The 107,194-nt window shown below is 67.7% G+C and carries 95 protein-coding genes, 3 tRNA genes, 1 other RNA gene and 1 pseudogene; 72 read left to right on the forward strand and 28 right to left on the reverse strand.

Annotated elements, in window-relative coordinates; all coding sequences use genetic code 11:
- The first annotated feature begins 26 nt into the window (after positions 1 to 26).
- The 8 genes and pseudogenes from hisA to tatC all read left to right on the forward strand — a co-directional run bounded on the left by hisA (position 27) and on the right by tatC (position 4,321).
- A complete protein-coding gene (hisA, locus tag V6M37_RS12335) occupies positions 27 to 776 on the forward strand; it encodes a 1-(5-phosphoribosyl)-5-[(5-phosphoribosylamino)methylideneamino]imidazole-4-carboxamide isomerase (protein ID WP_332673848.1) in 750 nt (249 codons plus the stop codon).
- The gene (gene hisF / locus V6M37_RS12340) at positions 776 to 1,534 is read left to right on the forward strand and encodes an imidazole glycerol phosphate synthase subunit HisF (RefSeq protein ID WP_332673690.1); all 759 of its coding nucleotides are present in this window, start codon (positions 776 to 778) and stop codon (positions 1,532 to 1,534) included. The genes hisA and hisF overlap by 1 nt, the downstream gene beginning before the upstream one ends.
- Positions 1,535 to 1,542: 8 nt before the next feature.
- A complete protein-coding gene (hisI, locus tag V6M37_RS12345) occupies positions 1,543 to 1,947 on the forward strand; it encodes a phosphoribosyl-AMP cyclohydrolase (protein WP_332673849.1) in 405 nt (134 codons plus the stop codon).
- Complete coding sequence (locus tag V6M37_RS12350) at positions 1,944 to 2,270, forward strand: phosphoribosyl-ATP diphosphatase (protein ID WP_332673692.1); 327 nt, start codon at positions 1,944 to 1,946, stop codon at positions 2,268 to 2,270. Before hisI ends, V6M37_RS12350 begins: the two co-directional genes overlap by 4 nt.
- Before the next feature lie 7 nt (positions 2,271 to 2,277).
- Positions 2,278 to 2,625 (forward strand): histidine triad nucleotide-binding protein, encoded by a 348-nt coding sequence (locus V6M37_RS12355; protein WP_332673694.1) that lies wholly within the window; start codon positions 2,278 to 2,280, stop codon positions 2,623 to 2,625.
- A gap of 11 nt (positions 2,626 to 2,636) precedes the next feature.
- A complete protein-coding gene (tatA, locus tag V6M37_RS12360; protein WP_332673696.1) occupies positions 2,637 to 2,861 on the forward strand; it encodes a Sec-independent protein translocase subunit TatA in 225 nt (74 codons plus the stop codon).
- A 102-nt stretch (positions 2,862 to 2,963) separates the two neighbouring features.
- Positions 2,964 to 3,392: pseudogene (tatB, locus tag V6M37_RS12365) on the forward strand (Sec-independent protein translocase protein TatB); the annotation flags it as partial.
- Between the two features lie 125 nt (positions 3,393 to 3,517).
- Positions 3,518 to 4,321, forward strand: a complete 804-nt coding sequence (gene tatC, locus V6M37_RS12370) for a twin-arginine translocase subunit TatC (RefSeq protein WP_332673701.1) — start codon at positions 3,518 to 3,520, stop codon at positions 4,319 to 4,321.
- Between the two features lie 106 nt (positions 4,322 to 4,427).
- On the opposite strand, the gene V6M37_RS12375 is transcribed toward tatC, so the two are convergent.
- The gene (locus tag V6M37_RS12375; RefSeq protein WP_332673703.1) at positions 4,428 to 5,600 is read right to left on the reverse strand and encodes a Do family serine endopeptidase; all 1,173 of its coding nucleotides are present in this window, start codon (positions 5,598 to 5,600) and stop codon (positions 4,428 to 4,430) included.
- A gap of 72 nt (positions 5,601 to 5,672) precedes the next feature.
- On the opposite strand from V6M37_RS12375, the gene V6M37_RS12380 reads away from it, so the two are divergent.
- Positions 5,673 to 6,419 (forward strand): Nif3-like dinuclear metal center hexameric protein, encoded by a 747-nt coding sequence (locus V6M37_RS12380; protein WP_332673705.1) that lies wholly within the window; start codon positions 5,673 to 5,675, stop codon positions 6,417 to 6,419.
- A gap of 18 nt (positions 6,420 to 6,437) precedes the next feature.
- Here V6M37_RS12380 and V6M37_RS12385 read toward each other — a convergent pair whose 3' ends face one another.
- Entirely contained in the window at positions 6,438 to 8,186 is a 1,749-nt protein-coding gene (locus tag V6M37_RS12385; RefSeq protein WP_332673706.1) for a type IV pilus assembly protein FimV, read from the reverse strand.
- Positions 8,187 to 8,379: 193 nt separating this feature from the next.
- Here V6M37_RS12385 and V6M37_RS12390 point away from each other — a divergent pair, with 193 nt between their 5' ends.
- From V6M37_RS12390 to V6M37_RS12480, 19 genes are all read left to right on the forward strand, one after another.
- On the forward strand, positions 8,380 to 8,931 hold the full coding sequence (locus V6M37_RS12390) for a DUF2889 domain-containing protein (RefSeq protein WP_332673707.1): 552 nt from the start codon (positions 8,380 to 8,382) through the stop codon (positions 8,929 to 8,931).
- Positions 8,932 to 9,175: 244 nt separating this feature from the next.
- Complete coding sequence (gene sucC, locus V6M37_RS12395; protein WP_332673709.1) at positions 9,176 to 10,336, forward strand: ADP-forming succinate--CoA ligase subunit beta; 1,161 nt, start codon at positions 9,176 to 9,178, stop codon at positions 10,334 to 10,336.
- 11 nt (positions 10,337 to 10,347) lie between these two features.
- The gene (gene sucD, locus V6M37_RS12400; protein WP_332673711.1) at positions 10,348 to 11,241 is read left to right on the forward strand and encodes a succinate--CoA ligase subunit alpha; all 894 of its coding nucleotides are present in this window, start codon (positions 10,348 to 10,350) and stop codon (positions 11,239 to 11,241) included.
- A 133-nt stretch (positions 11,242 to 11,374) separates the two neighbouring features.
- Positions 11,375 to 11,800, forward strand: coding sequence for a nucleoside-diphosphate kinase (gene ndk / locus V6M37_RS12405; protein ID WP_332673714.1), 426 nt, complete (start codon positions 11,375 to 11,377; stop codon positions 11,798 to 11,800).
- An 84-nt stretch (positions 11,801 to 11,884) separates the two neighbouring features.
- Positions 11,885 to 13,120, forward strand: coding sequence for a 23S rRNA (adenine(2503)-C(2))-methyltransferase RlmN (gene rlmN / locus V6M37_RS12410; RefSeq protein WP_332673715.1), 1,236 nt, complete (start codon positions 11,885 to 11,887; stop codon positions 13,118 to 13,120).
- Positions 13,117 to 13,914 carry a type IV pilus biogenesis/stability protein PilW gene (gene pilW, locus V6M37_RS12415; RefSeq protein ID WP_332673717.1) on the forward strand — a complete coding sequence of 266 codons (798 nt, stop codon included), beginning with the start codon at positions 13,117 to 13,119 and terminating at the stop codon, positions 13,912 to 13,914. The genes rlmN and pilW overlap by 4 nt, the downstream gene beginning before the upstream one ends.
- Positions 13,911 to 14,837 carry a helix-turn-helix domain-containing protein gene (locus V6M37_RS12420; RefSeq protein ID WP_332673719.1) on the forward strand — a complete coding sequence of 309 codons (927 nt, stop codon included), beginning with the start codon at positions 13,911 to 13,913 and terminating at the stop codon, positions 14,835 to 14,837. Before pilW ends, V6M37_RS12420 begins: the two co-directional genes overlap by 4 nt.
- 7 nt (positions 14,838 to 14,844) lie before the next feature.
- Complete coding sequence (gene ispG / locus V6M37_RS12425; protein ID WP_332673721.1) at positions 14,845 to 16,101, forward strand: flavodoxin-dependent (E)-4-hydroxy-3-methylbut-2-enyl-diphosphate synthase; 1,257 nt, start codon at positions 14,845 to 14,847, stop codon at positions 16,099 to 16,101.
- Positions 16,102 to 16,130: 29 nt separating this feature from the next.
- The gene (hisS, locus tag V6M37_RS12430) at positions 16,131 to 17,429 is read left to right on the forward strand and encodes a histidine--tRNA ligase (protein WP_332673723.1); all 1,299 of its coding nucleotides are present in this window, start codon (positions 16,131 to 16,133) and stop codon (positions 17,427 to 17,429) included.
- The gene (locus tag V6M37_RS12435) at positions 17,416 to 18,063 is read left to right on the forward strand and encodes a tetratricopeptide repeat protein (RefSeq protein WP_332673725.1); all 648 of its coding nucleotides are present in this window, start codon (positions 17,416 to 17,418) and stop codon (positions 18,061 to 18,063) included. Before hisS ends, V6M37_RS12435 begins: the two co-directional genes overlap by 14 nt.
- Positions 18,064 to 18,066: 3 nt before the next feature.
- Positions 18,067 to 19,206 carry an outer membrane protein assembly factor BamB gene (gene bamB / locus V6M37_RS12440; RefSeq protein ID WP_332673727.1) on the forward strand — a complete coding sequence of 380 codons (1,140 nt, stop codon included), beginning with the start codon at positions 18,067 to 18,069 and terminating at the stop codon, positions 19,204 to 19,206.
- A 14-nt stretch (positions 19,207 to 19,220) separates the two neighbouring features.
- Entirely contained in the window at positions 19,221 to 20,549 is a 1,329-nt protein-coding gene (der, locus tag V6M37_RS12445) for a ribosome biogenesis GTPase Der (RefSeq protein WP_332673729.1), read from the forward strand.
- Between the two features lie 88 nt (positions 20,550 to 20,637).
- Positions 20,638 to 20,883: an RNA chaperone Hfq gene (gene hfq, locus V6M37_RS12450; protein WP_312659353.1), complete on the forward strand. Its 246-nt coding sequence runs from the start codon at positions 20,638 to 20,640 to the stop codon at positions 20,881 to 20,883.
- 44 nt (positions 20,884 to 20,927) lie between these two features.
- Complete coding sequence (gene hflX / locus V6M37_RS12455) at positions 20,928 to 22,082, forward strand: ribosome rescue GTPase HflX (protein WP_332673732.1); 1,155 nt, start codon at positions 20,928 to 20,930, stop codon at positions 22,080 to 22,082.
- 14 nt (positions 22,083 to 22,096) lie between these two features.
- On the forward strand, positions 22,097 to 23,353 hold the full coding sequence (gene hflK / locus V6M37_RS12460; protein WP_332673734.1) for an FtsH protease activity modulator HflK: 1,257 nt from the start codon (positions 22,097 to 22,099) through the stop codon (positions 23,351 to 23,353).
- On the forward strand, positions 23,353 to 24,234 hold the full coding sequence (gene hflC / locus V6M37_RS12465) for a protease modulator HflC (protein WP_332673736.1): 882 nt from the start codon (positions 23,353 to 23,355) through the stop codon (positions 24,232 to 24,234). Before hflK ends, hflC begins: the two co-directional genes overlap by 1 nt.
- Before the next feature lie 4 nt (positions 24,235 to 24,238).
- Positions 24,239 to 24,424, forward strand: a complete 186-nt coding sequence (locus tag V6M37_RS12470; protein ID WP_332673738.1) for a DUF2065 domain-containing protein — start codon at positions 24,239 to 24,241, stop codon at positions 24,422 to 24,424.
- A gap of 5 nt (positions 24,425 to 24,429) precedes the next feature.
- Positions 24,430 to 25,587 (forward strand): ATP phosphoribosyltransferase regulatory subunit, encoded by a 1,158-nt coding sequence (locus V6M37_RS12475; protein ID WP_332673740.1) that lies wholly within the window; start codon positions 24,430 to 24,432, stop codon positions 25,585 to 25,587.
- Positions 25,588 to 25,592: 5 nt separating this feature from the next.
- Positions 25,593 to 26,903 carry an adenylosuccinate synthase gene (locus tag V6M37_RS12480; protein WP_332673743.1) on the forward strand — a complete coding sequence of 437 codons (1,311 nt, stop codon included), beginning with the start codon at positions 25,593 to 25,595 and terminating at the stop codon, positions 26,901 to 26,903.
- 67 nt (positions 26,904 to 26,970) lie between these two features.
- On the opposite strand, the gene V6M37_RS12485 is transcribed toward V6M37_RS12480, so the two are convergent.
- Positions 26,971 to 27,055 (reverse strand) — tRNA-Leu (locus tag V6M37_RS12485).
- A 178-nt stretch (positions 27,056 to 27,233) separates the two neighbouring features.
- Positions 27,234 to 27,318: transfer RNA gene (locus tag V6M37_RS12490), tRNA-Leu, on the reverse strand.
- Between the two features lie 37 nt (positions 27,319 to 27,355).
- Between V6M37_RS12490 and rnr the strand changes: the two genes are divergently transcribed.
- The 14 genes from rnr to V6M37_RS12555 all read left to right on the forward strand — a co-directional run bounded on the left by rnr (position 27,356) and on the right by V6M37_RS12555 (position 45,316).
- The gene (rnr, locus tag V6M37_RS12495) at positions 27,356 to 30,064 is read left to right on the forward strand and encodes a ribonuclease R (protein WP_442881013.1); all 2,709 of its coding nucleotides are present in this window, start codon (positions 27,356 to 27,358) and stop codon (positions 30,062 to 30,064) included.
- A gap of 208 nt (positions 30,065 to 30,272) precedes the next feature.
- Entirely contained in the window at positions 30,273 to 30,995 is a 723-nt protein-coding gene (rlmB, locus tag V6M37_RS12500) for a 23S rRNA (guanosine(2251)-2'-O)-methyltransferase RlmB (RefSeq protein WP_332673851.1), read from the forward strand.
- 442 nt (positions 30,996 to 31,437) lie between these two features.
- Positions 31,438 to 31,512: a pyrroloquinoline quinone precursor peptide PqqA gene (gene pqqA / locus V6M37_RS18730; RefSeq protein WP_409449956.1), complete on the forward strand. Its 75-nt coding sequence runs from the start codon at positions 31,438 to 31,440 to the stop codon at positions 31,510 to 31,512.
- Between the two features lie 49 nt (positions 31,513 to 31,561).
- On the forward strand, positions 31,562 to 31,852 hold the full coding sequence (gene pqqD / locus V6M37_RS12505; protein WP_332673748.1) for a pyrroloquinoline quinone biosynthesis peptide chaperone PqqD: 291 nt from the start codon (positions 31,562 to 31,564) through the stop codon (positions 31,850 to 31,852).
- On the forward strand, positions 31,821 to 32,978 hold the full coding sequence (pqqE, locus tag V6M37_RS12510; protein WP_332673750.1) for a pyrroloquinoline quinone biosynthesis protein PqqE: 1,158 nt from the start codon (positions 31,821 to 31,823) through the stop codon (positions 32,976 to 32,978). Before pqqD ends, pqqE begins: the two co-directional genes overlap by 32 nt.
- A gap of 96 nt (positions 32,979 to 33,074) precedes the next feature.
- Positions 33,075 to 33,581 (forward strand): urate hydroxylase PuuD, encoded by a 507-nt coding sequence (locus V6M37_RS12515; RefSeq protein WP_332673752.1) that lies wholly within the window; start codon positions 33,075 to 33,077, stop codon positions 33,579 to 33,581.
- Entirely contained in the window at positions 33,559 to 34,677 is a 1,119-nt protein-coding gene (serC, locus tag V6M37_RS12520) for a 3-phosphoserine/phosphohydroxythreonine transaminase (RefSeq protein ID WP_332673754.1), read from the forward strand. Before V6M37_RS12515 ends, serC begins: the two co-directional genes overlap by 23 nt.
- Complete coding sequence (locus tag V6M37_RS12525; RefSeq protein WP_332673756.1) at positions 34,677 to 35,519, forward strand: dihydroorotate dehydrogenase; 843 nt, start codon at positions 34,677 to 34,679, stop codon at positions 35,517 to 35,519. The genes serC and V6M37_RS12525 overlap by 1 nt, the downstream gene beginning before the upstream one ends.
- A 72-nt stretch (positions 35,520 to 35,591) precedes the next feature.
- Complete coding sequence (locus tag V6M37_RS12530; protein ID WP_332673757.1) at positions 35,592 to 36,188, forward strand: HD domain-containing protein; 597 nt, start codon at positions 35,592 to 35,594, stop codon at positions 36,186 to 36,188.
- Between the two features lie 370 nt (positions 36,189 to 36,558).
- Positions 36,559 to 39,048, forward strand: coding sequence for a nitrite reductase large subunit NirB (gene nirB / locus V6M37_RS12535; RefSeq protein WP_332673759.1), 2,490 nt, complete (start codon positions 36,559 to 36,561; stop codon positions 39,046 to 39,048).
- Positions 39,049 to 39,059: 11 nt separating this feature from the next.
- Positions 39,060 to 39,407, forward strand: a complete 348-nt coding sequence (gene nirD, locus V6M37_RS12540; RefSeq protein WP_332673761.1) for a nitrite reductase small subunit NirD — start codon at positions 39,060 to 39,062, stop codon at positions 39,405 to 39,407.
- Positions 39,408 to 39,534: 127 nt separating this feature from the next.
- Positions 39,535 to 40,746, forward strand: coding sequence for a nitrate/nitrite transporter (locus V6M37_RS12545; protein WP_332673762.1), 1,212 nt, complete (start codon positions 39,535 to 39,537; stop codon positions 40,744 to 40,746).
- 21 nt (positions 40,747 to 40,767) lie between these two features.
- Positions 40,768 to 42,546 carry a bifunctional protein-serine/threonine kinase/phosphatase gene (locus V6M37_RS12550; RefSeq protein ID WP_332673763.1) on the forward strand — a complete coding sequence of 593 codons (1,779 nt, stop codon included), beginning with the start codon at positions 40,768 to 40,770 and terminating at the stop codon, positions 42,544 to 42,546.
- Positions 42,547 to 42,574: 28 nt separating this feature from the next.
- Positions 42,575 to 45,316, forward strand: coding sequence for a nitrate reductase (locus tag V6M37_RS12555; protein WP_332673765.1), 2,742 nt, complete (start codon positions 42,575 to 42,577; stop codon positions 45,314 to 45,316).
- Here V6M37_RS12555 and V6M37_RS12560 read toward each other — a convergent pair.
- Positions 45,291 to 46,310 (reverse strand): SGNH/GDSL hydrolase family protein, encoded by a 1,020-nt coding sequence (locus V6M37_RS12560; protein ID WP_332673767.1) that lies wholly within the window; start codon positions 46,308 to 46,310, stop codon positions 45,291 to 45,293. The two genes, V6M37_RS12555 and V6M37_RS12560, sit on opposite strands and share 26 nt — an antisense overlap.
- A gap of 354 nt (positions 46,311 to 46,664) precedes the next feature.
- On the opposite strand from V6M37_RS12560, the gene V6M37_RS12565 reads away from it, so the two are divergent.
- The 3 genes from V6M37_RS12565 to ffs all read left to right on the forward strand — a co-directional run bounded on the left by V6M37_RS12565 (position 46,665) and on the right by ffs (position 49,347).
- The gene (locus V6M37_RS12565; protein ID WP_332673769.1) at positions 46,665 to 48,356 is read left to right on the forward strand and encodes an AMP-binding protein; all 1,692 of its coding nucleotides are present in this window, start codon (positions 46,665 to 46,667) and stop codon (positions 48,354 to 48,356) included.
- Positions 48,357 to 48,494: 138 nt separating this feature from the next.
- Positions 48,495 to 49,055, forward strand: a complete 561-nt coding sequence (locus tag V6M37_RS12570; RefSeq protein ID WP_332673771.1) for a DUF2889 domain-containing protein — start codon at positions 48,495 to 48,497, stop codon at positions 49,053 to 49,055.
- Between the two features lie 193 nt (positions 49,056 to 49,248).
- Positions 49,249 to 49,347, forward strand: an RNA gene (ffs, locus tag V6M37_RS12575) — signal recognition particle sRNA small type.
- 206 nt (positions 49,348 to 49,553) lie between these two features.
- On the opposite strand, the gene V6M37_RS12580 is transcribed toward ffs, so the two are convergent.
- From V6M37_RS12580 to cfa, 3 genes are all read right to left on the reverse strand, one after another.
- Positions 49,554 to 49,679: a hypothetical protein gene (locus V6M37_RS12580; RefSeq protein ID WP_332673772.1), complete on the reverse strand. Its 126-nt coding sequence runs from the start codon at positions 49,677 to 49,679 to the stop codon at positions 49,554 to 49,556.
- A gap of 30 nt (positions 49,680 to 49,709) precedes the next feature.
- A complete protein-coding gene (locus V6M37_RS12585) occupies positions 49,710 to 50,072 on the reverse strand; it encodes a hypothetical protein (protein WP_332673774.1) in 363 nt (120 codons plus the stop codon).
- Positions 50,073 to 50,401: 329 nt separating this feature from the next.
- Positions 50,402 to 51,586 (reverse strand): cyclopropane fatty acyl phospholipid synthase, encoded by a 1,185-nt coding sequence (gene cfa, locus V6M37_RS12590; protein ID WP_332673775.1) that lies wholly within the window; start codon positions 51,584 to 51,586, stop codon positions 50,402 to 50,404.
- Positions 51,587 to 51,913: 327 nt separating this feature from the next.
- Here cfa and dnaX point away from each other — a divergent pair, with 327 nt between their 5' ends.
- From dnaX to V6M37_RS12630, 8 genes are all read left to right on the forward strand, one after another.
- The gene (gene dnaX / locus V6M37_RS12595; RefSeq protein WP_332673777.1) at positions 51,914 to 53,962 is read left to right on the forward strand and encodes a DNA polymerase III subunit gamma/tau; all 2,049 of its coding nucleotides are present in this window, start codon (positions 51,914 to 51,916) and stop codon (positions 53,960 to 53,962) included.
- Between the two features lie 24 nt (positions 53,963 to 53,986).
- A complete protein-coding gene (locus V6M37_RS12600; protein ID WP_312656714.1) occupies positions 53,987 to 54,310 on the forward strand; it encodes a YbaB/EbfC family nucleoid-associated protein in 324 nt (107 codons plus the stop codon).
- On the forward strand, positions 54,311 to 54,904 hold the full coding sequence (gene recR / locus V6M37_RS12605) for a recombination mediator RecR (protein WP_332673781.1): 594 nt from the start codon (positions 54,311 to 54,313) through the stop codon (positions 54,902 to 54,904).
- A gap of 206 nt (positions 54,905 to 55,110) precedes the next feature.
- Positions 55,111 to 55,704 carry a ubiquinol-cytochrome c reductase iron-sulfur subunit gene (petA, locus tag V6M37_RS12610; protein WP_332673782.1) on the forward strand — a complete coding sequence of 198 codons (594 nt, stop codon included), beginning with the start codon at positions 55,111 to 55,113 and terminating at the stop codon, positions 55,702 to 55,704.
- Between the two features lie 3 nt (positions 55,705 to 55,707).
- Positions 55,708 to 56,976 carry a cytochrome b gene (locus V6M37_RS12615; protein ID WP_332673783.1) on the forward strand — a complete coding sequence of 423 codons (1,269 nt, stop codon included), beginning with the start codon at positions 55,708 to 55,710 and terminating at the stop codon, positions 56,974 to 56,976.
- Positions 56,973 to 57,728: a cytochrome c1 gene (locus tag V6M37_RS12620; RefSeq protein WP_332673784.1), complete on the forward strand. Its 756-nt coding sequence runs from the start codon at positions 56,973 to 56,975 to the stop codon at positions 57,726 to 57,728. Before V6M37_RS12615 ends, V6M37_RS12620 begins: the two co-directional genes overlap by 4 nt.
- Positions 57,729 to 57,824: 96 nt before the next feature.
- Positions 57,825 to 58,421 (forward strand): glutathione S-transferase N-terminal domain-containing protein, encoded by a 597-nt coding sequence (locus tag V6M37_RS12625; protein ID WP_312656704.1) that lies wholly within the window; start codon positions 57,825 to 57,827, stop codon positions 58,419 to 58,421.
- Between the two features lie 44 nt (positions 58,422 to 58,465).
- Positions 58,466 to 58,915: a ClpXP protease specificity-enhancing factor gene (locus V6M37_RS12630; protein WP_332673786.1), complete on the forward strand. Its 450-nt coding sequence runs from the start codon at positions 58,466 to 58,468 to the stop codon at positions 58,913 to 58,915.
- Between the two features lie 70 nt (positions 58,916 to 58,985).
- Here the strand turns inward: V6M37_RS12630 and V6M37_RS12635 are convergent, their stop codons facing one another.
- Positions 58,986 to 60,251, reverse strand: coding sequence for a D-amino acid dehydrogenase (locus V6M37_RS12635; RefSeq protein ID WP_332673787.1), 1,266 nt, complete (start codon positions 60,249 to 60,251; stop codon positions 58,986 to 58,988).
- A 194-nt stretch (positions 60,252 to 60,445) separates the two neighbouring features.
- Between V6M37_RS12635 and V6M37_RS12640 the strand changes: the two genes are divergently transcribed.
- From V6M37_RS12640 to V6M37_RS12650, 3 genes are all read left to right on the forward strand, one after another.
- Positions 60,446 to 61,447, forward strand: coding sequence for a class 1 fructose-bisphosphatase (locus V6M37_RS12640; protein ID WP_332673788.1), 1,002 nt, complete (start codon positions 60,446 to 60,448; stop codon positions 61,445 to 61,447).
- A gap of 185 nt (positions 61,448 to 61,632) precedes the next feature.
- Positions 61,633 to 65,325, forward strand: coding sequence for a trifunctional transcriptional regulator/proline dehydrogenase/L-glutamate gamma-semialdehyde dehydrogenase (gene putA / locus V6M37_RS12645; protein ID WP_332673789.1), 3,693 nt, complete (start codon positions 61,633 to 61,635; stop codon positions 65,323 to 65,325).
- Between the two features lie 101 nt (positions 65,326 to 65,426).
- Entirely contained in the window at positions 65,427 to 67,172 is a 1,746-nt protein-coding gene (locus tag V6M37_RS12650; RefSeq protein ID WP_442881014.1) for an autotransporter assembly complex protein TamA, read from the forward strand.
- A gap of 99 nt (positions 67,173 to 67,271) precedes the next feature.
- On the opposite strand, the gene V6M37_RS12655 is transcribed toward V6M37_RS12650, so the two are convergent.
- The 7 genes from V6M37_RS12655 to V6M37_RS12685 form a co-directional block, all read right to left on the reverse strand.
- Complete coding sequence (locus V6M37_RS12655) at positions 67,272 to 68,381, reverse strand: methyl-accepting chemotaxis protein (protein WP_332673790.1); 1,110 nt, start codon at positions 68,379 to 68,381, stop codon at positions 67,272 to 67,274.
- Positions 68,382 to 68,506: 125 nt separating this feature from the next.
- Entirely contained in the window at positions 68,507 to 70,243 is a 1,737-nt protein-coding gene (locus V6M37_RS12660; RefSeq protein WP_332673793.1) for a putative bifunctional diguanylate cyclase/phosphodiesterase, read from the reverse strand.
- A gap of 10 nt (positions 70,244 to 70,253) precedes the next feature.
- The gene (locus tag V6M37_RS12665) at positions 70,254 to 71,597 is read right to left on the reverse strand and encodes an HD-GYP domain-containing protein (RefSeq protein ID WP_332673795.1); all 1,344 of its coding nucleotides are present in this window, start codon (positions 71,595 to 71,597) and stop codon (positions 70,254 to 70,256) included.
- Positions 71,598 to 71,915: 318 nt separating this feature from the next.
- Positions 71,916 to 74,495 carry an EAL domain-containing protein gene (locus tag V6M37_RS12670; protein ID WP_332673797.1) on the reverse strand — a complete coding sequence of 860 codons (2,580 nt, stop codon included), beginning with the start codon at positions 74,493 to 74,495 and terminating at the stop codon, positions 71,916 to 71,918.
- Entirely contained in the window at positions 74,492 to 75,940 is a 1,449-nt protein-coding gene (locus V6M37_RS12675) for an ABC transporter substrate-binding protein (protein ID WP_332673799.1), read from the reverse strand. Before V6M37_RS12675 ends, V6M37_RS12670 begins: the two co-directional genes overlap by 4 nt.
- A gap of 157 nt (positions 75,941 to 76,097) precedes the next feature.
- Positions 76,098 to 76,370, reverse strand: coding sequence for a sensory rhodopsin transducer (locus V6M37_RS12680; protein WP_332673800.1), 273 nt, complete (start codon positions 76,368 to 76,370; stop codon positions 76,098 to 76,100).
- A gap of 361 nt (positions 76,371 to 76,731) precedes the next feature.
- Positions 76,732 to 77,088, reverse strand: coding sequence for a hypothetical protein (locus tag V6M37_RS12685; RefSeq protein ID WP_332673802.1), 357 nt, complete (start codon positions 77,086 to 77,088; stop codon positions 76,732 to 76,734).
- Positions 77,089 to 77,219: 131 nt separating this feature from the next.
- On the opposite strand from V6M37_RS12685, the gene V6M37_RS12690 reads away from it, so the two are divergent.
- The 6 genes from V6M37_RS12690 to V6M37_RS12715 all read left to right on the forward strand — a co-directional run bounded on the left by V6M37_RS12690 (position 77,220) and on the right by V6M37_RS12715 (position 82,985).
- Positions 77,220 to 78,050 carry a lectin-like domain-containing protein gene (locus V6M37_RS12690; RefSeq protein WP_332673804.1) on the forward strand — a complete coding sequence of 277 codons (831 nt, stop codon included), beginning with the start codon at positions 77,220 to 77,222 and terminating at the stop codon, positions 78,048 to 78,050.
- A gap of 323 nt (positions 78,051 to 78,373) precedes the next feature.
- Entirely contained in the window at positions 78,374 to 78,664 is a 291-nt protein-coding gene (gene groES / locus V6M37_RS12695) for a co-chaperone GroES (RefSeq protein ID WP_004311482.1), read from the forward strand.
- A gap of 44 nt (positions 78,665 to 78,708) precedes the next feature.
- On the forward strand, positions 78,709 to 80,361 hold the full coding sequence (gene groL, locus V6M37_RS12700) for a chaperonin GroEL (RefSeq protein ID WP_332673806.1): 1,653 nt from the start codon (positions 78,709 to 78,711) through the stop codon (positions 80,359 to 80,361).
- 296 nt (positions 80,362 to 80,657) lie between these two features.
- On the forward strand, positions 80,658 to 81,344 hold the full coding sequence (locus V6M37_RS12705; RefSeq protein ID WP_332673808.1) for a response regulator transcription factor: 687 nt from the start codon (positions 80,658 to 80,660) through the stop codon (positions 81,342 to 81,344).
- Positions 81,319 to 82,806 (forward strand): sensor histidine kinase, encoded by a 1,488-nt coding sequence (locus V6M37_RS12710; RefSeq protein ID WP_332673810.1) that lies wholly within the window; start codon positions 81,319 to 81,321, stop codon positions 82,804 to 82,806. The genes V6M37_RS12705 and V6M37_RS12710 overlap by 26 nt, the downstream gene beginning before the upstream one ends.
- Positions 82,807 to 82,909: 103 nt before the next feature.
- A tRNA-Phe gene (locus V6M37_RS12715) sits at positions 82,910 to 82,985 on the forward strand.
- A 120-nt stretch (positions 82,986 to 83,105) separates the two neighbouring features.
- Here the strand turns inward: V6M37_RS12715 and V6M37_RS12720 are convergent.
- Entirely contained in the window at positions 83,106 to 84,131 is a 1,026-nt protein-coding gene (locus tag V6M37_RS12720) for an alpha/beta fold hydrolase (protein WP_332673812.1), read from the reverse strand.
- A gap of 219 nt (positions 84,132 to 84,350) precedes the next feature.
- Here V6M37_RS12720 and hemA point away from each other — a divergent pair, with 219 nt between their 5' ends.
- The 4 genes from hemA (at position 84,351) to grxD (ending at position 88,024) form a co-directional block, all read left to right on the forward strand.
- Positions 84,351 to 85,601 (forward strand): glutamyl-tRNA reductase, encoded by a 1,251-nt coding sequence (gene hemA / locus V6M37_RS12725; protein ID WP_332673814.1) that lies wholly within the window; start codon positions 84,351 to 84,353, stop codon positions 85,599 to 85,601.
- A 62-nt stretch (positions 85,602 to 85,663) separates the two neighbouring features.
- The gene (gene prfA / locus V6M37_RS12730) at positions 85,664 to 86,743 is read left to right on the forward strand and encodes a peptide chain release factor 1 (RefSeq protein WP_332673816.1); all 1,080 of its coding nucleotides are present in this window, start codon (positions 85,664 to 85,666) and stop codon (positions 86,741 to 86,743) included.
- Position 86,744: 1 nt separating this feature from the next.
- The gene (gene prmC / locus V6M37_RS12735) at positions 86,745 to 87,632 is read left to right on the forward strand and encodes a peptide chain release factor N(5)-glutamine methyltransferase (protein ID WP_332673818.1); all 888 of its coding nucleotides are present in this window, start codon (positions 86,745 to 86,747) and stop codon (positions 87,630 to 87,632) included.
- A gap of 62 nt (positions 87,633 to 87,694) precedes the next feature.
- Positions 87,695 to 88,024 carry a Grx4 family monothiol glutaredoxin gene (gene grxD, locus V6M37_RS12740; RefSeq protein WP_332673820.1) on the forward strand — a complete coding sequence of 110 codons (330 nt, stop codon included), beginning with the start codon at positions 87,695 to 87,697 and terminating at the stop codon, positions 88,022 to 88,024.
- A 36-nt stretch (positions 88,025 to 88,060) separates the two neighbouring features.
- Here the strand turns inward: grxD and V6M37_RS12745 are convergent, their stop codons facing one another.
- From V6M37_RS12745 to argH, 5 genes are all read right to left on the reverse strand, one after another.
- On the reverse strand, positions 88,061 to 89,164 hold the full coding sequence (locus V6M37_RS12745; RefSeq protein WP_332673822.1) for a nucleotidyltransferase domain-containing protein: 1,104 nt from the start codon (positions 89,162 to 89,164) through the stop codon (positions 88,061 to 88,063).
- Positions 89,161 to 90,045: an HprK-related kinase A gene (locus tag V6M37_RS12750; RefSeq protein ID WP_332673824.1), complete on the reverse strand. Its 885-nt coding sequence runs from the start codon at positions 90,043 to 90,045 to the stop codon at positions 89,161 to 89,163. The genes V6M37_RS12745 and V6M37_RS12750 overlap by 4 nt, the downstream gene beginning before the upstream one ends.
- The gene (locus V6M37_RS12755; RefSeq protein WP_332673825.1) at positions 90,038 to 90,415 is read right to left on the reverse strand and encodes a hypothetical protein; all 378 of its coding nucleotides are present in this window, start codon (positions 90,413 to 90,415) and stop codon (positions 90,038 to 90,040) included. The genes V6M37_RS12750 and V6M37_RS12755 overlap by 8 nt, the downstream gene beginning before the upstream one ends.
- The gene (locus V6M37_RS12760) at positions 90,412 to 91,182 is read right to left on the reverse strand and encodes a hypothetical protein (protein WP_332673827.1); all 771 of its coding nucleotides are present in this window, start codon (positions 91,180 to 91,182) and stop codon (positions 90,412 to 90,414) included. Before V6M37_RS12760 ends, V6M37_RS12755 begins: the two co-directional genes overlap by 4 nt.
- 182 nt (positions 91,183 to 91,364) lie before the next feature.
- Complete coding sequence (gene argH, locus V6M37_RS12765; RefSeq protein ID WP_332673828.1) at positions 91,365 to 92,762, reverse strand: argininosuccinate lyase; 1,398 nt, start codon at positions 92,760 to 92,762, stop codon at positions 91,365 to 91,367.
- An 81-nt stretch (positions 92,763 to 92,843) separates the two neighbouring features.
- Between argH and V6M37_RS12770 the strand changes: the two genes are divergently transcribed.
- Positions 92,844 to 93,860 (forward strand): sensor histidine kinase, encoded by a 1,017-nt coding sequence (locus V6M37_RS12770; protein WP_332673829.1) that lies wholly within the window; start codon positions 92,844 to 92,846, stop codon positions 93,858 to 93,860.
- The gene (locus tag V6M37_RS12775) at positions 93,857 to 94,618 is read left to right on the forward strand and encodes a LytR/AlgR family response regulator transcription factor (RefSeq protein WP_332673830.1); all 762 of its coding nucleotides are present in this window, start codon (positions 93,857 to 93,859) and stop codon (positions 94,616 to 94,618) included. The genes V6M37_RS12770 and V6M37_RS12775 overlap by 4 nt, the downstream gene beginning before the upstream one ends.
- A 12-nt stretch (positions 94,619 to 94,630) precedes the next feature.
- Here the strand turns inward: V6M37_RS12775 and ppc are convergent, their stop codons facing one another.
- Positions 94,631 to 97,378 carry a phosphoenolpyruvate carboxylase gene (gene ppc / locus V6M37_RS12780; protein ID WP_332673831.1) on the reverse strand — a complete coding sequence of 916 codons (2,748 nt, stop codon included), beginning with the start codon at positions 97,376 to 97,378 and terminating at the stop codon, positions 94,631 to 94,633.
- A gap of 206 nt (positions 97,379 to 97,584) precedes the next feature.
- On the opposite strand from ppc, the gene hemC reads away from it, so the two are divergent.
- From hemC to V6M37_RS12800, 4 genes are read left to right on the forward strand one after another with little or no spacing between them, the layout of a single operon-like run.
- Positions 97,585 to 98,529, forward strand: a complete 945-nt coding sequence (gene hemC / locus V6M37_RS12785; RefSeq protein WP_332673832.1) for a hydroxymethylbilane synthase — start codon at positions 97,585 to 97,587, stop codon at positions 98,527 to 98,529.
- A gap of 36 nt (positions 98,530 to 98,565) precedes the next feature.
- Complete coding sequence (locus V6M37_RS12790) at positions 98,566 to 99,333, forward strand: uroporphyrinogen-III synthase (protein WP_332673834.1); 768 nt, start codon at positions 98,566 to 98,568, stop codon at positions 99,331 to 99,333.
- Between the two features lie 22 nt (positions 99,334 to 99,355).
- Positions 99,356 to 100,714, forward strand: coding sequence for a uroporphyrinogen-III C-methyltransferase (locus tag V6M37_RS12795; RefSeq protein ID WP_332673836.1), 1,359 nt, complete (start codon positions 99,356 to 99,358; stop codon positions 100,712 to 100,714).
- A gap of 11 nt (positions 100,715 to 100,725) precedes the next feature.
- Positions 100,726 to 101,901, forward strand: a complete 1,176-nt coding sequence (locus V6M37_RS12800; RefSeq protein WP_332673837.1) for a heme biosynthesis HemY N-terminal domain-containing protein — start codon at positions 100,726 to 100,728, stop codon at positions 101,899 to 101,901.
- Between the two features lie 205 nt (positions 101,902 to 102,106).
- Here the strand turns inward: V6M37_RS12800 and hemF are convergent, their stop codons facing one another.
- The 5 genes from hemF to dusB all read right to left on the reverse strand — a co-directional run.
- Positions 102,107 to 103,054 carry an oxygen-dependent coproporphyrinogen oxidase gene (gene hemF, locus V6M37_RS12805; protein ID WP_332673839.1) on the reverse strand — a complete coding sequence of 316 codons (948 nt, stop codon included), beginning with the start codon at positions 103,052 to 103,054 and terminating at the stop codon, positions 102,107 to 102,109.
- A 3-nt stretch (positions 103,055 to 103,057) separates the two neighbouring features.
- Complete coding sequence (gene purD / locus V6M37_RS12810; RefSeq protein ID WP_332673842.1) at positions 103,058 to 104,335, reverse strand: phosphoribosylamine--glycine ligase; 1,278 nt, start codon at positions 104,333 to 104,335, stop codon at positions 103,058 to 103,060.
- A gap of 16 nt (positions 104,336 to 104,351) precedes the next feature.
- Positions 104,352 to 105,944, reverse strand: coding sequence for a bifunctional phosphoribosylaminoimidazolecarboxamide formyltransferase/IMP cyclohydrolase (gene purH / locus V6M37_RS12815; protein WP_332673843.1), 1,593 nt, complete (start codon positions 105,942 to 105,944; stop codon positions 104,352 to 104,354).
- 60 nt (positions 105,945 to 106,004) lie between these two features.
- Complete coding sequence (locus V6M37_RS12820; RefSeq protein ID WP_312656642.1) at positions 106,005 to 106,241, reverse strand: helix-turn-helix domain-containing protein; 237 nt, start codon at positions 106,239 to 106,241, stop codon at positions 106,005 to 106,007.
- Positions 106,238 to 107,194, reverse strand: a 957-nt coding sequence (dusB, locus tag V6M37_RS12825) for a tRNA dihydrouridine synthase DusB (protein WP_332673845.1), incomplete at its 5' end; no start/stop codon positions are given. The genes dusB and V6M37_RS12820, both read right to left, overlap by 4 nt.

Consider the following 107,194-nt stretch of genomic DNA (forward strand, 5'->3'; position numbering starts at 1 on the left):
TCTTCCGATACTCGAGCGATCCTCGTATGTTGCTGATTCCCGCTATCGATCTCAAGGACGGTCATTGCGTCCGCCTGAAGCAGGGCGAAATGGACGACGCCACGGTGTTCTCCGAGGAGCCGGCGGCGATGGCGCGGCACTGGATAGAGCAGGGCGCCCGCCGCTTGCATCTCGTCGACCTGAATGGCGCGTTCGCGGGCAAGCCGAAGAACGGCGCCGCGATCCGTGCGATCGTCGATGAAGTTGGCGACGACATCCCGGTGCAGCTCGGCGGCGGCATCCGGGATCTCGACACGATCGAGCATTACCTCGACAACGGCATCACGTACATCATCATCGGCACCGCTGCGGTGAAGAACCCCGGCTTCCTGCATGACGCGTGCGGCGCGTTCCCCGGTCACATCATCGTCGGCCTCGACGCGAAGGACGGGAAGGTCGCGGTCGACGGTTGGTCGAAGATGACCGGCCACGATGTCGTGGACCTCGCGAAAAAATACGAGGACTACGGGGTCGAGGGCGTGATCTACACCGATATCGGCCGCGACGGCATGCTGTCCGGCGTGAATATCGAAGCGACCGTCCGCCTCGCGCAGGCCCTGCGCATTCCGGTCATCGCGAGCGGGGGCATCGCCTCCATCGCGGACATCGATGCGCTGTGCGCGGTCGAAGCTGAAGGCATCGCGGGAGCGATCACCGGTCGTGCCATTTACGAGGGAACCCTGGACTTCGCCGCCGCGCAAGCGCGGGCCGACGAACTCAGCGGTGCGGAAGCCTGATGCTCGCCAAGCGCATCATTCCGTGCCTGGACGTCAATGCCGGGCGCGTCGTGAAAGGGGTGAACTTCGTCGAGCTGCGCGATGCCGGGGATCCTGTCGAGATCGCGCGCCGCTACGATGAGCAGGGCGCCGACGAGCTTACGTTCCTCGACATCACCGCGAGTTCGGACGCCCGGGACATCATCCTGCATGTCGTCGAACAGGTCGCGGAGCAGGTTTTCATTCCATTGACCGTCGGCGGCGGGGTGCGCACCGTGGAAGACGTGCGCCGGCTCCTCAACGCCGGTGCCGACAAAGTGAGCATCAACACGGCCGCGGTGAACAATCCGCAGGTGGTCGCGGACGCCGCGGCGAAGGTCGGCAGCCAGTGCATCGTCGTCGCGATCGATGCGAAGCAGACCGCGCCCGGCAAATGGCAGGTTTTCACGCACGGCGGGCGCAACAACACCGGGCTCGATGCGGTCGAGTGGGCCCGGAAGGTCGCGGCGCTCGGCGCCGGTGAAATCCTGCTGACGAGCATGGACCGCGACGGCACGAAGTCCGGATTCGACCTCGGTTTGACGCGGGCGATCGCCGACGCGGTGCCGATCCCCGTGATCGCTAGCGGTGGCGTCGGAACCCTCGAACATCTCGCCGAGGGCGTTTCGCAAGGCCGCGCCGACGCGGTGCTCGCGGCGAGCATTTTCCACTTCGGCGAGCACACCGTGCGCGAAGCGAAGGAGCTGATGCGTGAGCGGGGTATCGAGGTAAGACTGTGAGCAATCCGATGGTGGCCAGCCCGCATCCCGTCAGGTGGCTCAACGACGTGAAGTGGGACGCCCAGGGGCTCGTCCCGGTGATCGCACAGGAGGCGAAGAGCGGTGACGTGCTGATGTTCGCGTGGATGAACCGCGAAGCGCTGCAGCGCACCGCTGAAAGCGGCGAGGCGATCTACTGGTCGCGGTCGCGCCGCAAGCTCTGGCACAAGGGCGAGGAATCCGGGCACGTACAGAAAGTGCTCGAGATCCGCATCGATTGCGACAACGACGTGGTCCTTCTCAAGGTCGAGCAGATCGGTGGCATCGCCTGCCATACGGGGCGCCACAGCTGCTTCTTCCGTAAGCATCTCGCGGACGGCTCGTGGCAGGCCATCGACCCCGTCGTCAAGGATCCCAAGGAAATCTATAAATGATCGACATCGAAGTGCTGCATCGGGTCGCCGCGACGCTTGCCGAGCGCAAGAAGGCCGACCCCGACTCCTCGTACGTTTCGAGCCTGTACGCGAAAGGCACCGACGCGATCTGCAAGAAGATCGCGGAGGAAGCGGCCGAGACGATCATGGCTGCGAAGGACAAGGATCTGCTCCACGTGGTATGGGAGGTGACCGACGTCTGGTTCCATTCGATGGTGCTGCTTGCGCACCTCGGCCTCTCGGTGGACGACGTGCTCGCCGAGTTTCGGCGTCGCGAAGGCGTTTCCGGTATCGACGAGAAGAAATCCCGCACGGCTGGGTGAGGCGACGATGAGCGACTGCATTTTCTGCAAGATCGTCGCCGGCGACATCCCGGCGAAAAAGATCTACGAGGACGAGCAGGTTCTCGCGTTTCACGACATCAATCCGGTCTCGCCGGTCCACTTTCTGGTCATTCCGAAACTGCACATCCCGTCGATGGCGGAACTGCAGCCGGAGCACGAAGCCGTGATGGGCAAGGTCATGACCGCGGCCTCGCGCATCGCACGGGAACTTCGTTGCACCGATGGCTTTCGAACGATCGTTAACACGGGCAGGGTGGGACGTCAGGAGGTGTATCATCTCCACGTCCACGTCGTGGGCGGGCCGGACGTTCTGCCGGCGATGTTGAAGCGTTAAGGAGAGCGGTAATGGGTTCATTCAGCATCTGGCACTGGCTGATCGTGCTGGTCATTGTCGTGCTGGTGTTCGGCACCAAGAAGTTGCGCAACATCGGCCAGGATCTGGGCGGGGCCGTGAAGGGGTTCAAGGACGGGATGAAGGAGTCCGAGAAGCCCGATGCGCCGCATCAGAAGATCGAAGGCGACACGATCGACGCGCAGGCCACGGAAAGGGCTCGCAAGGTCAATTCCTGAGTTGCTTCCGGTTCATCCATGTCAGAGGGGCGCGGCTTGTGTGCGCCCCTTCGTTTTGTCGCCGCCGGCGCGGATAAGACGCTCCGGACAGGCTGGTAAATCATGTTCGATTTCGGTTTTTCCGAGCTGGTCGTCATCGCCGTCGTGATGCTCGTCGTCGTCGGGCCCGAGCGCCTGCCGAAGGTCGCCCGTACGGCCGGCCACATCCTCGGCCGGCTCCAGCGCTACGTGTCGGATGTGAAGTCCGATATCCAGCGGGAAATGCAGCTTGAGGACCTGAAGAAGCTGCAGCAGCAGGTGGAGCAGCAGTCGCGCGAACTCGAGTCGTCGGTTCGCGGACAGCTGGCGAAGGTCGAGGCGGAGGTCGACACCACCGCCGCCGAGGTCAAGGCGGATTTGTCCGGACTTCCGCGCCCTGCACCCGTCACCGAAGCTTCACCCTCGACACCCGTTGCCACCGCCGCTGCCGGCGTCTCTTCAGGCTCGGATGCTGCCGTTCGCCCGGATGCGGTGACCTCGCATCCATCAGCGGCCGATGGGCAACAGCAGACCATTGGCCACGTCGCGAGTGACGCGCAGCTGGGCGACGAGCGCGGCGCCCAGCTGCAACTGCATCTGGATGCCGCGGGGACATCCCGCCCGGCGGAAGAAAAGGCATGAGCGAAGTCCAGGAAACCTTCGTTTCACACCTCGTCGAGCTGCGCGACCGCCTCCTTCGGGCAATCGTCGCCGTTACCGTTGTGTTCGTCTGTCTGATGCCGTGGGCGGCGGACATTTACGATCTTCTCGCGCGGCCAATGATGAGCACGCTGCCGGAAGGCACGCACATGATCGCGACCGGCGTCGTTACGCCGTTCTTCGTCCCGGTCAAGGTCACGATGATGGTCGCCTTCATCGTCGCGCTGCCGATCGTGCTTTATCAGGCTTGGGCTTTCATCGCGCCCGGACTGTATGCTCACGAGCGCCGGCTCGGCGTGCCGCTCGTACTCGGCAGTACGGTCCTGTTTCTCATCGGCATGGCTTTTTGCTATTTCTTCGTCTTCGGAACGGTGTTCAAGTTCATCGCGGAGTTCGCGCCGAAGAGCATCGTGCCAGCGCCGGACATCGAGCAGTACCTGTCCTTCGTGATGACGTTGTTCATCGCGTTCGGCCTGACGTTCGAAGTCCCGGTCGCGGTGATCCTCCTCGTGAAGACGGGCGTCGTCGGCGTGGAAAAGCTGCGCGAAGCGCGGCCGTACGTGATCGTCGGCGCTTTCGTCATCGCCGCGATCATCACCCCGCCGGACGTGGTGTCGCAGTTCATGCTCGCTGTGCCGATGTGCCTGCTGTACGAGGTCGGCATTCTCCTCGCGAAATTCGTCGCGAAACCGCGGAGTTCGGCCGACGACAGCATGGATGAAAGCGCCGGCGGCGCGCGCGAGCTCGACCGCCTCGACGCGCCGGAGCCGGACGGAAAGTGACCGGCTGGCGCCCGCTCAGGTCGGGACTTCTCCGACGGTCATTTTCGGCTCGCGCGACGTCGAAGCCCGTGTGTCCGTCTCGGACCCGGGCGCGCGGGTGCTGCGTTTAGCGACCCGGGAGCGCCGGACCGGCCGGCGTGGGACGGCGGCCGATCTGCACTTGCAGGTCCAGCTCACTCTCGGCGCGGCGGACGCGGAAGTGGGCGCTCCGCCCCGGCGGGAGTCCGGCGACGATCTCGAGCATTCCTTTCGGGTCGTGTATCGGCGCGCCGTCCACGCCGATCAGGATGTCTCCCGGACGAATGCCGGCACGTTCGGCCGGGCTGTCCCGAAGGACTCCGGCGATCAACGCGCCTTCGACGTCGGGAATCCCGAACGATTCGGCCAGCTCGGCCGTGATTTCCTGGATCTCGACGCCGATCCAGCCGCGGGTCACTTCGCCGGTCGCGACGATTTGCTCGAGTACGTTGCGCGCGATCGACACCGGAATCGCGAAACCGATCCCCAGCGACCCCCCGGAGCGCGAGTAGATCGCGGTATTGATTCCGACGAGGTTGCCATGGCTGTCAACGAGCGCGCCTCCCGAGTTGCCCGGGTTGATCGCGGCGTCGGTCTGGATGTAATTCTCGAAAGTATTGATGCCGAGCTGGCTGCGCCCGAGCGCCGAGACGATGCCCATCGTCACAGTCTGGCCGACGCCGAACGGATTGCCGATCGCGAGCACGACATCGCCCACTTCCACTTCGTCCTTCGCCGCGAACGTGATCGCCGGCAATTGGCCATTGTCCTGGAGCTTGAGGACCGCGAGGTCCGTCTCGGGATCGCGGCCGACGAGCTTCGCCGGAAATTTCCGCCCGTCGTTCAGGGCCACCTCGATCTCGTCCGCCGCCTCGATGACGTGATTGTTCGTGAGAATTAATCCGTCGGGGCTTGCGAGGACTCCCGATCCGAGTCCGGACGCGCGCTGCGGTGGCGCGTTGTCGCGCTGTTCGCCGAAGAAGTGGCGAAAAATCGGGTCGTCGAGCAGCGGGTGACGCGGACGGGCGACGTCCTTCGAGGTGTAGATATGGACGACCGCGGGCATCGAACGCTTCGCGGCGTCCGCATAGGAACTTGCGCCGGATGACGGCACCGCGCGGGTTTCCGGCGCTTCGAGAATCGCAACCACCGAAGCGGGCGCGGCGCCTTTCAACCACTCCGGTTTGAGGGTGTTCAGGACGAACAGCACCGCGACGCTGACCGTCACGGCCTGCGCGAAGATCAGCCACAGGCGGCGCATAATGTTGCTCTGTACGGCGGGTACCCGGGAGGCCCCCGCAAGGGGATGGAATGATTATGGAGCGGGGATCATATGCAACTCATCGAGCTGCAAACACATCTGGATGAATTGCTGGATGTCGCACGTTTTCGTGATTATTCTCCAAACGGTCTGCAAGTGGAAGGACGGACGGAAGTCCGCCGTCTGCTGTGCGGCGTGACCGCGAGCCAGGCGCTGGTCGATCACGCGGTCGAGGGGGGATTCGACGCGATCCTCGTCCATCACGGTTACTTTTGGCGCGGCGAGGACGGACGCATCACGGGCATCCGCAAGCGACGACTCGCGGGCCTGCTGCGCAACGACATCAGTCTACTCGCCTATCACCTGCCGCTCGACGCGCATCCCGAGTTGGGCAACAACGCGCAACTCGGCCGGCTCCTGGGGTGGACCGGCGACGGCCGTTTCGGCGAGCAGGACCTCGGCTGGATCGGGCGGCCGGAACATGTATGTGCGGCGGCTCACGTGGCGCGTTCGCTCGCCGCACGCCTGGGTCGCGAGCCGATGCTGGTCGGAGACCCCGAGCGGTCGGTCCGGCGCGTCGCCTGGTGCACCGGCGGAGCGCAGGGGTACTTCGAACAGGCGATTTCGGCCGGCGCCGACCTGTACGTGTCCGGCGAGATTTCGGAGCAGACCGTGCATCTGGCGCGCGAGTCGGGCATCCCGTACATCGCGGCGGGCCATCACGCAACGGAGCGCTATGGCATCCACGCGCTCGCAGAACATCTTCGCCAACGTTTCGCGCTCGATGCGCAGTTCGTCGACCTCGATAATCCGGTCTGAGGGCGTCGCGCGTAGCCGTCAGGTCGTGACGTCCCGATTCTGCGGACCGGGGGCGCGATAGGGACCGAGTTCTTCTTCGAGGATCGCCGCGAGAACGAGAATTTCATCAATGGCGCTCAGCGGGAAGCCTTCCCGCGTGCCGTCGCGGTTGTCGCGCAGCAGCTTTTCGAGGTAGGCCTGACATTCCGGCGTTCCCCAGAGCTCGGTCAGCGTTTTCACGACGTGAGGCATTTGTTCGATCGATTTGCTCGCGGCGCGCGCCTCGTCGAACGTATCCCACGTGACCGATTTTACGTTGAAGGTCTTGTTCAATTGCCGCGCGAGGGCATCGAAGTCGCTGCGCAGGCCGGCCGCGCGGTATACATCGAGAAGTTTGAGCCATGGCGTGACGGACTTCTTCGGGTTCGACTGAATGAACTCCGCAAGGGTCTCGGCGGCCCCCTGGACGCGGCCGAAGCCGATCATGATTTCGGCCAGTTCGATCGCCGACTCATGTTCTTCGGCCGCTTCCTCGGCGGGTGGCGCTGGTAGAGGCTCCGCATCCGCGCCGGCCTCGCCTGCCGCTTCCCGCAGTCTAGCGGTTGCTTCCGGGGCCTCGAGCACACTTTCTGGCGGCGCCGGCGTGGTGGGGGCGACCGTTTTCCAATGCTCCGCGGGCTCGATCTTGGCGGGCGGCGAGGTCGTTATCTCGGAGTCGGTAAGCCCGACGACCTCCACCGTCCGGTATGTCCGGCGCCGCAGCGCGAGCAGCGTAATGGCAAGGAGCAGGGACAGGCCGGTAACGATCGCCACGAGATAGAGCCACCCGCGTTCATCGTAGTCGCGTTGCGCGGCTGTGGTGTCGACGGTTTCCGTCGCCGCCCGGGCCTGCTCGATGATCCGGCGCTGAGTGTCCTCCAGCTGGCGGATGCGCTCGTTCAATTCCAGTTGCGCGACGATCGTGCGATCGACGGCCATCAAGACGTTTTGCTCCCGACGCAGCTGCTCCCGCTCGGCGTCGCTGGTGCTGCCGATGCGCGCGAAGCTCGCGAGTTCGGTGCTGAGTCGAAGGCGCTCGCCGGGGCGACTTTCGCCGCCGCCGAGCACGAGACGATCGTTTTCAGGCGCAGCCGGGGCCGCTGGCGGACCGGCTCGCGTCGCGGTCGCCCGCGGCGGCGCCGGAGCCGGTTGTGCGTCCGCTTTCCGCGGCGCCTTGCGCGGCGCCGCTGCGGCCGGACGGCGCGGGCGCTCCGCCTCGCGCGTCCGGCTCGTCTCGGCCGTCGGCGCGGCCTTCGGCTCCGCCGACGCAACGGGCCGGGAGGCGCGAGGCGTGTCCGGAAACGACAGCAGCAAGGTGTATTCGCGCCGCAATCGCGTGTCGCACACGTCTTCGATGGCGAGCTTCAGCGCGGGCTCGGCCACCGGCGCGGCGCTTTCGACCGTGATCCGCGCCGAGGGGCCGTGACCGGATGGGACGATCTTCGCTTCGCGAACCCAGGGGAGGCCGTCTTCGCTCGTTCCGGGTAAGATCCGGAGGCATTCGGCGGCGCGGGAAACTTCCCCGTCGAGAACCGTGATCTGGACGCTCAGGGGCTCGCCTACCGCCGACGTGCGGACGGGCTCGCCGAGCACGACAGCTCCTGCCGCAAGCGGCGACGCGAACAGCATCGCAGCAGACAGCCGGCGCGGCGAGAAGTGGATCTTCAGGCGCGGGAATATGCTCATGGTCCGTTCGCCAGAACGCACGTCCAGGCAGGATTTACGTTTTGTATCAAATCGACCGCGCATTCTAAACAATTTGCATGAGCTCGGGTGCGGACGCCCGTTTTGTCTTGCTGCCTGGCGAGGTGCGAGGACCGAGGGCCGATCTCGACGGCGGCGCCGAGCAGCAGAGTCAGGGCGCGATCGCCGGATTCTACGTCGATGCGCCTCGATAATCCGCGGTAGTATCGAGCACTCTTCCATACGTGTCCGTACGTCGATGCCGCTGACTCCGCCACGTCGTCCGCGCCTGAAGGTGCATACCCGTCAGATCACCGTGGCGGGCTATCGTCGCGACGACGGGATGCTCGAACTCGATGCTTGTCTGCGCGATACGAAGGAAGTCGATTACGTTCTCGCGTCCGGCGTGAGACGGGCCGGCGATCCGGTGCATGAGATGCACATCCGTGTAACGCTCGATGCTTCTTTCGTCATCGTCGACGTCGAAGCCTGTTCCGAACGGGTGCCCTACGAGGGCAGTTGCGACACGATCGCGCCGGCATACAGGCAACTGATTGGCCTGAGCCTCGTTCGCGGTTTTCGCCGCACCGTCGCGGAAATGTTCGCCGACGTCCGTGGGTGCTCGCATCTCACCGAACTGCTTCTCAGCTTGCCGACGGCGGCGGTGCAGACCGCGGCGACCTTTCGCCGGGACAACGAGGACTCCGGCGAGAAGCCATTCCAGCTCGATCGCTGCCACGCGCTCGAAACGTCCGGCGATGCGGTGCGGAAGTACTACCCGAAGTGGTACCGGCAGCCCGCCAAGCCATGACTCGCCGTGCGCCCGGCGCGGGCAGCCCCGGTCTTGCGGCGTGCAGTTATAATCCCGCGATCTTGCGGCGAGCGCGCCCGTTTCGGGGGCGAGTCATGAGACGGGGCCGGACTGAAGCTGTCCGGCCGGCAGCGGCGGGTGTCGGGCGAGGGAGACGGTGCCCGTCGTGGAGCGAAGCTCCGAAGCGTCCCATCAACCTGTTCGCGACGACGAGTGCGTCGCGACTTCGATCGAAGGGCAACAGATGAAAATTCACGAGTACCAGGCAAAAGAACTGTTGAGAAAATACGGCGTCGTCACGCCGCGCGGCATCCCCTGCTTTTCCGTGGATGAGGCGGTCAAGGCGGCGGAGCAACTGGGCGGGTCGATTTGGGTCGTCAAGGCGCAGATTCACGCCGGCGGCCGCGGAAAGGGCGGCGGCGTCAAGCTCGCGCGCTCGATGGACGAAGTCCGCACGATCGCGGGGGAGATCCTCGGCATGCAACTCGTCACCCATCAGACCGGCCCGGAAGGCCAGAAGGTGCGCCGCCTGTTGATCGAAGAAGGCGCGGACATCAAGAAGGAATACTACGTCGCCGCGCTGACCGACCGTGCGACGCAGTCCGTCGCGTTCATGGCGTCCTCCGAGGGCGGCATGGACATCGAGGAAGTCGCGCACAACACGCCCGAGAAGATCATCAAGGTGTTCGTGGACCCGCTGGTCGGCTTGACCGACGAGCAGGCGCGCACGCTGGCGACCGGCATCGGGGTGCCCGAAGCGTCGATCCCGCAGGCGGTCGATACGTTCAAGAAGCTCTACACCTGCTACATGGAAACCGATGCCTCGCTCGCGGAAATCAATCCGCTGATCCTCGAAGGCAACGGCAACATCAAGGCGCTCGACGCGAAGTTCAATTTCGACTCGAATGCGCTGTTCCGCCATCCGGACATCGTCGGGTACCGTGACCTCGACGAGGAAGACGCGGCGGAGATCGAAGCCTCGAAGTTCGACCTCGCCTACATCTCGCTCGACGGCAACATCGGCTGCCTCGTCAATGGCGCCGGCCTCGCGATGGCAACGATGGACACGATCAAGCTCTACGGCGCCGAACCGGCGAACTTTCTCGACGTCGGCGGCGGCGCGACGACCGAGAAGGTCACCGAAGCGTTCAAGATCATGCTCAAGAACCCGAAGGTCAAGGGCATCCTGGTCAATATCTTCGGCGGCATCATGCGCTGCGACACGATCGCCGCCGGCGTCGTCGCCGCTGCGCGCGAAGTCCATCTGTCCGTGCCGCTCGTCGTGCGCATGAAGGGCACGAACGAAGACCTGGGCAAGCAGATCCTGAAGGATTCGGGTCTGCCGATCATTGCCGCCGATACGATGGCCGAAGCGGCCGAGAAGATCGTCGCTGCCGTTAAGTAAGGAGCCACCGAATGTCGATTCTGATCAACAAAGACACCAAGGTCATCACCCAGGGCATCACCGGCAAGACCGGCATGTTCCACACCTCGAAGTGCCGCGAGTACGCGAACGGCGCGAACTGCTTCGTCGCCGGCGTGAACCCGAAGAAGGCGGGCGAGGACTTCGAGAGTGTGCCGATCTATGCGACCGTGAAGGAAGCGAAAGAGGCGCAGGACGCGACGGTTTCCGTGATCTACGTGCCGCCGGCGGGTGCCGCCGCGGCGATCTGGGAAGCGGTTGACGCCGACCTCGATCTCGTGATCTGCATCACCGAAGGCATCCCGGTCCGTGACATGCTGACCGTGCGCAATAAAATGAAGGCGAAGGTCGCGGCCGGCGGCAAGGATACCCTGCTGCTCGGACCGAACTGCCCGGGCCTGATCACGCCGGACGAAATCAAGATCGGCATCATGCCGGGTCACATCCACAAGAAGGGCCGCATCGGCGTCGTGTCGCGTTCGGGCACGCTGACGTACGAAGCGGTCGCGCAGCTCAGCGAGATCGGCCTCGGTCAGTCGTCCGCGGTCGGCATCGGCGGCGATCCGATCAACGGTCTGAAGCACATCGACGTGATGCGCATGTTCAACGACGATCCGGATACCGACGCCGTCATCATGATCGGCGAGATCGGCGGCCCGGACGAAGCCGAAGCCGCACAGTGGTGCAAGGCCAACATGAAGAAGCCGATCGTCGGCTTCATCGCCGGCGTCACCGCGCCGGCCGGCAAGCGCATGGGCCACGCCGGTGCGCTGATCTCGGGTGGTGCGGACACTGCGGAAGCCAAGCTCGCGATCATGGAAGAATGCGGCTTCAAGGTCACGCGCAATCCGTCGGAGATGGGCAAGCTGCTGAAGGCGATGCTGTAAGCCTTTTGCTGCCGCCGTCGAAAAAGCGCCGGCTGGTCCGGCGCTTTTTCGTTGCTGGGAGCCCGTCCGGAAAAGCTGCTAGAATCTTCCGCTGCGCTTTTTCCGCTTATCGTCCAATCCGGAGTTTTCCTACATGGCTATCGAACGCACGCTCTCCATCATCAAGCCCGACGCCGTCGCGAAGAACGTGATCGGCAAGATCTATCAGCGCTTTGAAGACGCAGGCCTGAAGATCGTGGCATCGAAGATGGTGCATCTGTCCGAGCGCGAAGCCGGCCAGTTCTATGCGGTGCACAAGGAGCGCCCGTTCTTCAAGGATCTCGTGTCGTTCATGGTTTCGGGTCCGGTGATGATCCAGGTGCTCGAAGGCGAGAACGCGATTGCGAAGAACCGTGACTTGATGGGGGCGACCGATCCGAAGAAGGCCGACGCTGGCACCATTCGTGCGGACTTTGCGGAATCCATCGACGCGAACGCGGTCCATGGTTCCGACGCGTCGGAAACCGCGGCGGTCGAGATCGCGTTCTTCTTCCCGGGAATGAACGTCTACGCCCGCTGAGACTTTCGGGCAGAGCCCGTGCATCGGCCCGCGCTTCTCCAGGGATAGCGGGCCGATTGCATTTGGGCGGCACACAGGAAATACATGTTTACACCGGTCAATCTGCTCGATTTCGACGTTGACGGTCTCGTCCAGTGGTTCGCCGAGCGGGACGAGAAGCCCTTTCGCGCGCGCCAGGTGATGCGCTGGATGCACCGCTTCGGGGAGACCGACTTCGACCGGATGACCGATGTCGCGAAAAGCCTGCGCGCGAAACTTTCCGCCGAAGCGTGCATCCGCGCGCCGGAGGCGATCCGCGATTCGGTGTCCGCCGACGGCACGCGCAAATGGCTGCTCGACGTTGGGGGCGCGAATGCGGTCGAGGCCGTGTTCATTCCCGAGACGAATCGGGGCACCCTGTGCATTTCGTCGCAGGCGGGCTGTGCGCTCGACTGCGCGTTCTGCTCCACCGGCAAGCAGGGGTTCAACCGCAATCTGTCCGCTGCCGAAATCATTGGTCAGCTGTGGCTCGCGAACAAGCTGCTCGGCGGCACGGCCGCGCCGGGCGGCGCGAAGGATGCGGACGGTGATCCTAACAACGCGTCCCGAGCGAACCGGCGGGACCATGGTCGCAGTTCGGACGTCGCAGGCGTCCATCCCGAATCATCGCGATCCTCCGACTCCGAGGAGGAGGATCACAACGGCCGCGTGATCAGCAACGTCGTGATGATGGGCATGGGCGAACCGCTCGCCAACTTCGACAACGTCGTCACCGCGCTGCGGCTGATGCTCGACGATCACGCGTACGGATTGTCGCGGCGCCGCGTGACGGTTTCGACTTCCGGCATCGTTCCGGCGATCGACCGGTTGCGCGACGAATGCCCGGTCGCGCTCGCCGTATCGCTGCATGCGCCCGACGATGCGCTGCGCGACCGCCTGGTCCCGATCAACCGGAAGTATCCGTTGCGGGAACTAATGGCCGCGTGCCGCCGCTACCTCGAACGGGCGCCGCGCGATTTCGTGACGTTCGAATACGTGATGCTCGACGGCGTCAATGATTCGGAAGCGCACGCCCGCGCGCTCGTGGAACTGGTTCGCGACGTGCCATGCAAGGTCAACCTAATACCGTTCAATCCGTTTCCCAACTCGGAATTCGGCCGCTCACCGGCGCCGGTCATCCGGCGTTTCGCCGAAACCCTGATGAATGCAGGCATCGTCACGACGACGCGCAAGACGCGCGGTGACGACGTCGACGCTGCGTGCGGGCAACTGGCCGGGCAGGTGCAGGACCGGACGCGCCGTACGGTGCGTCTGACGAACGCGTCGGAGGCCCGCCGGTGAAGCAACGGGCGGTCGTCGCTGCGTTCGTTTGCGCCTCTTCGCTTCTCGGCGCATGCGCGACGGGGGCGGGCGCCGGGGGCGCGGTCGCCGAGCGGCCCGTTTCCCAGATCCCGCCGGCGAACGCCGCCGTCGCGAGCGCCAAGGTTCACGTCGACCTCGGGCTCGCCTATCTGCAGATCGGGCGCTACGCGGTCGCGCTCGATGAGGCCAAGGCCGCGCTCGCGAGCGATGCCGCGTACTCGCCGGCGTATCATCTGATGGGTCTCGTCTATATGTACATCGATGACCACGCCGCGGCGCGCGAAAGTTTCCAGCGCGCGCTCGCGATGGCGCCGAACGATCCCGAATTCAACAACAGTTACGGCTGGTTCCAGTGCATGACCGGCCAGGAAAAGGAAGGACTGCAGCGTCTCGCGCTGGCGGCGCGCAACCCGTATTACCAGACGCCCGCCCGGCCCTACACGAACGCCGGCCTGTGCCATTTGCGTCGCGGCGACGACGTCGCGGCGGAAGCCGAGTTCCGGCGCGCCGCGCAGCTCGAACCCGCCAATGCGCAAGCGATCTACCACCTCGCGGCGATCGCGTATCGCCGCGGCGGTTATGTGGTCGCGCGCGACTATCTCATCCAGCTCCATCAGCGGACTGAGCCGACCGCCGAGTCGGTGTGGCTCGGCGCGCGTACGGAACGCAAGCTCGGCAATCACGAGGCCGAATCGAGCTACGTCGCGCAGCTGCGCGGGCGTTTTGCCGATAGCGCCGAGTTCCGGGCGATGAATCAGGGAAATTACGAGTGAGCGAAGTCCGGCTTGACCAGGGCGTGCCCGCGACGGAATCCGCCGACGCGGCGAGCGTCGGCGAAGTGCTTCGACGCGGGCGGGAGCGGCGCGGTGAAACGGTCGCGGACGTCGCGTATGCGTTGAAGTTGACGGCGCGGCAGGTCGAGGCGATGGAGGGCGACCGGTTCGACCTGCTGCCGGGCCCCGCTTTTGTTCGCGGTTTCGTGCGCAATTACGCGCGCTATCTCGGGATGGACGCGGACGCGCTGCTCGCCGGTTTCGACAAGACGCTGGCGGCGCCGCCTATCGAGCTCGCGCCGCTGTCGAACGCGGACGGGGTGATGCCGAGCGGCGGACAGTCGCGGCGCGCCCACGTGCCGGCGGCGCTGGTGGCCGCTGTCCTGCTGCTGGTCGTCCTCGTCGGCTGGTTCTTCGACTGGTTCGAGACGCCGGCGACCGACACCGCAGGCGTCGACGCGACGGTCGCGGCGCCGGAAATCCTCCCGGTGCCGGATGCGTCCGACGTCCTCGCGCCCGGTGAAGTGCCGCCGCAACCGGCGGCGCCCGATTCGGCGCCCCAAGCTGCGCCGCCGGACGAAATCCGCAGCGTCGTACCTCCGCCGGAGGCCACGACCGGTGCAGCAACCGGAGCCCCGGCCGCTGCGCCAACCTCCGAAGCCGGCGCACCCACAGCCCGGTCCGGTGCCTCCCATCTCACTTTCCGCTTCTCCGGCGAGTCCTGGGTCGAGGTGCGGGACGCGAGCGGCTCGGTTCTCTATTCGGGCGTCAATGCCGCCGGTACTTCGCGCACCGTGCAAGGCAAGCCTCCGTTCGGCCTCGTCATCGGCAATGCCCGCGAGGTCGGTCTCGAATATCAGGGGAAAGCGGTCGATCTGCCCCCCCATATCCGCGTCAGTGTTGCAAGACTGACCGTGCAGTGAGCTGAAATTGGCAACGAACCTTTCTTCGGGGCCCACCTCGGGCGCGCTGGCCCGTCGTCCGACGCGCCAGGTCAGGGTGGGCCGAGTGAACATCGGCTCCGATTCTCCGATCGTCGTGCAGTCTATGACGAACACCGACACCGTCGACGTCCTCGGCACGGCGATGCAGATCGCCGAGCTTGCGCGCGCCGGTTCGGAGATCGTCCGCCTCACGGTGAATAACGAAGCCGCAGCGAGGGCGGTCCCGCTGATTCGCGACCGCCTGCTCGCGCTGAACGTCGATGTACCGCTGGTCGGCGATTTTCACTACAACGGCCACAAGCTGCTCGCCGATCACCCCGCGTGCGCCGAGGCGCTGGCGAAGCTCCGCATCAACCCCGGCAACGTCGGCGCGGGAGCGAAGCGCGACCCGCAGTTCGCGGCGATCGTCGACATCGCATGCAAATACGACAAGCCGGTGCGGATCGGCGTGAACTGGGGCAGCCTCGATCCGTCCGTGCTCGCGCGCGTCATGGATGCAAACGCGACACTCGCGCAGCCGCGGGACGCGACGGCGGTGATGCGCGAAGCACTGATCGTTTCCGCGCTGGAGTCGGCGGCGAAGGCGGAGGAATACGGTCTCGGCGGCGACCGCATCATCCTGTCGGCGAAGGTGTCGAGCGTGCAGGACCTGATCGCGGTCTATCGTGAGCTCGCGTCGCGCTGCGACTACCCGCTGCACCTCGGGCTGACCGAGGCCGGCATGGGCTCGAAGGGAATCGTCGCGTCGACGGCGGCGCTCGCGGTGCTGCTGCAGGAAGGCATCGGCGACACGATCCGCATCTCGCTGACGCCGGAGCCGAACGGCAGCCGCGCGCAGGAAGTCGTCGTCGCGCAGGAGATCCTGCAGACGATGGGGCTGCGCGCTTTTACGCCGATGGTCGTCGCCTGCCCCGGCTGCGGCCGCACGACGAGCACCTTCTTCCAGGAGCTCGCGTCCGGCATCCAGTCGTATGTCCGCGAACAAATGCCGGTGTGGCGCGAGCAGTACGACGGCGTCGAGACCATGACGGTCGCGGTCATGGGCTGCGTCGTCAACGGACCCGGCGAGAGCAAGCACGCGAACATCGGCATCTCGTTGCCGGGCACCGGGGAGAGCCCGGCCGCCCCGGTGTTCATCGACGGCGAGAAGCGCATGACGCTGCGCGGTGACAACATCGGCGCGGAATTCAAGGCGATCGTCGACGACTACGTCACGACGCGATACACCAGAAAGGCGGGCTGATCCGTCGGGATATGACAGAAAAGAAACAGATGAACCAGCCGCTGCAGGCGGTGCGCGGGATGAACGACATCCTGCCGGACGAGGCCGAGGCGTGGGAGCATTTCGAGGACATCGTCCGCGACTGGCTGCGCAGCTACGGCTATCGCCCGATCCGCATGCCGATCGTCGAGCCGACGCCGCTGTTCAGGCGCGCGATCGGTGAAGTCACCGACATCGTCGAAAAGGAGATGTATTCGTTCGAGGATGCATTGAACGGCGAACTGCTGACGTTGCGCCCGGAGGGGACGGCGTCCTGCGTGCGCGCGGCAATCCAGCACAAGCTGCTGCATGCGGGCGCGCAGCGGGTCTACTACCAGGGGCCGATGTTCCGGCATGAGCGGCCGCAGAAGGGACGTTACCGGCAGTTCCACCAGATCGGGGTCGAGGCGCTCGGCTTCGACGGGCCGGACATCGACGCGGAACACATCCTGATGTGCGCGCGGCTCTGGGACGACCTCGGGCTGGAGGACGTCCGGCTGGAACTCAACTCGCTCGGTTCGTCGGACGAGCGTGCCCGCCACCGTGCCGAACTCGTCGCCTATCTCGAGACGCATCGCGCGCGGCTCGATGAGGACGGCAAGCGCCGCCTGCACACGAATCCGCTGCGCATCCTCGATACGAAGAATCCGGACCTCCAGGATCTCGTCGACCAGGCGCCGAAGCTGCTCGACTTCCTCGGGGCGGAGTCGCTCGCGCACTTCGAAGGCGTTCAGGTACTGCTCAAGGACGCGGGCATTCCGTTCCGCATCAATCACCGCCTCGTGCGCGGGCTCGACTATTACAACCGCACGGTGTTCGAGTGGGTCACGACGCGGCTCGGTGCGCAGGGCACGGTGTGTGCCGGCGGCCGTTACGACGGTCTCGTCGAGCAACTCGGCGGCAGGCCCGCCCCGGCTGCGGGCTTCGCGATGGGCATCGAGCGCCTTCTCGCGCTGTGGAGCGAAAGCGGCGGCGAGCCCGAGCGCGCGCAGCCGGACGTCTATGTCGTGCACGCCGGCGAACAGGCGCAGCGGCTCGCGTTCCGCGCCGCCGAAGCGCTGCGCGGCCACGGGTTCGCGGTGCTGACGCACTGCGGCGGCGGCAGCTTCAAGTCCCAGATGAAAAAGGCCGATGCCAGCGGCGCGTCGCTTGCCGTCGTGATCGGCGAGGACGAGGCGGCCGCGGGCGAAGTCGGACTCAAGCCGCTGCGCGGGCCGGGCGGGCAGCAGCGGGTTTCGCTCGACGGCCTCGCCGATGCGGCGGCCGGATATCTGTTCGTGGAAGAAGAGGAAGAAGATGGCGGTTTATGACCTGGAAGAACAGGAACAGATTTCCGAACTCCGAGCGTGGTGGGCGCAGAACGGGAAATTCGTGACCGCGCTCGCGGTTGCCGCAGCGCTGGCTTCGGTCGGCTGGCAGGGGTTCCGCTGGTACCAGAACAAGCAGGCGTCGGAGGCGGGCGAGCTGTATTTCGTCGTGCAGCAGGCGGCCGAGCAGGGCGACGCGCAGAAGGCGCGGGAAGCGGCCGGCCAGATCATCGAGAAGCATTCCGGCTCGGCGTATGCTGAGATGGCGGCGCTCCTGTCGGCCGGCGTCCAGTTCTCGCAGGGCGATGCGCGCAATGCCCGCGCACAGCTCGAATGGCTCGCCGATAACGGCGGCGACGCCGCGTTCAGGGACATCGCCCGGTTGCGCCTCGCGGCCGTGCTGCTCGACGAGGGCGCGCACGCGGAGGCGCTCGCGCGTCTCGAAGCGGCTCCGGTCGCGACGCTGAAGGCGCGTTTCGAAGATCTGCGCGGCGACGTGCTGGCGGCGAACGGCAAGCCGGTCGAAGCGCGGGCTGCTTACCAGGCGGCGCTGGACGCGATCGGGCAGGGCGAGAGCGAAGGGGCGCAGACGCTGCGCGAAGTCGTGCGCGTCAAGTCGCAGTCCCTCGGAGGCTGAGCGATGAAGAAGGTCGTCTTCGCCCTAGCGTGTGCCGGCGCGCTCGTTCTTTCCGGCTGCTCCTCGCTGAATCCCTTTTCCTCGTCGGAGCCGAAAGCGGCAGCGCTCACGGCAGTCGAGCCGACGGCACAACTGCAGACGCTTTGGCAGGCGCGCGTCGGCGACTCGGGTCCGTACGTCTTCCAGCCGGCAATCATCGATGACGCGATCTATGCTGCCGCCCACGACGGCACCGTCGCGCGCTACGAGAACGGCCGGACAGTCTGGAGCGTCAAGACCGGCGAGCGGTTGTCGGCGGGCGTCGGCAGCAATGGTCGTCTCGCCGTCGTCGTGACGGCCGGCGGCGACATCGTCGCGCTCGACGCCACGACCGGCGGGGAGCGCTGGCGCGCCCCGGCCGGCGCCGAAGTCCTCGCGCCGCCGGCGATCGGCGAGTCCGTCGTCGTCGTCCGCGCGTCCGACAGCCGGCTGATCGGCTTCGATGCGAATGACGGAACGCGTCGCTGGGTGTTCCAGCGCCCGGTGCCGCCGCTCGCGCTGCGAAGCTATGCCGGTATCACTGTCGAAGGCAACGCGGCGATCGTCGGGTATCCCGGCGGCAAGCTGGTCGCGATCAACCTCGCGAACGGCGGCCCGCTGTGGGAGCTGACCGTCGCGACCCCGCGCGGTGCCACCGAGCTCGAACGCGTCGCGGACATCGCCGGCACGCCCGTCCTCGGCCGTCGCGAGATCTGCGCGGTCGCGTATCAGGGGCGCGCCGCCTGCTTCGATGCCGCCAACGGCAACGGGCTGTGGTCGCGGGAGTTTTCCAGCAGCGTCGGCATGGACCGGGACAGCCGCTCCGTATTCATCACTGACGACGCCGGCGCGGTCCATGCGCTCGACGCGTCCACCGGCGCGAGCGTATGGAAACAGGACGCGCTCGCGCGACGCAACGTCACGCGTCCTGTCGTCGTCGACGGCTTCGTCGCCGTGGGCGACGCCGAAGGTTATGTCCATTTGCTGAACCGGGAGACGGGAGCGTTCGCCGCGCGGGCTCGCGTCGGCAAGATCGCGATCGTCGCCGACCCGCGCCGATTCGGCTCGCAGGGATTCGTCGTCCAGGCGCGCGACGGCGGCATCCACGTCTTTGAGGCCCGCTAGACGGGAATGAGCGCTTGAAACCCACCATCGTTCTGGTTGGCCGACCCAATGTCGGTAAATCCACGCTGTTCAATCGTTTGACGAAGACCCGGGACGCGCTGGTCGCCGACCAGCCGGGCCTGACGCGCGACCGCCATTACGGCATCGGGCGCGTCGGTGAGCGCGATTACCTCGTTGTCGATACGGCCGGTTTCGATCCTGTCGCCAAGGACGGCATCATGCACGAGATGGCACGGCAGGCCGAGCAGGCAATCGCCGAGGCCGACGTGCTGTTGTTCATGGTCGACGGCCGTGCCGGGCTGACGCCCCACGACGAGCAGATCGCCGCGCGCCTGCGCCGTGCCGGCCGCCCGGTCTATCTCGTCGTCAACAAGTCGGAAGGCATGGAGCGGACGCTGGTCGCCGCGGACTTCCACTCGCTCGGCCTTGGCGACCCGCTGCCGGTGTCGGCCGCGCACGGCGACGGCATCAAGCAGCTTGTCGACCTCGTGCTCGGCGCCTTTCCGGAGGACGTCGAACCGGACGACGAGGAAGGCCGCTCGCCGCGAATTGCGATCGTGGGCCGCCCGAACGTCGGCAAATCGACGCTCGTCAACAGCCTGCTCGGCGAAGAGCGGGTGATCGCGTTCGACATGCCGGGCACGACGCGCGACGCGATCGCCATTCCGTTCGAGCGCGGCGGCGCCCGTTACACGCTGATCGACACCGCGGGTCTGCGCCGGCGCGGCAAGGTGTTCGAGGCGGTCGAGAAGTTCTCGGTGATCAAGACGCTGCAGGCGATCGAACAGTCGAACGTCGTCGTTCTCGTGCTTGACGCCTCGCAGGACATCTCGGAGCAGGACGCCCACATCGCGGGGTTCATCCTCGACGCCGGTCGCGCGCTCGTCGTCGCGGTGAACAAATGGGACGACGTCGACGATTACCGGCGCGAGCTCGTCAAGCAGGACATCGCGCGCAAGCTGAATTTCCTGTCGTTCGCGCGCTTCCATTACATTTCCGCGCTGAAGGGCGCCGGCGTCGCGAGCGTGATGAAGTCGGTCGACGCGGCGTATGCCGCCGCGATGATCAATCTGTCGACGCCGCGGCTCACGCGCACGTTGCAGGCCGCGCTAGCGAAACAGGCGCCGCCGCGCCACGGCATCTTCCGGCCGAAGATGCGTTATGCGCATCAGGGCGGGAACAATCCTCCCGTTGTCGTGATCCATGGTGCGGCACTCGATCACATCCCCGCGTCGTATACGCGGTTTCTCGAACGCACCTTCATCGAGGCATTCAAACTGCAGGGGACGCCGTTGCGGATACAATTCCGAACTGCGCACAATCCGTTCGCTGGGAAAGAATGAATCCACGCCGGGAGGACCTGCTCGCTGATGTGGCAGTGCAGCATGAAATCCTTTACATTCACATAACTATAAGTTTCCGAGGTTTAACATGAGCAACAAAGGGCAACTTCTACAAGACCCGTTTCTGAACACGCTGCGCAGGGAGCACGTGCCGGTGGCGATCTATCTCGTCAACGGCATCAAATTGCAGGGCCAGATCGAGTCCTTCGATCAGTACGTCGTCCTGCTGAAGAACACCGTCACCCAGATGGTCTACAAGCACGCGATCTCGACCGTCGTCCCGGCCCGTCCGGTCAATATCCAGCAGCAGGACCCGGGTGAAGGCAATAGCTGACCGACACACCCCCGGCCGGCGTTGGCCGGCCGCATCGAGAACTCATGTTCGAGCGTCCTGATTCGGGAGAGCGGGCGGTTCTCGTCCAACTCGACCTGAATCAGGGGGCGCTCGACGAACGACTTTCGGAGCTGAAGCTCCTCGCCGCCAGCGCGGGGGCGAGCGTCGAGACCGTCGTCGGTGGACGACGTGCGAAGCCGGATTCGGCGCTGTTCGCCGGCAGTGGCAAGGTCGACGAGATCGGCGCAGCGCTTCGCGCTCATGACGCCGATATCGTGATCTTCAATCATGCGCTGTCGCCGGCGCAGCAGCGCAACCTCGAGCGTGCGCTCGAGTGCCGCGTCATCGACCGCACAGCGCTGATTCTCGATATCTTCGCGCAGCGGGCGCGCAGCCACGAGGGCAAGCTCCAGGTCGAACTCGCTCAGCTCGATCATTTGTCGACGCGCCTCGTGCGCGGCTGGACTCACCTCGAGCGCCAGAAGGGCGGCATCGGCCTGCGCGGTCCCGGGGAGACGCAGCTCGAGACCGATCGCCGCCTGCTCGGCAAGCGTGTCAAGGTCCTGAAGGAGCGCCTCGCCCGCATCGAGAAACAGCGGCGCGTGCGCCGCCGTGGCCGCGCGGGACGCAACGTGCTGTCCGTGTCGCTCGTCGGCTACACGAACGCCGGAAAGTCCACGTTGTTCAATGCGATGACGAAGGCCGGCGCCTACGCGGCCGACCAGCTTTTCGCCACGCTCGACACGACGTCGCGGCGGCTGTACGTCGGCGAGGCGGGGAACGTGGTGCTGTCGGACACCGTCGGGTTCATCCGCGATCTTCCGCACGCGCTGGTGGCCGCTTTCCATTCGACGCTCGAAGAAACTGCGAGCGCCGACCTGCTGCTGCATGTCGTCGATGCCGCGAGCGAAGACCGGGAGGCGCAGATCGATGCGGTCGACCGGGTGCTGGCCGAGATCGGCGCGGGTGACGTGCCGCAGATCATGGTGATGAACAAGATCGATCTGACCCAGGCGGCTCCGGCGGTCATTCGGGACGAGTATGGTAAGATCGTCCGCGTTTTTTTGAGCGCCAGGACGGGAGGCGGGCTGGAACTGCTCAGGGACGCTTTGGCCGAAACAGCCCGCGAAGCGGCCGTTGCTGATGATCCGGACGGATCGCCGCCGCAGTCCATCGATACCAATCCTATTCAATCGTGATTACAGGCGTTCTAATGTCATTGAATGACCCACGCTGGGGCAACCAGGGGAACGACGACGGCAAGCGCGACGACGGCAAGCGCGGCGGAAATCAGGGGCCGCCCGATCTCGAGGATATCTGGCGCGATTTCAATCAGCGTCTTGCCGGCCTGTTCGGCGGGCGTCGGGGCGGTCGCAATACCGGTGGGGGCGGCAACGGCGGCGGTCCGCAAATGCCTCAGATCTCGTTCCGGCAGTTCGGCGGGGGCATCGGGGCACTGCTCGTCCTGATTCTCGTCGTCTGGTTCGCGAGCGGCTTCTACATCGTCGACGCGAACCAGCGCGGGGTCGTGCTGCGGTTCGGCGAATATGCGCAGACGACCGAACCGGGCCTGCGCTGGCGCCTGCCGTATCCGATAGAGAGCAGCGAGATCGTCGACCTCACCGGCGTCCGCACGGTCGAAGTCGGCTACCGCGGCTCCGAGCGCAACAAGGTGCTGCGCGAGGCGCTGATGCTCACCGATGACGAGAACATCATCAACATCCAGTTCGCCGTGCAGTACGTGCTGAAGAGCCCGGAGAACTACCTGTTCAACAACCGCTTCCCGGACGAATCGGTGATCCAGGCCGCGGAAACCGCGATGCGGGAAATCGTCGGCAAGAGCAAGATGGATTTCGTGCTCTATGAAGGGCGCGAGCAGATCGCCGCGTCGGCTCACGAGTCGATCCAGACGATTCTCGATCGCTACGACACAGGCATCCTCGTCAGCCGCGTGACGATGCAGAACGCACAGCCGCCGGAGCAGGTGCAGGCGGCGTTCGATGACGCAGTGAAGGCCGGTCAGGATCGCGAGCGTTTGCGCAACGAAGGCGAGGCCTATGCGAACGACGTGATTCCCCGGGCTCGCGGCACGGCTTCCCGCCTGATCGAGGAGGCGAACGCCTATCGCGAGCGGGTCGTCGCGAATGCCGAAGGTGAAGCGAGCCGCTTCGATCAGGTGTACGCCGAATACCGTCGTGCGCCGGAAGTCACGCGAGAGCGGATGTATCTGGAGACCATGCAGCAAGTGATGTCGAGGAGCAGCAAGGTGATGGTCGACACGAAGGGCAGCGGCAACCTGCTGTATATGCCACTCGACAAGCTGATGCAGGCCACGGTCAATCCGCCGGCTCCGGCCGATTCGTCGTCCGCGGCGCCGCCGGTCGCGCCGGCGCCGAATCCGCGCCCCGATGTTTCGCTGGATCTGCGCAGCCGCGACCTGCTGCGTGACCGTGAGCGGGGAGAGCGGTGATGCGTGACAAGATGCCGATCATTGCGGGCGTACTGCTCTTTTTCATCGCGCTCACGTCGATGACATTGTTCACGGTGGATCAGCGCCAGTTCGCGGTCGTCTTCCAACTCGGGGAAGTCAAGGATGTCATCGACAAGCCGGGGCTGAACTTCAAGTGGCCGATGATTCAGAACGTGCGGTATTTCGACCGCCGGATCCTGACAATGGACACGCCCGAGCCGGAGCGCTTCATCACCGCCGAAAAGAAGAACGTGCTCGTCGACCATTTCGTGAAGTGGCGGATCATCGACCCGAAGCTGTACTACGTGTCGGTCGCCGGCGACGAGGCCCGTGCCCGCACCCGGCTGCTGCAGACCGTGAATGCCGGCCTGCGCGAGGAGTTCGGCCGGCGCACGGTGCATGACGTCGTGTCCGGCGAGCGCGACCAGATCATGGAAGACATGAGGACGCGCGCCGACCAGGATGCGCGCAAGATCGGCGTCCAGATCCTCGACGTGCGCCTCAAGCGTGTCGACCTGCCGCTCGAAGTGTCGGAGTCGGTCTACCGCCGCATGGAGGCCGAGCGCAAGCGGGTCGCGAACGAACTGCGCTCAGAAGGCGCGGCGATCGCCGAGAAGATTCGCGCCGATGCGGACCGCCAGCGCGAGGTCATCGTTGCCGAAGCATACCGCGAGGCCCAGCGCGCCAAGGGTGCAGGCGACGCGAAGGCGACGGCGATCTATGCGGAAGCCTACGGCCAGAGCCCGGATTTTTACGCGTTCTACCGCAGTCTCGAGGCCTATCGCGAAAGCTTCGCGAACAAGAGCGACCTGATGGTCGTCGATCCGAGCTCGGAGTTCTTCAGGTTCCTGAAGAATGCCGGCGGCGGAACGAAGAACTGACCGGATGGCCCAGACGCTACTGATGGCCTTCGCGCTGATGCTGGTGATCGAAGGCCTTCTTCCCTTTATCGCGCCGGCAGCCTGGCGCGACACCTTTTTGCGGCTCGCCCAGCTCGCGGACGGCCAGATCCGGTTCATCGGATTGACGTCCATGCTCATCGGCACGCTGCTGTTGTTCACGTTTTCCTGACTATCATGCGCTGGGTTCTTCCCGATCACATCCAGGACGCGTTGCCGGGCGAGGCGGACAAGATCGAACGTCTGCGCCGCCGGTTGCTCGACGCGTTCCGCGCGCACGGCTACCAACTCGTCGTGCCGCCGCTGCTCGAATATCTCGATTCGCTGACGACCGGTGCGGGGCAGGACCTGAAGTTGCGGACCTTCAAGCTCGTCGATCAGCTTTCGGGGCGCACGATGGGTGTGCGCGCGGACATGACGCCGCAGGTCGCACGAATCGACGCGCACCTGCTCAATCGCCGCGGCGTGTCGCGGCTGTGCTATTGCGGCAGCGTCCTGCACACCTTGCCCTCGACCCTGACCGCGACGCGCGAGCCGCTGCAGCTCGGCGCCGAGCTGTACGGCCATGCCGGCCTCGACGCGGACATCGAAGTCGTCCGGCTGCTGGCCGAAGTCATGCGACTCGCCGAGGTACCGGCGAGTCGGATCGACCTCGGGCACGTCGGACTGTTCCGGGTGCTCGCGGCGCGTGCCGGCCTGGTGCCCGAGCGTGAAGAAAACCTCTTCGATTTGCTGCAGGCGAAGGATCTTCCCGGATTGCGCGAACTCGTCGCCGATGTGGCCGAACCGGTGCGCTCGGCGCTGCTGGCGCTGCCCGGACTCTATGGCGGCGTCGACGTCCTCGACGAAGCCCGTGCGCGGCTGCCGGACGACGGCGAGATCCGCGCGGCCCTCGACGATCTGACCCGGTTGGCCCACGCGCTCGGCGACCTGCCGATCAGCTTCGATCTCGCCGACCTGCGCGGCTACCATTACCACACCGGGGTCGTGTTCGCCGCTTACGGCGGGAGCTCTCCGGCCGCACTCGCGCTCGGCGGGCGTTATGACCGCATCGGCGACGCCTTCGGTCGTGGTCGGCCGGCGACCGGCTTCAGTCTCGATCTGCGCGAACTCGCGGCGCATCTGCCCGATCCGGCGCAGAGCGGCGCCATCCTCGCGCCGCTGGCGGGGGCCGATGGCGCATTGCCGGACGTCATCAATCAATTGCGTGCGCAGGGCGAAGTCGTCATGACGGCGCTTCCCGGGCATGACGGTAGCTGGAATGAAGCCGGTTGCGACCGGCAACTGATCAGGCGCGACGGCCGCTGGACGGTCGAGGCGCTGCAGGGAGATTGAGGTAAATGTCAAAGAACGTAGTGGTTGTCGGCACGCAGTGGGGCGACGAGGGCAAGGGCAAGATCGTCGACTGGCTCACCGATCACGCGCGCGGCGTAGTCCGCTTTCAGGGTGGTCACAATGCCGGTCACACGCTCGTGGTCGGCGAGAATGAATACAAGCTGAATCTGGTGCCGTCCGGGATCGTCCGCGAGGGCGTGGCCTGTTATATCGGCAACGGCGTCGTGCTCGACGCGCATCACCTGCTGTCCGAGATCCGTACGCTCGAGGCGGGAGGCATCAAGGTCCGCGACCGGCTGCGCATCAGCCCGGGTTGCCCCCTGATTCTCGGCTACCACTCGGCGCTCGACCGTGCGCGCGAGGCCGCGAAGGCGGCTTCCGACAGGATCGGCACGACCGGCAAGGGCATCGGGCCCACGTACGAAGACAAGGTCGCCCGGCGAGCGTTGCGGGTGTATGACCTGTTCGACCGCGAACGCTTTGCCGAGAAGCTGCGTGCGAACCTCCACTATCACAACTTCGTGCTGACGCAGCATCTCGGCGCCGATCCGGTCGGCTTCGATGCCGTCTTCGAAGAGGCGATGACCGATGCCGAAGAGATCCGGCCGATGGTGGCCGATGTGTCGGCGGAACTGTATGCCGTGAACAAGTCGGGCGGCAGCCTGCTGTTCGAGGGCGCCCAAGGTACGCTGCTCGATATCGACCACGGGACTTACCCGTTCGTCACGTCGAGCAATTGCGTCGCCGGCCAGGCCGCTGCCGGCGCCGGAGTGGGTCCGGGACGGCTGCATTACGTCCTCGGCATCACGAAGGCGTACTGCACGCGGGTCGGCGGCGGGCCGTTCCCGACCGAACTCGATATCGAAACCGCGGGCACGCCGGGCGAGCAGATGTCGAAGAAGGGGCGGGAGTTCGGCACGGTGACCGGCCGCAAGCGTCGCTGCGGCTGGCTCGACCTCGCCGCGCTGAAGCGCTCGATCATCATCAATGGTGTGACCGGGCTGTGCATCACGAAGCTCGACGTCCTTGATGGTCTCGACGAACTGAAACTCTGCACCGGCTACATGCTCGACGGCCAGCGCATCGACCTGCTGCCGATGGGCGCGGAAGAGGTCGTGCGCTGCGAACCGATCTTCGAGACGATGGCAGGGTGGCGCGGCACGACGTTCGGCGCGCAGAGTTGGGATGCGTTGCCGCAGGAGGCGCGCGCCTATCTGCACCGGATCGAGGAAATCTGCGAGATCCCGATCGACGTGATCTCGACCGGCCCGGAACGTGACGAGACGATTCTGCGCCGTCACCCGTTCGGGGTCTGAGGGCGGGTGGATAAACCTGCTCCGCAAAGAGCAAAAGCCGGTCGAATGACCGGCTTTTGCTTGGATCTGGTGCCCAGAAGAGGACTCGAACCTCCACGCCTCGCGGCGCTAGTACCTGAAACTAGTGCGTCTACCAATTCCGCCATCTGGGCAAGCGACGGGAGTATACCGGCAAGCCGCGCTGCGGAAAAGCAGCTTGGTATCGGTCGCAGGACGCGTCTCGCCCGCAACGACGCCCTACGCCAGGGAGACAACCGGAAGAAAGGGATCGGGCAAGGAACCGGTCGGAAAAACAAAAAAGCCGACGCATGGTCGGCTTTCCTGCAGAACTGGTGCCCAGAAGAGGACTCGAACCTCCACGCCTCGCGGCGCTAGTACCTGAAACTAGTGCGTCTACCAATTCCGCCATCTGGGCAAGAGCGCGCATTATAAGAAAGAATCAGAGAATGTCAATGAGCAAAAAAGCAAAAAACAAAACCGCCGAGCCCGGTGGGGCGCCGTCGCCCGCGGGGCGCGGCGAGCCGAGCGCGGTCCGCCGCGCCGATCCGTTCTACGACCGGGAGGCAGCGGAATACGAACATCCGCTGCCGAGCCGCGAATACGTCGAGCAGATACTCGCCGAACGCGGCGTGCCGCTCGAGTTCCACGACATCTGCGAGGCGCTCGTCGTCACCGAGGACGAGGCGCCGCTGTTCGAGCGCCGCTTGCGGGCGATGGAGCGCGATGGCCAGATCATCCGCAATCGCCGCCACGCTTTCCTGCTGCCGGACAAGGCGGACCTCATCCGGGGCCGCGTGTCGGGTCATGCCGACGGCTTCGGGTTCCTGATCCGCGAGGACAAGCAGCCGGACGTATTTCTCGGGCCGAAGGAAATGCGCGAGGTGCTGCACGGCGACCGCGTAATCGCGCGCGTTACCGGCACCGACCGGCGCGGCCGCCCGGAGGGCAAGATCGTCGAGATCCTCGAGCGCGCGAACACGCGCATCGTCGGGCGCGTGCTCAACGAACACGGCGTGCTGATCGTCGTGCCGGAGAACCGGCGCATCGCTCAGGACATCCTGCTGGCGCCGGGGGGAAAGAAGGCGACGCCCGGGCAAGTCGTCACCGTCGAACTCCTGGTCCAGCCGACGAAGTTCGCGCAGCCGATCGGTAAGGTCGTCGAAGTGCTCGGCAACTACGCCGATCCGGGCATGGAGATCGAGATCGCGCTGCGCAAGCACGAACTCCCGTACGAGTTTTCGTCGGAGGCGAAGGCCGAGACGCGCAAGTTGCCGCTGACAGTGCGCAAGAAGGACCGGGCGGGGCGCGAAGACATCACGCAGTTGCCGCTCGTGACGATAGACGGCGAAACCGCGAAGGATTTCGACGACGCGGTGTATTGCGAGCGCCAGGGGCGCGGACACCGGCTGATCGTCGCGATCGCCGACGTGTCGCACTACGTGCAGGCGGGCGGCGCGCTCGACGCGGACGCCGAGGATCGCGGCAACTCGGTGTATTTCCCGCGGCGCGTGATCCCGATGCTGCCCGAGAAGTTGAGCAACGGGCTGTGCTCGCTGAATCCCCAGGTCGAACGCCTGTGCATGGTCTGCGACATGAGCATCTCGCCGACGGGCGCAATCAAGGCCTATCGCTTCTACCCGGCCGTGATGTTCTCGCATGCGCGCCTGACATACACGAAAGTCGCCGCCGCGTTGTACGGCCAGGACGCGGTCGTGCGCGAAGAGCTCGGCGCGCTGCTTCCGCACCTCGAGACCCTCGACAAGCTGTTCCGCGTGCTGCTGAAGGCGCGCGCGAAGCGCGGTGCAATCGACTTCGAGACGACCGAGACGCGGATGATTTTCGACGACGCGGGCAAGATCGAGCGCATCGTGCCCGAAGTGCGCAACGACGCGCACCGGCTGATCGAGGAGTGCATGCTCGCGGCGAACGTCTGCGCGTCCGACTTCCTGCAAAAGCGCGAGCACCCGGCGCTGTACCGCGTGCACGAGGGGCCGACGCCGGAGAAGCTCGAGAAGCTGCGCGGTTTCCTCGCCGAGTTCGGGCTCGGCATCGGCGGCGGCGACGAACCAAAGGCGGGCGACTACGCGAATATCCTCGACAAGGTCAAGGACCGGCCCGACGCGCAGCTGCTGCAGACCGTGATGCTGCGTTCGTTGCGCCAGGCGGTGTACAGCCCCGACAACGTCGGTCATTTCGGGCTCGCGTACGAGGCTTACACGCACTTCACGTCGCCGATCCGGCGTTATCCCGACCTGCTCGTGCATCGCTCGATCAAGGCGGCGCTCGAGGACCGGACCTACGAGGCCGGCGACTGGGACGACATCGGCCTGCACTGCTCGGCGACCGAGCGGCGCGCGGACGACGCGACGCGCGACGTCGTTGCCTGGCTGAAGTGCTATTACATGCAGGACAAGGTCGGGGAGGAATTCAGCGGCAGCGTGTCGGCAGTGGTACCCTTCGGCCTCTTCGTCGCCCTCGACGACATCTTCATCGAAGGGCTGGTCCATATCTCGGACCTCGGCAGCGATTATTTCCATTTCGACGAGACGCGGCACGAATTGGCCGGCGAGCGCACCGGGACGCGGTACCGCCTTTCGGACCGGGTGCGGGTGCAGGTCGTCCGCGTCGACCTCGAGACGACGAAGATCGATTTCCGGCTGCTCGAGGCCCCGCAACGCGCAACCGAACGGGTCGGAAAGACCGAGCGGGACCGGGCGGAAGCGGAAGGGCCAGCGCCGGGCGGCGAACCAGTCGACGGGCGTCGCCGCCGTCGCGGCAAGAAGGCGCGCGGCGCAGTGTTCGAACCTTCGGTGCAGTTCGAGGCGCCGGAGACCGTCGTCGCGGCGAGTGACGAAGGTGCGTCGTCGGGCGAATCGGACGTGGTCGAGGGCCCAAAGCCTCGGACGGCGCCCGCGGAAGCCGGCCTCGACGTGAAACCGCGCCAGCCGAAACGTGCGAAAGCTTCGGCGGAAGCGGGCGAGGTATCGCCGCGCAAGAGCAGGAAAGGGAGCGGCGCGGCATCCTCCGACCAACCGGAAACCAGCAGGAAGGCGGCCGACACCGCGGCGTCCGATAAACCCAAGGCACGACGGAAGGCGACCGGCACGCCGGCGTCCGACGAGCCGAAAGCACGCAACAAGAAAGGCGGAAAACGTGGCTAACAAGCCTTCGAACACCAGACCCTCGAACGACAGGACTTCCGGCAACCGCGCGTCGCCCGGCAGAGGACCCCAGCGCGGCTCGCCCGAGCCGCATCCGCGGGAAACCGATCCGGTGCCCGACGACATCGAGCCGTACGAGCGGCAGCGACCGCGTGGCCGGCGCGAGCCGGGCGGCGATACCGGCCGGGAGAGCCGCAGCGACTCGCGGCTGATCTACGGTTTCCACGCGGTGCTCGGCAAGCTGCGGCGGGATCCGGACGCGGTGTTCGAGCTGTACCTGTCGTCCGCGCGCACCGACGCGCGGGCCAAGGACGTCGTCCATCTGGCCGAGTCGCAGAACGTCCGGCTGATCCAAGCCGAGGCCGACCGCCTCGACGGCATGGTCGGCACGCGGCGGCATCAGGGCGTCGTCGCCCGTGTCGATGCGCGCAGCCGCGACCTGAAGCTTGCCGACGTGCTCGAAGTGCTCGACGAGAACGCGCTGATCCTGGTGCTCGACGGCGTGCAGGATCCGCACAACCTCGGCGCCTGCCTGCGCGTCGCCGACGCGGCGGGGGCGCACGCGGTCGTCGCGCCGAAGGACCGTGCGGTCGGCCTCAATGCGACCGCGGCGAAAGTCGCCAGCGGCGCAGCCGACAGCGTGCCCTACATCACCGTGACGAATCTCGCCCGCGCGCTGCGCGAGATGCAGGACGCCGGCATCTGGGTCGTCGGCGCGACCGGCGAAGCAGAGAAATCGCTGTACGAGATCGACCAGAAGGGGCCGGTCGCATGGGTGCTCGGCGCCGAAGGCGACGGACTGCGTCGACTCACGCGCGAAACCTGCGACGAACTCGCGAAGATCCCGATGCTCGGTACTGTCGAAAGCCTCAACGTGTCGGTCGCGAGCGGCGTCTGCCTGTTCGAGGCGAGGCGTCAGCGCGGCGGTTGAGACGTCACGCGGTCCGCTCGGACCGCCGCGGTGGGTGCCCTGCGAAGCTTCCGTGGATATCGGCAGGCCGAGCGTGCTCGTCGTCAATGAATCCCGAACCGGGCGTCTGAAATCTGCGCCCGGTCGCGCCTCGCCTGCCCCGCAAACTTGCACCGGTGCTCGCGTTGCCGGTCGTTCCGGCTCGATGACGTTTCCGAGCGCGCCTCCACGGTGGACCGCGACCTCCAGAACCCATTTCAACGGTGCGACGCCGCCCGCTTTGACGCGCGTCAACGCGGCGCGCCGGCGCGGCGAAGCTCATGATTTTCGCGACCTTCGTTTCATGATGAGTGCGACGGCCGCCTCCTGATCCGCCGGATTCGGCCGCCGCGGCCGGTCGGCGATGATGGCTGCGGATCGGTCGTCCGGCCGATCCCTCAATCGACGAACGAGGAGGCAGCCCATGGAGTGGATCGATCCCGCGTATTGCGACATCCGTCTTGGTTTCGAAGTGACGGCCTACGTCTACGTGCGCTGACACCGGGGGCGGCGCCGCGCCGCCCTTGTCGCGCGAAGGAGTCTTGCGCATGAACGAGTCGAGCCCCCCTGCTGCCGGGGACCGCTTCAGCCTCAATCCGATGTACCTCTTTCGCTGGGAGCCGACGCAGGATGCCCACGTCCTGCTCTACCCGGAGGGCATCGTGAAGCTGAACCGGACGGCGGCGGACATCATCGAGCACTGCGACGGCCGCAGCGCCGCTGCGATCATCGCGGCGATGCAGGGCCGCTATCCCGGCGACGACGACCGTGTCGCCGCGGGCGTCTATAAGTTTCTGGAGGTGTTCCGTGCCAAAGGATGGATCCGTCGTCAGGCTTGACGGGCAGGGCAAGCCGCTCTGGCTGGTGCTCGAGCTTACCTACGAGTGTCCGCTGAAATGTCCGTGGTGCAGCAATCCGGTGGACTACGCGCGCCGCAAGGGCGAAGAGCTGACGACCGCGGAATGGAAGCAGGTGTTGCGCGAGGGACGTGAGCTGGGCGCGCTGCAGCTCGGTTTCACCGGTGGCGAGCCGCTGCTGCGCGACGATATCGAGGAACTCGTCGCGGACGCGACCGCGCTGGGCTACTACACGAACCTGATCACTTCGGGCGTCGGGCTGACCGAAGCGCGGCTCGTGAGGCTGAAGGAGGCGGGCCTGAAGCAGATCCAGCTGTCGCTGCAATCGAGCGAGCGTGAGCTCACGGACCGGCTGGTCGGCGCGCGCGTGTTCGACCTGAAGCTGCAGGTCGCGCGGATGATCAAGGCGTACGGCTTTCCGATGGTGCTCAACGTGCCGGTGTTCCGCCACAACATCGACCAGGTCGCGGACATCCTCGAGCTCGCGGCGGACATCGGCGTCGATTACCTCGAGTTCGCGAACATCCAGTACTACAACTGGGCGCTGGTGAACCGCGACGAGCTAATGCCGACGCGCGCGCAGATCGAGGCGGCCGAGCGCGCAGTGCAGAAAGCCCGCGAGCGCCTCGGCGACCGCATGACGATCTACTTCGTGATCCCCGATTACTACGAGGGGCGGCCGAAGGCGTGCATGAACGGCTGGGGCGCGATCCATCTGACGATCGGGCCCGACGGCGCGGCGATGCCGTGTCAGGAGGCGCGCGCGATCGAAGGGCTCGATTTCCCGACGGTGCGCGAGAAGAGTCTTGCGTGGCTGTGGAACGAATCGCCGACTTTCCGCAAATTCCGCGGCGACGAGTGGATGCGCGAACCGTGCCGGTCGTGCAGCGAGAAGGAGACCGACTTCGGCGGCTGCCGTTGCCAGGCATTCCTGCTGACCGGCGACGCCGCGAACACCGATCCGGCCTGTTCGCGTTCGCCGCACCATCACCTGATCACTGAGGCGGTCGAGCGCGCGCACACGCCGGGCCGCACCGTCGTGCCGCTGGTAATGCGCACCGCAGGCAACGCGCGGCTGCAGCGGATCGGAGCGGGCGACCATGCGTAGGCTGCTCGATTCCTCGATGGTCACGGTGCTGCTCGGCGTCGCGCTGACGGCCGTGCTTGCCGGCTTGCTGCGGCTGGTGGGCTGAAGGAGCGCGAGATGGAAGGCGTCCTGTTCGAAGTCGTTGCACGCTGGCTGCATTTTCTCGGTGCGCTGGTGTGGATCGGGCACAACTACGCGACCGCGGTGACGCGACCGCGTTATGCGCCGCTCACCGCGGCCGATCTCTCGGACCCGGGCAGCCCGCGCCAGCGCGCGCTGCTGCAGCGCGAGCACGGCGCCTTCCGCTATGCATCGCTGGTGACCTGGGGTAGCGGCACGCTCATTCTGTGGCAGCGCGGCTGGCTCGGCGACGCGCTGAGCCTGCACGGTGCGCTCGCGCCGCTCGGGCTCGGGATGTGGATCGCGACGCTGATGGTGGCGAACCTGTGGTTCGTGCTGTGGCCGCACCAGAAGCGGGTGCTGGGCTTCGTGCCGGCGTCGGTCGACGAGCGGCTGGGTGCGTCGCGCGTGACCTTCCTGTCGGCGCGCGTGAACACGATGCTGTCGATCCCGGTGCTGTTCTTCATGGGGGCCGGCACGCATGGCGTGGCGCTGTTCGGCTGAAGCAGCGGCGCCGCCGCGCGGCGCGCCGGGGTTCAGCTTTTCCGCCGCCGCCGGCCCCTTGCCGGACGAGGTCGGCGCGGAGGTCGCCGCCGCGTGCCGTCCCGGACGGACGTCGATCCTGAGCCTGCCTTTCACGTCGCCGGCGTTCCGTCACCTCCAGGAAGAGACCGAGGCCTGCCTGCGCCGCCTGCTCGGCATCCCCGACCGTTTTCGCGTGCTGTTCCTCGCCGGGGGCGCCAGCGCGCAGTTCGCGCTGCTGCCGCTGAACCTCCTGGGCACCGCGGGCCACGCGAGCTATGTCGACAGCGGCTGCTGGTCGCGCCGCGCGATCGCCGAGGCGAGGCGCTACGCCGAAGTGTCGATCGCCGCGCGGGCGTTCGCGGCCGTTCCCGATGTCGCAGAGTGGCAGGTCGATCCCCGCGCCGCGTACTGCCACATCACGAGCAATGAAACCGCGGACGGCCTCCAGTTTCGCGATTTTCCCGCGCTGGCGGTGCCGCTCGTCGCGGACATGACGTCGGACCTGCTGACGCGGCCGCTGGACTTCACGCGGCTGTCGCTCGTGTATGCGGGGACGCAGAAGACGATCGGCACGCCCGGCCTGACGGTCGTCATCGCGGACGAGCGTCTTCTCGGTCGGGCGCGGCCCGAAACGCCCTGCGTAATGGACTACGCGGCGCAGGCCGCCGCCGATTCGCGGCTGTGCACGCCGCCGGTGTTCCCGATCTTCGTCGCGCATTGCATGCTGCACTGGATCGCGGCGCAGGGCGGTGTCCCGGCGATGGCGGAGGCGGCGCGCCGGCGCAGCGACGCGGTGTACGCCGCGCTGGCGGAAGGCGAGGGCACGTACGCGATCGCCGTCGATCCCGCCCATCGCTCGCACATCAATCCGTGCTTCCGTCTCGCCAGCGAGGCGCAGACGCCGCCGTTCCTGCAAGCCGCCGAAGCCGCCGGGCTGCACGATCTCCGCGGGCACCCGGAAGTCGGCGGGGTGCGCGTGAGTCTCTACAACGGTGTCGCCGACGAGGCCGTCGACGCACTCCTCGACTTCCTGCGTGCGTTCGCGCGGGAGCGCAGCGGTCTCTGCACGGCGTGATGCCCCCCGTCGCGCCACCGCTGACGCCGCGTGCGCTGCGCACCCGCTGGGCGGTGGCGCGCCTGCAGCGCCTCGCGAGAAGCCCCGACGGCGACGGAAACGCAGCGCCGCCATTCGGCCCTGTCGCCGCGATGGGGTTGAGCTTTGCGTCGCCGATCGGCCTTGCCGCCGGTTTCGACCGGCGCGGCCGCCTGCTCGAAGGCGCGCATCGTCTCGGCTTCGGTGCCGTGGAAATGGGCACGCTCACCCCCGCGGACCGTTGTCCGGTGCTCTCCGGGCGGGCTGCGGACGGCGTGCGTCGCGGCGTCAGCATCGGCAAGCCGCGCCACGTCGGCTGGGACGACGCGGAGCACGCCTGGCTGCGGGCGCTGCGTGCGTTCCACGCGGGTGCCGATTACGTGACGCTCAACCCCGGGCGCGATTGTCCGTCGCCGGCGCGCTTCGCGGCGCTTGCCGGAGCCGCGGTGCAACTACGCAACCGGCTCGCGCGCCATCGCCTGCGGCCGCTCCCGCTGGTGGCCAAGCTGACGTCGCGATGGCTCAACGGTGACGCCGCCTCGGTGATCGGCGTCGCCGACGCTTTCGTCGCCGCGGGCATCGACGGGCTGCTCGTATCGACCGAGGGCCGGCGCGCCCGGCGAAACGTCTGTGCGGTTCTGCGCGCGCTGTCGGAGGCTGTCGATCCACGGATCTGCCTGATCAGCGTCGGCGGGATCGATTCGGTCGACGAAGTCGAGGCGCGGCTCGCGGCCGGCGCGACGCTCGTGCAGGTCCATCGCGCGCTGCTGGCGCACGACCCCCGTCTGCTCCGTTCCTTGCGGCGCGGAGCGCGCAGCCGCTGACCGCCGCGCAAAGCCGTGCGACGCGGCGTGCTAGACTCGCCGCCCCTTCACGTCGAACCGCGAAGAAAGCCCGTGAACGTTTCCGAACTCGACCGCCGGCTCGCTTTCCTGAAGGAAATCGATCAGCTCAAGAGCGTGATTCGCCGCTCGCCGCTGATCGACCGCTCCCGGCGCGAAAACAGCGCCGAGCACTCGTGGCATCTGGCGATGTACGCGATCGTGCTCGCCGACTACGCGAACGCACCGGTCGACGTGCTGCGCGTCATCAAGATGCTGCTCATCCACGACATCGTCGAGATCGATGCGGGAGACATGCCGCTTCACGAGCCCACGGATCCGGCGGGGCAGGCGCAGCGGGAACGGGCTGCGGCGGAGCGCATATTCGGCCTGCTGCCGGAAGGGCTGACGACCGAGCTTCGCGCGCTGTGGTTCGAGTTCGAGGCCGGCGAAACCGACGACGCGAAGTTCGCGAAGGCGCTGGACCGCTTCCAGCCGGTGCTGCACAACGTCGCGACCGGCGGCGGGACCTGGATCGAGAGCAGCGTGTCGCTCGAACAGGTCAAGTCGCGCTGCGGCCCGCCGATCGAACGCGGCGCCTCCGCGCTGTGGACGGCGGCGCTCGAACTCGTCGAGTCGCACTACCGCGTGGGAAGCGGCCGCAAGTCCTGAGCCGGTACCCGAAGCAGCCGTGCGCGCGATCGAAGCGCGGCGGCAGGGCTTCGACAAGCGTGTCCCGAGCGAAGCCGACGGGCGCGCACCGAGGCGTATCGGGTTGCCGCGTTGATGGCGCGGCCCCGTTTCTTTCTCTCGATGATTCCCCGCTTCGCACACCGCGCGTCCTGATCCCTGACCGCGGTCGCGTCGTGCTGTGGTGCAGCATCGCGCTTCCTGCACCGTGCTGGTGCCCCCGCGGCAGCGGCGATTCTTCAGGGTCGCCCGCTTTGGAATCGATTTTTCCGAATTTTCAGTGAGTTAGGTCCGAAGCGCGCACCTGGCATTCGCCTTGCGATACTCGGATGAACCCGCAGGAGAGATCGATATGAAGAAGATGAAGCTCGTGATGGTCGGCAACGGCATGGCCGGCATGCGCACGCTCGAGGAGCTGTTGAAACTCGCGCCCGACCTCTATGACATCACGGTGTTCGGCGCGGAGCCGCACGGCAATTACAACCGCATCCTGCTGTCGCCGGTGCTCGCCGGAGAGATGACGCTGCCGGAGATCATGCTCAACGATCTCGACTGGTACCGCGACAACGGCATCACGCTCCATGCGGGCAGGATGGTGACGAAGATCGACCGCGTGCACCGCCGCGTCGTGGCGCAAGACGGCACCGAGGCCGAATACGACCGGTTGCTGTTCGCGACGGGCTCGACGCCGTTCATCCCGCCCTTCCCCGGCAAGGAGCTGCCCGGCGTGCTCGCGTATCGCGACATCGCCGACACCGAGGCGATGATCGACGCGGCGAGCCGCTACAAGCACGCGGTCGTTATCGGCGCGGGCCTGCTCGGGCTCGAGGCGGCGAACGGACTGATGCTGCGCGGCATGGAAGTCACCGTCGTGCATCTCGCGGACTGGATCATGGAGCGCCAGCTCGACCGCGCCGCCGCCGACATGCTGCAGGCGTCGCTCGAAGCGAAGGGGATGAAGTTCCTGCTGTCGAAGCAGACCGACGCGCTCGTCGAAGGCGAAGGTGACAAGGCCGACGGCGGCCGCGTCGCCGCGGTGCGCTTCAAGGACGGCGGCGAGATCCCGGCCGACCTCGTCGTCGTCGCCGCGGGCATCCGGCCGAACTACGCGCTTGCCGAATCGGCGGGGCTCTACTGCGGCGAAGGCCGCGTGCGCGGCATCGTCGTCTCCGACACGATGCAGACGATCACCGATCCGCGCATCTACGCGGTCGGCGAATGCGTCGCGCACCGCGGCGTCGCGTACGGCCTCGTCGCGCCGCTGTTCGAGCAGGGCAAAGTCTGCGCGAACCACCTCGCGAACTTCGGCATCGGCCGCTACGAGGGCTCGGTGACGTCGACGAAGCTCAAGGTCACCGGCATCGACGTGTTCTCGGCCGGCGACTTCTCGGGCGGGGCGGACGCCGAGGAGATCGTGCTGCACGACAAGCAGGGCGGCGTCTACAAGCGCATCGTCATCAGGAACGACCGCATCGTCGGTTCGGTGCTGTACGGCGACACCGCGGACGGCGCGTGGTACTTCCAGCTGATGAAGGACGGTCAGGACATCGGCCCGATCCGCGACCACCTGATGTTCGGCCAGAACCATTTGGGCGACGCCGGCCACAAGGGCGAGAACAAGGCCGCGGCGATGCCCGACACCGCCGAAGTCTGCGGCTGCAACGGCGTCTGCAAGGGCACGATCGTCAAGGCGATCAAGGAGAAGGGCCTCTTCACGATCGACGACGTGAAGAAGCACACGAAGGCGGCGTCTTCCTGCGGCTCCTGCACCGGCCTCGTCGAGCAACTCCTCGCGTCGACGGTCGGAGGCGCCTACCAGGCGGTCAGCGCGCACGACAAGGCGGTGTGCGGCTGCACGGAGCTGTCGCACGGCGAAGTTCGCCGCGCGATCCGCGAGCACAAGCTGCTGTCGATTCCCGACGCGATGAACATGATGGCCTGGAAGACGCCGAACGGCTGCGCGACCTGCCGCCCGGCGCTGAATTACTACCTGATCTCGACCTGGCCGCACGAGGCGAAGGACGACCCGCAGAGCCGCTTCATCAACGAGCGCGCGCACGCGAACATCCAGAAGGACGGCACGTACTCGGTCGTGCCGCGGATGCTCGGCGGGCTGACGACGCCGGACGAGCTGCGTCGGATCGCCGACGTCGCCGAGAAGTACAACGTGCCGACGGTGAAGGTCACCGGCGGCCAGCGCATCGACCTCCTCGGCATCCGGAAGGACGACCTGCCGAAGGTCTGGAAGGACCTCGGCATGACGAGCGGCCATGCCTACGGCAAGAGCATCCGCACCGTGAAGACCTGCGTCGGCGCCGAGCACTGCCGCTTCGGCACGCAGCGCTCGATGGCGATGGGCGTCGATCTCGAACGCATGCTGTTCGGCATGTGGAGCCCGCACAAGGTCAAGCTCGCGGTGTCGGGCTGCCCGCGGAACTGCGCCGAGGCCGGCATCAAGGACATCGGCGTCATCGGCGTCGATTCGGGCTGGGAGCTCTACGTCGCCGGCAACGGCGGCATCAAGACCGAAGTCGCGCAGTTCCTGTGTAAGGTCGTGACGCGCGAGGACGTCCTCGAGTACTCGGCGGCCTTCCTGCAGCTCTACCGCGAGGAGGGCTTCTACCTCGAACGCACCGTGCATTACGTGCATCGCGTCGGGCTCGAGCACGTGAAGAAGCAGGTCGTCGACGACGCGGCGACGCGCCGTGCGCTCTACGAGCGGCTGCTGTACGCGGTGCAGGACTACGAGGACCCGTGGGCCGAGCGCTACAAGCCCGACGCCGCGGTGCCGGCGAAGCGCGAGTACGAACTGCTGCAGCCGATGCAGCCGCTGGAAGTGTGAGGATGACGACGATGACAACGCTGACCCTGATCAAACCCGCCGCCGCGGCAGAGCCGGGCTGGATGAGCGTCTGCGCGCTCGACGACATTCCGGTGCTCGGCGCCCGCGTCGTGCCGTCCGCGAGCGGCGACATCGCGGTCTTCCGCACCGCGGACGACGAGGTGTTCGCGATCCACGACAAGTGCCCGCACAAGGGCGGGCCGCTGTCGCAGGGCATCGTGCACGGCCGCGACGTCACCTGCCCGCTGCACGGCTGGAAGATCGCGCTCGCGAGCGGCGACGCGCTCGCCCCCGATGTCGGCTGCACAAAGTCGTTCGACGTGAAGCTCGTCGACGGTCTCGTGCTGCTGAAGGCTTGAGAACCGTAGGGCGGAAAAGCGCAGCGCCTTCCGCCAGGCGACGTTATCGATGAGGCGAATAACGCCTGCGGCTCATCGCCCTGCGAGCTGTACAGGAAGTACCCCAATTGCCAACGGAGAACCGAAAATGAACAGAGCCTTTTTCAAGGCGGGCCATCCGCCGACGCTGCTCGCCGCGTTCCTGTACTTCGACCTCGCGTTCATGGTGTGGGTCATGCTCGGCCCGCTCGGCGTGCAGATCGCCGCCGATCTCGGCCTCGACCACGCGCAGAAGGGGCTGATGGTCGCGATCCCGGTGCTCGCCGGCGCGGTGCTGCGCATCGTCATGGGCGTGCTCGTCGATCACCTGAAGCCGAAGATTGCCGGCGCGATCGGCCAGGTCGTCGTCATCGCTGCTTTGTTCGTCGCGTGGCAGGTAGGCATCGACAGCTTCGAGCAGACGCTGCTGCTGGGCGTCTTCCTCGGCGTCGCCGGCGCGTCGTTCGCGGTAGCGCTGCCGCTCGCGTCGCGCTGGTATCCGCCCGAGCATCAGGGCACCGCGCTCGGCATCGCCGGCGCCGGCAACTCCGGCACCGCGATCGCTGCCCTCGTCGCGCCGGCGCTCGCCGCGGCGTACGGCTGGACGAACGTGTTCGGGCTGGCTCTGGTCCCGCTCGTCGTCGTGCTCGCGTTCTACCTCACGGTCGCGAAGGACGCGCCCGAGTGCCCGCCGGCGAAGCCGCTCGCGGAATACTTCAAGGTGCTGAAGGACAAGGACGCGTGGTGGTTCATGTTCTTCTACGCGGTGACCTTCGGCGGCTTCGTCGGCCTCGCGTCGTCGCTGACGATCTACTTCAATACCCAGTACGGGCTCGACGCGAAGACGGCCGGCTACTTCACCGCCGCGTGCGTGTTCGCCGGCTCGCTCGTGCGGCCGGTCGGCGGCGCGATCGCCGACCGCATCGGCGGCATCCGCAGCCTGTCGGTCGTGTATGTGGCCGCGGCGCTGTTCCTCGCAATCGTCAGCGTCGGGCTGCCGGCGGCGTGGATGGCGCTCGCGGTGTTCGTCGCAGCGATGCTCGCGCTCGGCCTCGGCAACGGCGCGGTGTTCCAGCTCGTGCCGCAGCGCTTTCGCCGGGAGATCGGCGTGATGACGGGTCTCGTCGGCATGGCGGGCGGCGTCGGCGGCTTCTACCTCGCGTCGTCGCTCGGCTATGCGAAGCAGGCTACCGGAAGCTATCAGCCCGGCTTCCTGATCTTCGCGGCGCTCGCGCTCGCGGCACTCGCCGGGTTGTCGTCGGTGAAGACGCGCTGGCGCACGACGTGGGGCGCCGCGCACCTGACGTCGGCGAAAATCTGACGCCCAACCGGGAGACGCATCGTGGCGACGATCATCGAAGCGGGCACGCGATTCAGGGCGACCGCGCCGGCGAAGGCGGCGCCGGACCTCGCGGCGCCCGCGACGCGTGCGGCAGGCGAAGCGCTCCAGATCACGCTCGGTCACGCGTCGCAGCAGGGGCTGCGGCCGGCGAACGAGGACTTCGTCGGTGCGGTCACGCCCGACGGCGCGCTGCTTGAATACAAGGGCATGTTGCTCGCGATCGCGGACGGCGTCGGGGGCCATGCGCGCGGGCGCGAGGCGGCCGAATATTCGGTGCGCGGGCTGCTCGCGGACTACTTTTCGACGCCCGACACGTGGAGCGTCGAGAAGTCGCTCGATACCGTGATCGGCGCGTTGAACCGCTGGCTGCTCGCGCAGTCGGCGAAATCGCGCGAGTACGCCGGCATGGCGACGACGCTGACCGCGTTCGTGCTGCGCGGCCGGCGCTACCACGTCGCGCATGTCGGCGACTCGCGCGCGTATCTGTACCGCGGCGGCGAACTGCGCCGGCTCACCGAGGACCACACTTGGGATCACCCGGAGTTCGACAACGTGCTGCGGCGTGCGGTCGGGCTGAACGCGCAGCTCGCGGTCGACTTCGATGACGGCGAACTGATGGCGGGCGACCGCTTCGTGCTCGTCACCGACGGCGTCTGGGGCGCGCTCGGCGACGGCGGGATCGCGGAACTGCTCGAGCGCAACGCGAACGCCGAAGACGTCGCCGACATCCTGACGCTCGCAGCGCTCGCGCGCGGCGCGACCGACAACTGCACCGCGCTCGTCACGAACGTCGTCACGGTGCCGCCGGACAACCTGCGCGACCGGCTTGCGGGCGCCCGCCGCCTGCCGCTGCCGCCGCCGCTGAAGGCCGGCGACGTGCTCGACGGCCTGCATGTCGACGCGCTGCTGCACGAGTCGCGGGTGACCTTGCTGTACCGCGTGACCCGCGAAGCGACGGGCGAAGCGCTGGTGATGAAAACCTTGCGGTCCGGCGCGGATGACGACGAGGCGGCCGCGGCGCTGCTGCGCGAGGAATGGCTCGCGCGGCGGGCGCCGTCGCAGGCTTTCCCGACGGTCGCCGACGCCGGGGGCCGCAGCTGCCTGTACTACCTGATGAGCTGGCACGAGGGCGAGACGCTGAAGGCGAAGCTCGCGCGCGGCCACCGCTTTCCGCCGCACGAGCTCGTCGCGATCGGCGCGGCGCTGTTGCGCGCGGTCGGCGCGCTGCACCGGCTCGGCATCGTCCATCGCGACGTCAAACCCGACAACGTGCATCTCGACCGCGGCGGGCATCTGCGGCTTCTCGACCTCGGCGTCGCCGCGTCCGACGCCGACGACCTGCGCGAGATCAACAACCCCGGCACGCCGTCGTACATGGCGCCGCAACTCTTCGCCGGCGAGGCGGCGAGCGAGTCGTCGGACATCTATGCGTGCGGCGTGACGCTGTACGAGCTGCTGACCCGCAAGTACCCGTACGGCGAGGTCGAGCCGTTCCAGCGGCCGCGCTTCGGCGAACCCGTGCCGCCGACGCGCTACCGCCCGGACACGCCGGCCTGGCTCGAGGCGGTGCTGCTGAAAGCGTGCGCGCGCGACGCGAAGGAGCGCTTCGAGACCGCTGAGGAGTTCCTCCTCGCGCTCGAGCGCGGCGCGCACCGCCCGCTCGCAAAGCAGCGCCGCACGCCGCTCGTCGCGCGCAATCCGGGGCTCGCGCTGAAGCTCGTTGTCGCGGCGTCCCTGCTGCTGAACCTGATCCTGCTGTTCCTGCTCAGCCGGCACTAGACCGGCGACCTCTCACGCGGAGCCCCCGATGAAGACGAAAGCCACCTGTCCCTACTGCGGCGTCGGCTGCGGCGTCGTGATCGAGCACGACGGACGAAGGGTCACCGGCGTCGCCGGCGACCCCCGGCATCCGGCGAACTTCGGGCGCTTGTGCACGAAAGGCGCGACGCTGCACCTGACCACGCGGCCCGAGTCCCGCCTGCTGCATCCGGAGTTGCGCCCTGCGCGCGGCCTCGCGCGCGAACGCGTCGGCTGGGACACGGCCATCGCGACCGCGGCCGAACGCTTCGCCGCGGCGATCGACGAGCACGGGCCCGATTCGGTCGCGTTCTACATCTCGGGGCAGCTGCTGACCGAGGACTATTACGTCTTCAACAAGCTCGTGAAGGGACTGATCGGCACGAACAACCTCGACTCGAACTCGCGCCTGTGCATGTCGAGCGCGGTCGCCGCTTACAAGCAGACGCTCGGCGCCGACGCGCCGCCGTGTTCGTACGAGGACTTCGCGCTGACCGACTGCGTGCTGATCGCGGGCGCGAACCCGGCCTACGCGCACCCCGTCGCGTTCCGCCGCATCGAGGATGCGAAGGCGGCGCGCCCCGAGATGAAGCTCATCGTCGTCGACCCGCGCCGCACCGACACCGCGGCGACCGCGGACCTGCATCTCGCGATCCTTCCCGGCACCGACATCTGGCTCTACAACGCGATGCTCAACGTGCTGCTGTGGGAAGGCCTCGTCGATAACGCCTTCATCCGCGCGCACACCGACGGCTTCGCCGCGCTGCGTGACCACGTGCGCGAGGTCACGCCGGCGGTCGCGGCGGAAGTCTGCGGCCTCGGTACGCGTGGCGCCGACGACATCATCACCGCCGCGCGCTGGTGGGGCGAGGCGAACGCGGCGATGTCGCTGTGGTGCCAGGGGCTGAACCAGTCGACGCACGGCACGCACAACGGCGCGGCGCTGATCGCGCTGTCGCTCGCAACCGGCAAGATCGGCCGTCCCGGCTGCGGCCCGTTCTCGCTGACCGGCCAGCCGAACGCGATGGGCGGGCGCGAAGTCGGCGGCATGGCGAACCTGATGAGCGGCCACCGTGACCTCGCGAACGCCGGGCATCGCGCCGAGGTCGCGCGGCTCTGGGGCGTCGAGGACGTGCCGGCGAAGCCCGGCCTGACCGCGATCGAGCTCTTCGACGCCGCGCACGACGGCCGGATCAAGGCGCTGTGGATCGCCTGCACGAACCCGGCGCAGTCGTTGCCGGAACAGCAGCGGCTGCGCGAGGCGCTCGCGCGCTGCGACTTCGTCGTGTTGCAGGAGGCGTATTGCAACACCGAGACCGCGCCGTTCGCCGATCTGCTGCTGCCCGCCGCGTCGTGGGGCGAGAAGGAGGGGACGGTGACGAACTCGGAGCGGCGCATCACGCACGTGCACCGCGCGGTCGCGCCGCCGGGCGAAGCGAAGCCGGACTGGCGCATCGTCTGCGACTTCGCGCTCGCGCTCGGCCCGCGGATCGGCAAGGACGCGGAAAAGCTGTTTCCGTATGCGTCGCCGGCCGACATCTTCGACGAGCACGCGGCGACGACCCGCGGGCGCGATCTCGACATCGGCGGCTTGTCGTACGACGTGCTCGACAGCGCCGGCCCGCAGCAGTGGCCGTTCCCGGAAGGGGCCGATGCGACGGACGCCGCGAGTCGCGCGCGCCTTTACGCCGACGGCCGCTTTTCCACCCCCGACGGCCGCGCGCGCTTCGTCGTGCCGACGCAGGCGCTCACCGCCGAGCGCACCGACGCGCGCTACCCGCTCGCGCTGACGACCGGGCGGCTCCGCGACCAGTGGCACGGCATGAGCCGCACCGGCAAGGTCGCGCAGCTCTACAACCACGTCGACGAGGCGCGCATCGAGATGAACGCCGACGACCTCGCGCTGCGCGGCATCGAGAGCGGCGAGCTCGTGCGCGTGAAAAGCCGGCGCGGCGACGTGATCCTGCGCGCCGCGGCGTCGGCCGAGATCCGCTCCGGACAGGCCTTCGTCGCGATGCACTGGGGCACGAACACGCTGAACTCGGCCGGCGCCAACGCGGTTACGCTGCGCGCGTCCGATCCGTTCTCGAAGCAGCCGGAACTGAAGCACGCGACGGTGCAGGTCGAAAAGGCGGAACTCCCCTTCCACGCGCTGATAATGCGCGGCGAGCCGGGTATCGACGACAGGGATGACGGCGCGAATGCCGCCGGCCTCGCCGTCGAACGCGCTGCCGCGCTCGCACCGTGGCTCGAGCGCTTCGGCTACGCGTCGCTCGCGCTCGCCGGCCGCGACCATCCTGCGGTCGTGCTGCGCATCGCGCACGACCGGCCGATTCCGCCCGCGTGGCTAGCCGAACTCGACATGCTGCTCGGCCTCGACGACGCGCATTGCGTGACCTACAGCGATGCGCGGCGCGGCATCACGAAGCGCGCGCGCATCGAGAACGGTTTCCTCGTCGGCCTGCGGCTCACCGGCGAAACCGCCGCGGCTGCGTGGCTGCGCGACGTGCTCGTCGAACGTCAGCCGGCGGCGGACTTGCGGCGCTGGATCCTCGCGCCGATCGCGTCGCCGCCCGCCGCGGCAAAGTCGCGCGGCCGCATCATCTGCAATTGCCTCGACGTCTCCGAGCGCGACATCGAGTCGGCGGTCGCCGGCGGCGCCGGATTCGACGCGCTGCAGGCGAAGCTCGGGTGCGGCACTGGTTGCGGTGCATGCGTGCCGGAAATCAGGCGGCTCGTCGCGCAGGCGTAGCGCGGCGCGACGTCCCCGCGAGAATCAGGATTCCGCCGAGGAGGAGCGCGAGCGTGGCGGGCTCGGGCACTTCGAGCGCCGCGAACAGCGCATCGGCGAGTGCGCGATGGCCGGCCGTGGTCGGGTGGAACCCGTCCCAGAAGAGCCGCGTCGCGGCCTCTTCATCGCTGCACAGCACCTCGTACTGCACCTGTCCGTCCGGGCCGATGCCGCTCTCGCGCTGGCAGCGGTGCTGCACGTCCGTCAGCCCGTAGCGCGGCGGGTTCGCGACGGCGTCGTTCATCAGCGCGAAGGTGTCGAAGGCCGTGATGTCGAGTGTCGCGAAGCTGTCGAGGAGCGCGGCGAGCGCGTCGTTGAAGGCGGCACTCGCGGCGGACGCGAGCGGGGCGCGGGGCACCGCGCCGTCGCCGGTTGTACCCGGAACGAGCCCCAGGTCGGGGACGTTCGGAATCAGGAAGTGCGCCGCGCCGTCGGCCGCGAGCGTTTCGATCGCGGTGCCGATTCTGCCAACCGCGCTCGCGATGGTCTGGCCCGGCGGCGCGCCCGCGAGAATGTCCTCCACGTCGTTCGAGCCGATGAAGAGCACATACAGCGCGCCCGGTTCACCGGCGGCCGCGGCGCCCACGTATTGTTCCACTTGCTGCGCGAAGCTCAGCGACCCCGGCACGATGACCGACCCGCTGCGGGCGCCGCCGTACGCGTAGTTCGTGCCGCCGAGCAGCGAGGGCCGGAGGTCGAAGCCGAGACGCCCAGCGAGCTGTTCCGAATAGACCGGGCCGTTCGAAAACCGGCCGGAGTCGTTGTAGCCCGCCGGCGCCGGAACGATCGGAAAAGCCGGATCGGACGCGTGGAGCGTGCTGCTGAGAATGAAATCGTTGCCCGTGTCGGACAGGCTGTCGCCGAAGAAATAGACGTTGCTGAAGGGCGCCGCCGTCACGGATGCGGAGACGGTGGCGAGCAGGAAGGCGATTCCTGCGAGAAGCGAGCGGCACATGGGAAGCCTCGCGATCGATGCGGAAGGGGTGAATCGCCGGAGCAATGGACGTTCCCGAATTCCGCAACTTCCTGATCCGCAAAGGCGATCGGATTGAACGCGGGAGGCGGTCGAGTGGACATGGAAAAGAGGCCGACGGTCGACGCGTCGTGGCGGAGCGGCCGGGCCCGGCCGGTTAATCGTCTCGCGGCGGTTGCGTGACGTTGACGTCAACGTCACAATAGCGCCCGCTGCTGCACCGGCAGCAGATCATTCCAATTACGAGCCCCACGTCGCGAGAATGGAGGCGGCCGATTTCGCGAGAGAGACGGTCGCAGGAGCGCGGCGCGGAGATTCGACGGGAAAGGAGAACCCATGACCGCAGTAGCCGAATTCCTGAAGGCGCGTGACTTCCTGCTCGCCCATCGCACCGACTACCAGACCGCATACGACGGTTTCCAGTGGCCCCGGCTGACCGAGTTCAACTGGGCGCTGGACTACTTCGACGCAATGGCGCAGGGCAACGACAAGCCCGCGCTGTGGATCGTCGAGGAAGACGGTCGCGAGGCGAAGCTGTCGTTCGCCGAGATGTCTGCCCGCTCGAACCGCGTCGCGAACTGGCTGCGCAGCCACGGTGTCGCGCGCGGCGACCGCGTGCTGATCATGCTCGGCAACGAAGTCCCGCTGTGGGAGACGATGCTCGCCGCGATCAAGCTCGGTGCGGTCGTGATCCCCGCGACGACGCTGCTGACGCCCGACGACCTCTGCGACCGCCTCGAGCGCGGCCGGGTCAAGCACGTCGTCATCGGCAAGACGCACACCGACAAGTTCGCGACGCTCGCCGGCAACTACACGCGCGTCAGCGTCGGCGGCGCGACCGAAGGCTGGCTGACCTTCGAAGACGCCTATGCCGCGTCGCCGGAATTCAAGGCCGAAGGCGCGACCCGCGTCACCGACCCGCTGCTGCTGTACTTCACGTCCGGCACGACGTCGAAGCCGAAGCTCGTCGAGCACAGCCATCAGTCCTACCCGATCGGTCACCTGTCGACGATGTACTGGATCGGCCTGCAGCCGGGCGACCGCCACCTGAACATCAGCTCGCCGGGCTGGGCGAAGCACGCGTGGAGCTGCTTCTTCGCGCCATGGAACGCCGGCGCCTGCGTGTTCCTGTACAACTACAACCGCTTCAACGCGAAAGCGTTGCTCGACGTGCTCGTCAAATACGAGATCACGACGATGTGCGCGCCCCCGACGGTGTGGCGGATGCTGATCCAGCAGGACCTCGCGGCGGTGAAGACGAACCTGCGCGAGCTGATCGGTGCCGGCGAGCCGCTGAACCCCGAAGTCATCGACCAGGTGAAGAAGGCATGGGGCATCACGATCCGCGACGGCTTCGGCCAGACGGAGACGACGTGCCAGATCGGCAACAGCCCGGGCCAGAAGCTGAAGCCGGGCTCGATGGGGCGTCCGCTGCCGGGCTACACGATCGCGCTGCTCGACCCGGACGACAAGCCGGCCGACGAGGGCGAAGTGTCGCTCGTGCTCGCGAAGCGGCCGATGGGCCTGATGCTCGGCTATGCCGGTGACGAAGAGAAAACCGCGGAAGTGATGCGCAACGGCCACTACCACACCGGCGACGTCGCGAGCATCGACGCCGACGGTTACATCACCTACGTCGGCCGCGCCGACGACGTGTTCAAGGCGTCCGACTACCGCATCAGCCCGTTCGAGCTGGAATCGGTGCTGATCGAGCACCCGGCGGTCGCCGAAGCCGCGGTCGTGCCGAGCCCGGACCCGGTGCGTCTCGCGGTGCCGAAGGCCTACGTGATCCTCGCCCCCGGCTTCGAGCCGGGCAAGGAACTCGCGAAGGACATCTTCGCCTTCACGCGCGACAAGCTCGCGCCGTACAAGCGCATCCGCCGCATCGAGTTCTCGGACCTGCCCAAGACGATCTCCGGCAAGATCCGCCGCGTCGAACTGCGCAAGAGCGAGCAGGGCAAGGACGCCTCGTCCGAGCGCGGCGCACTGGAGTTCTTCGAAGAGGATTTCCCCGAACTGAAGGGCTGAACGCCCTGACGTGACGGGAGGCGACGGCGGGGAAACCCGCCGTTCTTCTTTGCTTCGTCCCGGACGCCGCGTCGCTTACCATGGGGCCGCTCGACATCGTGGCGGGCGATTGTTCCCGCGGTTCGGGAAGGAGTGGAAATGTTCGGAGAATGCGAGCGCGAGCTCACGCACACGCGGCAGATCACCTGCCGCGCGTATCGCCGCACGGACGGGCTGTGGGAAATCGAGGCGACGGTGACGGACGAGAAGGGCGAGGAGGTTCCGTTCCGTTCGCGCGCACCGGTCCGACGCGGCGAGTTCATGCACCACATGGGCATCGGCTTCGTCATCGACGACGACTTCACGATCCGCGACGTGCGGGCGACGATGCAGGTGGCACCCTGGCCGGTGTGTCCCGAAACGGTGGAGGTGTACCGTCGGCTGATCGGGCTGCAGATCGGGCCGGGCTTCGGGCGGCAGGTCCGCGAGCGGGTCGGCAGCGAGCAGGGGTGCGTGCATCTGACCGACCTAATCACGCAGGTCGGCAACGCCTATATCCAGGCTTCCTGGCCCGACCGCCTCGCCCGCCAGCAGGCGATCGATCCGGATCCGCGGCGCTGGCCGGATGCGCGCGCCCTGGCCTTCGTCGGTGAATGCCGGGCGTGGCAGCGAGGCGGCGAAACGCTCCGGCAGGAGTATCCGGAACTGGCCGGTGACTGAGGGCACGTCGGGGCCGGCTTTGCCCCCGCGCAGGAGCCAGGTCCGCCGCGACAGGCCGGTCTCACGGGCCGCCGCCGTGCGAGGCGCCAGGGATCAGAACATTTTCATGTGACCGTTCTTGAGGGACGAGGCATCCGTAGCGCCGCATCGCCACACCCGCGGTCGCGGCATTAGCTGCTACAATGCCGGTCGTGGCGGGTCTCCCCGCATTGCAGCGCGGTGAACCTGGTCAGGGCCGGAAGGCAGCAGCCACAGCCGTTCCCTGCAAGTGCCGGGGGTCGGGCTCGCCACCCCGAACAACGACGCGAAGGGCGCCTTTCGAACGAGGCGCCCTTCGTCGTTTCGGTGCCACGATTTTCCGTGTCGCCGTTCGGTGCCGGGCCGTTCCGATGCGACGGCTTCGTGGCGTTCCCCTAGTGAAGTGTTGGTTGATCGAGGCGGCCGGGAATTCGTGCCCCCGACGCGATCCGCACGTGTTTGGGCGCGTCGAGTGGCGGGTCACGACAGCATCTGCCCCATCATTACCATGCCCGCGAAGCCCGCCACGAGCCCGGCCAGGCCGAAGACGTCATTCCCGCGGCGGCGTGACTCGGGGATGATTTCGTGGCAGACGACGAAGAGCATCGCGCCGGCCGCCGCCGCGAGGCCCCACGGCTACAGCGCTTCGGCCTGCGCGACCATCAGCGACCCGGCCAGCGCCGCGAGCGGTTCGACGAGGCCGGACAGCGTCGCGACCGCGAACGCCGCGAAGCGTCCGTAACCCGCGGTGACGAGCGCGATCGCGACGATCAGCCCTTCCGGAACGTTCTGCAGCGGAATTCCCGTCGCGACCGCGTCGCGGGTGCCCGAGACGACGACGAGCGCCGCCCCGGCCGGACCGAGGCCGAGCGCCGTGGCGGCTGCGAAACCGGGAACGAGGAGCGAGAACACGCTCGCCGCGAGCATCACGCCGGCGCCGAAGCCGAGGAGCAGGCCCTGAGTCCCGGCCGCGATCGGCCCCACGAGGAGCAACGGCAATGCACCGAGGAGGTCGCCGCGGCCGCCATTGCGCCGCCGAGCAGCGCGTCGTGAAGCGTGGCCGAGGCCTCCGGCAGCGTGCGGACGGCCGCGGCGCCGAGCAACGCCAACCCGAGGAGCGCGATCGCCCAGCCGGCCAACGGTGCCTGTAGTGAAAAAGCAACGGTTGCCGCCAACTCCCTACGCGGTCCTTCTCTGGCAGTCGTCGCCGTGCGCGATGAAGGCCTCGCCCGCAACGGGACGCCGCTCGGGCCGAGCGCATCGAAGTTCCGGCCGCACCCTTCGCCGGCGAACGGCGGCCGGCGAAGGATGCGGCCGCTGGCGATGTGCTAGCAGGCCGGCCGCCTGTAACCTCCGCCGACGCCCTCCGGTGCCAGGACGAGCTGCCACAACTGCGTCGTCCTCGCTCGGAACGTGCCGGCGCACGCGCGCAGGTAATACGACCACATGCGCCGGAAGCGCTCGCCGTAGCGCTCGGCGAATCTGGGCCATGCATTCTCGAAGCGCTCGTGCCACGCCATCAACGTGCGGTCGTAATCGGCCCCGAAGTTATGCACGTCCTCGATCACGAACAGTCGCTCGGTCGCGTCGGCGATCTGTCCCAGGGACGGCAGGTCGCCGTTCGGAAAGATGTAGCGGTCCATCCACGGGTCGGGGGGAAAATTGCGGAAGTTGCTGCCGATCGTGTGCAGCAGGAACAGCCCCTCGGGAGCGAGGCAGCGGTGCGCTACTTCGAAATAGGTGCGCAGGTTGCGGCGCCCGACGTGTTCGAACATTCCGAGGCTCGCGATCCGGTCGAAGCGCTCGTCGATCTTGCGGTAATCCATCATCCGGAACTCGATCGGCAACCCCGCGCTGCGCACCTGCCCGTACTCGGCCTGCTCCTTCGAGATCGTCACGCCGACGCACGCGACGCCGTAGCGCTCGGCGGCGAACTTCATCAGGCTGCCCCAGCCGCAGCCGATGTCGAGCAGGCGCATGCCCGGTTCGAGGCCCAGTTTGCGGCAGACGAGATCGAGCTTCGCCTCCTGGGCCGCGTCCAGGTCGTCGGCTGTCGCCCAGTAACCACACGTATAGACCATGCGCGAGTCGAGCATCGCCTCGAAGAAATCGTTGCCGAGGTCGTAGTGGACTTCGCCGACCTGACGCGCACGGCGCGGGTTCTGGAGGTTCAGCAGACGGGTGCGGAGCACGTGCCATACGAGACCCGGCGCATGGACCTTTTCGTCGAGCCGAGCGCGCAGGATGCGGTGCATGAATTCGTCGAGCGCCGGTGCGTCCCAGTCGCCGTCCATGTAGCTCTCGCCAAGACCGAGGCTCGCGCCGGCGAGGATCCGGTCGGCGGCTTCGACGCGGTGGAGTTGCATGTCCCAGGGCCGGTCCCCGCCAATGCGCACGTCGGCCTGGCTCAAAAGGCCGGCCAGGAGCCGGACGCCGCTCTCGTGACCGTCGGCACCGGAGGACGCCGGGCCCGAGTCCATCCACCCGGGCGGGCTTGGAATATCGCTATTCATGCCGCTTCCCCTCCAAACTCCGCGCCTTCGGGCATCACGACCTCGATCTGCGCCAGCGTCGTGCCCGTGCGCCCCTTCGCCGTTATCTGATCGACGATGCTGAGCGTCGTTCCCGAACGCCGCCGTGCTGCCGGCAGCGCTTCTCCGCGCCCGGCCGCGAGTCTCGCCGCCGGCGCATCCCCACGGAATTAATGATCGAAGGGTAGGACAACTTTCCGCCCAGCGGAAACTTCCGATCCGCTGATTCGGTGAGGTGCGGGGCGACATGCCGGCGTGGCCGCCGATCTGCGCAGCGGAGCGACGGGCGGGCTCTGCTAGAATCCGGCCATGAGTTATCAGGTTCTCGCGCGCAAGTGGCGGCCGAAGAGTTTCGCCACACTGATCGGCCAGGAGCACGTCGTCCGGGCGCTGAGCCATGCGCTCGCTACCGGTCGTCTGCACCACGCATGGCTCTTCACCGGCACGCGCGGCGTCGGCAAGACGACGATTTCGCGCATCCTCGCGAAGGCGCTGAACTGCGAAACGGGCGTCACGGCCGAACCCTGCGGGAAATGCGCGGCGTGCCAAGCGATCGACGCCGACCGCTTTCCGGATTACGTCGAAATGGACGCCGCATCGAACCGCGGTGTCGAGGACATGGCGGCGCTCCTCGACAAGGCGGTCTATGCGCCGGTGCAGGGGCGCTACAAGGTCTACATGATCGACGAAGTCCATATGCTGACCGGGCATGCGTTCAACGCGATGCTGAAGACGCTGGAGGAACCGCCCGAACACGTCAAGTTCATCCTCGCGACGACCGACCCGCAGAAGATCCCGGTTACGGTGCTTTCGCGCTGCCTGCAGTTCAACCTCAAGCAGATGCCCCCGGGGCATATCGTCGATCATCTCGCCCGCATTCTCGCCGCCGAGGACGTGCCGTTCGAGGCACCGGCGCTGCGCCATCTCGCGAAGGCGGCTGGCGGCTCGATGCGCGATGCGCTGTCGCTGCTCGATCAGGCGATCGCGCACGGCTCGGGCAAGGTCGAGGAAGAGCAGGTCACGCACATGCTCGGCACCGTCGGCGACGACCACCTGTACGCGGTGCTGGACGCGCTCTCGGCTGGTGATGTCGCCGCGATGCTCGCGGTGGCCGATTGCATGGAGGCGCGCAGCCTGTCGTTCGATGCCGCGTTGCAGGCGCTCGCATCGCTGCTCCACCGCATCGCGCTCGCGCAGTTCGCGCCGACAGCGATCGCCGACGACGCGGAGCGTCAGCGCCTCGCGCCCTATACCGAAGCCTTCGACGCCGAGTTCCTGCAGCTCGCCTACCAGATCGCGATCCACGGCCGCGACGAGCTCTCGCTTGCGCCGGACGATTATGCGGGCTTCACGATGAGCCTGCTGCGTCTGCACGCCTTCCGCCCCGAGCAGCCATCACCGCTTGGCAGCCACGGCGTTGCGAACGGCGATGACGGTCCGGGTCGCGCCCGCGCGATTCCGCGGCTGTCGAGTGCGAGTCCCGCCGCCGGAGGGGCGAGCGGCCGAGAGCGCTTCGACGGAGGGGCGAGGCCGGCCGCCGCCGCGGCGCGGGCCGCTCCGGCTATCGCGCCCGGAGGCTCATCCCGATGGGCTGCGCCGGAGTCCGGGGGCGCGGCAACCCGGCGGTTGCGTGACGATGAGCGACCGGCGCGCGCTGTTGCGCCGTCCGCACGACAGGTCCCCGTTTCGGACGACCCGAGCGCGCCGTCGAATTCGGTTCCGCCGTGGGAGGATCTGCCCCCGGAAGCGCTGCTTGGCGATACTCCGCCGCTGATGCATTCGACAGACGGATCGGCAGCCGCTCCCGCCGCGCCGGTGATGCCGGTTCACCCCTCGGCTCCGCGGCGCGAGGCGAGCGAGACGGGGCCGGCGGTTGAGGCGATACAGTCCGACACACCGGGCTCTTCCCGCGTTGCCCCCGCGGTCGCGCCGCGCACCGGTTCGGATGCCGCCCCGGGAGACGCCGGCGACGTCGCGGCGCTGGATTGGCACGCCACCGTGCGCTCGCTCGGGCTCGGCGGCATGGTGCGGGAACTCGCGCAGCACTGCGAATGGATCGCTCTTGCCGACGATGTCGTCAGCCTGCGGCTGTCCGAAACCCACCGCCACCTCCTCGGTATGAACCCGGCGCTCGCCGACCGCCTGCAGGATGCGCTCGGCGCCTTTTACGCGAGGCCGCTGCGGCTCACGATCGAGACCGGCGCGATCGCGGGCGAGACACCGGCGCAGCGCGACCAGGTGGAAAAGCGCGCGCGCCACGTCGAGGCCGTTGCCGCGCTCGAGCGCGACCCGTTCGTGCGCGAACTGATCGAACGATTCGATGCGTCCCTCGTGGAAGCATCGGTAAGACCTCTTTGAATCCCTCTTCCGGAGAACCAAGCGATGATGAAAGGCGGAATCGCCGGGCTGATGAAACAGGCCCAGCAAATGCAGGAAAACATGAAGAAAATGCAGGAGCAGCTGGCCTCGGTCGAAGTCGAGGGCCAGTCCGGCGCCGGGATGGTCAAGGTTCTGATGACGTGCAAGTACGACGTGCGCCGCGTCACGATCGACGACTCGGTGATGGACGACAAGGAAATGCTCGAGGACCTGCTCGCTGCCGCCGTCAACGACGCGGTGCGCCGGGTCGAGACGACGACGCAGGAAAAGATGGCCGGCTTCACGTCCGGGCTGAACCTGCCGCCCGGGATGAAGCTGCCGTTCTGAATGTCGCCTTCGAGTCTTGATGAGCTGATCGAAGCGCTGCGCGGGCTGCCGGGCGTCGGCCCGAAATCCGCGCAGCGCATGGCTTATCACCTGCTGCAACGGGATCAGCGCGGGGCCGGACGGCTCGCCCGCGCGCTCGGCAATGCGCTCGCAGTGCTGCGCCACTGCGAGCGCTGCAACACGTTCACCGAAACCGAAATCTGCCAGCGCTGTGCCAATCCCCAGCGCGACGCATCCTTGCTGTGCGTCGTCGAAATGCCCGCCGACCTCGCGATGATGGAGCAGACCCACGCCTACAGCGGGATGTATTACGTGCTGATGGGCCGGCTGTCGCCGCTCGACGGCATCGGGCCGCGCGAGCTCGGGCTCGAAAAACTGCTCGCGCGCGCGGTCGACGGCGTCGTCGAAGAGGTCATCCTCGCGACGAACTTCACGAACGAGGGCGAGGCCACCGCCCACATGATCGCCGAGCTGCTCGCCGCGCGCGGGGTCCGGGTCAGCCGCCTGTCGCGCGGCGTGCCGGTGGGCGGCGAACTCGAACACACCGATACCGGCACCATCGCGCAGGCGCTGATCGAGCGCCGGCGCCTCTGAATTCCGTCTCCGCGGTCCGTTGCGCCGCGCCGGTGCTGTCCTGCACAAAAAAACCTTGTTCCGCAAGGGCTTTCGTGTGTGTGCCCAATGCTAAAGCCATGATCCAAAAACACCTTTCGCCGATATGCTTTTTATGTTGCGGGCAGTTTGGTAGAATCCGGCGGTTTTTTGTATCCGGAAACAGGTTTCCTTTCAGGGATGATGTCATGAGCGTGGATCAGAAGATGGACAGTGGCCGCCGGCAACTGCTTGTCGCAACATCGGCCGCCGGTGGCGTCGCCGCGGTCGCGACCGCAGTGCCGTTCGTCGCCAGCTTGACGCCGTCGGAACGTGCGAAGGCTGCTGGCGCCCCGGTCGAGGCGGACATCAGCAAGCTCGCACCGGGCGAGATGATGACGGTCGAGTGGCGCGGCAAGCCGGTGTGGATTTTGCGGCGGACGCCGGAAATGCTCGCGTCGCTCGACAAGACCGAGCCGCTGGTCAGCGACCCGGGTTCCGAAAAACCGATGCAGCCGGAGTATGCGCAAAACAAGTACCGGTCGGTCAAGCCGGAATATCTCGTCGCGGTCGGCATCTGCACACACCTCGGCTGCTCGCCGAGCGACAAGTTCAAGGTCGGCGCCGAGAGCGGTGTGAGCCCCGACTGGGCCGGCGGTTTCCTGTGTCCCTGTCACGGCTCGTTGTTCGACCTTGCCGGCCGCGTCTATCGCAGCATGCCGGCGCCGGACAACCTCGAGATCCCGCCGTACAAGTTCCTCGCGGATACGAAGATCCTCATCGGTGACGACGGAAAGGCCTAAGCGATGACAACGAAATCCCAAGCACTCGTCAACTGGATCGACGCGCGATTCCCGCTGACGTCGACCTGGAAGGCGCACCTGTCCGAGTACTACGCGCCGAAGAACTTCAACTTCTGGTACTTCTTCGGTTCGCTGGCCCTGCTCGTGCTGGTGATCCAGATCCTGACCGGCATCTTCCTGGTCATGCACTACAAGCCGGACGCTTCTGTCAACGCCTCCGGGATTCCGGTCGCATTCGCGAGCGTCGAGTACATCATGCGCGAAGTGCCGGGCGGCTGGCTGATCCGCTACCTGCATTCGACCGGCGCGTCGGCGTTCTTCATCGTCGTCTATCTGCACATGTTCCGCGGGCTGCTCTACGGTTCGTACCGCAAGCCGCGCGAGCTGATCTGGATCTTCGGCACGCTGATCTTCCTCGCGCTGATGGCCGAAGCGTTCATGGGCTACCTGCTGCCGTGGGGCCAGATGTCGTTCTGGGGCGCGCAGGTCATCGTGAACCTGTTCTCGGCGATTCCGGTCATCGGTCCCGACCTGTCGCTCGTGATCCGCGGCGACTACGTCGTGTCGGACGCGACGCTGAACCGCTTCTTCTCGTTCCACGTCATCGCGGTGCCGCTGGTGCTGATCGGCCTCGTTGCCGCGCACATCGTCGCGCTGCACGAGGTCGGGTCGAACAACCCGGACGGCGTCGAGATCAAGAAGAAGAAGGACGCGAACGGCATTCCGCTCGACGGCATCCCGTTCCATCCGTACTACACGGTGAAGGACATCGCCGGCGTCGTCGGCTTCCTGATCTTCTTCTCGGCGATCGTGTTCTTCGCGCCCGAGGGCGGCGGTTACTTCCTCGAGTACAACAACTTCATTCCGGCCGACCCGCTGAAGACGCCGCCCCACATCGCGCCGGTGTGGTACTTCACGCCGTTCTACTCGATCCTGCGCGCGGTGACCTATCCGCTGTTCGGTGTCGATGCGAAGTTCTGGGGTGTCGTGGCGATGGGCGCGTCGGTCGTGATCATCGCGTTCCTGCCGTGGCTCGACCGCAGCCCGGTGAAGTCGGTCCGTTACAAGGGCGGCCTGTTCAAGGCGATTCTGGCGGTCTTCCTGGTCGCGTTCTTCATCCTCGGCTACCTCGGCGTGCTGCCGCCGACCCCGGGCCGGACGCTGGTCGCGCAGATCTGCTCGGTGCTGTACTTCGCATTTTTCCTGCTGATGCCGTGGTACAGCAAAATCGACAAGTGCAAACCGGAACCGGAAAGGGTGACGTTCAAATGAGCATTAGTGTGATCAAGACTCTCAAGCGCCTTGCCGCGGCGGCCCTGTTCGCACCGGCGATCGCGCTGGCCGCGGGCGCGGCGCTGCACCTGGACAAGGCTCCGGTCAGCACCGACCCATCTGCGCTGCAGAACGGCGCGAAGACGTTCGTCAATTACTGCCTGAACTGCCACAGCGCGAGCTTCGCCCGCTACAACACGCTGGAGCAGATCGGCCTCGACGAGCAGCAGATTCGCGACAACCTGATGTTTACCGGCGAGCGCGTCGGCGATCTGATGAAGGTGGCGATGCGGCCTGCCGAGTCGAAGGCCTGGTTCGGTGCGACCCCACCGGACCTGACGCTGATCGCGCGCCAGCGCGCGTCGGAATTCGGCAGCGGCGCCGACTGGCTCTACACCTACCTGCGCCAGTTCTACCGTGACCCGGCACGGCCGACTGGCTGGAACAACGTGATCTTCTCGAACGTCGGCATGCCGCACGTGTTGTGGGAGCTGCAGGGCGAGCAGATCGCGAAGGTCACCGAGCACGAGGACGGCACGAAGAGCATCGCGCTCGAACTCGCGAAGCCCGGCAAGATGAGCGTCGAGGAGTACGACAAGACGGTCTCCGATCTCGTGTCCTTCCTCGTCTGGATGGGCGAGCCGGTTGCCGAAAAGCGCAAGACGGTCGGCATCGTCGTGCTGATCTTCCTGGCGGGCCTGTTCGTGCTTTCCTATGCTCTGAAGAAGAACTACTGGAAGGATATTCATTGAGTCGCTACGGAATCTGATCCGCGTCTTCAATGAACCTGACGCACCACGCGATCTTCGCGTGGTGCGCTTTGCTTTTGTATCTGGAGCTGCAAGACCATGATGAACCTGTATTCCGGCACAACCGATCCGTTCAGTCATCGCTGCCGGATCGTGCTGTTCGAAAAGGGGATGGACTTCGAGGTCATCGATGTCGATCTCTACAATAAGCCCGAAGACATCGCCGTCATCAATCCGTACAACCGCGTCCCGGTGCTGGTCGATCGCGACCTCGTCCTGTACGAGGCGAACATCATCAACGAATACATCGACGAGCGGTTTCCGCACCCGCAGCTGATGCCGCCGGATCCGATCCTGCGGGCGCGCGCCCGGCAACTGCTGCACACCTTCGAGCAGGAGCTTTTCTCGCACATCGATGCGCTCGAGAAGAACCAGAAGGGCGCCGAGAAGGATCGCGCCCACGTGCGCGACCAGCTCGTGCAGCTCGCGCCGATCTTCGTCAAGCAGAAGTTCATGCTCGGCGACGAGTTCTCGATGCTCGATGTCGCGATCGCGCCGCTGCTGTGGCGCCTCGAGCATTACGGCATCGAACTGCCGAAGGCCGCGGCGAATCTCATGAAGTACGCCGAACGGATTTTCAGCCGCCAGGGCTTCATCGACGCGCTGACGCCGTCCGAGAAGGTGATGCGGCGCTGATGCCGGAAGCCCTCTCTTGCAGGGGGCGCTACTGACCGTTTCCGATGACCCACGTAACTACCAAACCCTACCTGATACGCGCGATCTACGAATGGTGCGTCGACCAGGGGTTCACGCCGCACATCGCGGTGCTCGTCGACGAACGCACCGTCGTGCCGCCCGGTTATGCCCGCGACGGCCAGATCGTGCTGAATCTCGGCCCCGACGCGACGAACCAGTTGCTGATGGGGAACGAACTGATCACGTTCCAGGCGCGCTTCGGCGGTGCGGCCCACGCACTGTCGATTCCGGTGTCGAACGTTCTTGCGGTCTACGCGCGCGAGAACGGCCACGGCATGGCGTTCGAGCCGGACGCGGCGACCGCGGAGGGCGAGCAGGCGGCGCTGATCGAAGGCGAGGATGACGACGAGCCCGAGCAGCCCGGCCCCGATTCGCCGTCGACAGGCGGCGCGCGGCCCGCGGGCGGGCGGGGCCACCTGAAGGTCGTCAAGTAAGCCGGCGACTTCCGCGGCGCCAGGCTCCGCAGGGCGTCCGGCGCACGTTTCGCCGCCGCTGCCGTGCCGTTCAGTGGTCGCCGGGGAGAAACGGAAACGCCGCGACCTTCGGGCGGCGGCCCGCCATCAGTTCGGCGAGCGAGTCGGCCGATCCGCACGCGAGCGTCCAGCCGAGCGTGCCGTGTCCCGTGTTGTACCAGAGGTTCGGCAAGCGGCTGCGGCCGATCAGCGGCAGGTTGCCGGGCGTCGCGGGGCGCAGCCCCGCCCACATCTGCGCTTTCGCGCTGTCGCCGGCCCCCGGGAAACGTGAATCGAGCCAGTCGAGGATGGAGCGGCAGCGCTCGGGGCGCAGCGTGGTGTCGAAACCGCTGAGTTCGGCGGTTCCGGCGATCCGCAGGCGGTCACCGAGCCGCGAGCAGACGATGCGCCGCGACTCGTCGGTCAGGCTGACGCATGGCGCGCGCGTCGGGTCGGCAACCGGGACGGTGACCGAGTAGCCCTTCACGGGGTAGATCGGCAAGTGTTCGCCGAGCGGGGCGACGAGCCGTGTTCCGTAGCTGCCGAGGCAAAGCACGTAAGCGTCCGCCGTGAGGATGCCCGGCCGTCCCGCTTCGTCCGTGACTTCGATGCCGTCGACGCGCCCCCCGAGCCGTGCGATGCGGCTGACCGTCGTGCGGAAGTGGAAGCGGACGCCCGCCGCCCGGGCATGGTCGGCGAGCGCCTGGGTAAAACGGTGAGCGTCGCCCGATTCGTCGTCGGGCGCGTAGAGGCCGCCGGCGAGCTCGGAGCGCAGACCCGCGAGCGCGGGCTCGATGCGGACGCACCCGGCGGGGCTGCATGCTTCGGCGCGGATGCCGTGCGACGCGAGCATGGCGACGCGTTCCCGCGCATGGCCGAATTCCTTCTCCGAGAAGAACAGGTGCAGGATGCCGCGCTCGAGGTGATCGTAGGTGATCCCGGTGGCCGCCCGCAGCGCGCGCAGGCGCTCGGCGCTGTGCACCGCGAGGCTCGCGATCGCGTCGGTATTGCGCCGGCTGCGCTGAGGCAGGCATTCGCGCAGGAAGGCGAGCACCCAGCGCCACTGCGCCGCATCGAGCCGCGGGCGCAACAGCAGCGGCGCGTCTTTGCGGCCGAGCCAGCGCAGCGCGGTCAGCGGCGCGGCCGGGTTCGCCCACGGTTCCGGATGGCTGACCGAGATCTGCCCGCCGTTCGCGAAGCTCGTCTCGAGCGCCGCTGCGGGCTGGCGGTCGATGACGCTCACTTCGAAGCCGGCCTGCGAGAGATACCAGGCCGTCGTGACGCCGGTGATTCCGGCGCCTAGAACGATGACATGCATAGGCGGTGGAGCGGTCCGATGGTGGATGACGCTGCGGACGGGTGTGTTCGTGGGAAGAAGTCACGCGGTGCCGGCCGATCATAACCGGCTTCGCGCGAAAGTGCAGGTGCAGCATCCGGTCTTCCGCGGGATAATCCGTTTCGAAGCGAATCACGCAGAAGTCCGGCGTAGCCGGATCAACAAGGAGTCATTACATGCGACGTGTCACGCTAACCCAGTTCCTGATCGAGCAGCAGCGCGCCGGCCGCACCAACCCGGACCTGCGGCTGCTGATCGAGGTCGTCGCGCGGGCGATCAAGGCGATCGCCGTCAACGTGTCGAAAGGTGCGCTCGCCGGCGTGCTCGGCGAAGCCGGCACCGACAATGTCCAGGGCGAGGCCCAGAAGAAGCTCGACGTCATCGCGAACGAGATCCTGCTGCAGGCCAACGAATGGGGTGGTCACCTCGCGGCGATGGCCTCGGAAGAGGTCGAGGAAGTGCACCAGATTCCGTTCGACTATCCGAAGGGCGGCTACCTGCTGCTGTTCGATCCGCTCGACGGCTCGTCGAACATCGACGTGAACATCTCGGTCGGGACGATCTTCTCGGTGCTGCGCTTTCCGGAAGGCGTGAAGGAGCCGAACGAAGGCTGCTTTCTGCAGCCCGGCAGCGAGCAGGTCGCCGCCGGCTACGCGCTGTACGGCCCGTCTACCCTGCTGGTCCTGACGGTCGGCAACGGCGTCCACGGCTTCACGCTGGACCGCGAGATGGGCAGCTTCGTCTATACGCATCCGTTCATGACGGTCCCGGTCGATACGCAGGAATTCGCGATCAACGCGTCGAATGCGCGCTTCTGGGAACCGCCGGTGCAGCGCTACGTCACCGAGCTGCAGGAAGGCAAGACCGGCCCGCGCGGCAAGGACTTCAACATGCGCTGGGTCGCATCGATGGTCGCCGACGTGCATCGCATCCTCACGCGCGGCGGCATCTTCATGTACCCGATGGACGAGAAGTGCCGCGACAAGGGCGGCAAGTTGCGCCTGATGTACGAAGCGAACCCGATGGCGATGATCATCGAGCAGGCGGGCGGTGCGGCGACGACGGGGCGGCAGCGCATCCTCGACGTGCAACCCGAGAAGTTGCACCAGCGCGTGCCGGTGATCCTCGGCTCGACGAGCGAAGTCGAGCGCGTGACGCGCTATCACCTGGAAGGCTGAACCGCGGCCGGACGCCCTCGTGAGGTCGAGCGGGTGCTCCGGCCGGATTTGACCGGAATTTTTGCCGGGTAGCCCCGGATCCGCTGGAGACGCATCGCGAGCCCCGCGGGGTCCGACGGCGCAAGCGTTGTGCCTCGCGGCGGCCCGGGGCCGTGTCCGATTGGCCTCGAAGGAGTCTGACGGTCATGACTTTCGACACGTTTCCGCTCTCTGGCGCGGCGCTGCCCGACGCCCCCCGATCCGCGTTGCGCGAGCGCATCACCACCGCGACGCGCCCCCCCGAGCCGGCCTGCGTCCCGCCGCTCGTCGCCGCGGCGCGCATGCCGCCGGCGATACACCAGCCCATCCACGACCTCGCGCGCCGGCTCGTCAGCGGCCTGCGCACGAAGCGCAGCCGTTCGAGCGGCGTCGACGCGCTGATGAAGGAATTCTCGCTGTCGAGCCAGGAGGGCGTCGCGCTGATGTGTCTCGCCGAGGCGCTGCTGCGGGTGCCGGACCGGGCGACCGCCGACCGGCTGATCCGGGACAAACTCGCGCATGGCGACTGGCGCGCGCACCTCGGCCACAGCCCGTCGCTGTTCGTCAACGCGGCGACCTGGGGCCTACTCGTCACCGGCCGGCTCGTCGCGACGCGCAGCGAGGAAGGGCTCGCGAGCGCGCTGCAGAAGGTCGTCGCCCGCGGCGGCGAACCGCTGATCCGCAAGGGCATGGACCTCGCGATGCGCCTCCTCGGCGAGCAGTTCGTCACCGGACGGACGATCGAGGAGGCGCTCGAGCGCGGCCGCGAGCCGGAAAGCCGCGGCTATCGCTATTCATTCGACATGCTTGGCGAGGCGGCGATGACGGCGGCCGACGCGCAGCGCTACTACGAAGCGTACGCGCACGCGATCCACGCGATCGGCAACGCTTCGGCGCAGCGCGGAGTCGTCGACGGCAACGGCATTTCGGTCAAGCTCTCGGCGCTGCATCCGCGCTACACCTGGTCGCAGCGCGACCGTGTCGTCGGCGAACTGCTGCCGAAGCTCCGGGCGCTGTGCGCGCTCGCGCGCGGCTACGACATCGGGCTCAATATCGATGCGGAGGAAGCCGACCGGCTCGAGCTGTCGCTCGATCTGCTCGAAGCGCTGGTGCCCGATCCCGGTCTCGACGGCTGGGACGGCCTCGGCTTCGTCGTGCAGGCGTACCAGAAGCGCGCGCCGTTCGTGATCGACTGGCTCGTCGACCTCGCGCGGCGTAGCGGCCGCCGGCTGATGGTGCGGCTCGTGAAAGGCGCGTACTGGGATGCCGAGATCAAGCGCGCGCAGATCGACGGCCTCGCGGGCTACCCGGTGTATACGCGCAAGGTCTATACGGACGTGTCCTACCTCGCGTGCGCGAAGAAGTTGCTCGTGGCGCGCGACGCGCTCTACCCGCAGTTCGCGACGCACAACGCGCAGACGCTCGCCGCGGTCCTGCATCTGGCCGACGGCAACTACCGTCGCGGCGACTACGAGTTCCAGTGCCTGCACGGCATGGGCGAGCCGCTGTACGACCAGATCGTCGGCGACCCGGCGCTCGGCCGGATGGTCCGCATTTACGCGCCGGTCGGCACCCACGAGACGCTGCTCGCGTATCTCGTGCGCCGCTTGCTCGAGAACGGCGCGAACACGAGCTTCGTCAATCGCATCGTCGACGCGCGCGTGCCGGTCGAGGAGCTGATCGCCGACCCGGTCGCCGCGGCCGAGGGCCTCGGCGGGGCGCCCCATCCGCGCATCCCGCTGCCCGCCGACCTCTACGGGCGCGCCCGTTGCAACTCCGCCGGCTACGACCTCGCGAGCGAGCCGGTGCGACGGCGCCTCGCCGAAGCGCTGCTCGCAAGCCGCGCGACGCGTCACCGGGCGTCGCCGATGCTCGCGGTCCCGGCCGCTGCGACGGGGGGCGCGAGAGCGGTGAGGAATCCCGCCGACGCGAGCGAAATCGTCGGCGAAGTCATCGAGGCGGACGCGGACGCGGTCGCGGCAGCGCTCGCGGCGGCGGAGGCCTACGCTGCCGACTGGGCGGCCGTGCTTCCCGCGCGGCGGGCCGACATTCTCGAACGGGCGTCGGATCTCCTCGAGCGCGACGGGCCCGTGTTGATCGCGCTCGCGGTGCGCGAAGCCGGCAAGTCGTGGGCGAACGCGGTCGGCGAAGTGCGCGAGGCGGTCGATTTCTGCCGCTATTACGCGGCCCAGGCGCGCCACTTCGACAACTCGTCGCATGTCCCGCTCGGTCCGGTCGTCTGCATCAGCCCGTGGAACTTCCCGCTCGCGATCTTCACCGGTCAGATCGCCGCGGCGCTCGTCGCCGGAAATCCCGTGCTCGCGAAGCCGGCCGAACAGACGCCGCTGATCGCCGCGTACGCGGTACGGCTCTTTCACGAGGCCGGCGTCCCGGCGGCCGCGCTGGAGTTGCTGCCCGGCCGCGGCGAGGACGTCGGGGTGGCGCTCGTCGCCGACCCGCGCGTTCGCGGCGTGATGTTCACCGGTTCGACCGAGGTCGCGTGCGGGATCAACCGGACGCTCGCCGCGCGCGGTGGAGATGTGCCGCTGATCGCGGAAACCGGCGGCCAGAACGCGATGATCGTCGATTCGACCGCGCTGCCCGAGCAGGTCGTCGCCGACGCGCTCGCGTCGGCGTTCGATTCGGCCGGTCAGCGTTGCTCGGCGCTGCGCGTGCTGTGCCTGCAGGACGACATCGCCGACCACGTCCTCCTCATGCTGAAGGGCGGGCTGCGCGAGCTCGCGCTCGGCGGCACGGCCGACGTTCGTGCGGACATCGGCCCGGTCATCGACGCCGACGCGCAGGCCGGACTCGAACGCCACATCGACGCGAAGCGGCGTTCGGGCGACCGCGTCGATCGCCTCGACTTGCCGCAAAGCTGTGCGTGCGGGACCTTCGTCGCACCGACGCTCATCGAGATCGGCCGCCTCGGCGAACTCGAGCGCGAAGTGTTCGGCCCGGTGCTCCACGTGCTGCGCTACCGCGCCGCGGACTTGCGCCGGCTCGTCGACGACATCAACGCGACCGGCTACGGGCTCACGCTCGGCATCCACTCGCGCATCGACGAGACGATCCACGAAATCGTCGCGCGGGCGCACGTCGGCAACATCTACGTCAATCGCAACATCATCGGTGCCGTCGTTGGCGTGCAGCCGTTCGGCGGCGAGCAGCGCTCGGGGACCGGGCCGAAGGCGGGCGGGCCGCTGTACCTGCACCGGCTGCTGCGGCGCAGTCCGGGCCCCGACTTGGGACAGACGGGGACCGGGACCGCGACCGGGGACGGCAGCGCATTCGACGCCTTCGTCCGCTGGCTCGAGGGCGCGGCGCCGGCCGTCCTCGATCGCGATGATCGCGGCGTCGACGAAGCCGCGGCGCTGCTCGTCCATGCGCGGATCTACCGGTCGCGCAGCCTCACCGGCCGGCGGCTGTCGCTCGCCGGGCCGACCGGCGAAGACAACAGTCTCGCCTTTCTGCCGCGCGGCATCGTGGTCGGAATCGCGGCGTCGGCCGCGGGTCTTGTCCACCAGATCCTCGCCGCGCTCGCGACCGGCAACCGCATCGTGTTCGGCGACGACGAAGCGGCTCGCGCGCTGCTCGCCGTCCTGCCTCCCGCCGTGGCCGCGCACGTCGAGATCGATGCGGACTGGGCGGCCGGCAGCTTCGCTGCGCTGCTCTTCGACGGGCCGGACGCGTCCGCGGACGCGTGGCGGCGCCGGCTCGCCGCGCGCGATGGGCCGATCCGCGCGCTCGTGCGGCCGCAGCCGATCTACGATCCGGCCCGGCTCGTCGTCGAGCGCAGTCTCAGCATCAACACCGCGGCGGCGGGCGGCAACGCGAGCCTGATGGCGATGGGTACGTGAGGCCGCAGCGGAAGGCGGACGGCCGGTCCCGGCGATGCGGCGCAACTTGCCAACGGGAATGTCTGCTCCCGCGCCTCGTCGTTAGAATCCGGAGCGTGACAGTGCCCCGCGCCCAGAAGCTCTGCCGGACCGTGCTTGCAGCCGCGTGGCTTGCGCTCGCGGCCGGCGTGCACGCGCAGGAGCGGCTGCAGGTCGACCTCGACGCGCCGGACAGCGTCCGGCCATTGCTCGAGCGCCACCTGCGGATCCTGCAGCCGGAGCACCAGACCTTGCCGGAGGAGCGCGCCGACCGCACTGCGCTTGCGCGGCGGACGCGGCGGGAAGCCGCGGATCTGCTCGCGACCGAAGGCTATTTCACGCCCGATATCGACCTCGATCGCGGGCCCGACCGCTGGCGGGTCACGGTCGTGCCGGGTCTGCGGGCGAAGATCGCGGACGTCGAGTTGCGCTTCGCAGGAGATCTCGCCGGCGACGGCGCCGAGCGCGCCGAGCGGCGGAAGGTGCTGCGCGAAGCCTGGGCGCTGGGCGAGGGCGAGCTGTTCCGGCAGGCAGCGTGGGACGACGCGAAAGGGCGCCTCCTCGACGGCGTGTCGCTGCGCGACTACGCGGCTGCGCGCATCGCCGACAGCCGCGCCGAGGTCGACCCGGAAGCCGGAACGGTCCGTCTGTCGGTGACGGTCGACTCGGGACCGCGCTTCTTTCTCGGTCCGCTCGAAGTGTCCGGGCTGGAGGATCTTCCGCGAGATTTCGTCGAGCGCTTCAACCTGCTCAAGCCGGGTGAGCCGTTCGACCAGGAGCGCCTGCTCGCGCTGCAGACGGCCTTGCAGAACAACCCGCAGTTCGCGTCGGTGATCGTCGATATCGAACGCGACCCGGCGCTGGCGGCGGCCGTGCCGGTGCGCGTGCAGGTGACGGAAGCGCAGTCGCGGCAGCTCGGGTTCGGCGCCGGGTACTCGACGAACACCGGCTTCCGCGTCGAAACGAGCTGGCGCGACGTGAACCTGTTCGACCGCGGCTGGGAGCTTGCGACTGCATTGCGCGTCGAGCAGCGCGGCCAGGCGGGTTACGCGGACGTGTTCCTGCCGCCGACTGCGAACAACTATCGCGACAGCGTCGGGGTCGCGGTCGAACGCAGCGACATCGAGGGGCTCAAGCTCCTCACGCAGGCGTTCGGCGTCGCGCGGACGAAGACGCGCGGCGACATCGACACCCGCCTCGCGATCCGGCTGCAGCATGAAAAGCGCGACCCGGACGGCGCCGAGGCGAGCAGCCGCAAGGCGCTGACGGCGAATTGGACGTGGACGCGGCGGCGCGTCGACAACCTGCTCGATCCGCGGGACGGCGACGTGCTGCAGTTCGAGATCGGCGGGGCCGCGAAGGCGCTGCTGTCGGACCAGGACTTCCTGCGCCTGTACAGCCGTTACGTGTATTACCAGCCGGTCGCCGCGCGCGACGTGCTGATCCTGCGCGCGGAAGGCGGCGCGACGGTCGCGCACAGCAGTGACGGTGTGCCGCAGGACTTCCTGTTCCGTACCGGCGGCACGCAGACGGTGCGCGGCTACGCGTTCCAGAGTCTCGGCGTGCGCGAAGGCGAGGCGATCGTCGGCGGGCGCTACCTCGCGGTGCTCAGCGCAGAGTACGTGCACTGGTTCCGGCCGCAGTGGGGCGTGGCGACCTTCGTCGACATGGGCGACGCGGCCGACGACCGCGACGTGTTCGACCTGAAAGCCGGCTACGGCGTCGGCGCGCGCTGGAAAAGCCCGGCCGGACCGCTCGCGATCGACCTCGCGTACGGCGAGGACGACGGCCAGCTGCGCGTGCATTTCGGTATCGCGATCGCGTTCTGAGCTGGTGGGAAAGGCCGACTGCCCGCTCTATCGGCGAACCCGCGGGAACAGTCCCGTTCGATGTCGGCGTCCCCACTCGGGGAGCCCGCTTTCGACGTGTTACGGCGAGCGCGCGTCGCGCGTCGGCGTCGCGGATCCGTCCGGTTCTGGGCGCTGCAGCATTTTCGCCAGCCCGCTCATGACCGAGAGATTCGCCTGCTCCATCGTCGCGAGAGCCGTCAGCGCGCCATCGACATTGCCGGCGTAATGCAGCGTCAGCGCGCGGCGCGCGTGTTCATGTACCGCGCGGTGCGGCGTTTCGAGCGCGGCGTAGCCCGGCAGGCGCGAGAACAGCGATTTGCCTTCGCCGTCGTAATACCAGAGCCCGAGGCGGCATACGGTCTCGTCGGGAATCTGCTCGGGGCGCAGGTCGGACAGGCCCAGAAAGACCTTGTAGATCTCGAGCTTGAGGATCAGCTCGTCGATATTCGCGAGCTCGACATCCGCGAGCAGTGCCGACGACGCGACCGCGGACTCCATCTGCTGCGACAGCCCGCGCAGGTGCGCCATACTGCGCATCGCCTCTTCGCTGTCGCCGGAAAAGCTCGCCGCATCGGTCGCGCCGCGCTGCATCACGGTGCGCGCGGCGGCGGTCTCGGACTGGATCGTCGCCACGAGCGACGTGATGTCGGAGGTCGCGGTGCTGGTCCGCTCGGCCAGTTTCCGCACTTCGTCGGCGACGACCGCGAAGCCGCGGCCCGCCTCGCCGGCGCGCGCGGCCTCGATCGCGGCGTTGAGCGCGAGGAGGTTGGTCTGGTCGGCGACTTCCTTGATCAGCTGGACGATGCCGCCGATTTCGGAAGCGCGGTTGTGCAACTCGTCGACGCGCTGCGACGCGTCGCTGATCGTGCCGAACATCCGCTTCAGATTGTCGGCGATCCGCTCGAACGCGAGGCGATTCACGTCGGACTGCACGGCGGCGTCCGCAGCGGAGCGCTTTTCGTCGTTCAACGTCGTCGTGAGGCCGAGAAACGACTGCTGCACGCCGGTGAGCGACTCGCCGAAGCTGCCGAGGTTGCGGAACACGCCGGCCAGTGCGTCGCGTTCGCGGTGGGCCGCGGCGATCTCGTCGCTCAGCGCGGAGCGTTCCGCCTCGAGCGCGGCGATCCGCGCGTGCAGCGCGCTGTTCTCGTCGGCGAGCGCCGCGAGTTGCATGTCGGTGGCAAGCACGGTTTTCTTTTGGCGGACAACGAACATTGTCTTCTCACGTGACGCTCGATCGATAGCTGAGCAGTTTAGTCGGTCATTACGGCAACAACTTGATACGGATTAAGCGCGGGGCGGCGAAGGGTCGGTCATCCGTTGTGGGCGCGGATCCAGTCCACGAGTTCGCGCTGTGGCATCGCCCGCGCGAAATGGAACCCCTGCACGTAATCGCAGCCCATCCGCCGCAACGCGTCGACCGTGCGCGGGTCCTCGACCCCTTCGGCGACGACGCTCATGCCGAAGCCGCGCGCGAGCGCCAGCACGGCGGTGACGATCGCGCGGTCGCGCTCCGAGTCGACCATGTCGCGGATGAACAACTGGTCGATCTTCAGCTCGCTGACCGGCAGGTCGCGCAAGTAGCCGAGCGATGAGAAGCCGGTGCCGAAGTCGTCGAGCGCGACGCTGCAGCCGCCGTGGCGCAGTTGCTCGATGATGCCGGCGGCCCGTTCGCGATCGCCGATCAGCGCGCCTTCGGTGACTTCGAGGCAGAGTTTCTGCGCCGGCACCCGCCACGCGGCGAGAGTCTGGAAGACCAGCGGCGGCAGGTCCTCGTCGTGCAGGTCGGCAGCGACGAGATTTAGCGCGACGCGGAGGTCGATTCCCCCCGCCGTCAGTTCGCCGATGATGCGCACGACCTGCGTGATCAGCCAGCGCGTGAGTGCCGGCATCAGGCCGAGGCGGCCGCCGATGTCGACGATTTGCTGCGGCGGCACCCATTCGTCCTCGCTGCGCCGCCAGCGCAACAGCGCTTCGGCGCTAACGCATCGGCCGGTCGCGAGCGAGACCTGCGGCTGGAGCCAGATTTCGAACGGCGGGCGGTCGACGGAGCGCGCGATGTCGCGTTCGAGCGCGCGCTCGTACTCCATCGCCGGGACCATTTCGGGCCGGAAAGTCGCGACTTCGAGGTCGTTGCGCAGCGCGCTGTGCAGCGCGGCGCGCGCGGCGTGTTCGAGGCCCTCCGCGTCGGTGCCGTCCACCGGCGCGTGCGCGCAGCCCGCGTGAAGCCGCACGCGCAGCTGCGGAAACGCGCTGTCGATCAGGCGCTGGCAGACGTCGATCAGGCGGCGCGCCGCGAGCAGGATCTGCGCGGCGCTGCGCAGCGCCGGTATCAGCAGCGCCCACTCGTGTCCGCCGATCGCCGACAGCACATCGCCCGGCCGCAGGATGCCGCCCATGCCGCTGCCGAGCATCTGGCCGAGCCGCTCGCGTTGCGCAGTCAGCAGGTGCTGGTCGCTCGAGCCCCAGTCGAGGTGCAGCAGCAGCAGGCCGACGCCGTCTTGCCCGGTGTGTCGGAGTGCCTGTTGGAGGAGGGCGTCGAAGTGCTGTCGCGTCGGCAGGCCGGTCGCCGGGTCGACGCCTTCGCGGCTTTCACGGTGTGGCGAGCGCTCTTCGAGGGTCGTCCCCGACAGCCGCGCCGACGCGGCCTGGACGAGTTTCTCGATCGCCGAGAGGATGTCCCACTCCGCCCGTCCGCCGGGCCACTCGCCGTCGGCGAGCGTGTTGCGTGCCGTTTCGGTCAGCGCCGACAACGCGCGCGTCGGCAGCATCGCCCCGGCGCCGGTGCGAAGACAGTCGGCCCATGCGCCTGCCAGCGTGTCGAGCCAGCCCGCTTCGGTCCACTGCAGGCGCTCGAGCAGGACGCCGAAGAACTTTGCCTCCGCGAAGGTGGGTGCGGCTGGTGCCGGCAGACGTACGTCGAGCGCGCACGCGAATGCACGCTCGAACGCGGGGGTCGGGACGGCGAGCGCAAACGCGCGCAGCGCGGCCCGGTCCGCGTCGTCGAGTCCGACCGCGGCAAGCGCTTCGGCACTGCTCGTCGTCGTCACAGTCCGCGTCTCAGGATAGGTAGAACTCGGCCGGATCGATGCCGTAGGCGCCCGCCGCCAAGGCCCTGACGACCGAGTATGGTTGGCCGTCCGGAGTGGCCGGCGCGTAAAGCAGGTCGAGCGTCGACGGATAGCGGTTGGGTGTCTTGTCGGGCGCGAGCAGCACCAGCACGCGCGGCAGTAGCCGGCGCACCCGGTTCTGCGAGATCACCGCCCCCACTTCGCCGGAATTGAGCTCGACGAGCGTGCCGGCGGGGTACAGCCCGACGCACTGGATGAAACCATCGACGACTGCTGCGGAAAACTTCACGCCGCGCAGCTTCACGAGGCTTTCAAGCGACCGTTGCGTGCTCAGCGCTTCCCCGTAAGGGCGTGCCCGCGTCATCGCGCAGAAGCTGTCGACGATGCCCGCCATCTCCGCGTGCAGCCCGATTTCGTTGCCCCGCAGCCCGTGCGGGTAGCCCGAGCCGTCGATGCGTTCGTGATGCCGCGCGACGACATCGACGACGCCCGGAATGTCGTGCGCGCTGTCGGCGATGATCTGCTTCGAGAACTCGACGTGGGTCTTCGCGATTTCCATCTCCAGCCGCGTGAGCGGGCCTTCCTTCTTCAGCACGCGTTCCGGCAGCCGGATCTTGCCGATGTCCTGCATCAGGCCGACGACTCCGAGCGCGGTCACTCCTTCCTCGGCGAAGCCGAGGCTGCGCGCGAACAGCATCAGGTGGACGGTGACGTCGAGCGCGTGGTGATAGCTGCTGCTGTCGTAGCGCTTGAGCCGCAGCAGCCATAGCAGCGCGTCGGGGTTGCGGCGGATGCTGCGCATCATCTCCTCGACGCTGCCGACGACCGCGCGCAGATCGGGTTTGCGACTGCCGCGCACGTCGGCGACGACGAGGTCGAACGCGCTGACCGTGTCTTCGAACGAGGCCGCCGCGCGAATCAGCTCCTGCTCGACCGGGCAGGGTTCGCCGTCGGGCGGCGCGCTGCCGGCGAGCCGCTTCGACGTCTCGGGGTCGATCCGGCCCTTGCGCACGAGGTCGAGGATTTCGAGGAAACCCGGTTGCGATTTTCCGCTGCCGGCAGGTTGCACGGCAGGCGCCGGGCGAGCGCTCCTGCCGACCTGGGACGCGACGTCTTCGCCGGCCGTGGCGCGGAAATGTTCTCCGAGCGAGCGGCTGCGGTCGACATAGATGAAGCGGCACAGCGACTTCAGCTGCGCGAGCGTCGCCTCGTCGTCGATGACGAAGCCTTGCAGCAGAAAGGGCGTGTCGGCCCAGGGCCGGTCGAGGTCGGCGACGAACATGCCGATGCGGGCATCGTCGACGGCGAGAAGTTCCGTGCGCGTCTTCGTCATTGCGTGCCCGCGCGCGCACCGGCGCTCCGCCACCGGGTCGAGGTGAGTCGGAAAAAATCTGCAGGGATACGCAAGCGTTCCATTCTCTCAGGGGGCGTGAAGCTCGCCACAAGCCGGGCGCCGCCGTGCACGGGCAGGCCGGGCGATTCTGTTGGCACCAAACTAAGGACAGAGTCGCCATTTTGCCATGCAAAGAAGCTGCAGGCAGGCTCCGTGTCGTCACGGCGGGGAAGGGTCGGGGCGGCGCGTGGTCCGGTGCGGCGGCTCTCCGCGTCGCCGCGGGGAGCCGGGGAGCGCCGTCGGAGGCGGGATCGTCGGCTAGGCTGTGCGGGCCGCCACGGAAAACCACTGCTGCGCGAACGCGCTCGCGGCTTGCGGCTTGCCGAACAGGTAGCCCTGAAGGACGTCGGATTCCAGCGTCGCGAGGAAGCGGGACTGCGCTTCGGTCTCGACCCCCTCGGCGACGACGCGCAGGCCGAGCGCGTGTGCCATGCGGATGGCGGCGACGACCAGTGCGCAGTCCTCGGCGTCGTCCGAAATGTCGCGCACGAAGCTGCGGTCGATCTTGATCGTGTGGAACGGAAACGCACGCAGGTAGCTCAGCGACGAGTAGCCGGTGCCGAAATCGTCGAGCGCGACCGTCACGCCGAGCGATTCGAGCGCGACCATCGCGTCGCGCACTTCGGACGGGTTGCGGATCAGCAGGCCTTCGGTGACTTCGATCTCGAGCTGGCCGCGCGGGATCGAATATTTCTCGACGCATTCGCGCACCGCCTGCACGAGGCCGCTGCCGGAGAACTGGCGCGGGGAGACGTTGACCGCGATGACGAAGTCGCCGCCGTGCGCTGCACGCCAATACGCCGCCTGCCGGCACGCTTCGTCGAGCACCCAGTTGCCGATGCTGACGATGAGCCCGCTTTGCTCGGCGAGCGGGATGAAGCAGTCGGGTGACACCCGCCCGAGCACCGGGTGATGCCAGCGCAACAGCGCTTCCGCGCCGACGAGCTTGCCGCTCTTGGCCGCGACGAGCGGCTGGAAATGCAGCTCGAGCTCGCCGCGTTCGAGCGCGCCGCGCAACTGGCGTTCCATCTCGAGACGGGCGACCGAATCGTCGTGGATCTTCTGGTTGAAGAAGCGGTAAGTGTTGCGCCCCGCTTCCTTGGCTTCGTACATCGCCATGTCGGCGTTGCGCAGCAGCACCGGCGGGTCTGCGCCGTCGTCCGGGTACAGCGACACGCCGATGCTCGGCGACGCGCCGAACTCGCGGCCGTCGATGCGGAACACCGGCGAGAACGCTTCGATGATCTTGCCGGCCGCGGTCTGCGCGTCGATCGCGGACTTCACGCCGCCGAGGATGACGAGGAACTCGTCGCCGCCGAGCCGCGCGACGGTGTCCTCCTGGCGGACGACCTCGCGAAGGCGGTCCGCGGCCTGGCACAGCAACTCGTCGCCGGCGACGTGGCCGAGCGTGTCGTTGATCTGCTTGAAGTTGTCGAGGTCGATGAACAGCACCGCGCACTTGCTGCCCCGGCGATCGGCGTGGCTCGCGGCCTGCCGCAGCCGGTCGAACGCGAGCGCGCGGTTCGGCAGCCCGGTGAGCGTGTCGTAATACGCCTGGTAGGCGACCTTTTCCTCCTGCTGCCGCCGCTGCGACACGTCCTCGCGCATCAGCAGCAGGTGCGCCGGCAGCCCGTGCTCGTTGCGCACGGTGACGAGACGCAGATGCTCCCAGTAGTCGCTGCCGTCCGGCCGCTGCCTGAGCCATTCGCCTTCCCAGTCCCGGCCGGCGACGAGCGCCGCCTGCAGCGCCGCCTCGGCCGAGCCGCTGCGCTCGTCACCCCGCGGGGCGGGGATCTCGCCGGTCAGCAGCGTTTCGGCGGGGCGGCCGGTGACGCGGACATAGGCGGGGTTCGTGTACTCGACGCGGCGTTCCATCGTTGCGATCAGGACGCCGATCGGATTCTGCTCGACCGCCTGCGACAGCATCCACAGCCGCGCGTTCGCCGCGGCGAGCGCCGTCGTGCGCGCGACGACGCGGTCCTCGAGTTCTTCCCGCGCAGCGCGCAGGCTGCGCTCGCGTTCGAGGACCCGGTTCTGCATCACGTTGAACGCGACCGCGAGGTCGGCGATCTCGTCGCCGTCCGAGGCGTCGATCGGATCGCTGTCCTGCCCCGCGGCGAGACGCGCCGCGGCATGGCGCAGCCGGCCGATGCGGCGCGACAGCGAGCGGGCGAAGATCAGCAGACCGCAGGCCAGCCCGACGAAGCCGCCGAACGAGAGCATCAGAAAGAAGCGCTGTTCTCGCTGCTGTTCGTGTTGCGCTTGACGATAGGCGTCCTCGGCGGCGCTCTCGGTCGCACTGACCAGATCGCGCAGGATCGCGGAGATCGCCGCGTGCGGCCCGCGCGAGCGCCGGTTCGTGATCTCCTCGGCCGCGTGCAGGTCCATGTCGCGCGCGCGGCGGATGACATCGCGCAGCTCGTTGCGGTAGTGCTGCCAGTGCTCGGCGAGACGGTGCGCTTCGTGCGGCCGCGTCTTCGCGAGCAACACGAGGAAAGGCTCCATCTCCGCCGCCACCGCGCGGATTTCGCTTTCCAGGCGTTCGAGGTGCTGCGGCAGCGCGAAGAAGTCCCGCACCTGCGGCAGCTCGAGTTCGTGCGTGCGCAGGTCGTTGGTGCGGGTCTGCAAGCGGTGCGTCGCCGCGAGCGGCCGGACTTGCTGAATCACCGCGTTTTCGAGCCGTCGCTCGGCGTCGTGCAGCGCGCGGTTGCCGAACATCAGAATCGTCACGACGAGCACGCCGCCGAGCGCGAACATCGCCGACAGGCGAACGAGCAGCGACGGGCGGAAGCGCTTGCCGGTGAAGAGCGGACGAATGCCGGACAGCGCGCGTCTCATCGTCCGCCTCCGGCGCGCAATGCCTGACGCTCGCGGACCTGGGCCGAACGGCCGATCCGCTTCGTGATCGCTTCCCAGTCGCTGGTCGTCCGTTTCATCGCTTCGGCGGCGCCGATTTCGCCGCGCGCCGCCGCCGTCAGGTGGTGGTCGAGCGCCGCGAGATACTCGCTGTCGCCGTGCAAGCCGGTGCCGGGCGGCCAGGCGGTCGGCCACGCGTCGGCGAAGACGGCGAGCGCTTCGGGCGTGTACGCGGCGCGGATGCGTTCGTCGCGCAGATGACTCCAACGGTACGGGTCGGCGAAGCCGCCGCTGATGCCGACCGAGCGCAGCGAGATGTCCGGATCGGTGAGCCACATCGCGTAGAGAAAGGCGAGTACGGGATGCGGCGCCGACGCGGGGATCACGAGGTTGTTGCCGTAGATGATCGTGTTCCGACGCACGAGCTTGCCGTCATGCAGGTCGCCCGGCACGGGTGCCGCGACGAAACGGCCGCGCACCGCGGAATGCTCGTCGTTGAAGACGCGCGCCGCGGCGACGGTCGACACGATCGCGAAGGCCTTTCCCTGCGCGAACAGCGGCAGCATGTAGTTGTAACCCTTGCCCGGGTCGGTGATCCCCGGCGGCGAGTATCGGACGGCCGCGACATAACTTTCGGTCGCCGCGATCGCGGCCGGCGACTCAAGCTGCGGGCGCATCGCGCTGTCGAAAAGCTCCGGCGACCCGGCGGTGGCGGTCAGGAAGCGCAGGCTCCAGTACATCCACGCACCTTCCTCGTCGCGCTCCTCGGCGGTGCCGTACAGCTCTTGTGCGGGACGGTGGAAGAACTGTTGCAGCGCCTCGTATTCGCGCCACGTGCGCGGCGCTTCGAGCGCCCGGCCGTGGGCTTTTCGGAATGCCTCCTGTTCGCGCGGATCGTCGAGCAGGTCGCGGCGCAGGTACAGCACCGCGACGTCGCCGTCGGCCGGAACGGCGACGATCCGGTCGCCGAGCCGGGCCTGGAGGTCGGGGCGGATATGGCCGTCCGCGGCATTGTTGTCGAGCTGGAAGCCGAACTTCGCGTACAGCGGCGTGAGGTCGTTGATCAGCCCGTCGGCGAACAGGTCCGGGTACTCGTGGTTGCGGGCGACGGTAAGGTCGACCGGCTCCGACGACTTCAGCGTCTGCCGCGTCGCCTGCTGCGGCACGATATGGGCACCGAGGACGATGCCGGTGCGGCTTTCCCACTCCTTCTGCAGCGCGAGATCGCGGCCGAGGAACGCGTCGATGTTGCCCTGCTTGAAACCGAGCCGCAGCGTCGTGCCGGCGGGCACGGCTCCCGACGCGACGAGTTGTCGTACCGCCGCGACCGCGCGATCCGCCTGGGCGCCCGCCGAGGCGGGCGGGGCGACGAAAGCCGCGACGAGCAATGCGAGCAGACCCAGCGAGCGAGTGACGTGAAAGGGCATCGAGCGATATAACCTTCTGCGTAGCGCGGCATTGTCACACAAAGTTACATGCGCGGCTGCGGCAAAACGCTTCCGTCGGCTCACGTCGAAGCGGGCCGCCGGGGCGGCGAATCCGGCGCGCCGAGCAGCACGACGTGCACCGCCCACGTCGAGTGACTCAGCCCTCCGCGTAGGCGACGGTCGTCAGCAATGCGAGCGCTGCCTGGCGCGAATCGAGCCGCGGGTGTTGGACGACGATCGGCTCGTCGGACTCGAAGACGCTCGCATAGTCGGTGTCGCGCGGAATCGGCTGCGGGTCGGCGAGGTCGTTGAAGCGCAGGTGCAGCGTGCGCCGGGCAGGGACGGTGACGCGGTACGGCCCGACCGGAGCGCGATCGGCGTAGAAGATCGTGATCGCGACGTGCGCCTCGCGCTCGCCCGCATTCAGCATGCAGGCCGTCTCGTGGCTTTCCAGCCGTCGGCTCGCGGCATCGCGACTCCGGAATGTAGCCTCCCGCAATCGCCCATCGCGTCCTGCCTATCGCTTTCATGTCGGGGGTCCTCATCGGCGATCTGCGGTTCGGGCACCGCGATCACACCTAGGCGAAGCGGCGATCGCGCGGAGGGTAGCGGCGGCGATTACGTAAAGGGCGGGGCGTGAAGGGAAGCGCCTGAAGGGCGGCGGCGATCGGAATGAAGGGCGGCGGTTGGGGCTCACGCCGCGCGGACGCGCGGAGGACGCAACCGTGCGCAGCGCGCTTTGTATTTCCGACACTGCGGCTGTAAATCTTCCCGCCTGCGTGTACCACCCGCTAAGGCTTGTTCGTCAGTCCGCCCGGATCGCGGGTGATCTTGTCCGGCTGGATGTCGTTCGCCTCGCGGCTGCTGTCGTCGCGGCCCGCGCCGCGGCGCTCGCCGGTTCCCGACGCGGCGCTGTCGCTGTCGCCGTCGAGGTTCGAGTCGCCGTGGTCGGGTCCTGCGCCGCGGCCGAGATCCATGTCGGAGGTCGTCCCGCTGTCGTTGCCGAGACCCGCGTCGTCGGAGAGGCCGCCGGCGGCGGCGATGTCGCTCCCGCTGTCCGAACTGTCGCTCGGCCCGAGGTCGGCCGTGCTGTGGCCGGGTGGGACGACCGGTATTTCGTCGCCGCCGAGGATGTTGCTCTTCGCCATGTTCCATCTTCGTCCGATTGAACCGTCGGTGCAGCATCAACCGTTCCAGGCGCTGCGCGGGTGGCGAATCGCGGAACCGCGGGGAACATATCCTGCTCCGTCGCGCTGCTCCTCCCGGCACGGAGAACACCATGGCTCGATCCCGTCTGCTGGTCACCCTGCTCGCGCTCGGCGCGTCCTCAGCCGCGTCGGCAATCACGATCACCTTCGATGATTTCTCATCGACCGAAGGACTGCAGCTCAACGGCGCGGCAGCGACCGCGACGGACGCCGCGGGACGGTCGGTCCTGCGCGTCGCCCCGGCAGTGCGAAACCAGGCGGCATCGGTGTTCAGCACGTCGCCGATCACGCTCGCGGACGCGGCGTCGTTCAGTACGAAGTTCCAGTTCAACTTCAACAACCAGATCAATGGCGGCGCCGACGGGCTGGTGTTCGTCGTGCAGACGGTGTCGAACACCGCCGGCGGCAGCGGAGTCGGAATCGGCTATGCGGGGCTCGGAAACAGCGTCGGCGTCGAGTTCGACAACTGGAACAACCCGAGCGTCGACGGCGCCAGCGCGAACCACGTCGGCATCGACCTCGACGGCAGCGTCAACTCGGTCGCGCGCAACGACGACTTGCCGGTCGCACTCGACGGCGGCGGCGACCTGTTCGCGTGGGTCGACTACAACGGCGTGACCGATCTGCTCGAAGTACGGCTCGACGACGTCGACGTCCGCCCGGCGGCGTCGCTGCTGTCGTTTACGACCGACCTCGTCGGCGTCCTCGGCAGCCCGAACGCATTCGTCGGCTTTACCTCCGCGACCGGGTCGGCGGCCGCGAACCACGACGTCATCGCGTGGGAGTTCCGCGACATCTTCGCGCCGGTCGATCAGCCGGGCGACGTGCCCGAGCCGATGTCGCTGCTGCTCGTCGCGATCGGTCTCGTCGGCCTCGGCGCGATGACGCGCCGCCGTCCCTGAGCCGAGGCGCGCGGACGTACCGCTACCGCTCGCGCCCGCGGCGCGACTCGTGTTGCAGCAGAAGGCCTGCGCTGCAGGTTTCGTTTCTCGCGGCGTTTGCGGCGCGCCGCGGTGGCCCGCCCGCCGGGACGCCGGAAGCCGCCGGCGGCCTGGCGCCGCAAATCTCGTTTTCCCGCTCTTGAATTCGGAAGGGGCCGTCCCTATTATTAGCACTCGTTGGCAGTGAGTGCTAACGGCCGGGGGGCAAGTTCTCCCGCCACACTGAAATTCGATGCGGGCTCTGCCCGCGCACACGTTGAATTCGAACAAAAGGAGTGACCTCGATGAAAATTCGTCCCTTGCATGATCGCGTGATCGTCAAGCGCCTCGAAGCCGAGCGCAAGACCGCCAGTGGCATCGTCATCCCCGACTCGGCGGGTGAAAAGCCCGACCAGGGCGAAGTGCTCGCCGTCGGCAACGGCAAGATCCTCGACGACGGCAAGGTGCGCCCGATGGCAGTCAAGGTCGGCGACAAGGTGCTGTTCGGCAAGTATGCCGGCCAGACCGTCAAGGTCGAAGGCGACGAACTGCTCGTCATGCGCGAAGAAGACATCATGGGTGTCGTCGAGGCCTGATCGCCCGGCCCGACCCGTCCAACGAATTCAAGGAGCTATAAAGAATGGCAGCCAAAGAAGTCAAATTCGGTGATTCCGCCCGCGACCGCATGGTCGCCGGCGTCAACATCCTCGCGAACGCGGTCAAGGTCACGCTCGGCCCGAAGGGTCGAAACGTCGTGCTCGAGCGCTCGTTCGGCGCCCCGACGGTGACCAAGGACGGCGTGTCCGTCGCGAAGGAAATCGAACTGAAGGACAAGTTCGAGAACATGGGCGCGCAGATGGTCAAGGAAGTCGCGTCGAAGACCTCCGACATCGCCGGTGACGGCACGACGACCGCGACCGTGCTCGCGCAGTCGATCGTCCGCGAAGGCATGAAGTTCGTCGCCGCCGGCATGAACCCGATGGACCTGAAGCGCGGCATCGACAAGGCCGTGATCGCTGTTACCGAAGAGCTGAAGAGCCTGTCGCGTCCGTGCTCGACGAACAAGGAAATCGCCCAGGTCGGCTCGATCTCGGCGAACTCCGACGCCGACATCGGCGACATCATCGCCCGTGCGATGGACAAGGTCGGCAAGGAAGGCGTGATCACCGTCGAGGACGGCAAGTCGCTGCAGAACGAGCTCGATGTCGTCGAAGGCATGCAGTTCGACCGCGGTTACCTGTCGCCGTACTTCATCAACAACCCGGACAAGCAGGTCGCCGTCCTCGAGAACCCGTTCGTCCTGCTGTTCGACAAGAAGATCTCGAACATCCGTGACCTGCTGCCGGTGCTCGAGCAAGTCGCGAAGGCCGGACGTCCGCTGCTGATCATCGCCGAAGACGTCGAAGGCGAAGCGCTCGCGACCCTGGTCGTCAACAACATCCGCGGCATCCTGAAGACCTGCTCCGTGAAGGCGCCGGGCTTCGGCGACCGTCGCAAGGCGATGCTCGAAGACATCGCCGTGCTGACCGGCGGCCAGGTCATCGCCGAAGAAGTCGGCCTGACCCTCGAGAAGGCGACGCTGACCGAGCTCGGCCAGGCCACGCGCATCGAAATCGGCAAGGAAAACACGATCATCATCGACGGCGCCGGCGAAGCCTCGCGCATCGAAGGTCGCGTCAAGCAGATCCGCGCGCAGATCGAGGAAGCGACGTCCGACTACGACCGCGAGAAGCTGCAGGAACGCGTCGCGAAGCTGGCCGGCGGTGTCGCCGTCATCAAGGTCGGCGCTGCGACCGAAGTCGAGATGAAGGAGAAGAAGGCCCGCGTCGAAGATGCGCTGCACGCGACCCGCGCCGCGGTCGAAGAGGGCATCGTCCCGGGCGGCGGCGTTGCGCTGCTGCGTGCCCGCGCGAACCTGGGCGCCCTCAAGGGCGACAACCACGACCAGGACGCCGGCATCAAGATCGTGCTGCGCGCGCTGGAGCAGCCGCTGCGCGAGATCGTTGCGAACGCCGGTGACGAGCCGTCGGTCGTCGTCAATCGCGTCGTCGAAGGTTCGGGCAACTTCGGCTACAACGCCGCGACCGGCGAGTACGGCGATCTGGTCGAGATGGGCGTGCTGGACCCGACCAAGGTCGAGCGCACCGCGCTGCAGAACGCCGCGTCCGTCGCCAGCCTGATGCTGACCACCGACTGCATGGTCGGCGAACTGGCCGAAGAAAAACCGGCCATGGGTGGCATGGGTGGTATGGGCGGTATGGGTGGCATGGGCGGTATGGACATGGGCATGTAATGCCAGTCTAGGCTGTCGCCTCCGGGCCTTGCGGTCCGGAGGCGCAAACGCGAACGGCTCCGCTGCGGCGGGGCCGTTCGCGTTTGTACGCACGAATTCTTTCCGCCGCGCCGCCGGGGGAGCGTGGGATAATCGAATGGGCTTCGGAAAAAGCGGCAGGGAGCGCCGGCTGCGCGAACCGACGCTCCCCGGAATGCCACCTGAAAACGGCGGGCATTCCCTGGGACCGAGTAATAGGAGAACAGCGGGCCGAATCTAACCGCACCTGCTTACGTTCAACTTACATCCTTATTCCCATGCGCATTCTTCTCGCTGAAGACGACCCCGTCATCGCCGATGGCCTCGGCAGGGCTCTGCGCCGCGGCGGCTTTGCGGTCGATCACGTGATGTCGGGAGCCGAGGCGGACACGGCGCTCGCAACCCAGACATACGACCTGCTGATCCTCGACCTCGGCTTGCCGAAACTGCCGGGGATCGAAGTCCTGAAGCGTCTGCGCGCGCGCAAATCGACGGTGCCGGTGCTGATCCTCACCGCACAGGACGGCGTCGAGGAACGGGTGCGCGGACTTGACGCCGGTGCCGACGACTATCTGACGAAGCCGTTCGCGCTGCCCGAGCTCGAAGCCCGCGTGCGGGCGCTGACGCGGCGCGGCACCGGCCAACCGCGATGCATCGAGGTCGGCTGCCTGTCCTATGACCAGGCCGACCGCGTCGTCAAGATCAACGGCCAGGTCGTCGAACTGTCCGCGCGCGAGATCGGTCTGCTCGAAGTCTTCGTCCTGCGCGTCGGGCGCCTCGTCAGCAAGGACCAGCTGGTCGACCACCTGTGCGGCTGGGGCGACGAAGTGTCGAGCAACGCGATCGAAGTCTATATCCACCGCCTGCGCAAGAAGCTCGAAGCCAGCGGCGTGCGCATCGTGACGGTGCGAGGTCTCGGTTACTGCCTCGAAAACCCCGATGCCGAGCAGGCGGCGAAAGCCTGAGAAGACGGCGGCGGGAAATCGCCCGCCGTCGCAGCCGAACTCGCTGTTCGGCGAGATCCTCGACTGGATGCTCGCGCCGCTGCTGTTCCTGTGGCCGATCTCGATCATCGTCACGCACAACGTCGCCGACAACATCGCCAACGAGCCGTACGATCGCGCGATGGCCGACAGCGTGCGCGCGCTCGCCCGGCTCGTTTCGGTCGAGGACGGCCAGGTCGCGGTGCATTTCCCGGCGCCGCCGCGCGCGCTGTTCCGCGCTGACCAGGACGACACCGTCTATTACCAGGTCGCCGATTCGGGTGGCGACGTCGTCACCGGCGACCGCGAGATTTCCCGCGTGCCGCCGCCTCCGGCGCTGATCCCCGAAGAGGTGTTGTATCGCGACGACATCATCCACGGGGAAGAGGTGCGCATCGCCTATCAATTCCTGCGCGCATGGCCCGAGCCGGCGAGTCCGCTCGTGCTCGTGCAGGTCGCCGAGACGCGCAACAAACGCAGCGATCTCGCGTCGCGGGTCGTCACCGGCGTGCTGCTGCCGCAATTCGCGATCATCCCGATCGCGGTCGTGCTGGTGTGGGTCGGCCTGACCCGCGGCATCGCGCCGCTGAAGCGGCTGCAGAGCCTGATCCGGCGCCGGCGCCCGACCGACCTTTCGCCGATCGCCGCCGCAAGCGTGCCCGAAGAAGTGCGCCCGCTGATCGTCGCCTTCAACGACATGATGGCGCGGCTCGAAGAGAACCTGCAGGCGCAGCAGCGCTTCATTGCCGACGCGGCGCACCAGATGCGAACGCCGCTGACCGGGCTCAAGATGCAGACCGACCTCGCGCTGCTCGAATCCGATCCCGCGCAGCTGCGCGAGTCGCTCGCGCGGATCGCGGACAGCACCGACCGCGCCAGCCACCTGATCAACCAGTTGCTGTCGCTCGCGCGCGCCGAAGCGAGCTTCGAAAAGCTGTACGCGGTCGAGCAGGTCGACCTCGAAACGATCGTCCGCGACGTCGCGCTCGAACTGTTCCCGCGCGCGCAGGCGAAGGGCATCGACCTCGGCATCGAGCCCTGCGGCCATCCCCTGCTGATCGAAGGCAACCCAGTGCTGCTGCGCGAGATGATCAAGAATCTGATCGACAACGCGATTAAATACACGCCCGATCACGGGCGCGTGACGGCGCGCACCCGCGTCGCCGGCGCGATCGTGTTCGAGGTCGAGGACACGGGCATCGGCATTCCCGAGGCGGATCGCGAGCGGGTGTTCGAGCGCTTCTACCGCGTGCTCGGCAGCGGCGCCGACGGCTCGGGGCTCGGACTCCCGATCGTCCGCGAGATCGCCGAGCTCCACCGCGCGACCGTGGCGCTGACGCCCAATCCGTCCGGGCACGGCACGCTCGCCCAGGTCCTGTTCCCGCGCGGCCAGCTTCCGACCCTGCCCGCACCGCCGTTCGTCGACTCGTTCCCGGTGACCTGACCCGCCGACGCGTTCGGAAAAGCCGAAGATCGAGCGCCAGACCGACGAATCTCGCGAAGACGTTTGACTGGCGCGCGAATCCCGCTATAATGCGCGCTTTCCCGGCCAGGTAGCTCAGTTGGTAGAGCAGCGGACTGAAAATCCGCGTGTCGGCAGTTCGATTCTGCCCCTGGCCACCATCAGAATTCCCTGCGAAGCCCAGCCCGACATGGCTGGGCTTCGTGCTTTCCGGCGTCCTTTCGGCGAAGGTGGCCGATCGGACCGGTCGCGCGCCGACCGCTTCGTCCGGCGGTGCCGCGTCAGGCTTTCCCGACGGCGGGTTCGACCGCCCGGACGTCGGGCTGCGCGGGCCGTCCGCTTGGCGCTTCCGCTGCAGAGATGCGGTCGACCGCGCGCGCAATCGCGGCGGGCGCGGCGTAATGCAGCATATGCCCCTCGCCCGGCAGCAGGTGCAGCGTGTTGTGCGGCAGCTCCTCGTGAAGCTTCCGCGACTGGTCCTCCTGCCGCACGACGCGGTCCGCCGTGCCGGCGAAGATCTCGACCGGTAACGAGAGCGCGCGGTAGTGCGGCGCGAGGCGTTTGGCGTTGCCGCGCATCAGCCAGCTCTCTTCGGCGGCTGCGCGCAGTTGCCACGGGCGCACGATCATCGATGCGGGCACCGCGGCGCCGAATTCGGGGGCGACCGGCCGCGGGTGGAACATCTGCCGCAGCATCGCGGGCAGGAGCGCGCGCGCGAGGACCGCGGACACGGTGTAGCGCATCGCGTCGCCGATCACCGGCAGCCGCGGCGTAGCGAGCAGCGGTACGTCGAGGCGCAGCGTCGGATAGTAGTAGCCGGAGACGAGCACGAGGCCGCGCACTCCTGCATCCGGCTCGAAGGCGAGCGCCAGCGCGACCTGCGTGCCGAGCGAATGTCCGACGATGACCGCGTCCGCGAGGCCGACGCGCCGCAGCGCGTGCGCGAGCAGCGCGGCCTGGCGTTCGGCGGGCCACGTGCCGGCGCGGCGGGGGCGCTCCGAGTGCCCGAAGCCGGGGCGGTCGAACGCGATCACGCGGTGGCGCGCGGCGAGCCGCTCGAAGAGGCCGCAGCCGATGAAATCGGCGGCGGAGGCGCCATTGCCGTGCAGCAGCACGACCGGCGCGCCCGTTCCCGCTTCGAGGTAGTGGAGCCGCTGGCCGTCGACGTCGACGAAGCGTCCGGTCGGCGGGTGTCGTTTCTCGGCGCGCCGTCCACTCGTCCAAGTCAGCAATGCGGTGCCGGCAAGCGCGGCGGCGATCCACGCCGCGCGCGGGCGGCCGAATGGGTGGTGGTCAAAGCGGTCCATCGCGTCTCTTTCCTCCTCCGGGCCGCGGCGCGGCGACCGGCTCGCGTAGCAAGCCCCGTACCCCGCCGCGTTGCGCGAATCCCTCCCGGTCGCGCGCGCATGAACTGCCCGCAGCGCCGCAAATTGCCGAAAACGGAACAGAACCGCCTGATTTTGCGCAATCTTTAGCGGGTTTCCCGCGGTGTTATAATTCCCGCCTCGTCCCATTGCTGCTCGCGAATGCAACTCTACGCCCTCGGTTTGAACCACCACACCGCGCCCCTCGACATCCGCGAGCGCGTGGCGTTTCAGCCCGAACGGCTGGATGACGCGCTGCACGACCTGACGGATGCGCGGCGAGTCCGCGAGGCCGCGATCCTGTCGACCTGTAACCGCACCGAGCTGTATTTCGCGACCGAGCAGCCCCAACTCGCGGCCGACTGGCTGGCCCGTTTTCACCGGCTGCCGCTCGCCGACGTTTCGCCTTACCTGTACACCTATCCGCAGCGCGACGCGATACGGCACGTCTTCCGCGTCGCCAGCGGCCTCGATTCCATGGTGCTCGGCGAGCCGCAGATCCTCGGCCAGGTCAAGGACGCCGCGAAGCGCGCCGAAGAGGCGGGCACGATGGGAACGCTGCTGCACAAGCTGTTCCAGAACACGTTCGCCGTCGCGAAGGAAGTTCGCTCGACGACCGCGATCGGCGCGAATACGGTGTCGATGGCAGCCGCCGCGGTGCATCTTTCCGAGCGGATTTTCGAGCGCATTTCCGACCAGCGCGTGCTGTTCATCGGCGCAGGCGAAATGATCGAACTGTGCGCGGCGCATTTTGCGGGCGCCAATCCGAAGCAGATCGCAGTGGCCAACCGGACCGAGGCGCGGGCGCAGGTGCTGGCGAGCCGTTTTGGCGCGGAAGTGATGCGGCTCGACGTCATCGGCGAGATGCTGCCTCGGTTCGACATCATCGTTTCCTGTACCGCGAGTCCGTTGCCGATCGTCGGCCTGGGCATGGTCGAGCGCGCGGTGAAGGCGCGGCGGCACAAGCCGGTCGTGATGGTGGACCTCGCCGTGCCGCGCGACATCGAGGCGGAAGTCGGCGGGCTCGACGACGTGTTCCTCTATACCGTCGATGATCTCGCGCAGGTCGTCGACGCCGGAATCGAGTCCCGGCAGCAGGCCGTGATCGAGGCCGAGGAGATCATCGACTCGCGCGTCGACGGCTTCCTGCACTGGATGCATTCGCGCGACGCGGTGCCGACGATCCGTGCGTTGCGGCAGCATGCCGAATCGTTGCGCGCCGCCGAGGTCGAACGGGCGGCCCGTTTGCTCGCGAAAGGCGAGGACCCGCAGAAGGTGCTCGACGCGCTGAGCCACGGCCTGATCAACAAGCTGATGCACGGGCCGACGCGCTTCCTGAACCAGTCCGACGGCGAGCAGCAGACCGACGCGAACCGGCTCGTGCAGCAGCTGTTCAACCTGAACTCCCACTAACCGCCGGCTGGTGTCCCGACGTGGGCGTCCCCGGCACCGGTTTTCTCCGACCACGAGCTTCCATGAAGCAGAGCATCCGCGAAAAGCTCGAACTACTGACCCGCCGTCTCGCCGAACTCGACCGCGAGTTCGCGGCGGAGGATGCCGTGCGTGACATGGGTGCGTTTCGCGCGCTCGGGCGCGAGCGGGCGGAGATCGAGCCCGTCGTCGCGCTGTACGACGAGTTCCGCCGCGCCGAGGCGGACCGTGAGAGCGCGCGCGAGATGCTGGCGGACCCGGAGATGCGTGAGCTCGCCGAGATCGAACTCGAAGCCGGCGACGTGCGACTCGTGCAACTCGAAAGCGAGCTGCAGCGCGCGCTGCTGCCCCGGGATCCGAGCGACGCGCGCAACCTGTACCTCGAAATCCGGGCCGGCACCGGCGGGGACGAGGCGGCGCTGTTTGCCGGCGACTTGCTGCGGATGTACGTCCGCTATGCCGAGCGCCAGCGCTGGAAGGTCGAGATCGTGTCGTCGAACCCGTCGGATCTCGGCGGCTACAAGGAAGTCATCGCTCGCGTCGTCGGCGCCGACGCGTACGCGAAGCTCAAGTTCGAATCCGGTGGCCACCGCGTGCAGCGCGTTCCCGTCACCGAAACGCAGGGCCGCATCCACACGTCGGCGTGCACCGTCGCGGTGATGCCGGAGGCGGACGAGGTCGAAGAGGTGAACATCAACCCGGCAGAGCTGCGCATCGATACCTTTCGCGCGAGCGGCGCGGGTGGTCAGCACATCAACAAGACCGACTCGGCGGTGCGGATCACGCACCTGCCCACCGGCATCGTCGTCGAGTGCCAGGACGACCGCTCGCAGCATCGCAACCGCGCGCAGGCGCTGTCGGTGCTCGCGGCGCGCATCCATGACGCGCAGTTGCGCGAGCAGCAGGCGCGCGAGGCGGCGACGCGAAAGAGCCTCGTCGGGAGCGGTGACCGGTCCGAGCGCATCCGCACCTACAATTTTCCGCAGGGGCGCATCACCGACCATCGCATCAACCTCACGCTGTACAAGCTCGACATGGTCATGGATGGCGAGCTCGACGAACTCATCGACGCGCTGACGCAGGAACACCAGTCCGACCTGCTCGCGGCGCTCGCGGGCGACTGAAATGCCGCAGACGGAACTCGCTCCGGATATCGCCGGCGCACTCAGCTGGTCGCGAAAGCGGATCGATACGGTCGACGCGCGGATCCTGCTCCGCCATGTCCTCAAATGTTCCGCGGTGCGGCTCGCGGCCTATCCGGAGGCACGACTCGAAGCGCCGGAATGGGCGGAGTTCCAGGCCCTCGTCGAGCGGCGCGAAGCGGGCGAACCGGTCGCCTATCTCGTCGGCGAACGCGAATTCTTCGGCCGCAGCTTCATCGTCACGCCGGCGGTGCTGATTCCGCGGCCCGACACGGAGTTGCTCGTCGAACTCGCGCTCGCGCATTTCGGCGACAAGGCTCGCGCCCGCGTGCTCGATCTCGGCACCGGCAGCGGCGCGCTCGCGGTGAGCCTCGCGCTCGAACTGCCCGAGGTCGACGTCACCGCCGTCGACCGTTCGCGCGAGGCGCTGTGGGTCGCGATGGCGAACGCGGCGCGCCTGAGGGCGAGCGTGTCCTTCGTGCTCGGTGACTGGTTTTCGTCGCTCGGCGAGGACCGCTATCAGCTGATCGTCGCGAACCCGCCCTACGTGGCGTCCGCAGATCCGCACCTCGACGAAGGCGACGTGCGTTTCGAACCGAGCGTCGCGCTCGCCGCCGGCCCCGAAGGGCTCGACGATCTCGCCGCGATCGCCGCCGAAGCGCCGCGCCATCTCGAACCGGGCGGCTGGCTGTTCATGGAGCACGGCCACGATCAGGCCGCCGCGGTGCGCGGCCTGCTGACCGACGCGGGGTTTTCGGCGATCGGCTCTTGGAAGGACCTTTCAGGCATCGAGCGCGTGTCGGGCGGCCGGTGGCTGGGGCGCGGCGAGGACGCGGCGTCGTCGGGCCTGCCCCCGGAGCGCGACTATTGACGGCTGGCGGGCCTGTCCCTAAAATTTCCCGACTGAATCACTCAACTTTTGAGGCGCAGAACATGGACGTCCAGGAAATCATCCGCAGCCAGGTCACCAGCAACCCCGTCGTGCTGTACATGAAGGGAACCCCGCAATTTCCGCAATGCGGCTTTTCCTCGACCGCGGTCCAGATTCTCAAGCACAGCGGCGTATCGAAATTTTTCTCGGTGAACGTCCTCGAGAACGACGAAATCCGCAGCGGGATCAAGGAGTTCGCGAACTGGCCGACGATTCCGCAGCTGTACGTGAACGGCGAGTTCGTCGGCGGCTGCGACATCATGCGCGAGATGTACGAGAACGGCGAGCTGCAGCAGATGCTCGCCGACGCCGGCGCCAAGACGGCTTCCTGATTGCCCCGGGTGTGCCGGGGAAGGTCCGGCGTATCGTCAGGCCCGCCCCGCCAGGGCGGGTTCGTCGTTCTTGAGGCGCATCATCGCCTTGTACGCGAGGTGCCGCAGCAGCAGGTGCGGCGGCATTCTCAGCCAGTGCGCACGGACGTAGATTCCGAAGGCCGCGAGTTCCGGCAGCAGCCCCGTCTTTTCCTCGACACCCCGCTGAAGCGCCTGCCGGTACAGCAGTTGTAGTCCGGGCGAGGTGCGCCTGCCCGCGTCCGCATTCTCGAAGCGCGCGAAGACCTCCGGCGGCACCGGCGTGCCGATCACCCGATGGGCGAGGCGCAGCCCGGAATGCACCGGTCGCGCGAGGTCGAGTTCGCGCGACGCCTCGACGACTTTCATCCAGAACGCGTCGTCACCGAAGGCGCGGATCAATCCGTCGATATCGAACAAGTCCCGCAGACCGTTGTGCAGCTCCCCTTCATGCAGCAGGTGGACGATGCTGTGGATCAGCAGGTGGGTCGGGCGCGGCACGCGGATGCCGGGCAGGCCGGGCAGCGCCTCGGTTTCGCGGAGAATCCGCGCGGCGTCCGGTGTGTGGCGGGACGTCAGCGGCAGGATCGTGTGATGGACGTCGAGCACGGTGCCGCGTCGCACGTTAACCATCGGCGGCAGTTCGTGCATCCAGCGTCGGTAGTAGCGCTGGTCGTACGCGTCGCTCTTCGCCGACGCCCAGCCGGCGACCATCAGCCGCAACTCGACGTCGCCGATCGCACTGCGCGGCACGAGGATGTCGATGTCGCCGAACAGCCGCCCGCGGCTGACCGCGTGGCCGGCCATCGCGTAAGCGGCGCCCTTCAGCAGTACCACCGGAATGCGGAGCGGATCGAGAGCCCGCTGCAGCGCATGCGCTTCCCATCGCACCGAGCGGATCTGCCGCTGGCCGAGCTGGAGCGCGGCGTCGAGGTGGCGCTGCGGCGCCGCGGGTGCGACGAGTCCCACCGCGCGAAGGCGTTCCGCGAGCAGTCCGAGAACATTCGCCGCCCGCGCGGCGCGGATCAGCGCCGTCCAGCCGGGCGGGGTGAGTCCATCCGTGCGCGAAGGATCGTTCAGCGACCGGATGAGATGCGCAGATTGCGAGCGCACGTCGTTCATTGCGCGGTCCGCTCCGACGTGATGTCCCGGATCAGGCCCAACCCGTCTGCGGTCGACCCGTAGCCGATTTCGAAGCACCGGGCCCCGTCGAGCATCGCGCAGATCGCATGGAAACCTGCTTCGCCCATCCGGTCACGGTTGAAGGATTGCTCCGCGATGCGCGTGAAGGCTTCGGCTCGCGTGATCTCCTCGCAGGTCGTCGGGGCGTCCGCGGTGAAGCGCGGGAATACGACCCAGCGGCAGCGGGCCGTCTGTTCGGCTGCGTCGACGGACGCGGCCGGCGGCGCGACATGTGCGACCGTACCCTTTCGCGTATCGCTGTACGCCGGGCCGAGTGTCGCGCCCGGAAAAGCGGAAACGATCCGCAGCGATTCGTTCTTGACGCTGATCGGCCGCGGATTCGGCTGAAGCTCGCCGGTTTCGGGCTCGAGGATCGCGAGCTCATCGGACAGCAGCCGCCACCCCTCGGCAAACGTGAGCGACGCGCACAGCGTGCTCTTCCCGGCGCCGGGAAAGCCGGGAAGGATGAGCGCGTCGCCGCCCTGTGCGACGACCGCCGCGTGCATCACGAGATAGCCGAGCGGACGGGTCGCGAAGCACCAGTTCAACCCCCACTCGAACAGCGGCGCGGCCTGCGACGCCGGGAGCGGCAGGAACGGGTCGGACTCGTCGAGGAGGAAACGCGCCTGCGGGCGGAACCAGCGGCGCCAGTTCGCTCCGCCGACGAGACGGATGTCGAAGTCGACGAACGGGTCGTCGCGGTTCAGCGCGGAGTCCGCCGGGAGGCCACCGTAGAAGCGTTCGATATGCCGCGCGACGCTGCGGAACGGCGAGCGGACGCGTACGGTGACAGGCGCGAGGCGAAGGACGATGTCAATCAAGCGGATAACCTGCGCGAGTTGGCGATACGGCATCCGGCCCGGACGCGAGGATCTCGAGGCGCAGCAGTTCATCGAGCACGTTGCGCGCGGTGGCCTGCATCGCGTCCAGCCTCTGGTCGTGCGGAAGGGCGTACAGCGCGACCCGGGTCAGGTCCTCGGCATCGCAGCCCTGGTCTTGCGAGACGTTCTCGACGATTTTCCGGGCGAGCCCGGACACGACCCAGTAGTCGCCCGAATTGCGGTCGAACAGCACGCAAAGGCCGTCCTCGCGCCACTCCGGGGAGAACGCGATGGATCGGCCGGGGAAAATGCCAATCCGGAAGCGACGCTTCGGCGCGGCGGCCGCCTCATGCTGCCGGACTTCCTTCAACCTTTCTTGCCTCCGCCGTTTCCGTTCCCGCCACCATTTCCGCTCCCTCCGCCCACGGTGCCCGAATCGTCGGCGGTGCACATCGTGCTTGCATCCGATGCGCTGTACCCGTAGGTGGCTTCGATCATCTGTCGGACCTGTGCGGCGTCCAGCCCGCCGTCGGTGCACGTGACTGATGTCGGGCAATAGCGTCCGGTCGTCGAAAGTTGGGACCAGATATCCAGAACTTGTTGCCGGTTGATGGGGTAGCCGCTGACCGCGCCCGCGTTGAGCCAGGCGCAGATCAGATGGCGCGGCAAGGCGTCGTAGAGGTCCGAGAAAGCAATGACTTCCCAGAGGCCGATCGTCGGACCGACCAGCCCCCCGGAGAACACGTCGCCGACGAGTGTTCCGGGAGCCTGAATGACTTCCGGACTCAATTGCCCCATGCCACTGACGCACTCCGACACCGTCGCATTGAAAGTCGGCGGGACGGCGCCAGCGGCGGCCCAATCAACCGCGAAGTGCTGCGGTTGCCGCCAGTAACCGGGCGAGAACCCGCTCGCGCACGGCACTTCGTGATTGCTGTGCGGGCTCGTGTTGCCGCTCATCTGGCCCGACATGCTGATGCACATCGCCTGGCCGAGCGCGGTTTTTGCTTGCACCGCGAGCAACACGCCAACTCCGCCCCCGACGGCGCCGATCAGGCGCCGCCGCCGGGGTGCCGCCAGGGGCACCCCCGCGCCTGCAGCGAGATCGTTCCGGGTTTTTCCTGGCTCTGCGAACATTCCTTGTCTCCCCTCGGGCAGGGGCCGAACGGGCGACCCTCGATTAGCCTACTGGAAGCATCATTCGTGCCGTTCTCTCTTTGGTCTCATTCCTTTGATTCTGAGGGAATATTCGGCAGCGCCGTCACCGCCTCTCGGGGGAGTGTAAAAAAAACCGACGTTCGAGGCGGCATGGCCGAGGTTCAGCCGAGGGCGGCGCGGGCGCGGGCGACGGCCGCCCGGACCTGGTCCGGCGCGGTCGCGCCGACATGCGCGCGCGATGCGAGCGAGCCTTCGACGGTTAGCACCGCGAAGACGTCCTCGCCGACCAGAGGCGAGAATTCGCGCAACTCGTCGAGGCTGAAATCCGGGAGGTCGCAGCCCTTCGCGTCGGCCTTGCGCACGGCGAGCGCGACCGCTTCGTGCGCGTCCCGGAACGGCAGTCCCTTCTTCACCAGGTAGTCCGCGAGGTCGGTTGCGGTCGCGTAGCCCTGCTTAAGTGCGTCGCGCATCGCGTCGACCTTCACGCGGATGCCGGTGATCATGTCGGTGTAGATGCGCAGCGTGTCGATGACCGTGTCGGCGGTGTCGAACAGCGGTTCCTTGTCTTCCTGGTTGTCCTTGTTGTAGGCGAGCGGCTGCCCCTTCATCAGCGTCAGCAGGGTGATCAGGCTGCCGTTGACGCGGCCGGTCTTGCCGCGGACGAGCTCGGGGACGTCAGGGTTCTTTTTCTGCGGCATGATCGACGAGCCGGTGCAGAAGCGATCGGCGAGATCGATGAAGCCGATGCGGGGGCTCATCCACAGGATCAGCTCTTCGGACAAGCGCGACAGGTGCGTCATCAAGAGCGCCGAGGCGGCGCAGAATTCGATCGCGAAATCGCGGTCGCTGACCGCGTCGAGCGAGTTGAAGCAGACTTCGTCGAAGCCGAGCTCGCGCGCGACGAACTCGCGGTCGATCGGGTAGCTCGTGCCGGCGAGCGCGGCGGCGCCGAGCGGCAGGCGGTTCAAGCGCTTGCGGCAGTCCTGGAAGCGCTCGCCGTCGCGGCGGCTCATTTCGTAGTAGGCCATCAGGTGGTGGCCGAACGTCACCGGCTGCGCGACCTGCAGGTGGGTGAAGCCCGGCATCGGCGTCGCCGCGTGCTGTTCGGCGATGTCGAGCAGGTTTCTCTGGAAATCGCGGATCAGCGCGAGGATCGCGTCGATCGCGTCCCGCAGCCACAGGCGGATGTCGGTCGCCACCTGGTCGTTGCGGCTGCGGCCGGTGTGCAGCCGTTTGCCGGCATCGCCGACGAGCGCGGTGAGCCGTTTTTCGATGTTGAGGTGCACGTCCTCGTCGTCGAGGTTCCACGCAAAAGCGCCGCGCTCGATCTCGTCGAGAATCATCGCCATGCCGCGTTCGATGTCGGCGAGATCCTTCTCGGCGATGATCCCCTGGCGCGCGAGCATTTTCGCGTGCGCGAGCGAGCCGCGGATATCCTGCCGCGCCATCCGCTGGTCGAAGAACACGGACGCGGTGTAGCGCTTCACGAGATCCGAGACCGGTTCGGAGAATCGGCCCGACCAAGCTTTGGCCGGCTGCGAGGAGGAGGTGTCTGTCATAATGTCCGTGGAAGGGGAAAGCCTGACCGGAACCGGTCGTTCAATGAACCGCGGCCGGTCGTGCCGGCCGCCGAGGTAAGCGTGAAAAGTATAAAGCAAAAGCCCGACCCCATTCTCCCGCGAGCCGGCCTGCCCGACTTCCGCAACCTCGGAGTGCTGCTGCGGCTGTTGCTGCTGGTAAACCTGTTCGGCGTCGCGACCGTGTTCGTGCGCGTCGACGAGCCGGCGGCGTATCCGCTGGCTTTCATCGCGATGGCGGGAAAACTCGAGCTGCCGCTGTTCCTCGCGCTGCTGCTGCTGTTCGCGCTGCAGCCGCTGGTCGAACGGCTTTCGCCGCGAAACGGCAGGGTCGCGGTCGTGTTTGTCGCACTGGCCGTCGCGGCCGCGACTTTTCCGCTGCTGCGCGACGTCGGCGAGAGCGCCTTGTGGCGATGGCTCTCATGGGCGGCGGCAGCGGCGGCGGGCGTTCTGCTGTATTTCGACAACCGCAGCCGCCGGCACTCGCGAGCGCTGACCGAGGCGCGGCTGATGGCGCTGACGGCCCGCATTCGGCCGCATTTCCTGTTCAACTGTCTCAACGGCGTCCTGGGCGTGATTCGCGCCGATCCGCGTCGCGCCGAACTGGCGCTCGAGGAACTTGCCGAGCTGTTCCGCGCGTTGATGCGCGATAACCGCGAGCTGGTCCCGCTCGGCGAGGAGCTCGACCTGTGCGAGCGTTACGTCGATCTCGAACATCTGCGGCTCGGCTCGCGTCTGAACATGCGCTGGGAACTCGACGACTGCCCCCGCGACGCGCTCGTACCGCCGCTGCTGCTGCAGCCGCTCGTCGAAAACGCGATCTATCACGGTGTCGAGCCGTCGGGCCAGGCCGCGGAGATCGTCGTCCGCGCCGGGCGCCGTGCGGGCGAAATCCTGATCGAGGTCGATAACCCGATGGAGCCGGGCGAGCGTCACAAGGCTGGCAACCGCATGGCGCTGGAAAACATCCGTGAGCGGCTGATGCTGTTTTTCGACCTCGAAGCCGGACTCGAAATCGACGCCGGCGGAGGCCGGCACCGCGTCTCGATCCGCCTGCCTTACCGGAGGAAAACCCTGTGAGCGAAGCGCCTCTTCGTGTGTTGATCGTCGATGACGAAGCGCCCGCGCGGGCGCGGCTGCGCGATCTGCTCGGCGACATCGCGGCGACGCAGCCGAGCCGCGTCGTCGGACTTGCGGCGAACGGCGTCGAGGCGCTGCGGCTGCTCGAAAGCGAGCCGGCCGACGTCGTCCTCGCCGACATTCGCATGCCGGTGATGGACGGTGTCGAACTGGCGCGCCACGTGCTGCGGTTCGAACAGCCGCCGGCGGTGATTTTCACGACCGCGTACGACCAGTACGCGATCCAGGCTTTCGAGCTCGCGGCGACCGACTACCTGCTGAAACCGGTGCGCGCGCAGCGCCTTGCTGAGTCGCTTGCCCGCGTGCGTCGGCAGCTTCCGGCGGCCGACGAGTTGCTCGCCGGGCTCGCGCCCGGGCCGCGACGGCACTTCAGTGTCAACGAGCGCGGCCGCATCCTGCTGGTCCCGGTCGCCGATGTCGTGTACTTGCGGGCCGAGCTGAAATACGTGACCGCGCGGACCGTGGAACGGGAGTTCCTGCTCGACGAGTCGCTGGTGCAGCTCGAGCAGGAGTTCTCGGGCCGCTTCGTCCGCGTGCATCGCAACTGCCTCGTCGCGCGCGCGGCGGTCGCCGGCGTCGAACGCGGCGGCGAGCAGGACGGCGAAGCGCATTGGGATGTCCTGCTCGCGGGACTCGCCGAGCGCCTGCCGATCAGCCGCCGGCAATGGCCGGTCGTCAAGCAAGTGCTCGGGCTCTGAAGCGGGCGGGCGCTAACCGCTGTTCCTCAGGCCGGCGGCGATGCCGTTGATCGAGATCAGGATGCCGAGCCGGATGCGCTCGTCGTCGTGCGTTTCGCGGTGGCGGCGCAGCAGTTCGATCTGCACGTGGTTCAGCGGGTCGAGGTACGGGAAGCGGTTGCGGATCGAACGCTTCAACAGCGGGTTGCCGTCGAGAAGTTCCTTCTGGCGCGTGATCGCGAGCACGGCGTCGACGGTGTCCTGCCATTCGCTGCGGATCCTGTCGAAGATCGTGTCGCGCAGCACGGGGTCGCCGACCAGCGCGGCGTAGCGCGACGCGATCGCGAGGTCACTCTTCGCGAGCACCATGTCGATGTTCGACAGCAGCGTCGCGAAGAACGACCATTCGTCGTGCATCGCCTGCAGGCGCGCGAGGCCGTCGTCGGGATGCGCGCCGAGCCAGGCCTTCACCGCGCTGCCGAAGCCGAACCAGCCCGGCAGCATCAGCCGGCACTGCGACCAGCTGAACACCCACGGGATCGCGCGCAGGTCCTCGATTCGCCGGCCTTTCTTGCGCGACGCGGGGCGCGAGCCGATGTTCAGTTCGGCGATCTCGGAGATCACCGTCGATTCCCAGAAGTAACGCTCGAAGCCTTCGGTCTCATAGACGAGCCCGCGGTACGCCTCGAACGCGGCATCCGACAGCGCCTGCATCGTGTCGAGGAATTCGGTGCGCGGCGCGGGAGCGCGATCCGAAAGCAGGCTCGCTTCGAGCGTCGCCGCGACGATCACTTCGAGGTTGCGGCGGCCGACTTCCGGGTTGCCGTATTTCGCCGCGATGACTTCGCCCTGCTCGGTGAGGCGGATCTGGCCCTGCACCGCGCCGCCGGGCTGCGCGAGGATCGCCTGGTAGCTCGGTCCGCCGCCGCGGCCGACCGAGCCGCCGCGACCGTGGAACAAGCGCAGGCGCACGTCGTGGTGCGCGAACACGTCGACGAGGCCGATCTCCGCCTTGTACAACGCCCACCCCGAGGTCAGGAAGCCGCCGTCCTTGTTGCTGTCCGAATAACCGAGCATGACCTCCTGCGTGCGCTCGCGCGACGCGAGCAGATCCCCGTAGCCCGGCAGCGAAAAGAGCCGGTCCATCACCGCCGGCGCGTTCTCGAGATCCTCGATCGTTTCGAACAGCGGGACGATATTCACGTCGAGCGCGCGCTCGCGCGGACGCAGCAGGCCGGCTTCCTTGAGCAGCAGCGCGAGTTCGAGCAGATCCGACACGCCGTCGGTCTTCGAGATGATGCAGTTCGCGATCGCCGCCGGACCGAAGCGACGGTGCGCGGCGCGGGCAGCACGGAAGATCGCCAGTTCGCCTTCGGTCTCGTCCGAATAACGCACGTGCGGCGACGCGAGCGGGCGCGCCGTCGCGAGTTCTTCGAGCAGTAGCGCGATGCGCGCGTCCTCGTCGAGCGCGGCATAGTCGATCGCCGGGTTCGCGGTCGCGAGCAGTTCGGCGACGACGCGCTCGTGCACGTCCGAGTTCTGGCGCAGGTCGATCGGCGCGAGGTGAAAGCCGAACACGCGCGCCGCGCGGCGCAGCAGGCGCAGGCGACCGCGCGCGAGGGCGGCCGAGCCATTGGCGACGAGCGAGCGGTGGAGGATGTCGAGGTCCTCGGTGAACTCCCCGACCGCGGTGTACGGTTCGGCCGGCGCGACGGGGTGCCGCGGCGGTTCGTCGCCAAGGAGGGTCCGGTGCGTCGCCGCGAGGCGGGCGTAGACGCCCGCAATCGCTCGGCGATACGGCTCGTCGTTGCGGTGCGGCGAGTGGTCCGGCGAGCGCGCGGCGAGGACGAGCAGCGCGTCCGACGTCGTGACGAGGCCGGTCGCGAGCGACAGTTGCGCGCCGAGCGCGTGCAACTCGTCGAGGTAGAAGCCGAGCGCAGCCCCGGCCTGCATCGCGAACGCGCGTTCGAGCACGTCGGCGGTCACGAACGGATTGCCGTCGCGGTCACCGCCGATCCAGCTGCCGACTTTCAGGAAGGCGGGCAGCTCCAGTGTGCCGAGTCCCCCGTCGCGGCTCGCAAGCTGGTCCTCGAGGTTCGAATAGAGCCGCGGCAGCTCGCGCAGGAAGGTCGCGTTGAAATACGACAGCCCGTTCGCGACCTCGTCGAGGACCGACAGTTTCGCCGACCGCAACATGCGTGTTTGCCACAGGGTCAGCACGGCGCGCCGCAGCGCTTCCAGACTTTCGCGCTGCTCCTCCGGCGTCAGCGTCATGCGGTCGCGTTCGTCGAGCAGGCGCGCGATGTCCGCCTGGCAGTTGAGGATGCTCTTGCGCTGCACCTCGGTCGGATGCGCGGTCAGCACCGGCGAGATCACCGCCGTGTCTAAAAACTCCGCGAGTTCGGCCGGAGTGCGGGCAGCGGCGAGCGCCCGGTCGAGCGCCAGCGCGAGCGAGCCTTCGCGCGGTGGCGAACCGGCAATGAGGTGGGCCCGGCTGCGGCGGATGTGATGCTGGTCCTCGGCGATGTTCGACAGATGCGAGAAATAGCTGAACGCGCGCACGACCTGGATCGTCTGCTCGCGCGACAGTGCGTCGAGGATGCCTTCGAGCTCGGCGCGCGCCGTACGGTCGTCGTCACGCCGGAAGCGCACCGAGGTCTGGCGGATGCGCTCGATCAGGTCGTACGCCGCTTTGCCCTGCTGGTCGCGAACGGTGTCGCCGAGCACGCGCCCGAGGAGCCGGATGTCTTCGCGCAGCGGCGCGTCCTTGTCTTGCGTCATGTTTCCCGTCCAATGGTTGCGATGCGGTGGCCCGCTGCGATGAAGGCCCGGGCGCGCGGGCGCGGCCGCGCGGAGAAGGCCGGATTTCGTCCCATGCTAGAATGCCGGCCGGTTCGCCTGCCATTGGCACGAACCCTGATGTTGCGATGCGGTAGAACGCTGCTGCGAGCGACGCCTATCCCTTGTCCGTGACGAGCCTGTCTACCGTGAGCGCTACCTCCGCCTTTTCCGCCCCCGAACGCATTGTCATCGCTACGCGCGAGAGCCGCCTCGCGCTGTGGCAGGCCGAGCACGTCAAGGCTCGCCTCGAATCGCTGTATCCCGGCTGCCGTGTCGAACTGCTCGGCATGACGACGCGCGGCGACCAGATCCTCGACCGTCCGCTCGCGAAGGTCGGGGGCAAGGGCCTGTTCGTCAAGGAGCTGGAAGCCGCGCTGCTCGACGGCCGCGCCGATATCGCCGTGCATTCGATGAAGGACGTGCCGATGCAGCTGTCCGAGCCGTTCGCGCTGCCGTGCATCTCGGCGCGCGAAGTGCCGCTCGACGCGTTCGTGTCGCCGCGCTACGCGAGCCTCGCGGACATGCCGCCGGGCGCGGTCGTCGGCACCTCGTCGCTGCGGCGCGAGTCGCAACTGCATGCGCAGTACCCGTTCCTGGCGGTCACGAGCCTGCGCGGCAACCTCGACACCCGGTTGCGCAAGCTCGACGAGGGGCAGTACGACGCAATCATTCTCGCCGCCGCCGGTCTGAAGCGGCTCGGGCTCGCCGACCGCATCCGCGCCGAGCTGCCGTCCGAGATATCGCTGCCGGCTGCCGGGCAGGGGGCACTCGGGATCGAATGCCTCGCGAGCCGCGCCGATGTCGCTGCGTGGCTGGCGCCGCTGAACGACACGGACACGTCGGCCTGCGTGCGCGCCGAACGGGCGGTCTCCCGCGCGCTCGCCGGCAGCTGCGAAGTGCCGCTCGGCGCGTATGCCGAGATCCGCGGCGGGAAGCTGTGGCTGCGCGGTTTCGTCGCGCTGCCCGACGGTAGCCGCATGGTGCGCGCGGAGCGCGAGGGCGCTCCGGCCGACGCCGAGTCGCTCGGCCTCGCGCTCGCCGACGACCTGCGCGGACAGGGTGCCGAGCAGATCCTCGCGCAGCTCGGCTGAAAGCGCCGCAGCCGACAGCGACGCATCCCGACCGAAATGCGGAGCGGACTTTCCGGCCGTCATATCGTCGTGACCCGTCCGGCCGCCCAGGCGGGCAGTCTGTGCGACGCGATCGCGGCGCGAGGCGGTGTCGCGGTCCGCTTTCCGGTCCTCGGCATCGCGCCCATCGATGACACGACGGCGCTGGACGCGATCGCCGACCGTCTCGACGACGTCGACCTCGCGTTTTTCGTCAGCCCCAATGCCGTCCACCATGCGCTGACGGCGATCCTCGCCCGGCGCAGCTGGCCCGCCCGCGCGGTCGTCGCGACCGTCGGCAAGGGCAGCGAGCGCGCGCTCGCCGAATTCGGCTTCACCGCCGTCGTCGCGCCCGCAGCCGGCTTCGACAGCGAAGCCGTCCTGGACCTTCCGGAGTTCCGGCCGGAGGCCGTGGACGGCAGGCGCGTCGTTATTTTTCGTGGTGACGGCGGCCGCGACCTGCTCGGCGAGACCTTGCGCGAGCGCGGTGCGCGGGTTGAGTACGTCACTTGCTACCGCCGTTTCCGTCCCGCGGACGACCCGGCACCGCTGCTCGACCTCGCGCGCCGCGGCGGTCTCGATGCGATCACGCTGACGAGCAGTGAAGGCGTCGGCAGCCTCGTCGCGATGGTCGGCGCCGGGGGCATGGACGCGCTGCGATCGGTCCCGATCTTTGCCCCGCACCCGCGCATCGCCGCGCACGCGCGGGCGGCGGGGTTCCTGCGGGTCGTCGAAACGCCGCCCGGTGACGAAGGCCTGATGCAAGCGCTCGAGTCTCATTTCTAGCGACCTCGGTTAAACTCACGGCATGAAAGAAGAAAATCCCGCTGTTACCTCCGCTGCCAACCCTCTTCCGCCGTCCGGCAACGGCGCTGCGCCGGCGGCCGCCGGCGACTCGGCGTCGGCCCCGGCGCGGCGACGCGGAGGATGGGGCGCGGCCGTCGCGCTGATCGCGATTGTGGCTGCCGGATTCGTTGCCTGGCAGGTGTTTGAGTTGCGCTCGAACGTCGCAGAGACGCGCGACGAGGTCGCCGCGCGGCTCGCCGCGAGTGATGCCGCGCTGGCTGAAGCCCGCGGCCTGTCGCGCCAGCAGCAGGAAACGATCGCCGGGCTGCAGGGCAAGATCGGCGCGCTCGAAGCGCACGCCGCGGCGGCCGAAGGGCAGGCGGCGACGCTCGAACATCTTTACCAGGAATTTTCCCGCACGAGCGAAGACCGCGTCCTCGCCGAGGCGGAGCAGGCGATCAATATCGCGGCTCAGCAGCTGCAGCTCGCGGGCAACTTCGAGGCGGCGCTGATCGCGTTGCAAGGCGCGGAAGCGCGGCTCGCGACGCAGGACCGCGGGCAGCTGCAGTCGTTGCGGCGCGCGCTCGCGCGTGACATCGAGCGCCTGAGCGCGACGCCGCAGGTCGATGTGCCCGGGATCGCGTTGCGGCTCGAGTTGCTGCTCGAACGCGTCGACAGCCTGCCGCTCGCCTTCGCGGGGCAGTTGAACGAACGCAAGCCCGCCGCCGCCGAGGATTCGGCGGCAGCTCCGTCCGGCGAGCGGCCGGTCATCGAGTACCTGACTGCGCTCGGGCGCGAACTGTGGAACGAGATCCGGACGCTGGTGCGCGTCGAGCGGCTCGACCAGTCGGACCCCGTATTGCTCGCTCCGGCGCAGAGCACCTACCTCCGGGAGAACCTCAAGATCCGCCTCCTGACCGCGCGGCTCGCGCTGCTCGCACGCGACGGGCGGACCTACACGGGGGATCTGGCGCAGGCGCGCGGGTGGATCGAGCGGTTTTTCGACACCCGCGACAACGTGGTGCAGGACGTCCTGGCCGAACTCGCCGCGCTGCAGGCGATGCCGATCAAGGTGGAGCAACCTTCACCCACCGAAAGTTTCGCTGCGCTGCGTCTGCTGCAGGCCCGCAACAGCGCCAGCCGTCCGCCCGCCGGGGCAGGGACGGCGCGAAACGGCCGCGCCGAATCGACCGCGCCGGATGCCTCGGCACCCGCGACCCCGAAGGGAAGCGCGGCCCAGACTCGCGAAGGTAGTGTGCCGGAGTCCGCGAAGCGTGGCGCTGACCAGGAGGGGGCTCGGGAGCAGCCGCGGCCGGCCACTTCGTCGCCTCAGCCTTCGAGCCCGTCGCCCGCGCCGCCGCCGGGCGCCGAGTCGCGCTGAGGATGCCGAACATGCGTTCCCTGCTCTGGCTGATTGGAATATTCGCGCTCGCCGCCGGCGTGGCGATGCTCGCGAGCCTCAATACCGGCTACGTGTTGCTCGTGCTGCCGCCATGGCGGGCGCAGCTTTCGCTGAACCTGCTAATCGTCGCGCTGCTGATCGGTTTCGTCGTCAGCTACGTCGTGCTCAGGCTCATCGGCAAAACCGTCGCATTGCCCGGCCGCGTCGGCGTCTTCCGCGAGCGGCGGCGCAAGGACAAGGCGGGCAGGGCGTTCCGCGAGAGCCTGCAGGCGCTGTTCGAGGGGCGCTTTGCCCAGGCGGTGAAGCGCGCCGGCAACGCATTCGACAGCGGCGAGAACCGGGCGATGGCGGCGATCGTCGCGGCGCGCGCCGCGCACGCGTTGCACGACGACACGCGTTTCCGGATCTGGATCGGGCGCGCCGCGGAGCAGGAGGAAGAGGCGCGGGTCGCGCGGCTGATGACGGAAGCCGAGCTCGCGATCGATGCGCGCCGCTTCCCGGAAGCGGCCGAGAAGCTCGACAGCCTGAAGGAATCCGGCCATCGGCACATCGCGGTGTTGCGCCTGTCGCTGCAGGCCGCGTCGGCGCTCGGGCGCTGGGACGAAGTGCTGCGGCTCGCGCGTCAGTTGCGCAAGCACAAGGCTCTGACGGACGAACAGATGCAGCCGCTGGTCCGGCGCGCGCATCTCGAACGCATGCGTGAGCTCGCCGGCGACGGCGACGCGCTCGCCGCGTACTGGAAGAGCATTCCGGCCGCGGAGTTGAACGACCGGCAAATGATCGAGAAGGCGGTTCCGTATCTCGCCGGGAGCGGTCAGGGCGCCGTCGCGCGCAAGACGCTCGAACGCCTGCTCGACGCGGAGTGGGACGGTGCGCTCGCGCGACTGTATGCGCATTGCGCGGATGGGGACGCTGTCGCCTGTCTTGCCCGCGCCGAAGGCTGGCTGCGCAAGCAGCCGAAGGACGGCGGCCTGCTCTACGCGCTCGGCCGGCTGTGTATCGCGGCGCAGCTCTGGGGCAAGGCGCAGAGCTATCTGGAAGCGTCGGTCAATATCGCACCGACGATCGAAACCCATTTGGCGCTCGCCGGGTTGTTCGAACGGCTCGATCGCCCCGAAGAGGCGCAACTGCATTACCGCGCCGCGGCCGAACTCTCGGCGCGCTGAGTGGGCACAGAAACCCGCACGACTTTTCCGTCGCGGGCGCAGTTTCCAACCGCGGAATGAAAGCGCTCTGATTCGCTCTCGGCGCGGGTGGATCCGGGCGGCGGCTTGCGGGACCACCCACGCGCGGTGATCGGCGCGACGAAAGTCGGGCGACGAGAATGCCGCGGCCGCAACGAGGCGCAGCGCAGCGAACCGGAGCGCCCGGTCAGTCGGCCCAGTCGCGCGGCGTCAGGAACTCGTCATACAACCGCGCCTCGGCGCTTCCGGGCTCGGGCCGCCAGTCGTAGCGCCATTTGACGACCGGCGGCAGCGACATCAGGATCGACTCGGTGCGACCGCCCGATTGCAGCCCGAAGAGAGTGCCGCGGTCGAACACGAGGTTGAATTCGACATAACGTCCGCGGCGATACGCCTGGAAATCGCGCTCGCGCTCGCCGTACGGCAGATCGCGCCGGCGTTCGGCGATCGGCAGGTACGCGTCGAGAAAGGTATCGCCGACGTTGCGCACGAGTCCGAACCCGTCGTCGAACGACGTCTTGCCGTCCGCGCCGAGGTCGTCGAAGAACAGACCGCCGACACCGCGAGGCTCGTTGCGGTGTTTCAGGAAGAAATAGCGGTCGCACCAATCCTTCAGACGCCGGTATTCGGTTTGTCCGCCGTAGGGCAGGACCGCGGTCCTGCAGGCGCGATGGAAAAAGCGCACGTCTTCGTCGAACGGATAGTACGGCGTCAGATCCATGCCGCCGCCGAACCACCAGATCGGGACGGCGCCGGCACCGGCGCCGGCGTCCGCACCATCGGCCGGCATCGCGATGAAGAAGCGCACGTTCATGTGCACTGTCGGGCAGTACGGATTGCGCGGGTGAAGCACCAGCGAGACGCCCATCGCCTCGAACCGCCGCCCGGCGAGTTCGGGCCGGTGCGCGGTCGCCGACGCCGGCATGCCCGCACCGGTCACATGCGAGAAGTTGACGCCACCGCGTTCGAAGAAGCGCCCGTCCTCGATCACGCGCGTGATGCCGCCGCCGCCGGCCGGGCGGTTCCAGGCGTCTTCGCGGAAGCAGTCGCCGTCGAAACGTTCGAGTGCCGAGACGATCCGCGTCTGGAGGTCGAGCAGATACTGCCGGACGACGCGGCCGTCCGCGGCGGACATCGTTCAGCCCTTGCGCGCGATCGCGCGATGGCCGATGTCGCGGCGGTACTGACGCCCCTCGAACAGGATGGTGTCGACGACGTCATAGGCCCGTTTCTGCGCGCTGCGCACATTGTCGCCGAGCGCAGTGACGCACAGCACCCGCCCCCCCGCGGTGACGACGTTGCCATCCCGTTCGGCCGTGCCTGCATGGAACACGTGGACGTCTTCGGCCGCGTTCGCCGGCAGTCCGGAGACTGGCGCACCTTTGCGCGGCGCCTCCGGATAGCCTTCGGCCGCGAGCACGACGCCGAGCGCGACCCGCCGGTCCCATTCTGCCTCGACCTGATCGAGCCGTCCGGCGATCGCCGCTTCGATCAGATCCGACAGATCGGTCTTCAGCCGCATCATGATCGGCTGCGTTTCGGGGTCGCCCATGCGGCAGTTGAACTCGACGACGCGCGGCTGCCCGGCGCCGTCGATCATCAGGCCGGCGTACAGGAAACCGGTGTACGGCAGGCCGTCGGCGCTCATGCCGGCGAGCGCCGGCAGGATGATCTCGCGCATCACGCGGGCGTGGACTTCGGGCGTCACGACCGGGGCCGGGGAGTACGCGCCCATGCCGCCGGTGTTGGGGCCTTCGTCCTTGTCCTTCAGGCGCTTGTGATCCTGGCTCGTCGCGAGCGCGAGCGCGTTCCTGCCGTCGGCCATGACGATGAAGCTCGCTTCCTCGCCGGCCATGAACTCCTCGATGACGACGCGCGCGCCGGCGTCGCCCATGCGGTTGTCGGTGAGCATCATGTCGATCGCCGCGTGCGCCTCGTCGAGCGTCGTCGCGACGACGACGCCCTTGCCGGCGGCGAGGCCGTCGGCCTTGATGACGATCGGGGCGCCTTCGGTCTCGATGTACGCATGCGCTGCCGCGGCGTCGGAGAAAGTCTGGTACTTCGCCGTCGGGATGCCGTGGCGGACGAGGAAGCGCTTCGCGAAGTCCTTCGAGCTTTCGAGCTGTGCGGCGCCCTTCGTCGGGCCGAAGATCGGCAGGCCGGCCGCGCGGAACGCGTCGACGACGCCGGCGGCGAGGGGCGCCTCGGGGCCGACGACGGTGAACTGCACCTGCTCGCTGCGCGCGAGCGCGACGAGGTCGGGAACCGCCGTGGCCGCGACGTTCTCGAGCAGCGGCTCGCGTGCGGTGCCGGCGTTGCCGGGTGCGACGAGCACGCGGGTGACTTTCGGCGATTGCGCGAGCTTCCATGCCAGCGCATGTTCGCGACCGCCGGAGCCGATGACGAGAACTTTCATGATGCGCGAGCCCCGATTAGTGACGGAAGTGGCGGAAGCCGGTGAAGACCATCGCGATGCCCTGTTCGTCCGCCGCAGCGATGACTTCCGCGTCGCGCATCGAGCCGCCCGGCTGGATCACCGCGGTCGCACCCGCTTGCGCGAGCACATCGAGGCCGTCGCGGAACGGGAAGAACGCGTCCGACGCGACGGCCGAGCCCCGGACCGTCAGGCCGGCATTCTCCGCCTTGATCGCCGCGATGCGCGCGGAGTCGACGCGGCTCATCTGGCCGGCGCCGACGCCGACGGTCATGCCGTCGCGGCAATACACGATCGCGTTCGACTTGACGTATTTCGCGACGCGCCACGCGAACAGCAGGTCGGAGAGTTCCTGTTCGGTCGGCGCCCGCTTCGTCACGACCTTGAGGTCGACGAGCTGGATACGCGCTTCGTCGGCGCTCTGCACGAGCAGCCCGCCGCCGACGCGCTTGTAGTCGAGCGCGCCGGCCGGCTTGCCGAGCGCACAGGTCAGCACGCGGACGTTCTGTTTCGCCGCGAGCACCGCGAGCGCCTCCGCGCTGTAGGACGGTGCGATCAGCACTTCGAGGAACTGGGCGGCGACCGCTTCGGCGGCGACACGGTCGACTTCGCAGTTGAACGCGATGATGCCGCCGAACGCCGACGTCGGGTCGGTTGAGAAGGCCTTGCGGTATGCCGACTCGGGTGATTCGCCGAGCGCGACGCCGCACGGGTTCGCGTGCTTGACGATCACGCAGGCGCTGCCGGCGTCGCGGTCGAACGCCTTGACGCATTCCCACGCCGCGTCCGCGTCGGCGATGTTGTTGTACGACAGCTCCTTGCCCTGCAACTGGCGATAGCCGGCGATCGCGCCTTCGGGCGTGACCGGTTCGCGGTAGAACGCGGCCGACTGATGCGGGTTTTCGCCGTAACGCAGATCCTGGGCCTTGTCGAACGCGAGCTGGAAGCGCTCGGGGTACGCCTGTTTGGCCACTTCGCCGCTGTCGGCGAACGTCAACGACGTAAGGTGGTTCGAGATCGCTCCGTCGTAACGCGCGGTGTGCGTGAAGGCTTTCACCGCGAGCGCGAAGCGGGTGCGGTAGCTCAGCGCGCCGTCGTTCGCCTTCAGCTCGGCGATGATCGACGCGTAGTCGGCGGGGTCGGTCACGATGCCGACGCCGCCGGCTTCGTTGCCGTGGTTCTTCGCGGCCGCGCGCACCATCGTCGGGCCGCCGATGTCGATGTTCTCGATCGCGTCCTCGAGCGTGCAGCCGGGCTTCGCAACGGTCGCGGCGAACGGATAGAGGTTCACGACGACGAGGTCGATGCGCGAAATGTCGTGCGCGGCGATCGTCTCCATGTGCTCCGCGAGGTCGCGGCGCGCGAGGATGCCTCCGTGGACTTTCGGATGCAGCGTCTTCACCCGGCCGTCGAGCATCTCCGGAAAGCCGGTGTGCTCCGAGACGTCGGTGACGGCGAGGCCCGCTTCGCGCAGGATCGCTGCGGTACCGCCGGTGGACAGCAGCTTGACGCCGAGGGCGTCGAGCGCCTGCGCGAATTCGAGGACACCGTGTTTGTCGGAGACGCTGATCAGGGCTTGGGAGACTTTCATCGTGAGGGTCGCAAAGGAAGATCGGAAAGCGTGACGGCGGCGCAATCGCGGCCGTCGGCGTTATAGCAGTTCGTATTCGGTCAGTTTCCGGCGCAGCGTGTTGCGGTTGATGCCCAGCATCTCCGCGGCGACGGTCTGGTTTCCGTTGGCCTGGTTGAGGACGAATTCGAGCATCGGGCGCTCGACGTTGCGGATCACCATCTCGTAGATCGCGGCCGGCTTTTCGCCGTCCAGATCGCGGAAATACTGGTCGAGAGTGCGGCGGATCGACTCGGCGATCTCGTTCGGGCGGGTCATGCTGCGAGTTCCTGCGCAATGTCTTCTTCGTAGAGCAGGCGCGCGTCCTGCTCCGCGAGGCGGCCGAAGAATTCCTCGACCGCGTCGAGTTGTTCGCGCACATCGGAGAGCTGGTTCATCGCGCGGCGGAAAGCGGCCGAGCCGACGAGGCCCTTGGTGTACCAGGAGATGTGCTTGCGCGCGATCTTGACGCCGGTTTCCTCGCCGTAGAACGCGTACAGGTCCGCCAGATGCTCGCGGCAGACGGCGAGGATCTCGGTCACGAGGGGCGGCGGAAGCAGCTCGCCGGTCGCGAGGAAATGTTCGATCTCGCGGAAGATCCACGGCCGGCCCTGCGCCGCGCGTCCGATCATCACGCCGTCGGCGCCGGTGTAGTCGAGCACGTGCTTCGCCTTTTCGGGCGAGGCGATGTCGCCGTTGGCGATCACCGGGATGTTCACCAGCGACTTCACGCGCGCGATCGTGTCGTATTCGGCTTCGCCCACGTATTGGTCGGCGCGGGTACGGCCGTGGATCGCGATCGCGCGGATGCCCGAGGCTTCGGCGATGCGGGCGATCGTCGGCGCGTTGCGATTCTCGCGGTTCCAGCCGGTGCGGAATTTCAGCGTCACGGGCGTGTCGGGCACCGCGGCGACAACCGCCTCGAGGATGCGCGCGACGAGCGCCTCGTCCTGCATCAGCGCGGAGCCCGCCATTACGTTGCAGACCTTCTTCGCCGGGCAGCCCATGTTGATGTCGATGATCTGCGCGCCGCTGTCGGCGTTGTAGCGGGCCGCGTCGGCCATCATCTTCGGCTCCGCGCCGGCGATCTGCACCGAGATCGGGTCGACTTCGCCCTCGTGGTTCGCGCGCCGGCGCGTCTTCGCGCTGCCGTAGAGGAGCGAGTTCGACGTGACCATCTCGGACACGGCGACGCCGGCGCCGAGCTTCTTGCACAGCTGCCGGAACGGCCG

This window comes from Aromatoleum sp., assembly GCF_036675785.1.
Lineage (GTDB): Bacteria > Pseudomonadota > Gammaproteobacteria > Burkholderiales > Rhodocyclaceae > Aromatoleum.

Excerpts from the sequence above, each read along its gene's own strand:
- hisA (WP_332673848.1), top strand. The coding sequence starts at position 27 with ATGTTGCTGATTCCCGCTATCGATCTCAAGGACGGTCATTGCGTCCGC.
- hisF (WP_332673690.1), top strand. The coding sequence starts at position 776 with ATGCTCGCCAAGCGCATCATTCCGTGCCTGGACGTCAATGCCGGGCGC.
- hisI (WP_332673849.1), top strand. The coding sequence starts at position 1,543 with ATGGTGGCCAGCCCGCATCCCGTCAGGTGGCTCAACGACGTGAAGTGG.
- V6M37_RS12350 (WP_332673692.1), top strand. The coding sequence starts at position 1,944 with ATGATCGACATCGAAGTGCTGCATCGGGTCGCCGCGACGCTTGCCGAG.
- V6M37_RS12355 (WP_332673694.1), top strand. The coding sequence starts at position 2,278 with ATGAGCGACTGCATTTTCTGCAAGATCGTCGCCGGCGACATCCCGGCG.
- tatA (WP_332673696.1), top strand. The coding sequence starts at position 2,637 with ATGGGTTCATTCAGCATCTGGCACTGGCTGATCGTGCTGGTCATTGTC.
- tatC (WP_332673701.1), top strand. The coding sequence starts at position 3,518 with ATGAGCGAAGTCCAGGAAACCTTCGTTTCACACCTCGTCGAGCTGCGC.
- V6M37_RS12375 (WP_332673703.1), bottom strand. The coding sequence starts at position 5,600 with ATGCGCCGCCTGTGGCTGATCTTCGCGCAGGCCGTGACGGTCAGCGTC.
- V6M37_RS12380 (WP_332673705.1), top strand. The coding sequence starts at position 5,673 with ATGCAACTCATCGAGCTGCAAACACATCTGGATGAATTGCTGGATGTC.
- V6M37_RS12385 (WP_332673706.1), bottom strand. The coding sequence starts at position 8,186 with ATGCGCGGTCGATTTGATACAAAACGTAAATCCTGCCTGGACGTGCGT.
- V6M37_RS12390 (WP_332673707.1), top strand. The coding sequence starts at position 8,380 with ATGCCGCTGACTCCGCCACGTCGTCCGCGCCTGAAGGTGCATACCCGT.
- sucC (WP_332673709.1), top strand. The coding sequence starts at position 9,176 with ATGAAAATTCACGAGTACCAGGCAAAAGAACTGTTGAGAAAATACGGC.
- sucD (WP_332673711.1), top strand. The coding sequence starts at position 10,348 with ATGTCGATTCTGATCAACAAAGACACCAAGGTCATCACCCAGGGCATC.
- ndk (WP_332673714.1), top strand. The coding sequence starts at position 11,375 with ATGGCTATCGAACGCACGCTCTCCATCATCAAGCCCGACGCCGTCGCG.
- rlmN (WP_332673715.1), top strand. The coding sequence starts at position 11,885 with ATGTTTACACCGGTCAATCTGCTCGATTTCGACGTTGACGGTCTCGTC.
- hisS (WP_332673723.1), top strand. The coding sequence starts at position 16,131 with ATGAACCAGCCGCTGCAGGCGGTGCGCGGGATGAACGACATCCTGCCG.
- V6M37_RS12435 (WP_332673725.1), top strand. The coding sequence starts at position 17,416 with ATGGCGGTTTATGACCTGGAAGAACAGGAACAGATTTCCGAACTCCGA.
- bamB (WP_332673727.1), top strand. The coding sequence starts at position 18,067 with ATGAAGAAGGTCGTCTTCGCCCTAGCGTGTGCCGGCGCGCTCGTTCTT.
- hfq (WP_312659353.1), top strand. The coding sequence starts at position 20,638 with ATGAGCAACAAAGGGCAACTTCTACAAGACCCGTTTCTGAACACGCTG.
- hflX (WP_332673732.1), top strand. The coding sequence starts at position 20,928 with ATGTTCGAGCGTCCTGATTCGGGAGAGCGGGCGGTTCTCGTCCAACTC.
- hflK (WP_332673734.1), top strand. The coding sequence starts at position 22,097 with ATGTCATTGAATGACCCACGCTGGGGCAACCAGGGGAACGACGACGGC.
- hflC (WP_332673736.1), top strand. The coding sequence starts at position 23,353 with ATGCGTGACAAGATGCCGATCATTGCGGGCGTACTGCTCTTTTTCATC.
- V6M37_RS12470 (WP_332673738.1), top strand. The coding sequence starts at position 24,239 with ATGGCCCAGACGCTACTGATGGCCTTCGCGCTGATGCTGGTGATCGAA.
- V6M37_RS12475 (WP_332673740.1), top strand. The coding sequence starts at position 24,430 with ATGCGCTGGGTTCTTCCCGATCACATCCAGGACGCGTTGCCGGGCGAG.
- V6M37_RS12480 (WP_332673743.1), top strand. The coding sequence starts at position 25,593 with ATGTCAAAGAACGTAGTGGTTGTCGGCACGCAGTGGGGCGACGAGGGC.
- rnr (WP_442881013.1), top strand. The coding sequence starts at position 27,356 with ATGAGCAAAAAAGCAAAAAACAAAACCGCCGAGCCCGGTGGGGCGCCG.
- pqqD (WP_332673748.1), top strand. The coding sequence starts at position 31,562 with ATGAACGAGTCGAGCCCCCCTGCTGCCGGGGACCGCTTCAGCCTCAAT.
- V6M37_RS12515 (WP_332673752.1), top strand. The coding sequence starts at position 33,075 with ATGGAAGGCGTCCTGTTCGAAGTCGTTGCACGCTGGCTGCATTTTCTC.
- serC (WP_332673754.1), top strand. The coding sequence starts at position 33,559 with ATGGCGTGGCGCTGTTCGGCTGAAGCAGCGGCGCCGCCGCGCGGCGCG.
- V6M37_RS12525 (WP_332673756.1), top strand. The coding sequence starts at position 34,677 with ATGCCCCCCGTCGCGCCACCGCTGACGCCGCGTGCGCTGCGCACCCGC.
- nirB (WP_332673759.1), top strand. The coding sequence starts at position 36,559 with ATGAAGAAGATGAAGCTCGTGATGGTCGGCAACGGCATGGCCGGCATG.
- nirD (WP_332673761.1), top strand. The coding sequence starts at position 39,060 with ATGACAACGCTGACCCTGATCAAACCCGCCGCCGCGGCAGAGCCGGGC.
- V6M37_RS12545 (WP_332673762.1), top strand. The coding sequence starts at position 39,535 with ATGAACAGAGCCTTTTTCAAGGCGGGCCATCCGCCGACGCTGCTCGCC.
- V6M37_RS12555 (WP_332673765.1), top strand. The coding sequence starts at position 42,575 with ATGAAGACGAAAGCCACCTGTCCCTACTGCGGCGTCGGCTGCGGCGTC.
- V6M37_RS12560 (WP_332673767.1), bottom strand. The coding sequence starts at position 46,310 with ATGTGCCGCTCGCTTCTCGCAGGAATCGCCTTCCTGCTCGCCACCGTC.
- V6M37_RS12565 (WP_332673769.1), top strand. The coding sequence starts at position 46,665 with ATGACCGCAGTAGCCGAATTCCTGAAGGCGCGTGACTTCCTGCTCGCC.
- V6M37_RS12570 (WP_332673771.1), top strand. The coding sequence starts at position 48,495 with ATGTTCGGAGAATGCGAGCGCGAGCTCACGCACACGCGGCAGATCACC.
- V6M37_RS12580 (WP_332673772.1), bottom strand. The coding sequence starts at position 49,679 with ATGCTCTTCGTCGTCTGCCACGAAATCATCCCCGAGTCACGCCGCCGC.
- cfa (WP_332673775.1), bottom strand. The coding sequence starts at position 51,586 with ATGAATAGCGATATTCCAAGCCCGCCCGGGTGGATGGACTCGGGCCCG.
- dnaX (WP_332673777.1), top strand. The coding sequence starts at position 51,914 with ATGAGTTATCAGGTTCTCGCGCGCAAGTGGCGGCCGAAGAGTTTCGCC.
- V6M37_RS12600 (WP_312656714.1), top strand. The coding sequence starts at position 53,987 with ATGATGAAAGGCGGAATCGCCGGGCTGATGAAACAGGCCCAGCAAATG.
- recR (WP_332673781.1), top strand. The coding sequence starts at position 54,311 with ATGTCGCCTTCGAGTCTTGATGAGCTGATCGAAGCGCTGCGCGGGCTG.
- petA (WP_332673782.1), top strand. The coding sequence starts at position 55,111 with ATGAGCGTGGATCAGAAGATGGACAGTGGCCGCCGGCAACTGCTTGTC.
- V6M37_RS12615 (WP_332673783.1), top strand. The coding sequence starts at position 55,708 with ATGACAACGAAATCCCAAGCACTCGTCAACTGGATCGACGCGCGATTC.
- V6M37_RS12620 (WP_332673784.1), top strand. The coding sequence starts at position 56,973 with ATGAGCATTAGTGTGATCAAGACTCTCAAGCGCCTTGCCGCGGCGGCC.
- V6M37_RS12625 (WP_312656704.1), top strand. The coding sequence starts at position 57,825 with ATGATGAACCTGTATTCCGGCACAACCGATCCGTTCAGTCATCGCTGC.
- V6M37_RS12630 (WP_332673786.1), top strand. The coding sequence starts at position 58,466 with ATGACCCACGTAACTACCAAACCCTACCTGATACGCGCGATCTACGAA.
- V6M37_RS12635 (WP_332673787.1), bottom strand. The coding sequence starts at position 60,251 with ATGCATGTCATCGTTCTAGGCGCCGGAATCACCGGCGTCACGACGGCC.
- V6M37_RS12640 (WP_332673788.1), top strand. The coding sequence starts at position 60,446 with ATGCGACGTGTCACGCTAACCCAGTTCCTGATCGAGCAGCAGCGCGCC.
- putA (WP_332673789.1), top strand. The coding sequence starts at position 61,633 with ATGACTTTCGACACGTTTCCGCTCTCTGGCGCGGCGCTGCCCGACGCC.
- V6M37_RS12665 (WP_332673795.1), bottom strand. The coding sequence starts at position 71,597 with ATGACGAAGACGCGCACGGAACTTCTCGCCGTCGACGATGCCCGCATC.
- V6M37_RS12670 (WP_332673797.1), bottom strand. The coding sequence starts at position 74,495 with ATGAGACGCGCGCTGTCCGGCATTCGTCCGCTCTTCACCGGCAAGCGC.
- V6M37_RS12675 (WP_332673799.1), bottom strand. The coding sequence starts at position 75,940 with ATGCCCTTTCACGTCACTCGCTCGCTGGGTCTGCTCGCATTGCTCGTC.
- V6M37_RS12680 (WP_332673800.1), bottom strand. The coding sequence starts at position 76,370 with ATGCTGAATGCGGGCGAGCGCGAGGCGCACGTCGCGATCACGATCTTC.
- V6M37_RS12685 (WP_332673802.1), bottom strand. The coding sequence starts at position 77,088 with ATGGCGAAGAGCAACATCCTCGGCGGCGACGAAATACCGGTCGTCCCA.
- V6M37_RS12690 (WP_332673804.1), top strand. The coding sequence starts at position 77,220 with ATGGCTCGATCCCGTCTGCTGGTCACCCTGCTCGCGCTCGGCGCGTCC.
- groES (WP_004311482.1), top strand. The coding sequence starts at position 78,374 with ATGAAAATTCGTCCCTTGCATGATCGCGTGATCGTCAAGCGCCTCGAA.
- groL (WP_332673806.1), top strand. The coding sequence starts at position 78,709 with ATGGCAGCCAAAGAAGTCAAATTCGGTGATTCCGCCCGCGACCGCATG.
- V6M37_RS12705 (WP_332673808.1), top strand. The coding sequence starts at position 80,658 with ATGCGCATTCTTCTCGCTGAAGACGACCCCGTCATCGCCGATGGCCTC.
- V6M37_RS12710 (WP_332673810.1), top strand. The coding sequence starts at position 81,319 with ATGCCGAGCAGGCGGCGAAAGCCTGAGAAGACGGCGGCGGGAAATCGC.
- V6M37_RS12720 (WP_332673812.1), bottom strand. The coding sequence starts at position 84,131 with ATGGACCGCTTTGACCACCACCCATTCGGCCGCCCGCGCGCGGCGTGG.
- hemA (WP_332673814.1), top strand. The coding sequence starts at position 84,351 with ATGCAACTCTACGCCCTCGGTTTGAACCACCACACCGCGCCCCTCGAC.
- prfA (WP_332673816.1), top strand. The coding sequence starts at position 85,664 with ATGAAGCAGAGCATCCGCGAAAAGCTCGAACTACTGACCCGCCGTCTC.
- prmC (WP_332673818.1), top strand. The coding sequence starts at position 86,745 with ATGCCGCAGACGGAACTCGCTCCGGATATCGCCGGCGCACTCAGCTGG.
- grxD (WP_332673820.1), top strand. The coding sequence starts at position 87,695 with ATGGACGTCCAGGAAATCATCCGCAGCCAGGTCACCAGCAACCCCGTC.
- V6M37_RS12745 (WP_332673822.1), bottom strand. The coding sequence starts at position 89,164 with ATGAACGACGTGCGCTCGCAATCTGCGCATCTCATCCGGTCGCTGAAC.
- V6M37_RS12760 (WP_332673827.1), bottom strand. The coding sequence starts at position 91,182 with ATGTTCGCAGAGCCAGGAAAAACCCGGAACGATCTCGCTGCAGGCGCG.
- argH (WP_332673828.1), bottom strand. The coding sequence starts at position 92,762 with ATGACAGACACCTCCTCCTCGCAGCCGGCCAAAGCTTGGTCGGGCCGA.
- ppc (WP_332673831.1), bottom strand. The coding sequence starts at position 97,378 with ATGACGCAAGACAAGGACGCGCCGCTGCGCGAAGACATCCGGCTCCTC.
- V6M37_RS12790 (WP_332673834.1), top strand. The coding sequence starts at position 98,566 with ATGCGGAGCGGACTTTCCGGCCGTCATATCGTCGTGACCCGTCCGGCC.
- V6M37_RS12795 (WP_332673836.1), top strand. The coding sequence starts at position 99,356 with ATGAAAGAAGAAAATCCCGCTGTTACCTCCGCTGCCAACCCTCTTCCG.
- V6M37_RS12800 (WP_332673837.1), top strand. The coding sequence starts at position 100,726 with ATGCGTTCCCTGCTCTGGCTGATTGGAATATTCGCGCTCGCCGCCGGC.
- hemF (WP_332673839.1), bottom strand. The coding sequence starts at position 103,054 with ATGTCCGCCGCGGACGGCCGCGTCGTCCGGCAGTATCTGCTCGACCTC.
- purD (WP_332673842.1), bottom strand. The coding sequence starts at position 104,335 with ATGAAAGTTCTCGTCATCGGCTCCGGCGGTCGCGAACATGCGCTGGCA.
- purH (WP_332673843.1), bottom strand. The coding sequence starts at position 105,944 with ATGAAAGTCTCCCAAGCCCTGATCAGCGTCTCCGACAAACACGGTGTC.
- V6M37_RS12820 (WP_312656642.1), bottom strand. The coding sequence starts at position 106,241 with ATGACCCGCCCGAACGAGATCGCCGAGTCGATCCGCCGCACTCTCGAC.